Raw genomic sequence first — 115,343 nt, 5'->3', positions numbered from 1 at the left:
TCCTTCGTACCGTCGAGAACTCTAGCGCACTTAATCGACAATGTCGACCATGTGCGCGCCACTCCCCTTCTGACGCCCCGCCGACCGGAGCGGGTGTGGCGGTGCCAGCCGCGGGCGTACGGCTCGATCTGGATCTGGCCGTCCACCGGGACGCCCTGGTGGGTGGTGGGCCCGCCCGATCCGCGCCGCCCTGGCGCCGGCCGGCAGTCCACGGGCCCGGCGCCGCCTCGATATTCCGGGGATGTGCCACGGTGGACGTCCGGACGTCGAATGTCCGCAGGCCAGCGGGGTTGACGTGGCACACATCGAGGCGGGGAACAAGCATCGGCCGGGTGGCGCTGAGCCTATGGTGATCCACTCCGAACCGCGCCTCTCGCTGCTCGATCGCTCCCGTACCCGGACCGGTGAGTCGGAGCCGGCCTCGCTCAGGGGCACGGTGGCCCGGGCGGCGAGCGCCGAACGGCTCGGGTACGACCGGTTCTGGGTCGCCGAGCACCACGGCGTACCGGGGATCGCGGGCGCGGCCCCGGCGGTGCTCCTGACCGCGGTCGCGGGGGCGACCACGACCATCCGGATCGGCTCGGCCGGGGTGATGCTGCCGCACCACCAGCCGCTGGTCGTCGCGGAGCAGTTCGCCACGCTGTCGGCGTTCGCGCCGGGCCGGGTCGACCTGGGGCTCGGCCGCTCGCCGGGATTCACCGCGCCGGTACGCCGGGCGCTGCGGCAGACCGAGAGCGACTTCGCCGCGGACCTCGCCGAGCTACGGCGGTTCCTGACCGGAACGGCGGAGATCGGCCTGCACCCGCGGCCGGAGGGCGCCGTCCCGCTGTACGCACTGGCCACCGGGAGCGGCCTGCGGATCGCGGCCGAACTGGGGCTGCCGGTCATCGTGGGCGGCCCGCTGCTCGGCGTCGGCGGCGACCCGGCACCCGGACTGGCCGCGCTGGACGACTACCGGCGGTCGTTCCGGCCCTCCGCGCAGCAGCCGGTGCCGTGGGTGGCCATCAGCCTGGACGTGCTGGTCGCCGACACCGCCGCGGAGGCCGCCGACCTGCTGCTGCCGGAGGCGTGGGCGATGGCCCGAAGCCGTACCACCGGGGTGTTCCCGCCGCTGGAACCGGTGCACGTGGTCCGCTCCGCCACCCGTACCGCACGCCAGCAGCAGTACCTCGAGCAGACCGCCGCGGCCGCGATCACCGGCACGCCCGCGCAGGTGGAGAGCCGCCTCACCGCGCTGCTCGACCGCACCGGCGCCGCCGAACTGGTCACCTCCGCCAGCACCTTCGACCGCGACGCCCTCGCCGCCTCCGACGCCGCGCTGGCCGCCCTCTTCCGCCGGGCGTGAACCGCGCACGGTCCCGTCCGCCGTGCACCGAAACTGTCAGGGGGCACCGGTAGGTTGCCGGCATGCTGGCCGACACGGACCCGGTGGTGCCCTACCTCCACGGCGATCTGCCCGGCGACGCGGCGCTCGCGCTGGTCCGCCCGCTGGGTGACGCACACGCCGACCCGGCCTTCGAGACGCTGGCCCGCATTCCCACGGTCAGCGGCCCGGAGGCGTCGCCGGTCGTCGGTGCGGCCCTCCGGCACGCGTTCCCGGCCGGCCCGGTCACGCCCGGCACCGCTCCGGCCGACCTGACACCGTCCCAGCGGCACCGGACCGGCGCCGTGTTCGCCGACATGATCCACCGGTACGGGCTGCCCGCCACGCCCGCCGCCCTGCCCGACCTGTGCGGCAGCGGCTGATGGACGGGTCGTCGAGCGGGGTGCGGCCGCCCGTGCCGGACCTCCGGTCGCCGGACAGCTGGCTTCCGGCCGAGGTCGCGGCGGCGCTGGTCACCCACGGCCGGCTGGCCGACGCCTACCGGTACGCCGAGCGAGGCGACTGGCACTGCGCCCGCGACGTCGCGGCGGCGCTGGTCGCCGACGGCCGGGTGGCGCAGGCGCGGGAGCTGCTGCGGCCGATCGCCGCGCGCGGGCACTGGGCCGCCGTGGAGACGCTCACCGGCCTGCTCGGCCCGGACGAGGCGATCACGCTGCTCCGCGGCCGGTCCGGACCGTTCGTGGCGCCGCTGCTCGCGTCGCTGCTGGCCGCCGCCGGGCGTACGGACGAGGTCGTCGCGCTCCTCGGCCCGCACGTCGCGGACTCCGGCTGCGCGCACGCGCTGGTCGCGCTGACCGCCGGCACGGGCCGGGACGAGGAGGTCGCGGCGCTGCTGCGGGCGCGGCTCGACGCCCCGCCGTCGCACGCCGATCCGTGCGAGCTCGCCCGGCGGGACGTCGAGCGGCTGCTCGCCACGGTCCTGGACCGCCGCGGCTTCGTCGACGAGGCGGTGGCTCTGCTGGACCGGCACCCGCACCACCTCGACCAGCTCGCCGGCATCCTGGCCCGGCACGACCGGGAGGGGCCGCTCCGCGCGCTCGCCGCCGGCCCCGGCGGGGACCGCGCCGCGTGCCGCCTGGCCCACTGGCTCGAGCGCCACGCCCGCCCGGACGAGGCGGCCGGCGTGCTGCGACCGTTCGCCGACGAGGGGTCCTCGCACGCCGGTACGGCACTGGCCGCGCTGCTGGCCCGGCACGGCCGCGTGGACGAGGCCATCGAGGTGCTGCGCCCGTTCCCCACCACGACGGCCGAGCCCGAAGGGATCATCGACCAGCTCTGCGACCTGCTGACCTCACAGGGCCGCGTCGACGAGGCGCTGGCCCTCCTCGACGACACCGCGGCCGACGACGGCGGCCCGCCGCCCGGGGTGGACGAGAAACGGGCGGAGATCCTCGCCCGGGCCGGCCGGGCCGAGCAGGCGATCGCCGAGCTCCGCGCCCGCGCGGAGCTCCGCCACGGTGCCGTGGCCGCCGTCCTCGCGTCCCTGCTCACCGGCGCGGGCCGGGTGGACGAGGCGGTCGCGGTGCTGCGTGCCGCCCACCCCTCCCCCTGGACCACGACCGACCTGGCGGTCGCGCTCATCCGGCAGGGCCGCGCGGCGGAGGGGGTGGCCCTGTTCCACGCCGGCACCGCCGCCCGCCAGGCGGCGAAGCACCGGGCGGACACCGCCTTCTGGCGCGACTTCGCCGCGGGCCGATGACGTGGCGCCGGCCGTTCGTCGCGCGGCCAGGCTGGTCCGGCGGCCGGCTCGGCGGAGTGCCGGCCGGACCACCGGCCCCGCGATGCCGACCGGGCGATGCCGACCGGCCCCGCGATGCCGACCGGCCGCGTGATGCCGACCGGGCTACCCGGCCGCGGGGGATGCGGACCGCGGGGTGCCGGCCGGGTAGCCCGGCCGCGGCGGGGCACGTCGGTGCCGGGCCTCGGCCGGGCGACCCGTGCGGCCCCGCGTGGGGAGGCCCCGGGAGGCGGGGCCTCCGCACGGTCAGATCTTCGCTCCGACCGCCTGACCGTTGGCCGGGACCAGGAAGTTCGAGGAGCGGATGGAGCCGTCGGTGTTGCGGGGCCCGGTGATCGTGGCCTGGTCGGTGCTGGCCAGCGGCCACGAGCCGCCGATGTTCCACGAGTTGCCGGAGCCGGTCGACGAGCCGAGCGCGACCGCCGTCTTGTTGCCGACGGCGAGGTTGGCGGTCAGCCTCGAGGTGGAGCCGCCGTCGACGTCGAAGCCGGTCTTGGCGTTCTGGTAGGCGGTGTTCCGGTGGAACACCAGCGAGCCGGTGTTGCCGTTGTCGGTGAAGCCGTGGGCCGCGTTGCCGAACGCCATGCTGTTGGTGACGCTGTGCGCGGCCGCGGGCCCGGTGCCGCCGCTGCCGCCCATCTTGAAGCCGTTGCCGTCGCCGGAGAAGTTCGGGATGCTCCAGCGGTTGTAGCCGTTGCCGTAGGCGATGCTGTCCTGGACCGTGATCGGTGAGGTGAACGCCCAGGCGTCGAAGCCGTCGTCGACGTTGTTCCACAGCCGCGCGCCGCGAACCACGTTGCCGGAGCCGCCGCCTTCCTTGATGCCGAGCCCGTCGGCGCTCTCGCCGTTCTTGCGCGGGTCCCGGTTGTGGTAGCTGTCGAGGTTGATGATCTGGTTGTTGGCCGAGTTGTTCTGCAGCTGGAACCCGGTCTCGTAGTTGTCGCGCGTGACCAGCCGGTCGAACGTGTTGTTGTTGCAGTTGGCGCAGTACACACCGTAGGGGCCACGAATGATCTCCAGTCCCGAGATCCGCCAGTGGGACGCCTCCATGTGCACGGCACCGCGCTGGACCGCCGGGATCGTCGACCCGACGGCACCCGGGGTGTACGGCAGCGCCTCGCCGTCGATGACGACCTTCTCCCCGGCGTACGCCGTGAGCGTGATCGGCGCGGAGGCGGTGCCGCTCTTGGTGATCTGGATGTTCGTGGTCAGCGCGTAGGTGCCGCCGCGCACCGCGATGGTCCCGCCGGCCACGACCAGGCTCACGGCCTTCTGAATGGTCGCGAGCGGCGCCTGCTGGGTACCGGCGTTGCTGTCGCTGCCGCCGGGCGCGACGAACAGCGTCGTCTCCGCGGCTTCCACCGGTCCGGCGAGGGCACCGGCGGCGACGACGGCGACCGCGACCACCGCCGCGGACGACAGATGCTTCCGTTTCATCTCGAGTCTCCTTGCGCACGGTACGGGCGGGCCGACGGTTCCCACCCAGGAAAACGCTTTCCTCGCCAACGTAGCCGCCCGATCGACATGCGTCAATACGTTTCAATGCCGGCCGCTTCCACCGGATCATCCTTCTGATGTGTGGCCGGCAGCGGCCTCGGCACGGGCGGTCCGGCGTCACGTCGAGGTCGTGCCGCGTCACCACGATCGTGGCGCCCACGGCCGCGCAGGCATCGCGGTATCCCGCGGGGCCTGCTCGACGGCCACCACGTCGGTGCCGGGACGCCCGGCGCCGCCGACGTCGTGCCGGCCCGTGACGGCGGGGCCAGATCGACGGCTCCGGGCCGCGGTTCCGACGGGGTGACACCGGGAAACGCACTGATCTCGGGGCAAGGTCAGGCGCACTCGCGCGGTCAGCGGGCGGTGACACCGCCGTCGACCGGCAGCAGGGCGCCGGTGATGAAGCTGGCCCGGTCGGAGGCCAGGAACAGGATCGCCTCGGCCACCTCGGCCGGCTGGGCGATGCGGCCGAGCGGGTGGAAGTCGCCGAAGGTGCGCAGGTACTCCTGTCCGTCAGGACGGATGTCGTTGAGGAAGCCGGTGTCGATGACGCCCGGCGCCACCGCGTTGGCCCGGACACCGGCCGGCGCGCCCTCGATGGCCAGCACCTTCATCAGCTGGGCCAGGGCGCCCTTGGAGGCGCTGTAGGCGGATCCCTCGGGCAGGGCCACGGTCGCCGTGTACGACGCGACCAGCACGATCGCGCCGGCGCCCTCGGCGGTCATCTGCCGGTAGGCGGCCCGGCTGAAGACGAAGTTGCCGCGCACGTTGATCGTCATGATCCGGTCCCAGTCGGCCACCGTGGTCTCTCCGACGGGCTTGTTGAGCGTACGGCCGGCGTTGCCGACCAGGACGTCGAGCCGGCCGTACCGCTCCAGCGCGACCGTGACGGCGTGATCGGCCGTCGTCTCGTCGGTGACGTCACCGACCACCGCCGTGACCAGCCCGGGCCCGGCCTCCTCCAGCTCGCGCACGGCCGGGTCCAGGTCGTGGGCGACCACCCGCGCGCCGCGCTCCAGCAACAGGCTCACCGTCGCGCGGCCGAGCCCACCGGCGGCACCGGTCACGATGGCCACGCGGCCGTCGAACTCCTGATCAGCAGGCATGTCATGATTCCTTTCGAGGACGATTCATCGGGTACGAAGGACGAGGGCGCAGAGCACCCCGGCGGCCGAGACGGCCACGATCAGCGCGGTGGCGAACGTGTAGCCGGTGAGCCCGGCGCCGTGCACGCCGGCGGTGACCGCGGCCAGGCCGACGGCGCCGCCGATCTGCTGGGCCGCTCCCAGCACGGACGCGGCCAGTCCCTGCCGACCGGCCGGGGCCGCGCCCAGGGCGGCCATGTTGAGCGGGGCGAACGTGGCGGCGATGCCGACTCCGTTGACCGCCATCACCGGCAGGACGACCGAGACGAAACCGGCCCCGGGCTCGAGCCGGAAGAAGAGCGCGTACGACAGCGTGAGCAGCACCATGCCGCCGACCACCATCGGGCGCACGCCGATCCGGCTCGCCAGCTTGCCGGCCTGCGGGGCCAGCACACCGTTGACCAGCCCGATCGGCGCGAAGGCGAGCGCCGCCTGCAGCGGCGACCAGCCCAGCACGTTCTGGAAGGCCAGCGTGGCCAGGAAGGCGAAGCCGCTGTAGGCCGCCCACAGGCAGGCGATCGCCAGGGCGCTGCCGGCGGCGGTCCGGCCGGCCAGGTAGTCGAGCGGCAGCAGCGGCGCCGGGGCGTGCCGCTCCCGCAGCACGAATCCGACCAGGGCCAGCACGGCGGCGACGGCCGTGACGAGCGTCACCGGGCCGGCCCAGCCGAGCTGCGGCCCGGTGGTCAGCGCCAGCACCAGGGCGGAGAAGCCGCCGGTGGCGAGGACGGCCCCGGTCAGGTCCAGGGGCTCACGGGTGACCGGGCCACCGCGCGGGATCAGGCGCGGCGCCAGCAGGAGCACGGCCACCGCGAAGGGCAGCGGCAGCGCCATGGCCAGCCGCCACGACACCTCGGTCACCGCGCCGCCGAGCACCAGCCCGCCCACAAAACCGGCTGCGCCCGCGGTCGCGTACGCCCCCAGCGCCTTGCCCCGGGCCGGGCCCTCCGGCCAGCGGGTCGAGATCAGCGCCAGCGAGGCGGGCGCCAGGAAGGCGGCGGCCACCCCCTTGACCAGCCGGGCCGCGATCAGGGTGGCGCCGTCCGGGGCGAACGTCCCGACGGCCCCGGCGGCCAGGAACACCGCGGTGGCCACCAGGAGGACCCGCCGGGCGCCCCAGACGTCGGCCACCCGGCCGCCGAGGAGCAGGAATCCTCCGTACCCGAGCAGGTAGGCGGCGACCACCCAGCCGAGCGCGCCGGCGCCGAGCCCGAGATCCGCCTGGATCGCGGGCAGTGCCACCGTGACGTCGGACAGGTCGATCGCATCCATGAAGTGCGCGGTGCACAGCAGGACGAGCAGTGGCAGTCCCACTGCGGTCCCGGTGCGCCCCGTCGGAGACAGCGTCGCGTTCATGCATCCCACACCACCTCGCGACCGTGGCCGGAAACAGGTCGCGCTCTCCCTGGTCGCCGCGGGACCAGGCAGAACGGCCGCCGCGTTCCTAGGCTGAGCGCATGCAACCGGAACTGGGTGAATTCCTGCGGGCCCAACGCGCCGCGCTGACCCCGGAACAGACCGGGCTGCCCTCGCACGGGCTGCGCCGGGTCCACGGACTGCGCCGGGAAGAGGTGGCCGTGCTCACCGGGGTGAGCGTCGACTACTACACGCGCCTGGAACAGGGCCGCGAGAAGAACCCCTCGATCCAGATCATCGAGGCGCTGGCGACCGGGCTCGGCCTCGACCCGGACGCCCGGGCGCATGCGTTCCGGCTCGCCGGTCTCCTGCCCCCGGCCACCGGCAGCGCCCCGCGCCCGCGGGCCGATCCGGAACTGGCGCGGCTGCTGACGGCATGGCCCACGACGCCCGCGTTCGTCCTCTCCGACGCGCTCGACGTGCTGGCCCGCAACCCGCTGGCGGCCGCGCTCTACCGCGGTTTCGAGAAGCACGACAATCTGCTGCGGATGACCTTCCTCGACCCGGAGGGCCGGCGCTTCTACACCGACTGGCAGCGGGCCGCCGAGGCGGCCGTGGGCAACCTGCGCGAGGCGAGCGGCCGGAACCCCGGGGACCGCCGGATCGCCGAGCTGGTGACCGAGCTGAGCGAGCAGAGCGAGGATTTCCGGGAGATCTGGGGACGACAACGGGTCCGCTCCAAACGCCATGAGCCGAAGGTCTTCTCCCACCCCGATGTGGGTGAGCTCGCCCTGACCTACTTCGCCTTCGACGTACGCGGCGCCCGGGCCCAGCAGCTGATCGTCTACGCGGCCGAGCCCGGCACGCCCAGCGCCGACAACCTGGCCCTGCTGAGCACGCTCGTGGATCGACCCCGGATCCAGACCTGATCCCGCCCGCTGCCGTTACCGCGACGGACCGCCCGCCGGCGGAACGCGTCGTCACCCGGCGGTGGCCGCCGCCGGTACGAGCACCGCGCCCACCTCCGTCACCTCGCACGCCGTGCACCGGCGGGAACAGCGGTCGCGGCTCGGCGGCGGGACACCCGAGGGCGACGACCACGAAACCCACGCCGCGGCGACGGTGGGGCTGATCCGGTCCCGTTGTCCCGGCCGGCGCCATGGTCGTCGTCGAGCGCGTCGGTCCCGTGCCCGCCGGAGCGGTGCGGCCGCGGTTCGCGTCACCGGCCGGTGAGGCGAACCGCGGCCGCGGGTTCGGAGCCGGGCTCCGCGTCGGAGGGCCGTTACCGCAGGGTGCCGGTGGCCGGTGGGAAGGCCCACTCCACGACGACGGTCACCGACACCGGCTGGCGGCCCGGTTCGACCGGCACCGCCGCGTCCGCCGAGAGGCTGTAGTCGGCGGACCCGCCGTGGTAGCCGGAGCTCTCCTCGCTCACCCGGACCACCCGGCCGAGCGACCGGCCCGCCTGCCGGGCATACAGCTCGGCCTTTCCGCGGGCGTCGGCGAACGCCTTCTCCCGGGCCCGGACGAGCAGCGCGGACCGGTTCTCGATCGCGAACGTCACGCCGTGCAGCCGCGCCGCGTCACCGCCGGCCGCGATCGTGGCGGACATGATCGTCCCGGCCCGCGGCACGTCCCGTACCGTCGCGGTCAGGCCCTGGTGCGCGGTGTAGCCGGTGATCTTCTTGTCCTCGTTCTCCCGCGCTCGGAGCGTGACGTCCGAGGTCTGCAGGTCGGCCCGGGCGACGCCGGCGCGGACCAGCGCGTCGCGCATCCGGGTGATCCCCGCGCCGGCGCCGTCCATGGCCTCGCTGACCGTGGGCGCGCCGGCCTCGGCCGCGAAGGTCGCGACGAGCAGGTCCGGCTCGCCGAACACCTCGCCCGTCCCGCTGACCACGACGCCCTCCCGGGCCTGGCTTGCGGCCGGATCCGACGCGGCGGCCGCCGGACGGCCACCGAACAACGACAGCGGAAGCACGACGAGCGTGGCCAGGACGACGCGTACCGGCAACGCGGCGCGGAAATTCCTCATATTATTCCCTTCTGTAGGTCTTTGTGGTTATTTAACGCCGCCGGGTCAGCCGCCATCCGGGATTTGCGCCGAGCGAACCCCACCGGAGCACCCCCGATTGCCGCGCGCGGGCGGCGGCGTCCCCCGCCACGGCGCGCGCCGGACCGCCCTCGCCCGGGCCCGGGGTGGCCCTGGCGCGCCGTGGAGATCCCCGGGACCGGAACACCCCGGCACCGCTCGGGTACATTGGGCGTACGGTTCCACTGTTCTGTCCCCGCCGCGCTCGACCGCGGCTGCGGTGCACCCGGCCGCCGGCCGGTGCCGGGCAGCACACCCTTCCACGTTCGGAGACTGCATGGCGGCGCGCCGCCCTCGTTCGACTGCTTCCCCCACCACGTTCCACGAGCTGGGCGTGCCCGCTCCGATCGTCGAGGCGCTGGCCGCGAACGGTGTCACCACCCCGTTCCCGATCCAGGCCGCGACGCTGCCGGACGCGCTCGCCGGACGTGACGTCCTCGGCCGCGGGCGCACCGGGTCGGGCAAGACCTACGCCTTCGCGGTGCCGCTCCTGGCCCGGCTGACGGCGCGTCCCGCGCCGCGCCGCCAGGGCCGGCCCCGCGCCCTGATCCTGGCACCGACCCGCGAGCTCGCCGCACAGATCGAGGCGTCGATGGCGCCCCTGGCGGCGGCCGTGTCGCTGCGCACCCTGACGGTGTACGGCGGAGTGAGCGCGAGCCGGCAGATCGCCGGGCTGCGGGCCGGCGCCGACGTGCTGGTCGCCTGCCCGGGCCGGCTCCTCGACCTGGTGGAGAGCGGTCACGCCAACCTCGACTCGGTGGAGATCACCGTTCTCGACGAGGCCGACCACATGGCCGACCTCGGTTTCCTGCCGGTCGTCCGGCGGCTGCTCGACCAGACCCCGCGTCAGGCCCAGCGGCTGCTCTTCTCGGCCACGCTGGACGCCGGCGTCGACGTCCTGGTCCGGCGCTACCTCACCGACCCGATCACGCACAGCATCGACTCGGTCGCGGCGCCGGTCACCGTGCCGCACCACATGCTGCACATCGGCCAGCGGGACATGCTGACCGTGCTGGTCGACCTGGCCGCCGCGCCGGGCCGCACGCTGGTCTTCGCCCGCACGAAACGGCGGGCGAAGACGCTCACCCGCCAGCTCGTCCAGGCCGGTGTGCCCGCCATAGAGCTGCACGGCAACCTGGGGCAGAACGCGCGCAGCCGTAACCTGACCGCGTTCGCCAGCGGCTCCGCCACCACGCTGGTGGCGACCGACATCGCGGCTCGCGGCATCCACGTCGACGACGTCTCGCTCGTCGTCCACGCGGACCCGCCGGCGGAGTTCAAGGCATATCTGCACCGCTCCGGCCGGACCGCGCGGGCCGGCGCGACCGGCACGGTCGTCACGCTGATGACCGACGACCAGGTCGACGACGTCCGTCACCTCGCCCGCAAGGCCGGCATCACCGCCACGACCACCCGCCTGGGGCCCGGCGACCCGCTGCTGCACCAGATCGCCCCCGGACCCCGCACGCTGGTCGCGCCGCCGGCCGCGGACGCCGCCGAGCCCGCCCGCGCGGCCGGCCGGAACCGTCCCCGGAAGGCGGCCACCGCCGCGGAGACGTCCGGCACGTCCGGGCGGTCCCGGTCCCGGAAACCGGCCGCGACCGCGGAGACGGCCGGCACGTCCGGCCGGTCCCGCTCCCGAAAGCCGGCTGCCACCGGGGAGACGGCCGGCGCGACCGGCCGGTCCCGGTCCCGGAAACCGGCCGCCGCCGCGGAGACGCCCAGTCCGCGCCGCAAGTCCCGGTCGCAGGCGGCCGGCAGCGCACCGGGCGGTCAGCCCGCCGCACCGCAGCCGTCCGGGGCCGCCGCCTTCTCCGCCGGCGCCCGGGTCGGCGCCGGCCGCCGGGGTGGCCGGTCACGATAGCGCCGGCGCGTCCCGCTCCGGGTGACCGGCAGCGGGACGTCGCCTCGGCGCCGTCACGCCGTCGGGCGCGGGACGGACGTCGGTCGGCCGGTCAGCCGATCCGGCCGACGCCGCCGAAGAGGTAGACCTCGGGTTCGCCGGAGCCGGGTTCGGGGCGCCAGCGGGAGCAGGTCACGACGCCGGGTTCGAGCAGTTCCAGGCCGTCGAAGAAGCGTTCGAGCTCCGCCTTGGTCCGGGCGCGGATCGGGGTGCCGCCGCGTTCGGTGGTCTCCCGCATGACGCGCAGCATCGGCTCGCCGTGGATCTCGGCGGTGGAGTGGGTGAGCACCAGGTAGCTGCCGGCCGGCATGGCCCGCACCAGCTGGGCGACGGCACCGTACGCCACGTCGTCGTCCATCAGGTGGTTGACCACGCCGAGCAGCATGAGCCCGACGGGCTGGGAGAAGTCGAGCGTGCGGCGGGCGGCGTCGAGGATCGTCCCCGGCTCGCGCAGGTCGGCCTCGACGTAGTCGCACGCGCCTTCGGGTGCGCTGCTCAGCAGCGCCCGCGCGTGCGCCATGACCAGCGGGTCGTTGTCGATGTAGAGCACCCGGCAGCGCGGGTCGAGGGACTGCGCGACCTCGTGCGTGTTGTCCGCCGAGGGAAGGCCGGTGCCGACGTCGAGGAACTGGCGGATGCCGGCCTCGGCGACCAGGAAGCTGACCACGCGTTTGAGGAACTGGCGCTCGGACTTCGCCCCGATCGGGATGTCCGGGATGTGCGCGATCACCTCGTCGCCGGCGGCCCGGTCGACCTCGAAGTGGTCCTTGCCGCCGAGCCAGTAGTTCCAGATCCGTGCCGAGTGCGGAACCGACGTGTCCAGTGTGGAGTGGGCGGGATGCCCCGAATCCTCGGTCATGGGGGCATTCTTCCGTGCCGGCGGGGCGGTCGCGCAAGCCGGGTGGCGCGAACGGGACGCGGTGGGTGCCGTCCGGGCCGGGACCGGGTCATTCACCGGGGCGGACCAGGCCGGTGTCGTAGGCGACGATCACCGCCTGCACCCGGTCGCGCGCACCGACCTTGGCGAGGACCCGGCCGACGTGCTTCTTCACCGTCGACTCCGTCAGGACCAGGCGCTCGGCGATCTCGGTGTTGGTCCAGCCCCGGCCGATCGCGACCAGGACCTCGTGCTCACGCTCGCTCAGCGCGGTCAGTCGCGGGTCACCGGCGGCCGACGGTGCCAGGTCCCGGGTGTACGCCTCCATCAGCCGCCGGGTCAGCCGCGGCGCGACCACGGCGTCGCCGACGTCGACCGCGCGGATGCCGGCGACCAACTCCTCCGGCCGGGCGTCCTTGAGCAGGAAACCGCTGGCCCCGGCGCGCAGCCCGGCGTAGACGTACTCGTCCAGGTCGAACGTGGTCAGGATGAGCACGCGGGTACGGCCGCCGCCGGCGACGATCCGCCGGGTCGCCTCGATGCCGTCCATGCCGGGCATGCGCACGTCCATCAGCACCACGTCCGGGCGCAGGTCGGCGGCCATCCGGACGGCCTGGGTGCCGTTCTCGGCCTCGCCGACCGCGGACATGCCGGGCGTACCCTCGAGCAGCATGCGGAAGCCGAGCCGCTGCAACGGCTGGTCGTCGACGATCAGGACGGTGGTCATGCCACCGTCACCGGCCGGTCGTTGAGCAGCGCCTCCACCTGCCAGCCGCCGCCCGCGTCCGGTCCGGCGATCACCTCGCCGCCGTAGAGACCGGCCCGCTCCCGGATGCCGGCCAGGCCGTGCCCGGGCTCGTCGCCGGCCGGCGGCACGAAGCCGGTGGCCGGGCCGGTGTCGCGGACGGTCACCCGTACCGTGTCGTCGTCGGACCGGACGGTGACGGTGGCCCGCGCGCCCGCGCCCGCGTGTTTGAGCGTGTTGGTCAGCGCCTCCTGCACGATGCGGTAGACGGTCAGCTGCAGCCCGCCGCCGAGCGTGCGCACGTCGCCGTCCGTGCGGTACTCCACGGTCAGCCCGGCCGCGCGGACCCGGCGGACCAGGTCGTCGAGGTCGGCGACGCCGGGCTGCGGGCTGAGCCGGGCGTCCGTGGTGCCGTCGCGCAGCACGCCCAGTACGCGGCGCAGCTCGCCGAGCGCCTGGCGGCCGGTCTCGCCGATCAGCCGCAGCGGCTCCGCGGTCGACTCGCCACGGCTGGCGGCCAGCACCGCGCCGCCGTCCGCGAGGCCGATCATCACGGACAGGTTGTGGCCGACGATGTCGTGCATCTCCCGGGCGACCCGGGACCGTTCGGCCGCGGCGGTCAGACGTTCCCGCTGGTCCCGCTCGACCTCCAGGCGGCGGGCGCGGTCCTCGAGCGCGGCCAGGTAGGCGGCGCGGGTGCGGACCGTGAGCGCGAGCGCGACCGCGGCGGTCCCCGTACCGATCATGAAGAACGCGCTGGTCCACGGGTGCTCGACGGAGAGCAGGAAGAACAGGCCGGCCACCACCATCACGGCGGTGCCGGCGCAGGCCCAGGCGAGCGTGCGCAGGTTGCCGTGCCGGGCCAGCGCGTACAGCGCCAGCAGCATCGCCATGCCGGACTGGATCCAGGCGCCGGCCAGCCACGACCCGAGCACCACGGCCAGCACGATCGCGAGCACCACGGCCGGGGCGCGGCGGCGCCACCAGAGCGCGACCACCATCACCGCGACCAGCGCGGCCGTGACCGCGGGCGGGAGCGTGCCGAACTGCTGGTCGCCGAACGGCCCGCCGTGCCCGGGTTTGTCGTCGCCGAAGATGTCGCGCAGCCCGGACAGGATCACCGGGACCGTCACGAGCAGGTCCAGCACCCAGGGCCGCCGCCGTCCGGCGGCGGCCAGCCTCTGCTGCGCCCGCAGCAGCCAGGTGTCGCTCATCGAGCCCATTGTCGCCTATGCGTCCGACTTCACCAGGCGGTACGCGGCCGCGGCGAGCGTCACGGCCACCCAGCCGGCGAAGATCGCCAGTCCGGTCCACGGCCGGTCCGAGGTGGCCGACATGATCTCGGAGCCGGCGGTGGACGGCAGGTAGCCGTCGATCGCGTCGTACCAGTCGGCCGGCAGCAGCATCGCCAGGCCGGGCAGGATCAGCAGGCCGCCGGCGAGGATCGCGATCCCGCCCGCGCTGGAGCGGACCAGCACGCCCAGCGCCACGCCGAGCACGCCGACCAGGCCCAGGTAGAGGCCGGCCCCGAACAGGCTGCGCAGCACGCCGTCGTCGGACAGCGCCATCGACACGGTCTCGCCGTCCAGGACCGGCATGCCGATCGCGAACGCGCCGAACGCGCCGGCGACACCGGCGATCACCGCGACCGGGCCGTAGACCAGGGCTTTCGCCCAGAGGACCGGAAGCCGCGACGGTACGGCCGTGAGCGTGGCCCGGATCAGGCCGGTGGTGTACTCGCCGGCGCTGACCAGCACGCCGAGCACGCCCAGCGCCAGCGAGGCGAACGTGGTGCCGGAGATCGCGATCGTCACCGCGTCCGCGCCGTCCGGCCCGAGCGGCCCGGGCGGCCCGACCTCGCCGCCGGTCTCCGGTGACCAGGCGAGCGCGGCGATCGCGCCGAGCGCGCCGATCAGCAGCAGCGAGACGCCGAGCGTGATCCACGACGAGCGCAGCGACCAGAACTTGGTCCACTCCCCCGCCACCACGCCGCGGAACGTCAACCGGTGGGACACGGCCATGGTGGTCATGCGGGCACACTCCCGTACTCGACGCTGTCTCGGGTCAGGTCCATGAACGCGTCCTCCAGCGAGGCGGTCCGGGTGGCGAGCTGGTAGAGCGGCACGCCGTGCGCGCTGGCGATCGCGCCGATCTCGCGCGCGTCCATGCCGGTCACGTCCAGCTCGCCGTCGGCGGACGAGGCCACCCGCACGCCCGGCCGGGCCAGCAGGCCGCGCAGCCGGTCGGCTTCGTCGCTGCCGACCCGTACCCCGGTGCCGGCGCTGTTGATCAGGTCCTGGACGCTCGTGTCGGCGAGCAGCCGGCCCCTGCCGACCACGACCAGATGGTCCGCGATCAGCGCGGTCTCGGCCATCAGGTGCGAGGACAGCAGCACGGTACGGCCCTCGGCCGCGAGCCCGGCGAGCAGGCCGCGCACCCACAGCACGCCCTCCGGGTCCAGCCCGTTGACCGGCTCGTCGAGCATCACCACGGCCGGGTCGCCGAGCAGCGCGGCCGCGATGCCGAGCCGCTGGCCCATGCCGAGCGAGAACGCGCCGGCCCGCTTCCCCGCGACCGCGGTCAGCCCGGCCAGCTCCAGCACCTCGTCGACGCGGGCCCTCGGGATGCCGTGCGTGCGGGCCAGGCCGAGCAGGTGACTGCGGGCGCTGCGCCCCGGGTGCACCGACCGCGCCTCCAGCAGCGCGCCGATCTCGCGCAGCGGGGCCGCGTGCTCCCGGTAGCGGCGGCCGTTGACGGTGACCGTGCCGGCGGTGGGCCGGTCCAGGCCGATGATCATGCGCATGGTGGTCGACTTCCCGGCCCCGTTCGGACCCAGGAAACCGGTCACCTGCCCCGGCTTCGCCGTGAAGCTCAGCCGGTCCACGGCCGTCTTCACCCCGTAGCGTTTCGTGACCTCCCGCACCTCGATCACGACTCTTCTCCTCGCGTGGCGTTCCTCATGCGCTCCACGCTATGAGCGGGCCGGTCCATGATCGTGGTACCGCGGTCGACACCTCGGCCGGGCCACTGGTACCCGGGTACCAGTTCCGCGTGCGCCCCGGCCCGGTCCGGTCAGGCGCTCAGCGCCGCGTCGACCGCGGCGGCGGCGTGCAGCCGGGTGGTGGCGAAGACCGGCACGTCACTGTCGGACTGGTCGACCAGCAGCTCGATCTCGGTGCAGCCGTAGATGACGCCGTCCGCGCCCGCGGACACCAGCCGGCCGATCACGCCACGGTAGGCCTCCCGGGACTCCGGCCGGACCACGCCCAGGCACAGCTCGTCGTAGATGATGTCGTGCACCAGCCGCTGGTCCGCCGCGCTCGGCACCAGCACCCGCAGGCCGTGCGCGGCCAGCCGGTCGGCCAGGAACGGCTGCTCCATCGTGAACCGGGTGCCGAGCAGACCGACCGTGGTCACGCCCGCGGCGAGCGCGGCCGCGGCCGTCGTGTCCGCGATGTGCAGCAGCGGGATGCTCACCCGGGCCTGGATCTCGGCCGCGACCTTGTGCATCGTGTTCGTGCACAGCACCAGCGTCTCCGCGCCACCGGCCTCCAGCGAGCGCGCCGCCCGCGCCAGCTCGGCCGCGGCGTCGTCCCACCGGCCCTCCGCCTGCATCTGCTCGATGGGCGCGAAGTCCACCGAGTAGAGCAGGCACCGCGCGGAGTGCAGCCCGCCGAGCCGCTCCGCCGTCATCTCGTTGATCAGCCGGTAGTACTCGGCCGTGGACTGCCAGCTCATTCCGCCGATAAGACCGATCATGCGCATGCGCCGAGCGTAACGCCACGGTTCCACCGTCCACGTCGGTGCGTCCCGGGCCCGGTGTTCCGCCCGGCCCGGGACGGGCGCGTTCACGCCGGCTGCGTCGCGGCCGTCCGGAACACGATCAGATCCCCGTGGTACGCGGGAGCCGGCGCGATCTCCCGCCACCCGGCCCGGCGGTAGAACGCCACCGCGTCCGGCGCGTCCCGCGAGGTGACCAGCCAGGCGCGCGGGGCGTCGCCGACGACCTCGTCCAGCAGGCGACGGCCCACGCCCCGCCGCCGCGCGGACGCGCGCACCGCGAGCTCGTTGACCTCGAACACGCCGTCCAGCAGCTCCACCACCCGCTCCGGACCCAGATGATCGACGATCTCCTGGTACGCCTGGACGTCCGGCAGCGGCAGCTCGGTCGGCCAGCCGGTGGCGAACCCGTCCGCGGTCAGCACGGCCCGGAAGCCCGGCCGTGCCGCGTCCTCGTGCAGCCGGCGCCGGAAGTCCGCCACGTCCTCCGGGCCCTCGTTCCACGGCGGTCCGGTGAACACGTCCGCGTAGAGGGCGATCAGGTCATCGACGACGGCGAGCGCTTCCAGCCCGTGCACGGTCCGCATGCCGACCATCATCACCCATCGGCCGTCCGGCCCCGCACCGCGGCTTCCGCACCGGCGCCGAGTGGACGTGCCGGTTCGCCGGTCGTGATACTGGCCGGCATGATCACGGTCATCGAGGTACCACGGTCGCAGGCCGCCGACACCGCGCCGGCACGCCGGCTGGCGGACGGCGCGCGGTTCCTCGCCTCCGTCACGCCGTCGGACCGGCAGGTGCGGGTGCCGGCCGGTGGCACGCTCGCCGAGACCGCCGCCCGGGTCCGGGCCGCGCTGCCGTCCGACGGCTTCCCGGTCGTGCTCGGCGGTGACTGCGCCGTCAGCCTCGCACCGGTCACCGCCGCCGTCGCGCGCCACGGCGACCGGCTCGGCGTCGTCTGGTACGACGCGCACGGCGACCTGAACACGCCGGAGACCTCGCCGTCCGGCGCGTTCCCCGGCATGGTGCTGCGCACGCTGCTCGGCGAGGGACCCGGCGCGCTCGTGCCCGCGGTGCCGCTCCGGCCGGCCCGGGTGGCGGTCGCCGGCATGCGCGCGCTCGACCCCGCGGAATCCGCGTACCTGCGGGCACACGGCATCGGCGGCACGCTCGAACCGGGCACGGTCGCCTACCTCCACGTCGACCTGGACGTGCTGGACGGGATCACCTCGGTCAACGACCCGCAGCCGGGCGGCCTCCCACCCGCGCAGCTGCTCGCGCACGTCGCGGACGTCGCCGCCCGGCACGAGATCGTCGGCCTGACCGTGGCCGGATACGCGCCGTCCTCCACCGTCGACGAGGCGACGCTGCGCGCGCTGATCCCGGACCTGGTGCGCGTCTGCGCCGGCCGGCACGGCCCGGGTCGACGGTGAGCCGCCGGTTCCGGGCCGGTCCGCGCCGCGGCCCGTGCCCCGGAACGCCGGTCCAGGCGTCCCACCCGCACGGGGACGCCTGGACCGTTCGCCGGCGGCCCGCCGGTTACAGGCCGGTGCGGCGCCGGTGGCGGCGGGGACGGAGCGGGGCCGCCACGCCGCCGGGGCGCTGACTGCCGGTGCGCGGGGCCGGGGTGCGCGGTGTGCCGGTGGTGGCGGGCGGCAGGACCGCCGGGAGGACCAGGTCCGGGTCGGCCGCGAGGATGCGGCGGTGGGCGGCCTGCAGGCCGGCGCCCGGGTCGATGCCGAGCTCGTCGGCGAGCAGCAGGCGGACGTCCTGGTAGACGGCGAGCGCGTCGGCCTGGCGGCCGGCCTGGTAGAGCGCGAGCATCAGCAGCTCGTGCACGCGTTCGCGGAGCGGATGCTCGTCGGCGAGCGTCATCAGCTCCGGGATCGCCTCGTCGCCGTGGCCGAGTTCGACGTCGGCGGCGAGCAGGTCGATGCGGGCGGCCAGCATCTGCTGTTCGAGCCGGGTGCGCTGGGCGTCCGCGTACGGGCCGGCGGCACCGGCCAGCGGCCGGCCCCGGTGCAGCGCGACCGCGGCGCGCAGCGATGCGGCGGCCGCGGCCACGTCACCGAGGCGCCGGGCCTCGCGGGCGCTCGCCACGTGGTCGTGGAAAACGGTTACATCGGTGGCGGCGCGATCGACCGGGAGCGCGTAGCCGCCGCCGATGGAGACGATCGTGGCGGCGTCCCGGAGCAGCGTGCGCAGCCGGGACAGATAGGTGCGCACCGTGTTGATCGCGCTGCGTGGCGGCTCGTCCCCCCAGACGGCCGCGACGAGCTCGTCGACGGTGACCATGGAACCCTCACGCAGCAGCAGCGCGGCCAGCACCGTCCGCTGCTGCGGTGAGCCGAGCGGCAGCTCGGTGGCGCCGTCCCAGGCCCGTACCGGACCGAGCAGCGCGAAACGTATCCCCCCGGACATCATGTCCCTGTTTCCCCCACAACGTTCGACCAGGCCGGCACCCCCGACGAGCCGGCGTCCACCGGTAGTCCGGTGGACGATATGAACGGTAGGGGGATGTACAGGTCAACCACTGAGCAAAAACTGAACGCGCCGCTCAACGGCCTGATCATGGGGTCGTCATGCGATCGTCGATCGGGCGGTGGTGGTTTGGGGTCATGACCACCCCGGCCGCACCGGTCCGCCCCGTCGACGTCCTGTCGGCTGCCCTCGCCAACGACTCGCACGCCGTGGCCTTACGGCACGGCGATCGCAGCTGGACGTGGCGCGCGTTCATGGCACGGGTGCGGGCCGCCGCCGGCATGCTCGACGGCCTGGGTGTGCTGCCCGGCGACCGGGTGGCGCACCTGGCCGACAACGGCCCGGCCACGCTGGAGATCGCGCTGGCGTGCGCCTGGATCGGCGCGGTCTACGTGCCGATCAACGGGCGGGCCACCGAGGGCCAGGCCGCGTACATCGTGGACGACGCGGCCGCGCCGGTGCTGCTGGCCGGCGACGGCCGGGCGGAGCGGATGTCCCGGGTCCGGGTGCTGATGCCGCACCTGCGCGAGCTGGTCGACATGGAACGCAGCTACGAACTGCTGCTCGCGGACGCGCCGGCCTCGACCCGCCGGGTCGAGGTCACCGGCGAGGCGCCGTTCTGCCAGCTGTACGCGTCCGGCCGGGACGGGTTCCCGCGTGGCGCGGTGCTCACCCACGCGGCGATGGCCTCGGTCTGTGACGTGCTCGCGGACGCGATCGGGCTGACGCCGTCGGCCGTGAGCCTGGTGGTGACGCCGATGTCCCGGGTGGCCGCGCTGTCGCAGGCGCTGATGGCGACCCGGCACGGCGCCGAGACCGTGATCCTGCCGGAGGTGACCGCGGCCGCGGTGCTGGACGAGATCGAGACGCGGCGGGTGACGCACACGTTCGTGCCGCCGACGCTGCTGGCCGCGATGGCCGCGGAGCCGGGCGCGGCGGACCGGGACCTGAGCAGCCTGGTCAACCTGGCGTACGGCGCCGCGCCGATGCCGCCGTCGATGATCCGCGCGGTCGGTTCGGTGCTGCACACGAACCTGCTGCAGGTGTACGGCGTGACCGAGGCGGCCGGCGCGACGACCGTGCTGGTCGCGGCCGACCACGCGGACGACGTGCGGGTGGCGTCCGCGGGCCGGCCGCTGCCGGGCGTGCGGCTGCGGATCAGGGACCCGAGGTCCGGGGACGGCATCCCGGACGGGATGGTCGGCGAGGTGCAGGTGTCGACGCCGCGCGCGATGACCGCGTACTGGCGGCAGCCGGAGGAGACGGCGGCGGCGCGGACGCCGGACGGCTGGCTGCGCACCGGCGACTCCGGCTACCTGGACGCGGACGGCTACCTCTACCTGGTCGGCCGCCTGTCCACCCGGTGACCCGCCGCCGCGCCCCGGTTCACGGACGTGGCGGCGGCAGCAGCGCGCGGAGGCGGTCCGCGGACGGGTGGTAGACGCCGTCCAGGCGTTCCAGCGCGCCGGCCCGGCAGTGCGCGGCCGCGCCCTCGTGGCCGAGGCGCGCGTGGCAGCCGGCCAGCCGGGCCAGCAGCTCCACGGTGATCCACTCGTCGTTGCGGCCCAGCGACAGCGCCTTCTCGTAGGCCTCCACCGCGCCGTCCGGATCACCGGCGTGCTCGCGCATCCGGCCGATCTGCTGCCAGCCGTTCTGCACCTGCAACCAGTTCTCGATGCTCTCGTGCACCGCGATCCCGGCCGCCCGTTCCGCGACCGCGGCCTCCACGTCGCCGGTGCGGTGCAGCACGCGCAGCGCGGTCTGCCGGTAGGTGAACCCGATCAGGTCGCGGGCGTGCGTGGTGCGGCCGTCCGCGCGGCCGGGCGGCCCGGCCCGGTCGATGTCGGCGAGCAGCGCGCGCATCTCGTCCGCGTACCCGGCGGCCCGCTCGATGCTGTCGCCGTCCGGCCACTCGTCGCGTTCGGTGAGGACGGAGGCCATGCCGCCGAGCCCGATCGCGATCCGGATCGGGTCGCCCGACTCCCGGCCCACCGCCGCGGCCAGCGACCACTCCCGGTGTGCCTGCTCGTGGTCGCCGGCCCGGTGGTAGCAGTTGCCGAGCACGTTGTGCAGGTAGCCGCGCCACCACACGTCGCCGCGCCGGCGGGCGGCGGCCAGCGCGGTCCGGGCGAACGGGATCGCCTCGTCCCAGCGGCCGAGGTGGTCGAGCAGGAAACCGTTCATGCCCCAGCAGAGCAGCCACACGTACTCGTCGAGCCCGGCCCGGTCGGCCGCGTCCAGTGCGGCGCTCAGGTTCTCCCGCTCCGCGTCGAACCAGGCGACCGCGTCCGGCACGTCCACCGGCGTGAACGGCACGACACCGGCTGCGGGAGTGCCGGGATCACGCTGCCGCCGGTACGGGTTGGTCAGCCGCGCGCCCGCGATCACCGAGTGCAGGTAGTGGTCGAGGATCCGGACGAGGTCGCCCTCCCGGTCGTCCGCGGCGATCTCCAGCGCGTAGGCCCGGACCAGGTCGTGCGCGGCGTACCGGCCGGGCCGCGGCTCGCTGAGCAGCTGCGCGTCGGTGAGCTCGGCGAGCAGGCCGAGCGTCTCCGACGAGGTGCGGCCGGCCGCGCTGATCGCGGTCGCGAGCGGCACGTCCGGCCCCGGGTGCCGGCCGAGCCGCCGGAACAGTTCCGCCGCGTCCGCGCCGAGCCGCCGATAGGACCAGGAGAAGACGGTACGCACGTCCCGGCCGACGTTGACGGCGGCGAACGCGTCCAGCCCGTCCCGCCGGCGCAGCTCGGCCGCGACCGTGGCCAGCGTGTACGCCGGGCTGCGCTCGGCCCAGGCCGCGCAGATGGCCAGCGCCAGCGGCAGCCCGCCGCACACCCGGACGATCTCCGCGGCCGCCCACGGCTCCGCGTCCACCCGCGCGGCGCCGAGCCGGGACCGCAGGTAGCCGAGCGCGTCGGAGTCCCGGAACACGTCCAGCCCGACCGACCGCGCGTCCTCGTCGACGGAGAGCCCACCGAGGTAGCTGCGGCTGGTGACGAGCACCGCGCAGCCGGCCGTGCCGGGCAGCAGCGGCCGGACCTGCTCGTCGTCGCGCGCGTTGTCCAGCACCACCAGGATCTTCCGGCCGGCCAGCACACTGCGGTACAGCGCGGACAGACCGTCCAGCGTGGCCGGCTGATTCGACCGGGGCACGCCCAGCGCCTCCAGGAACCCGTGCAGCGCCTCGACCGGCGACAGCGGCACGCCGCTGGGCGCGAACCCGCGCAGGTCCACGTAGAGCTGCCCGTCCGGGTAGCGCGGCGCGGCCCGGTGCGCCCAGTGCAGCGCCAGGCTGGTCTTGCCGACGCCGCCGAGGCCACCGACCAGCACCAGCGGGCGCGGGCCGGCGATCGCGTCCAGCCGGGCCAGCTCCGCGGTCCGGCCGGTGAACGTGACCGGCGGCGTGGGCAGCTGCGCGGGCCGGACGACCGCGGGGGCGGTCACCGCCCGGTGCGCGTCGCGCAGCAGCGGGCCGGGCTCGATGCCCAGCTCGCCGACGAGCCGTTCGCGGGCGGCGCGGAAGTGGTCGAGCGCGTCGGTGGTGCGGCCGGCCGCGGCGAGCGTGCGCAGCAGCCGGGCCTGCAGACCCTCGTCGTACGGGTGCCAGCCGGCCGCGCACTCCAGCACCGGGGCGAGCACGGCGCCCCGCCCGGCGTCGAGCGCGGCGTCCGCGGCCTCGGCCAGCACGGCCGCGTGCTCGCGGTCCAGGTCGGCGAAGACCGGGTGGGCGCGGGCCTCCGCCGGCAGGCCGGTGCCGGCCGGTGCGGTCCACAGCCCGAGCCCGGCCGCGTACGCGTCCACCGCGGCCGCCGTGCGCCCGGCCGCGGCCAGGTCGCGCGCCTGGCCCAGGAACGTGCGGTAGCGGCGCAGGTCCGAGTCCACGTCGAGGCGGTACCCGGCGGCGGTCCGGCCGATCGGGCCAGCCACCCGGCGCAGCCGGCTGACGTACTGCTGCACGGTCGCGGCCGCGGCCTGCGGCGGGTCGCCGGACCAGAGCACGTCGGAGATCACGCCGGCCGCGACCGGCTCACCCGCGGCCGTGAGCAGCACGGCCAGCAGCACGCGCTGCTGCGGCGAGCCGAGCGGCAACTCCACGCCGTCGCGCAGGCCGCGGATCGGGCCCAGCACCTCGAACCACACCGGCACGCCGACTCAGCCCTCGGCCGTCTCGTAGGCGTCCAGCCGGGCACGCAGCTGGTCGGCGTAGGCGTGGTAGACGCCGTCCGCGAGCCGCCGGGCGCGGGCGCGCAGCCGGGCCGCGGCCGCCCGGTCGCCGAGCCGGGCGTGGCAGGCCGCGAGCGAGACCAGCACCTCGGTGCCGCTCCACTGCCAGCGCTGCATCAGGGCCAGCCCTCGCTCGTACGCCTCGATCGCCTCCGCGTCCTGGCCGACGTGCTGGTAGATGCGGCCGAGCAGCTCCCAGCCCCAGCCCTCACGCGCCCAGTTGCCGACGCCGCGGTGCATCTCGATGCCGCGGCGCAGCTCGGCCGCGGCCGCCTCCACGTCGCCGGTGCGGTGCAGGATCCGCAGCGCGAAGAACTCGGCGCAGATGCCGAGCAGTTCCCGGGCGCGCACCGTGTACGGGTCCGGCCGCCCGGGCGGCGCGTCCCGGTCCAGGTGCCCGCAGAGCGCGACCGCCTCGTCCGCGAACGCGGCGGCCCGCTCGATCTCGTCGCCGGTCGGCCAGCGGCCGTTGTCGGTGAGCGTGCTGGCCATCCCGGCCAGGCCGATGCCGGTGCGGACCGGGTCGTCCGCCTCCCGGCCGGCCTTGACCGCGAGCGACCACTGCCGGTACGCCTCCGCGTAGTCGCCGAACCGGTGGTGGCAGATGCCGAGCGCGTTGTGCAGGTAGCCGCGCCACCACAGCGAGTTCTGCCGCTCGGCCGCGGCCAGCGCGCGGCGGGCCGCCGGGATCACCTCGTCCCACCGGCCGAGCTGGTCCATCAGGTAGCCGTTCAGACCCCAGGCGAAATACCACAGGTACGGGTCGAGGCCGTGCTGCTCGGCCGCGTCCATCGCGGCCGAGATGTTCTCCCGTTCCTCGCCGAACCAGGCGAGCGCCTCGTCCGTGTCGCGCGGCGTGAACGGCCGCACCCGGTCCGCGATCCCGCCGGTGTCGATCGGCGTGCGCAGCGGGTTGACCAGCTGCGCGCCGGCCAGCAGCGAGTGCAGGTAGTGGTCGAGCGTGCGGCGCAGCGTCTCCTGCCGTTCGGCCGGTTCGCCCAGCTCGGCCGCGTACGCCCGGACCAGGTCGTGCGCGCCGTACCGGCCGGGCCGCAGTTCGGAGATCAGGTGCGCGTCGGCCAGCTCGGCCAGCAGTGTGAGCGTCTCCGGTGTGCCGCGGCCGGCGATGCTGGCCACGGTGCCGAGCGCGACGTCGCCGCCGGGGTGCAGGCCGAGCCGGCGGAACAGCTCCGCGGCGCCGGGCGTGAGCCGCCGGTAGGACCAGGAGAAGACGGCGCGCACGTCCCGGCCGGTGGCGACGCCTGCGAACGCGTCCAGGCCGGCCCGCCGCCGGATCTCCGCCGCGACCGTGCCGAGCGTGAACGCCGGGCTGCGTTCCGTCCACGCGGCACAGATCGCCAGCGCCAGCGGCAGCCCGCCGCACACCTCGATGATCTCGGCGGCCGCCTCCGGTTCCGCGTCGACGCGCTCCTTGCCGAGCCGGGAACGCAGGTAGCGGTAGGCGTCGGCGTCGCTGAACACGTCCAGCCCGACCGACCGGGCGCCCTCGTCGACCGCGAGCCCACCGAGGTAGCTGCGGCTGGTGACGACGACCGCGCAGCCGGCCGTGCCGGGCAGCAGCGGCCGGACCTGCTCGTCGTCGCGCGCGTTGTCCAGCACCACCAGGATCTTCCGGCCGGCCAGCACACTGCGGTACAGCGCGGACAGACCGTCCAGCGTGGCCGGCTGATTCGACCGGGGCACGCCCAGCGCCTCCAGGAACCCGTGCAGCGCCTCGACCGGCGACAGCGGCGGGTTGCGCGGCGCGAACCCGCGCAGGTCCACGTAGAGCTGGCCGTCCGGGTAGTCGGACATCACCCGGTGCGCCCAGCGCAGCGCGAGCGCGGTCTTGCCGACGCCGCCCAGCCCGCCGACCACGACCAGCGGCATCGCGCCCTCGGCCAGTGCGTCGAGGCGGTCCAGCTCGACGTCCCGGCCGGAGAACGAGCCGAGGTCCGCGGGCAGCTGCGCGGGGCGTACCACCTGGGGCTTCTCGTGGACGAGCGGCGCCGGTTCCGGTTCGGCCAGCAGCTCGCGGTGGGCCGCCCGCAGCAGCGGGCCGGGCTCGATGCCCAGCTCGCCGACGAGCCGGTCGCGGACCTCGCGGTAGCGGCGCAGCCCGTCGGCGCGGCGGCCGGCCGCGGCCAGCGCCCGCAGCAGCTGCGCGTGCACGCCCTCGTCGAACGGGTGCCAGACCGCGGCCCGGTCCAGCGCCGGGACCAGCGCGGCGCCGAACCCGCGGGACACCGCGTCGTCGGCGGCCTCGACCAGCGTGGTGACGTGCTCGCGGTCCAGGCCGGCGAAGACCGGGTGACCGCGCGCCTCCGGCGGCAGGTTCGCCGCGGCCGGACCGGTCCAGAGCGCGAACGCCTCCCGGAACATCGCACCGGCGGCGACCCGGTCCGTGCCGTGGAGCGCGCGGGCGTCCCGGATCAGCGCGCGCCAGCGCAGCAGGTCGACCTGGTCGGCGCCGGCGGCCAGCTGGTAGCCGCCGGCGGTGCGCCGGAGCAGCCCGCCGGTGTCACGGGCCGGCCGGTCCGGTTCGATGATCTTGCGAAGCCGGCTGACGTACTGCTGGACCGTGGCGGCCGCGGCGGTGGGCGGCGCGTCGCCCCACAGCACGTCCAGGATCGTGGCCATGCCGACCGGCTCACCGGCCGCGGCCAGCAGCACCGCGAGCAGCGTGCGCTGTTGCGGCGGGCCGAGCTCCAGCTCCACGTCGTCCCGGCGGCCCCGCACCGGGCCGAGCACCTGCAGCCACATCTCAGACACCGGGTGCCGGGTCCAGGAGGGCGTCCGCGGCCGCGGTGCGCAGCCAGGCCACCGCGTCGCCGTCGCTCCAGTGCAGGTCGTCGACGAGCGTGAACAGCGAGGAGTATCCGAAGTAGAACCAGAGCAGCGCGTCCGCGTGCGGCACGTCGACGCCGGCGCGCAGCGCGCCGAGCCGGGCCAGGCGCTTCGCGGCCAGCAGCAGGCCGGAACGGTACCGGTCGGTCGCCTCGGCCAGCGACGCGGCCGCGGCCGGCTCGTGCGGCGCGGTGGCCATGATGACGCGCAGCACGTCGCCCCACTCGCGGCGCATGTCGAGCGTGGTGTCCGCGACCAGGTCCAGGATGCGGCCCGGGTCGTCGGCGCGGTCGATCAGCTCCAGGTTGGCGGTGACCGCGGGCGCGGCCGCGCAGAACCGCATCAGCGAGCGCAGCAGCCCGGCCTTGCCACCGGCCACGGCGTAGACGGTCGCGGGCGAGACCCGGGCGGCGCGGGCCACCTCCTCGACCTTGACCGCGAAGTAACCCCGCTCGCGGAACAGGCGGCGGGCGGCCTCGAGGATGGATCGGTGGGTCGCGGCCGTGTACCCGGCACGACGGCTGCGCCGCGCTGGTCCCGCCTGGGTGGTGCTCATAACGCGCGAGTCTAGGTCGGTTCACTGGAGACCGGCTCCAGCGAAGTCTGATATATCGATTTCTGTCGCCTATCCGGCTTGCGCCCGCGACGAACGGTATGGACACGCACGGTGACCGGTTGCCAAGCGATGATCTTCCTGCCTGCGAAAACGCCGTTCTGCGGGCCGCACCGCCGTCACGGTGAGATCGTCCCGGCCACCGGCAGATCCGCGGCGTGACGTCAGACAAGGCTCTGGGTGCCGAGGACGGTCACGAGCGCGAGCCGCTCCGCGTCCTCGGTGCCCGGCTCGGCCGTGTAGACCATGATCCGCAGGTCGTCCTGGGCCACGACCAGCGTGTCACAGTCCAGTGCGATCCGGCCGACCGCGGGGTGCTCGATGATCTTCTGCCGGGCCGGCCCCTCGGCCGGCGGGTCCGCGTCCCACAGCTCCGGGAACCGTGGGCAGGCGCGCAGCTCGTTCACCAGTCTCGCGAGCGCGCGGTCCGCCGGGTACCGCGACACGGTCAGCCGCAGGTCCGCCACCAGCCCGGCCTCCAGGCGGGCCCGCTCCTGCGCGGCGTGCACCACCCGGGTGTTGCGGCCGGTGAGGTGGCGCCAGATCGCGTTGCGCTCCAGGCCGCGCCAGGCCGTCGTCTCCCCCATCAGCGCGTCGTACGGCGCGTTCGCCAGCACCAGCGTCCAGCTCGCGTCGTAGACGACGACCGGCGTGTGGGACAACCGGTCCAGCAGCCGCTGCACGCTCGGCGGCACCCGGGACGGCAGCACGTCACGCCCCGGCGCCGCGTGCCCGGCCAGCCGGTAGAGCAGGTCACGCTCGGCGTCGCCGATCCGCAGCGCCCGGGCCAGCGCCTCCACCACCTGCGCGGACGGCGCGGTCGCCCGGCCCTGCTCCAGGCGGGTGAGGTAGTCCGCGGAGATCCCGGCCAGCGCGGCCAGTTCCTCCCGGCGCAGCCCGGCCGCGCGCCGCCGCCGACCCACCGGGACGCCGACCTTCCCCGGAGCCACCCGGTCCCGCAAGCGCCGCAGCATCGCGCCGAACTCCCACGACTCCATGCGCTCCAGTCTGCGCGCCGGGCCGCCGGCTGTCCTGGCCCCGGCAGTCCTACGACAACGGGACGGCTGCCTGCGCCCCGCCCCGGGGCCGACGCTCGGGACATGACCTCCGTACTGATCACCGGCCCGTCCCGCAACCTCGGCCGGGCCACCACGCTCGCGCTCGCCGACCGCGGCGCCGACCTGCTGCTCGTCGGCCGCAACCTGTCCGCGGTCGCCGGCGAGGCACGCGACCGCGGCGCCCGGGTGCACGAGCTCACCGCCGACCTGTCCCGGCTCGCCGACGTGCGGGCCGCGGCCGCCGCCGCGAAGAACCTGATCGACACCGGCACGGTACGCCCGCTGCGCGCGCTGATCGCGAACGCCGGCCTGATGTCGGGCGACACCCGGCGCACCTCCGCGGACGGCCACGAACTGACGTTCGCGGTCAACTACCTGGCCCATGCGCAGCTCGTCGCGGACCTGCACACCACGCTGACCGCGCCGGCCCGGATCGTGCTGCTCGGCTCGAACACGTACCACCAGAACATCTGGCGGCGGCTCCTCAATGTGGCGGAAGCCCGCTGGCGCGACCCGCTCGACCTGGCCCGGCCGTCCGACGACCCGCCCGGCGTCGCCTACTCCAACGCCAAGCTCGCCATCCTCTACTACGCCCACGAACTGCAGCGGCACGTCGCCCCCGGCATCGGCGTGACCGTGTTCGAGCCCGGCTGGATGCCCGGCACCGCGCTCGGCCGCGACGCGCCGCCCGCGGCCCGGGCCGTCGGTCGCGCGCTGGGCCGGTTCCCCGGCGTCGCGAACCCGGAACGGTCCGGGCCCGCGCTGGCATCGGTCGCGCTCGACGACCGCTGGGCGCATCTGCGCGACGGCGCCTTCGTGCTCCGCGACCACGTCATCGAGGCCAAGCCGGTCGCGCACGACCGGGCCCGCGAACGCCGCCTCTGGGAGGCCACCGCGCACCTGCTCGCCGTCCCCGCCTGACCGGCGCGGCCGGGCGAGGTCTCGTGATCATCGACACCCCGGGGAAGCGCGCAACTCTCCCCTCTCGGGAGAGTAGGGTGACGGCGGGTCCGGGGAGCGGCCGCCGGCCCTCGACGCGACCGCGCCATCCGGGCACCGGCTCGCCGCCGGTGCCCGTGCGGGTGCCGTTGCACGACCGGCGCTCCCGCCGCCCGGCGGGAGCGCCCGCACGCGGACGCGTGCCCGGAAAGAGATGAGTCAGATGTCCTCGCCCCGTTCTGCGACCGCGCGCGGTTCGCGCCCGTCCCGCCCGGCATGGCTGTCCTCCCCCGCGGTGCTGCGCACCGAGGTGCTGGCCGGGCTGGTGGTCGCGCTCGCGCTGATCCCGGAGGCGATCTCGTTCTCCGTCCTCGCCGGCGTGGATCCGCGCGTCGGGCTGTTCGCGTCGTTCACGATGGCGGTGACCATCGCGTTCACCGGTGGGCGGCCCGCCATGATCTCCGCGGCCACCGGCGCGGTCGCGCTGGTCGTGGCGCCGCTGGTGGCGGAGCACGGGCTCGACCACCTGATCGCGGCCGTGCTCCTCGGCGGCGTGCTGCAGATCGTGCTCGCGCTGCTCGGCGTGGCGAGACTGATGCGGTTCGTCCCGCGGTCCGTGATGGTCGGCTTCGTCAACGCGCTCGCGATCCTGATCTTCACGGCGCAGGTTCCGCACCTGATCGGCGTACCGTGGCTGGTCTATCCGCTGGTCGCGATCGCGTTGGCGGTCATGGTCCTCCTGCCGCGGCTGACCACCGCGGTGCCGGCGCCGCTGATCGCGATCGTGGCGCTCACCGCGTTCACCGTGGTCGCCGGCGTCGCCGTCCCCACGGTCGGCGACGAGGGCGCGCTGCCGGACAGCCTGCCGGTCCCGGCGCTGCCGGACGTCCCGTACAGCTGGGCGACCTTGACGATCATCGCACCGTACGCGCTGGCCATGGCCCTGGTCGGCCTGATGGAGTCGCTGATGACCGCGAAGCTCGTCGACGACGTGACCGACACGCACTCGGACAAGACCCGGGAGTCGTGGGGCCAGGGCGTGGCGAACATCGTGACCGGCTTCTTCGGCGGCATGGGCGGCTGCGCCATGATCGGCCAGACGATGATCAACGTGAAGGCGTCCGGTGCCCGGACCCGGCTGTCGACGTTCCTGGCCGGCGCGTTCCTGCTGGTCCTGGTGGTGGCGCTGGGTGACGTGGTCGCGGTGATCCCGATGGCCGCGCTGGTCGCCGTGATGATCGTCGTGTCGGTGGCGACGTTCGACTGGCACAGCGTCGCCCCGGCCACGCTGCGGCGCATGCCGTGGGGCGAGCTGGTCGTCATGGGCGTCACCGTGGCCGCCACGCTGGTCACCCACAACCTGGCGATCGGTGTGGTGCTCGGCGTGCTGGCCGCCATGGTGACCTTCGCCCGGCGGGTCGCGCACCTCACCACGGTCACGGCCGCGCCCGGCCCGGACGGGAACACCCGCGTCTACGCCGTGCGCGGCGAGCTGTTCTTCGCCTCCAGCAACGACCTGGTCTACCAGTTCGACTACGCCGGTGACCCGGACACCGTGGTCGTCGACCTGTCCGAGGCGCACATCTGGGACGCGTCCTCGGTCGCCGCGCTGGACGCGATCACCACGAAGTACGCCGCGCGCGGCAAACGCGTGGAGATCGTCGGCCTGAACGAGGAGAGCGCGCTGATGCACGGCAACCTGGCCGGCCGGCTCTCCGCCGCACACTGACGGCGGGCCGGCGCGCCGCACCCGGCACACTGGTGACCATGACGGGACGGCACATGCAGATCGGCGAGGCGGCCGAGCGGGTCGGGTTGAGCATCCGGACCATCCGGCACTACGAGGAGGCCGGTCTCGTCATCCCCTCGGCGCGCAGCGAGGGCGGGTTCCGGCTGTACAGCGAGCCCGACCTGGCCCGCCTGGCCGTGGTCAAGCGGATGAAGCCGCTCGGTTTCACGCTCGAGGAGATGCGCGACCTGCTCGACGTGCTGGACGCGCTGGCCGCCGATCCCCCGCCCGGCGCCGGCGAGCGGGCCGCGCTGCTGGACCGGCTGCACACGTTCCACGAGGCCGCGCAGGCCCGGGTCCAGGCGCTGCGCGACCAGCTGGCGATGGCCGAGGGCTTCGCCGGTCAGATCCAGGAGCAGGTCGACCGGTTCGCGTCCTGACCCCCGCGCGTACGCCCGCGGGGGTTCAGCGTCCGCCCAGCACGTCGACGCCGTCCAGCGTGAGGGTGCCGCTGAGCACCGTCACCGTGACCCGGTGGGGGCCCTTCCGCAGGTCGCGGAGCCAGTACGACGCCTGCCGCGGGCCGGCCGGACCGGCCTGCGCGATGCGGGGCGGCTCGCCGTCGACCCGCACCTCCAGCGTCGCCGCGCCGGTCGCGCCGAACAGGTGGAACCCGGTACCGGTGAGGTCCAGCGCCATCGACCGGCCGGGGGCGAGCACGTGCTGCGTGCGGTTGAGGTGCGCGAACCCGGCCTGGACGAACGTGAAGCCGCCGGGGTAGCGCACCCGCGGGTCGGCGTCGTCGATCTTCTCCGACGCCCACTCGCCGCCACGGACCGGCGTCACCGCGAGGTTGTCGAACCGCGTGTTGTAGTAGCCGCTGACCAGCGCGATCCGGCCGGCCAGCACCGGGGCGCCGGACGTGTCGGTCCACGAGGTGAGCCGGGCGCCGTCGAGCGTCACGCCGATCTCGGTGCCGCGCGCGGTGACGGAGAGCCGGTGCCAGGCGGTGGCGTCCCAGCCGGCCACCGTGCCGGACGCGACCACCGCGTCGAGCCGGCGCAGTTCCCAGCGGCCGTCCTCGTACAGCCGCGCGGCGTAGGTGGCCTGGTCACCGCCGCGGGCGTAGACCTGCCGGACGCCGAGCCCGGCGACGTTGGGCAGCGCCGGGTCGCGGTCGACCGGGTCCAGCCGGATGTCCACGGTGGCGGTGTAGTCGGCCCAGCGGTGGTCGCCGAGCACGGTCGACGGCGCGGCCGTGGACGGCACGTCCTGCCGGCCGTCGCCCCAGACGTTCCACACGTACCCCCGGTTGTGCGCGTGGATCTGCTGTTGCAGCACGCCGTCGGTCACCTCGAACGCGCCGTCCTGGTCCGCGGTGTACAGCGGCGTGCCGGGCCGCGCGAACCCGTCCCGGTACGGCAGCGGGAGGATCTCGTCCCGGGCGCGCGGCGCGAAGTCGCCGGGCCGGTACTGCGCGGTGCGGCCGTGCACGCCGTGCGGCAGCGTGGAGAGCGTGAGGATCGAGTACGCCGGCACCCGCACCCGGTAGACGTCGTGTTCCCCGTCGCTGGCCGGGGCGTAGCGGCCGATGTGCTGGAAGTACCGTGCGTCGTGCGGCTGGCCGGCGTCCGGGCCGCGGGTCAGCCAGGCGTGCAGCGACCGGCCGCGGGGGCCCAGGTCCGCGGCCCGGACCTCGAAGTAGCGGTCGGTGCCGGTGTTGTTCGCATGCACCTGCGTCCACTGCGTGTCGCTGCGCGCGGTGAGCACGGTCCGGGTCGAGCTGTCCACCGTGGTGCCGCCGTCGCCCTTGGTGCCGTCGCCGCCGGTCGCGCCCTCCACGTACGTCCAGCCCTTGCCGATGAACTGGTGGAAGTGGCGCACCGCGACCAGGCCGACGTCGCCCTCCCAGTAGCCGGACCACGGGTCGGACGCGCGGATCAGGTGCTTCGGCGAGTACTGCGTGCCCTCGTACATCGCGCTGACGGCCGGCTGGAACAGGAACGTGGTCATGTGCGCCGGGTCGGCGCCGGCGCCGCTCCACCGGTACGCGTTGATGAACCGGTCGGCGATGTCCACGGCACCGACCGTGCCGCCGATGCCGCCCCGGGCCGGGTCCGCGGCCAGCCGGTACTGCGGGTCGATCATCGGCGCGACGCCCTCGGAGTACAGGATCGGCATCCCGTACTCCTTGTTCAGCCGGGTCACGTTCGGCCCGCCCACGATGTCGTAGTGGAAGCCGAGCGCGTCGACGTGCGCGAGCGCCTCCGGGTCGGCGAGGATCCGGCCGGCGACCGTGTTGCCGTCCCGGTACGAGTCGAGCGCGACGATCTTGATCTTCCGGTAGTCGTAGCGCGCGTCCGGCGCGGCCGCGTCCCGCGCCAGCCACTTCGCGAACTGCACCGTCCAGTCCAGCTCCGACTCCTGGTAGGCGGCGTGCCGGACCTCGTTCTGCGCCGGGCTCATCCAGTCGAACTCGACGCCGAACGTGTCGTACGCGGCGTCGATCGTCTCCTTGTACCACCGGTACCGCTTGGCCCGGTCGTTGCCGGTCCAGGACGGCTCACCCCAGCGCAGCGCCTCGACCTCGACGTCCGGGTTGATCCGCAGCGCGTCGGCGATCATGTGGAAGCCGGCGCCGCGCAGCACGTTCGCCGGTTCGTCCGCGCTGCGCTTGGTGGCCGGCTCGGCGCCGGACGAGCTGTTGCTGTCCGCGCCGAGCTCGACCTTGATGTGCCCCAGACCGGCGCCGTCGTCCGGGTCGAAGAGCAACCGCATGATCCGCCAGTACGCGTCCGGATGCTTCGCCTTGTAGTCCAGGAGCAGCTTGGACGTGTTGTTGCAGGAGACCGCGCCGAAGCCGCCGAACGTGTTGAACGCGGTGCCGTCCGGCCGCCGCTCGACGTCGTCACCGTCGGCGACGATCTGCCGCCACTCGATCGCCGGATCGTCGTGGCGCAGCTCCGGCACGCGGCTCGCCGGGTGCGCCACGGCCGTGAGCGGGAGCGCCGTGAGCGGGTGCGCCGCGGCCGTGAGCGGGAGCGTCACGACCGCCGTCGCGAGCGGGAGCGTCACGGCCACCGCCGCGATCAGGGCCGGCAGACGTCGGCGAACGGTCATGGCGGCTCCCGGCTCGGCACGGATTCGGCGCCGTCAATGTTCACGCGTCGTCGATCACGTGTCAACGCTCTCCGGTCAGCGGGACCACGTAGGAGTCGACGCGCGCGATCAGGTCGCCGCGGAACGTGAAGACGTCGTTGAACGCGAACCGGAACGGCCCGTGCTCCACGCTGACGCCACGCCCCTCGCCCAGCACGACCACCGCCTCGCCGGCCTCGTGCACACGCCGCACGTCCAGCACCGGCGAGCCGCTGAACCCGGGGTTCTCGATCTCGCCGTCGAACTCGTCCTTGCCGCGCGTGGTGCGGTGCCCGTGGATCACCCACTCCACGTCGTCGTGCAGCGTGGCGAGGATCGCCGGGTGGTCACCGGCCCGGAAGCCGTCGAAGTACCGCTCCACGAGTTCACGCCGGGTCATCGGCTTCTCCGTTCCGAAGGTGGATGGTGAGCGCCTCGAGGATGGAGGCGAGGCCGTTCGCCGCCCGCGTCGTGCGCAGCTCGGGCGGCAGGCCGCGTTGGTGGACCGTGAGCTCCACGCCGTCGCCGTCCGGCCGGATCGTGACGGTGGAGCGCAGACCGGTGACCGGTTCGTCGAAGACGAGCTCACGCGGCGGCGCGACGCTGACGTAGACGAACCGGAGCCGCCGCGTCGCACCGCCGGGCGCGCGCGTGTCGAGCGCGAACTCCCCGCCGGGCCGCAGATCGACGGCCACCGACCCGGGCGGTACGACCGCGTGCGCGCCGCCCCAGAAGGCCGCGATGCCGGCCGGCGTGGTGAACGCCGTCCACACCCGCTCCGGGCTCGCCGCCAGCCACCGGCGTGCGATCAGCTCGTCGCCGCGCAGCCGCGCGCTCATCGCGCCGGCCCGTCGTCCGCGAGGTGCCGCTCGAGCGCGTCGAGCCGGTCGGCCCAGACCCGCCGCTGATCCTCGATCCAGTCGCTGAGCTGCGCCAGCCGGTCGGCCCGCAACCGGCACGGCCGCCTGGTCCCGTCCCGCCGCTGCTCCACCAGCCCGCACCGGCGCAGCACCCCGACATGGTGCGAGATCGCCTGCTGGGTCAGCGCGAACGGCTCCGCCAGCTCCGTCACCGTCGCGTCGCCGCGCGCCAGCCGGCCGACGAGCGCCCGGCGCACCGGATCGGCGAGCGCGGCGAACGCCGCATCGAGGTCGGGTTGCGCGGACGCGGGTGCGGGAGGCATGGTCCGCCCCTAATACAAACAGATGCTTTAACAAAGACATGTTTGTAAAAAGAGGCGGACGCATGCGTCGGGGCGCCGACGTGGGCGTTACTTGACCCGGCGGGTGGAGCGAACGACGATCTTGTCGTATCCGCGGTTCTTGTCCAGCCAGGCGGTCAGCAGCGGGCAGATCGGCACCACCGTGCGGTTGCGGGCGCGCGCGTCGTCCATGACCGCGCGCGCCAGCGCCGCGTCCACGCCGGTGTTCTCGAAGCCGGGCTCGATGTCGGTGTGCGTGCAGGCGATGATCGGCCCGGTGACCTGATAGGTCAGCACGCCGGCGAGCGCTCCGGAAGCGTCGCGCGCCTCGAAGCGCTCGCGGTCGGGCAGGTCGGTCACCGTGTACGTCACCCGGCCATCCAATCACGCCGCCGGTTCCCGGTGACGCGCGACGTGACCGCGGCCGGCTACGGCAGGCGGACCACGACGGTGCGGGCCGGCTTGTCGTGGAGACACTGGCGGTAGGGCTTGTCCCACAGGCACCAGAGCGGGTCGATCAGACCGACGTAGCAGTTGGAGAGGATGGAGAAGCCGAGCGTGGCGAGCCACCGGTAGGTCAGCCGGCCGCGGGTCAGCGGCGCGTGCGGGTCGAGCGAGGCGATCGTCAACCCCAGCATGCGCTTGCCCGGCGTCTGGCCGTGCCACCGCAGCGGGACCTCGACCTCGTGGACGTACTGGACGCCGAGCATGACCAGCACGATCGCGGTGACGGCGACGATCGGGACGAGCGGGGACTCGTCGCCGGCTACCGCGATCATCAGCGCGACCAGGCCACCGCCGATCGCGCCCGCCAGGACGGACGCCGCGACCAGGAAGATGACGCTGTCGACGAGCCGGGCGGCGAGCCGCCGTCCCGCGTCGGCCAGCGGCCGGCCGTCCGGTGCGACCCCGTCGGTCCAGGCCGGTGGCTGCGCCGGGTACGCCGGCGGCTGCGCCGGGTAGCCCGGGTACTGCGGGTACTGTCCCGGGGGCGGGCCGGGCTGCGCCGGCGGGTACTGCGGGTACTGCGGTTGATCACTCACGCCGCGTTTCTACCAGGTCCCCGCACGCCCGGTCAGGCGGGCATCTCCCGCACCGCGGCGCGGACCATGTCGCGCAGCCATGTGTGGACCGGGTCGGCGTCCAGGCGGGCGTGCCAGATCATGCCGTACGGGATCGCGTCGAAGTCCTCCGGCGCCTCGGCCAGGCGGAGCCGGGGGTCGGCGGCGGCCTGGAGCGTCGCCAGGCGGCGGGGAACGGTCGCGACGAGCGTGGTGCCGGGCAGCGCCGCGAGCGCGGCGTGGAAGTACGCCACCCGCACCGCCGCGGTACGGTGCCGGCCGAGCCGCTGCAGCCAGCGCTCGATCATCGGCTGTTCGCCGTCGACCAGCGTGATGACCACGTGCCGGATCGCGAGGTACCCGTCCAGCGTGAACCGGTCGCCGACCGGGTGGTCGCGGTCGACCACGCACACCACGTCGTCGGTGAACAGCCGCTCCCAGCGCAGTGGCGAGGCCGGCCGGAGCACGGAGAACGCCAGGTCGGCCCGGCCGCGATCCAGGTCGGCGTAGCTGTCCTGGTCGCGCGGCTCGATCCGGATCTCCAGGCCGGGCGCGGCCCGGAACAGCGCCGGCAGCAGGTACGGGCCGAGCGTGGAGGTGGTGTAGTCGGTGCCGATCAGCCGCAGGACGCCGGTCGCGGTGGCCGGGTCGAAGCCGTGACCGCCGACGAGGTTCTCCAGCCGGGGCAGCAGCAGCGTGAGCTCGCGCTGGATCTCCCGGGCCCGCGGCGTGAGCGCGTAGTCGGCGCCGGACCGCACCAGCAGCTCGTCGCCGAACCGGGTGCGCAACCGCTGCAGCGTGCGACTCATCGACGACTGGCTCAGGTGGAACCGGACCGCGGCCCGCGAGACGTGCCGCTCCTCCAACAGGACCGCGAGCGCGCGCAGCTCCTGCAACAACCCGAGATCGTTATGCGGCACGCGCATAGTATGCATCCGCCTCTCGCGTTGGCGGAGTCCCACCACCCCGCTCAGACTGGCTGCCATGCTGCGACCACTCGACTCCCTCTCGCTCGGCGTGTCCGCCCTGCTGGTGTCCGCCGCCCTGGCCGTCGCCGCCGCGCCGCCGGACCTCGCCGCGGCACCGCGACGCGCCCTCCCGCCGGAGCACACCGGATCGGCGGGACCCACCACCCCGCCCGACCGCGCCACGCGGTCCCAGCACCTCGCGTCGGCGGCCCGCATCGCGGCGGCCGCGGACCCGTGCCCGTTCGCCGCCGCGGCCGTCGTCCTCACCCCGGCGGCGTCCGCCGCGTGATCGCGTTCCCCGAGTCGGCGGCGCCGCCGTGCCGATCTCCCTCGGCCTGCCGTCGATCCGTTCACACGCCCTGATCAGCCGGGCACGCGCCCGCCGGGCCGCGATCCTCCCGCCGGTCAGTGCCGCGGTGGTCGCGCCGCTCGGCGCCGGCCCGCCCGCCGGCGGTGTCACCGCCTACCCCCTGGGGGTATCCTGGTACGCATGACTCATCCGACGGCACCCTGGCGGCCGGCCGTTCAGGCCACGGTGCACTGCCTCACCGGTTGCGCGATCGGCGAGATACTCGGCATGGTGATCGGCACCGCGCTCGGCTGGCACGCCGGCGGCACCGTCGCGCTCTCGGTCGCGCTCGCGTTCGTCTTCGGCTACGCGCTGACCATGCGCCCGCTGCTCGCCCAGCACCTCGGTCTGCGCGCGGCGCTGAGCATCGCGCTGGCCGCCGACACCGTCTCGATCGCCGTCATGGAGATCGTCGACAACGCCGTCATGCTCCTCGTCCCCGGCGCGATGGACGCCGGCCCGGCCTCCGTGGTCTTCTGGGCCTCGCTCGCGTTCGCGCTGGCCGTCGCGTTCGTCCTGACCGTCCCGGTCAACCGCTGGCTCATCTCCCGCGGTCGCGGCCACGCCGTCGTGCCGCACCACCACTGACCACCGCCGACGGCCCCGACCGACCACGCCCTCGGGCGCCTCGCGTCGCTCGTCCGGGCCGCCGGGTGCCCCGGGTCAATCGTCGTCGAAGGGCTCGTCGCTCCGACGCCACCAGGCCTCGCACGGCGCGACGCGGATCGCACGGCGCGACGCCGGTTGCGTGGTTGTTGTCCGGCGCCGAGCGGCACCGGCTCCGGAGCCGCCCGGGAAGCGGAGCGCCGGCGGAGGCTTCCCGGGCGGCGAGGTTGGCCCGCGGGAGCATGCGGGCCGCACCACGCCGGGAGCGGGACGATCGAGAAATGGGTCTCCGGCCGGTCAGGGTCTGTCGGCCGCGAGCAGCACGCGTGGGGTGCCGCCGAGGACGGCCGGGGTGTCGCGGGCCTCGGCGAAGATGACCTCGGCGCCCGGGCCGAGCTCGCGCTCCAGCGCCTCGGTGGAGGCGAGCACGCGGGCGTAGACCGCGCCCTGGCGGTCGAGCCAGTCCGGCGTCTCCTCCCGGACGGAGACCTGGAAACCGGCCTTGGCCAACAGCTTCGCGTGGTCCAGATAGGACGGTTCCCAGGTGGTGAAGACGAAGCGGCCGCCGGGGCGGAGGATGCGGTGGATCTCGGTGAGCGCGGCCGGTTTGTTCCACACCATCCAGAGCGCGTCGATGCTCATCACCGCGGTCGCGGTGCCGGCCGGTACGCCGGTCTCGGTGAAGCTGCCCTGCCGGAACTCGGCGGTGGCCAGGCCGAGCGAGGCGGCGAGCGCGGGGGCGCCCTCGACGGCGGCGGGAACCACGTCCAGGCCGAGCAGGCGGGCGCCGGAGGCGAGCGCGACGGACACGCCGGGGCCGCCGCGACCGCAGCCGACGTCGACGAGCAGGCCACCGTCGAGCGGGCCGGTCAGCGCCGCGATGCGGGCCAGGTCGGTGCGGGTGACGAAGCCGAACGGCTGCAGCTCGTCCGGGTAGTCGTCGCCGTACACGTCGACGTAGATCTGGCGCAGCGTCGGGCTCGACGCCTGGTAGCGGTAGAAGTCCGCGTACCGGCGTTCCGCGGTTTCCGAGCTCATCGTGGTCCTCCCCAGGACTGCCACAGGTGCGCGTACCGTCCACCGGCCGCGAGCAGGGTCTCGTGCGTGCCCTGCTCGACGATCCGGCCGTGGTCGAGCACGATGATCCGGTCCGCGTCCGCGGCCTGGACCAGTCGGTGCGCGACGATCAGTGTGGTGCGGCCCTCGGTGGCCGCGGCCGCGGCGCGGTCCAGGTCGCGGGCGCCCGCGCTGCCGGCCTCCGCGGTCGCCTCGTCGAGCACCGCGACGGCCGGGTCGGCCAGGATCAGCCGGGCCAGCGCGAGCTGCTGCGCCTGGGCCGCGGTCAGCCGGTGGCCGCCCTCGCCGACGTGCGTGGCGAGGCCGTCCGGGAGCGTGCGCAGCCAGCCGGTCGCGCCGACCCGGTCGAGCGCCTTCTCGATGTCGGCGTCGTCCGCGTCCGGCCGGGCCAGCCGCAGGTCGTCCGCGAGCGGGCCGGCGAACACGTGCACCTCCTGGCTGACCAGCGCGATCTCCTTGCGGACCCGGATCTCGCCGAGATCGGCCAGGGGTACGCCACGCAGGCGCGCGTCACCGTCGGACGCCGGGATGATCCCGGCCGCGATGCCGGCCAGCGTGCTCTTGCCGGCGCCGCTGGCCCCGACCAGCGCGACCCGTTCGCCCGGCGCGAGGCGCAGCGTGACGTCCGCGAGCACGACCGGGCCGTCCTCGTAGCGGTGCTGCCGGACGGTGACGGCGAGCGCGGCGTCGTGGTCCAGCACGTCGAGTTCCGTCGACGGTACGGCCACGGCCGGCAGCGACGCGACGCCGACCAGCCGGGCGAGGCTGGCCCGGGCCTGCATGACCGCGTCGAACTCCATCAGGATCAGGCCGATCGGGTTGAACAGCCGGTGGAAGTAGAGCGCGGCCGCGGTGGCCGCGCCGACCGTGATCGCGTCCGCCCGGACCAGCAGGAACCCGACGACCAGCACGCTGCTCAGGCCGATGAACTCGGCCCGGTTGATCCGCAGCCCGAAGCGGGTGAACACCCCGAACACGGTCAGCGACAGGTCGCGGGCGGCCGCGGACCGGTCCGCGATCCGGGCGACGTGCGCGTCCTCGGTGCCGTACGCGCGGACCGTGGCGGCGCCGTGCAGCGCGCCGGCCATCGCCTGCGCGCGCTCGCCGGTGACGATCCGCTCCCGGGCGTAGTACGGCGTCGACTTCGGCAGGTACCAGCGCATCGCCAGCGCGTAGGCGGGCGCGGCGACCAGCCCGGCCAGGCCGAGCCGCCAGTCCAGCGTGAACAGGCCGCCCGCGGTGAGCACGATGGTGAGCAGCGCGCCGAGCATCAGCGGGCCGACGCCGGTGATCGCGTTGGTGACCACGGCGACGTCGTCCCCGGCGCGGGCGACCAGGTCCCCGGTGCCGGCGCGTTCCAGGGTCGCGGACGGCAGGTGCAGCGCCCGGTCCAGCACGCGTTCGCGGAGCCGGGCCAGGACGGTCTCGCCGAGCCGGGCCGCGACCGCGGCACCGGCCGCGGTGAGCGCGCCGGCGACGACCGCGGCGGCCGCGATCACGGCGGCCCACGTGACGACCCGGTCGGTGCCGGACTCGGCGATGACGTCGTCCACGAGCCGGCCGAGCACGTACGGCGCGACCAAGCCGGCCGCGGACGCGGCGACGAGCAGCGCGACCGCGGCGGCGCTGAGCCCGGGCAGGCGCCGGAACTCGGCGGCCAGTTCGGCCCAGGTCTGCCGGGCGGTGGCGGTGGGCAGCAGGTGCCGGGTGGAGCTCAGTGCGTCGCTCATCGGAGAACGGCCTCGCGGTATCGGGCGTCGGCCGCGGCCAGCGCGTCGTGGGTGCCCTCGGCGACCACCCGGCCGCCGTCCAGCACCGTGATCCGGTGCGCGGCCCGCAGCAGCGCGGGGCTGCTCGTGATGACCAGCGTGCCGAGCGGCGCGGCGCCGCGGGCGGCGGTGAGCCCGTCCGCGACGAGGCCCTCGGTGACCGCGTCGACCGAGGTGGTGGGGTCGTGCAGGACGAGCACGGGCGGGGCGGCGGCGAGCGCGCGGGCCAGGCCGATGCGCTGCCGCTGGCCGCCGGAGAGGTTCGCGCCGCGTTCGGTCAGCTCCCGGTCGAGCCCGTCCGGGTGCGCCTCGATCACGTCCGCCGCGCCCGCGGCCCGGAGCGCGTCGCGCAGCCGTTCGTCGTCGACGGTGCCGGCCGGCGCCAGGTTGGTGCGCAGCGTGCCCTCGAAGAGCGCCACGTCGTGCTGTTCGACGAGCAGCGCGGTGCGGGCCGCGTCCAGCCGCAGCGTGTCCGCCGGGACGCCGTCGATCCGGACCGTGCCGCGGTAGTCGTCCCGCGGCACCCGCCCGGACAGCAGCGTGACCAGCGCGTCCGCGTCCCGGGGGTCGTAGGCGAGCACGCCGACGATCTCTCCCGCGCCGACGTTCACCGACACCTCGTCGAGGCTGCCGTAGCCGACCCGGTCCAGCGCGAGCCGGGTGACCGAGGGGGCACCGGCCGCGGCGGTACCGGGCGTGACCAGCGGTTCCGCGCCGAGCACGCGCGCCACCCGGCCGGCCGACGCCTTCGCGGTCGCGAACAGCTGCACGCACCAGCCGAGCGTGCCGACCGGCTCCGCGATGAACTGGGCGAGGCCGACGACCGCGATCAGTTCGCCGACCGTGAGCCGGCCGGCCAGCGCGAGCCAGCCGGCCGTGCCGGCCACGGCCGCGAGGAACAGGCCGTTGACCGCGGTGGTCAGGCCGAGGTGCAGGCCCTTGCTGTTGGCCGCGCGCAGCGTGACGTCGAGCGCGTGCGCGCTGGTCACGGCGTACCGGCGGGCCGCGTGGTCCTGGGCGCCGATGCCGCGCAGGACGCGCAGGCCGGCGACCAGGTCGACGGCGAGCGCGGTGGTGCCGGCCAGCGCCTCCTGCTGGGCCTCGCTGCGCCGGGTGAGCAGCGGCGCGAGCCGTTGCAGCGCGAACACCACCAGCGGTACGCCGATCAGCACGCCCAGCCCGAGCGGCACGTCCACGACGAGCAGCGCGACGGCGGAGACGACCAGCGCGGTGATCGCGGCCGCGGCGATGCCGACCGCGCGGATGACCAGCGAGGAGATCTCCGCGTCGGACGCGGTGATCGACAGCAGTTCGCCGTCGCGCAGTCCGGACCGCAGGCCGCGCGGGTCGAGCGCCCGCCCGGCGATCTCGACGCGGTGGTGGTGCGACTCGTTCTCCACGGCCGCGTAGCCGAGCCGGGCGCCGAAGAAGTAGGAGAACGTGAGCACCGTGAAGAGCAGGGCGAGGCCGGCGAGCGAGATCAGCAGCGCGCGGGTGTCGGAGGTGGCGACGGCCCGGTCGACGACCACGCCGATCATCACCGGGACGAGCGCCTCGGCCGCCTGATGGGAGCACAGGAACGCCACGCTCACGCCGATCCGGGTGCGCTGGCGGCGCAGCATCCGCCGCTGGACCGCGCCCGCGGACAGCTCGCCGGCCGCCGCCATCAGGAGCCCGCGAGCTCGGTGAGGACCGTGTCCATCCGGTCGGCGAGCTGGACGGCGGTGCCGAGCGAGGAGGCGCCGGAGACGATCGGGTAGACCCGGCCGGCCTTCACGGCGGACAGGTTCTTCCACAGGTCAAGATCGGTCATGGCCGCATTATCCGGGGAGGCCGTCACGCCGTCGGGACCGGCCGGGATGAGCAGCGCGCCGCTCGGCTCCAGGATGTTGATCTGCTCGAACGAGTACTCCCGGGTCTGCTCGGTCTGCGACTTGGACGGCTCCGCGAGCTGGACGCCGCAGGCGAGCAGCACGGTGGTGTCGGTCCAGGCCGGGCCGAGCGTCCAGAACGCGGTCTCCGTGGCCACCTGGACGAACGAGAACGTGTACTTCGCCAGCGTCGCCGCGTGCTTCGTCTTGACCGCCGCGGTCTTCTGCTCGTACTGGGTGAGCAGCGCCTGCGCCTCCGTGGTGCGGCCGAGAACGTCGCCGAGCCGGTTCGCCACGTCGAGCAGGGACAGCTGCTGGAACGAGATGACCACGGTCGGCGCGATCGCGGACAGCTGCTGGTAGAGCGCGTCCGGCGTGTCGATGGTGCGCAGGATCAGGTCCGGGCCGGCCGCCGCGATCTTCTCCACGTCCGGCTCGGTGTAGTCGCCGGTGACCGGCACGGCCTTGAGCCTGTCGCCGTAGAACGCGCCGGTCCCCTCGTACCCGCCGCCGCCCACGCCGACCGGGATCAGCCCGAGGTCGACGACCGCGAACGCGCCGTAGTAGTCGGCGCAGACCACCTTCGCGGGCGCGGCCGGCACCTTCACCGGGCCCTTGTCGGTCTGCACCTCACGCTCGGTGGCGGAGGCGGTGGCCGCGGGCTCCTCCTCGCCGCCCGCACCGCACGCCGCGAGCAGCGCGCCGCCGGCCACCCCGACGGTGGTGGTCAGGAAAAGACGCCTGTTGATCATGGCTCAACCTCTCTCCGCGCTCAACGGCGCGTGCGGTGTCTCTATCGGGGGCAGGCCGCCGTGATAGCGGCCGATCGGCACGACCATCGGTGTGCCGGAGACCGGGTCGGGCACGACGCGGTTGGCCAGGCCGAAGACCTCGGCGACCGTGCTCTCGGTGATCACGTCCGCCGGTGCGCCCTCCGCGACCAGGTCGCCGCCCTTCATGACGATCAGGTGGTGCGCGTACCGTGCGGCGAGGTTGAGGTCGTGCAGGACCAGCACGAGCGTCACGCCGTCCCGGCGGTTCAGGTCGGTGAGCAGGTCGAGCACCTCGATCTGGTGGGTCACGTCCAGGAACGTGGTCGGCTCGTCCAGCAGCAGGATGCCGGTGCGCTGGGCGAGCGCCATCGCGATCCAGACCCGCTGCCGCTGCCCGCCGGAGAGCTCGTCGACGGAGCGGCCGGCCAGCTCGGCCGTGCCGGTGGCCAGCAGCGCGGCCGCGACCGCGTCGTCGTCGGCGTCGCTCCACCGGTCGAAGAAGCCGTGGTGCGGGTAGCGTCCGCGCCCGACCAGGTCGGCGACGCGCATGCCGTCCGGCGCGACCGGCTGCTGCGGCAGGATCCCGAGGCGCAGCGCGACCGCGCGGGTGGACATCCGGTGCACGTCCCGGCCGTCCAGCACGACCTGTCCGTGGGACGGGTTCAGCAGCCGGGCCAGGCCGCGCAGCAGCGTGGACTTGCCGCACGCGTTCGGGCCCACGATGACGGTGATCTTCCCCGGCGGGACGCGCACGGACAGCCGCCGGACGACCGCGCGGTCGCCGTAGCCGAGCGTCACCTCGTGGGCGTGCAGACCTTCAGCCACCCCGGCCCTCCCGGTTCGCGCTGGCCAGCTGCCAGAGCAGGAACGGCGCGCCGACCGCGCCGGTGACCACGCCGACCGGCAGTGCGCGGTCGCCGAGCAGGCGCTGCGCGACCAGGTCGGACGCGACCATGACGACCGCGCCCACCAGCGCGGCCGGGATCAGTGCGAGCGTGCGCTCGCCGACCAGCCGGCGCGCGATCGGGCCGGCCACGAACGCCACGAACGGGACCGGCCCGGCCGCCGCGGTCGCGAACGCGGCCAGCGCCACGCCGGTGACCAGGATGGACAGTCGCAGCGTCTCCACCCGCGCGCCGAGCCCGCGGGCGGTCTCGTCGCCGAAGCCGAGCACCCGCAGGCCGCGCGCCAGCAGCAGCGCGGCCGGCAGCAGCACCGCGACGCCGGTCAGCAGCGGCCAGACGTGCTCGTAGGAGCGGGCGTTCAGGCTTCCGGTGAGCCACACCAGGGCCTGCTGCGCGCTGGTCACGTCCGCGCGCGACATCAGGTAGGAGACGATGCTGCTGAGCACCGCGCCGACGCCGATGCCGACCAGCACGAGCCGGTAACCGCTGACGCCGCGCCGCCAGGCCAGCAGGTAGATCAGCGCCGCGGTGGCCAGTGCCCCGGCAAAGGCACCGGCCGAGACCGCGGCGCCGACCACGCCGAGGACCACCGTGCAGGTGACCGCGGCGGCGCTGGCGCCCATCGTGACGCCGATGACGTCCGGGCTGGCCAGCGGATTGTGCACCAGGCTCTGGAAGAGCGCGCCGGACAGCCCGAACGCGGCCCCGGCGAGCAGCGCCACCAGCACGCGCGGCAGGCGCACGTCCATGATGACGAACGTGTCCCGCCGGGTGCCCTGCCCCAGCAGCGTGTCGAGCACGCCGGCGATCGGGATCTGGAACGCGCCCGTGGACAGCGCGAGACAGAACAGAACCGCGGCCACGGCCGCCAGGACCGAGGACACCACCACGGTACGGATGGAGCCGCTTCTCCGTACCCTGGTGATCTCGGCTCTGGTCTGTCGCAGTGCGGTCGTCATAGCTCCGCCAGGTCGCGACGGCGGACGAGCGCGACGAAGACCGGCGCGCCGATCACGGCGGTGACGATGCCGACCTGGATCTCGCCCGGGCGCGCGACGACCCGGCCGAGCACGTCCGCGGCCAGCAGCAGCGTGGGCGCGAGCACGGCCGAGTAGGGCAGGATCCACCGGTAGTCCGGCCCGGTCAGCATGCGCGCGACGTGCGGCACGGTCAGGCCGACGAACGCGACCGGCCCGGCCAGCGCGGTCGCGGTCCCGCACAGCACCACCACGCACAGCGCGCCGATCGCACGCGCCGCGCCGATCCGCTGGCCGAGCGCGCGTGCCACGTCGTCGCCGAGCGCGAGCGCGTTGAGCAGCCGCCCGCACGGGATCGCGACGATCGCGCCCACGATCAGGAACGGCAGTGCCTGGCCGGCCAGCGCGGCGTCCCGGCCGGCGAGCGAGCCGACCTGCCAGAGCCGCATGCGGTCGAACGCGTCCGAGTCGGTGAGCACGATCGCGGTGGTGACCGAGGCGAGCGCCGCGCTGACCGCGGCGCCGGAGAGCGCGAGCTTGACCGGCGTGGCCCGGTCCCGGCCGAGCGCGCCGATGCCGTAGACGATCAGTGCGGTGATCGCGGCGCCGGCGAAGCCGAACCACACGTACCCGGTCAGGCCGGTGATGCCGAAGACACTGATCCCGATGACCAGCAGCAGCGCCGCGCCCGCGTTGATGCCGAGCAGGCCCGGGTCGGCGAGCGCGTTGCGGGTCAGGCCCTGCATGACCGCGCCGGCCACGCCGAGCGCGGCGCCGACCAGCAGCCCGACCGCGGTCCGCGGCAGCCGCAACGTGTGGATCACCAGGTGGTCGGCGTCGTCCGGGCGGTAGTGCAGCAGCGCGTCGGCCAGCACCTGCGGCGGGATCGACTTCGCGCCGACCGCGACGCTCAGCGCGCTGACCAGCGCGAGCAATCCGAGCGCGCCGAGCAGGCCGGGCAGCAGAAGTGCCGCGGGACGGACCCGGGTCGTACCGACCGCTGTCACTTCCCGCCCCTCAGTAGTGAGATCAAAACTCAGGACAGGCTAACCTAACCTCAACCGGGTCGGAAGAACCCCCCACAGAGGAGCCTCGCCATGACCGTGACGAGCCGTGCGCTGTCCGCGGAGGTGGTCGCCAACCGCCGCCTGACCCCGCACCTGACCAGGATCACCGTCACCGGGCCGGACCTGCACGGCTTCGGCTACGACGGCCCCGACCACCTGGTCCGCGTCTTCCTGGCCCCGGCCCCGGACGTGCCGCTGACGCTGCCGGACTCGCCGGACGGCTGGTGGCCCGCGCTCAAGGCGATGCCCGAGGAGGTCCGCCCGGTGGTGCGCAACTACACGGTCCGCCGCTTCGACGCGGACCGCCGGGAACTCGACATCGACTTCGTGCTGCACGGCGACGGCGGCCCGGCCTCCGCCTGGGCGCACACGGCCGCGCCCGGCGACCGGATCGGCGTGCTCAGCGACGGCGCCGAGTACGCGCCGCCGGCGGACACCGACTGGCAGCTCTTCGTCGGCGACGAGACCGCGCTCCCCGCGATCGCGGCCGCCATCGAGTCCCTCCCCCACGACGCGACCGGCCTCGCGCTGGTCGAGTGCGGCGGCACGCCCTGCGAGATCCCGATCGCCGCCCCGCCCGGCGTGACGATCCACTGGCTGCACCGCAACGGCGACGAGCCCGGCACCAGCACCGTGGTCATCGACACGCTGCGCGGCCTGACGCTCCCGGCCGGCCGCCCGTACGCCTTCGTCGCCGGCGAGTCCGGCATGGTCACCACGGTCCGCCGCCACCTCTGCACCGACCTGTCCGTACCCAAGGACCGCGTCTACTTCTGCGGCTACTGGCGCCGCACCTCCGCCTGACCCTCCGGCGGGGCGGCCGACCGCGGCCGCCCCGCCGCGGCACCGGACCGGAGGAGCCGTCCTCCCGGGTTCATCGCACGGGGCGCCGGGCGCGCCGAAGGTTCTGGACGAGTTGCTCACGGCTCTGTCCGTCGACGTGGTGGTTCCACATCGGCGTGCCGGGGGCGCTGCGCCACGACTCGCTCAGCGGGCTGTTGTCGACCGCGTCGAACCCGAGGTCGTCGTAGAAGCGGGTCACGAGCCGAACGGCCTCCGGATGGTCGCTGGAGACGACCAGTGCCGTCCGGTCGGGCGCGCCGGCCGGTCTGGCCAGCCGGACCACGGCGGGCAGCAGATCCGCGGGAACGCGGACGGGAGAGCGCCCGTGGAACTGGACGTGCGTGAACGCCTTCACCACCTTCGAGGTGGGCAGTTGCTCCTGACGCAACTCGTGGATCGTCTTGAGACCGGCGTCGACCTCCGGATAGCTCCCGTCCCGCCAGGGCATGTAGTTGTTGTTGTCGAGCACGACCTTGCCCGCGAGTTCCTCGACCGGCAGCCTGTCGCCGGGCCGGTACGGGAACGCGGTGACCGCGAAGTCGGCGGCCTCCGCGGCGTCAGCGGCGGAGGCGGCGCGTGCCCGCGGTCCCAGCCGGTCGACCAGAGCCCGCAGGGTCTCGGGTGACCGCGAGTTGGCGATCACGACGTCGTAGCCGGCCGCGATCGCCACGCGGGCCAGGGTGCTTCCGGCCTGGCCGGCACCGAGAATACCGATGGTCGTCAATGTGACGGTCATGTCGCTCCTGGAGGATGCGGGGCACGGCTGCGCCGCGGTCCCATTTTTGTACCGTTCGGTCGGAGGCTACCGTAACAGGTTTTGTACTGATCGATTAGTGAGGCGCGTCGCGTCGCCGCGCCACCGGGCCGTACACCCGGAGCGCCCGCGCGTGCCGCAACACCCGGTGCACCGCGACGAGCCGGCCCGGGCAGGCCGCCGGACGCGTATTCACGTCCCTGCGGCCTGGAACGTACGGAATGATCGGGCGTATGGGGGCGAAGCGCGACAAATTGAGCGTGGCCGGGGTGGTGGGGGCGCTCGGGGTGGTGTTCGGCGACATCGGGACGAGCCCGATCTACACGCTGCAGATCATCTTCAATCCGGCGGACCCGCATCCGGTGCCGCTGACCGAGGAGAACCTGTTCGGCGTGGTGTCGACGATCTTCTGGTCGGTGATGCTGATCGTCACGCTGACCTACGTCACGCTGGTGATGCGGATCGACAACGACGGCGAGGGCGGCATCATGGCCCTGATCACGCTGTTGCGGCGCGGGGAGGCGGCGCGCGGGCGGCGGACCGCGATCGCGCTGGCCGTGCTGGGGCTGTTCGGCGCCGCGCTGTTCTTCGGGGACAGCATGATCACGCCGGCCATCTCGGTGCTGTCCGCGGTCGAGGGGGTGAAGGTCGTCTCGCCCGGGCTGGAGGAGCTGATCATCCCGATCACCGCGGTGATCATCGTGGTGCTGTTCGCGGTCCAGCGGTTCGGCACGAACGCGGTCGGGCGGCTGTTCGGGCCGATCACCATCACCTGGTTCCTGGCGATCGGCATCTGCGGGCTCGGCGGCGTCGCGCAGCGGCCGGAGATCCTCCGGGCGCTCTCCCCCACGTACGCGATCGGGTTCCTGGCCGGGCATTTCCACATCGCGTTCTTCGCGCTGGCCGCGATCGTGCTCGCGGTCACCGGCGCGGAGGCGCTCTACGCGGACATGGGGCACTTCGGGCGGCGCGCGATCGTCTACGGCTGGCTCGGGCTGGTGCTGCCCGCGTGCACGCTCAGCTACCTCGGGCAGGGTGCGCTGCTGCTCGCCGACCCGGCCGCGTTCACCAGCCCGTTCTTCCTGCTCGTGCCGGGCTGGGGGCGGCTGCCGATGGTGCTGCTGGCGACCGCGGCCACGGTCATCGCGGCCCAGGCGGTGATCACCGGGGCGTACTCGGTGGCGAACCAGGCCGGGCAGCTCGGCTACCTGCCGCGCCTGCGGGTGGCGCACACGTCGGAGTCGACGATGGGCCAGATCTACGTACCGTGGATCAATTGGGTCCTGATGGTCTCGGTGCTGACGCTGGTGTTCGCGTTCCGCAGCTCGGCCGCGCTGGCGTACGCGTTCGGGATGGCCGTGATCGCTACGATCACCATCACCACGCTGCTGTTCTTCTACCTCGCGCACACCCGGTGGGGCGTGCCGGCCTGGCTCGCCGCGGCCGGCGCCACCCTGCTGGTCTCGGTCGACCTGCTGTTCGTCGGCGCGAACCTGACCAAGCTGGTGCACGGTGCGTGGCTGCCGCTGATCATCGGGCTGATCGCGTTCACGGTCATGACCACCTGGCAGCGCGGCCGGCAGATCGTCACCGCGGAACGCGACCGGGCCGAGGGACCGCTGCGCGAGTTCGTCGCGGAACTCCACGAGCGCCGGCCGGCCCGGGTGCCCGGCACCGCGGTGTTCCTCAACCGCGGCAAGCAGACCGCGCCGCTGGCGTTGCGCGCGAACGTGGAACACAACCGGGTGCTGCACGAGAAGGTGGTGATCCTGTCCATCCAGACGCTGCCGGTGCCGCGGGTGCCGGACGCCGACCGCATCGAGACCGACGACCTCGGCAACGGCATCACGCACGTGAACGTACGCTTCGGCTACCTCGAGAAGCCGCACGTGCCCGCGGTGCTGCGGCTGCTCACGGCGGACCGGATCGAGGCCGACGACGCGTCGTACTTCCTGTCGAAGATCGAGCTGGTCCGCGGTCCGGCGCCCACCATGGCCGCGTGGCGCAAACGGCTGTTCATCGCGACCGCCCACATCACCGCGGACGCGGCCGAGTACTTCGGCCTGCCCCGCCACCGTACGGTGATCATGGGTTCCCGGATCGAGGTCTGAGGCCCGGCGCCGGTCAGCCCGGCGGGGGCGCCGGCCAGCCGAGCAGGCGGGCGCCGAGCACGGCCGCATGCAACGTGAAGCGCTGGGTGGGCTCGCCCGGGTGGTAGCCGGTGATGGCCTGGATGCGATCCAGGCGGTAGGTGACCGCGCGCACGGACAGGTGCATCTGCCGGGCGGTCGCCGCGTGGTTGCCCTGGTTGTCGAAGAGCACGGTGAGCGTGTCCAGGTACGGCCGGGCACCGCCACGCGCGCTCTCCAGCGGGCCGAGGACCGTGGTGACCAGGTCGGTGATCGCGTCCCGGTCGCGCAGCAGCACCGGGAACACGAGCAGGTCGGCGGCGTGCAGCACCGGCGCGGTGAAGCCGAGCGCGGCCGCGTGGTCGAGCGTGCCGCGGGCCTCGTCGAGCGACCGGGCCAGCCCGGTCAGGCCGGGATGCGCGCGGCCGACCGCGATCTGCCAGCGGCCGGCACCGAGCGCGCCGAGCAGCTGGTGGGCGAGTTCGGCCGCGATGCCGCGCAGGCCGCCGGCGCTGATGCAGACCAGGTCGCCGTCGCGCAGCGTGGTCAGCGTGTTGCCCTCGCCGAACCGGTCCGCGAGCGCGGCGTCGATCCGGTGCGCGACGTCCGTGCCGAGGCCGGGCGACCGGGCGATCAGCACCACGTGCGTCGCGGACAGCCGGATGCCGTAGCGGCCGGCCCGCTCGGCCAGCCCGCCCGGGTCGGCGCGGCCGGTGAGCAGGTCGTTGACGAACGCGGTGCGGTCCTGGTCGTACCGGTGGAGTTCGGCACGGGTCCGGTCCGCGTATCCGTCGAGGATCGCGGCGACCAGCACCCGCATCGTGTCCAGCAGCGTGACGGCACGCGCGTGCTCACCGGCGGCCGGGACGGCACCGGTGACGATCGGGCCGGCGGTCGCCTGCCAGTGTGCGGTGGCGGCGCGGAGCACGCCGTCGACGAGCCGCGGCAACCGCAGCCCGGCGTCGGCGGCGTCCGCGCCGAGCAGTGCGGCACGGCGGTCGCGTTCCGCGCCGGCCGGCATCGCCAGCAGGCCCGCGCAGCCCTCGCCCAGCCAGTCCGTGCTCTCGGCCGGCCAGTCCGCGCCCTCGGCCGGCCAGTCCGCGCCCTCGGCCGCGGCCCGCTCCGCCGGAACCGGGTGTCCATCGCGGCGCGACTCGGCGGCCGGCGATCCGGAACTCGCCCGCCCCGCCGCAGCGGCGACGGGCCGAGCGCCCTGCCCGGCGGCCGCATCGGCGGCGGCCGCATCGGTGTGCTCCGGCCCGGGGGCGGGCCGCCGCGCACGAGTGCGCCGGTCGCCGGCGTCAGACACCGACGTCACGGCGGTCGAACAGCAGCACCCCGGCCGCGGCCGTGAGCGCGCCGGCCGCGACGAGCACGAGCAGCTCGACCGGGTGCCAGCCGGTGTGCAGCGGGTCGGTGCCGATGAAGTAGTGGAACGGTGACAGCCACCGCATCCAGCCGATGCCGTCGACCACGCCGCTCAGCGCGTGCGCCATGTAGGTCGCGACCGCGATCGCGCCGGTGACCGCCAGGACCGGACCGCGCCGGCCGGTGACCGCGCCGGCCAGGAACGCGATCCCGGTGAAGCACCACACCAGCGCGACCAGCCCGGCACCGGCCGCGGCCACGTGGGACAGCGGGATGTCCATGCCGATCACCGGCACCACGACCAGCAGCACCAGTCCGGGCAGCGCCGCGACCAGCGTGGCGGCGGCACCGGACGCGGCCAGCCGCTGACCGGCGAACGCGACCCGGGAGACCGGGTTGGCCAGCAGCAGTTCCATGCCGCCGTCCTCCTCCGGGCCGGCGATCGTCCGCACGGTCAGCGTGACCGCGCACATGATCACCAGCAGCGGCCCGAGCAGGCTGAACACGCTGGCCTGCAGGTATCCGGCCGGGGAGAGCAGGTCGGCGACGCCGAGGAACTCGAGCACCTCCCGGGGCAGCGCCTCCTGCTTGAACTCGGCCGTGCCCTGGAAGCTGGCGTAGAAGCCGGAGTAGACCGCGGTGAACACGGTCACGCCCGCGGCCCAGCCGAACAGCGCGCGGCGGTCGTCCCGCCAGGTCTTACGCACCAGTGCGGGCAGCATCGCCGGCTCCTTCGGAGTGGTAGTAGAACGACAGGAACGTCTCCTCGAGGTCCGGCTCCGCCGACAGCAGGTCGACGACGTCGTGCCGGGCCGCGGCCTTGATCAGCGGGTCGAGCCGGCCGTCGACCGTGCAGGTCAGGACCGGGCCGGACACCGTCACGCCGGTGACGCCGGGCAGCCCGCGGAACTCGGCCGCGTCGACCGGGTCCGCAAAGTGGATCTCCACGGTGCGGACCGCGCGCCGCCCCAGCGACTCGACCCGCTCGACCGCGGCGAGCCGCCCGTCGCGCACGATCGCGACCCGGTCCGCCACGTGCTGCACCTCGGCGAGCACGTGCGAGGACATCAGCACGGTCTGGCCGTCGGTGCGCGCGTCGCGCACCATCGCCAGGAACTCCTGCTGCATCAGCGGGTCGAGCCCGCTGGTCGGTTCGTCGAGGACGAGCAGCGCGGGCCGGTGCATGAACGCCTGCACCAGGCCGACCTTCTGCTTGTTGCCCTTGCTCATCGCGTGCACCGGGCGGGACACGTCCAGCTCCAGCCGGTCGGCCAGCTCGGTCACCCGCGACCAGGCGACGCCGCCGCGGGCGCCGGCGAAGAACCGGAGCAGTTCATCGGCCCGCCCACGCCCGGGGAACGCCAGCTCGCCGGGGAGATAGCCGACGCGGCGGTACAGTGCGGCCCGGTCCCGCCGCGGGTCGAGCCCGAGCACGGTGGCGTGCCCCCGGGTCGGGCGCAGGAAGTCCAGCAGCAGCCGGATGGTGGTGGTCTTCCCGGCACCGTTCGGCCCGAGGAAGCCCATCACCTCCCCGGCCCGGACCTCCAGGTCGAGGTCCTCGATGCCACGGTTGCCGCCGTAGAACTTGGTCAGTCCCGCCGCGCGGACCGCGATGTCGGTCGTCATGCCCACATCCTCGCGGGCCGGCGCCGCGGTGTTCCAGGCACGAACCCGGCCGAGTCCCGCGCCGCGCATTGCCGGAACACGGCAACGACCCGGGCCACGAGGGTACGACGCGGGGGCCCGGCGGCACGGCCGGGCCCCGGCGTCGCGTACCCGTCAGAGGTAGTTGATGTGCAGGTGGTTGTCGTGGTTCGGGTAGTCGACGGTCAGGCCCTCACCGATCAGCGTGGGGTCGTTGAAGTAGATGCTCTCGATCCGCCCGGTGGCCCGGATCCGCTGCACCAGCAGGCGGGTGGCCGCCCGGTCGTAGGTGGACGACTGCCAGGTGATCCGCCCGGCCGTGCACTGTGCCGAGTCGGTGCGGACCGGCCACACGTCGACGTCCAGCCCGCCCTCGTGGGTGCTGTGGCCGGGGATGTCGCCGCCGTGCTCGAAGCTGACGTCGCCCAGCGGCAGTTGCCCGTTGCCGGTGCTCGCGAACGACGCGGCGGCCGCCTCCAGCGAGCCGATCGCGGCGCCGGTGCCCCAGTTCGCGGCGCCGTTGCCGTCCGGGTCCTTGTCGCACATGTCGGCCAGCGACGGATAGGCGTAGTGCCAGACCAGGTTCTGCCAGGTGGCCGGCCCGACGATGCCGTCGGCGGTGATGCCGGCGTGGTTCTGGAACGCCACCACGGCCGCGTGGGTGCCGGAACCGAAGACGCCGTCGACCGTGAGCGACAGCCGGCGCTTCTTGTTCAGCAGCGCCTGCACCGCGCGGACGGCCGGGCCGTCGTCGCCCTGGCGGACGGTGACGACCAGCGCGCCCCAGGTCTGCGGGCCGACGACGCCGTCGACGGCCAGCCCGCGCGCGCTCTGGAACGCGCGCACGGACGACACGGTGCCGGAGCCGAAGACGCCGTCGGTGTCGGTCGCGTGCCCGCGCGCCGTCAACAGGTACTGCACGGCCTGGGTGTCGACGCCGCGGTTGCCCTGCCGCTGGGTGTGGAAGAACGCGCCGGGGAACGCGTCGGCCCGCTGCGCGGGGGTGGCGAGCACGACGCCGCCGAGCGCGACGGTGAACGCGACGGACGCCGCGACGAGCCGGCGCCGCACGGAGCGTGCCGATATCCGGAACTGCACGTGGATGACCTCCTCGCCGGGGCCCCGCGGTCCGCGGGGTCCCGGTCGTCTCGGTGGTGCGGGATCAGAAGCAGTTCGGCGCGGACCAGCTGCGGGTCGGCTTCGCGGCCAGGTGGGTGTGGTCGTCGTGGCCGGCGGCACCCGGGCCGATGATCTCGGCGAAGCCGGCGGTGCGGGCCTGCCGCGCGATCGTGCACAGGCTCGGCGTGCCGGTGAAGTCGAGCGCGTCACCGTACGTGTGCCGACTGCCGGTGGCGCCGCCCACCCGCTGGTTGCACTCCACGCTGCGGAACCCGGACGTGACGGTGAGCGGTGTGTCGCCGAGCTGCCGGCGCAGCGCCTCGGCCCGCCACATGGACTTGATCAGGTTCACCCGCACCTGCGCGGCGGAGACGGCGCCGCCCTGCAGGCTGGCCTGGCTGCCGCACGTCGACGACTGGGTGACCTCGGCGAACGTGAAGTGGATCGGGCTGCAGTCGTCGTCCTGGAGCGCGTAGATCTGGTTGACGGTCTGCGGGCCGGCGACCCCGTCCGCGCCCAGGCCGTAGGCGGACTGGAACTTGCGGACCGCCGCCGCGGTCCGCGGGCCGAAGTTGCCGTCGACGGACAGCACCTCGCCGGAGTCCACCCAGCCGGCGACGCGTATCTGCAGCTGCGTGACGTCGTCGCCGCTCATGCCCTCGCGCAGCGTGCGGTTCCAGGTGTAGCACCCGTCGGCCTGGGCCGGCCCGGCCAGCACCACGTTCACCGTGGCGGTCGCGGAGACCATCATGAACAGCGCCATGAACAGGCGGAACACTTTCTGTCTCGTCATCCGGATCACTCCCCGTGGCTCCGGCGGCCCGCGGTGCGGGCCGCGTGCCACCACAGTGTCGAGGGACGGGACGGACGTCAATGTGGATTCGCGCGTGCGATCGAAATCTGCGGACCGTGAAGGATCCGCGCACCGCCGTTGCCAAGGCCGCCACCCACATTTATGTTCGTGCGAGGAAATTAGTTGGTCAACCGGCGGTCATGCCGCGCCGGCGACGCCGATCGCCACCAGGTAGCCGGCGGCCGGCCCGCCGCGCGGCCGGAGCACGACCTGGTCGGACATCCGGTGTTCCAGGCGGTTCCACCGGCTGATGCCGGGCGGCAGGTCGGCGACCACGACGGACAGGCCCGCGTCCGCGCCGAACGCGGCCAGGCCGGTGCGCAGCCACGGGTGGCGGTGTTCGGTGGCGCTCACGCTGTCCGCGGCGACCAGCAGCCGCCGCGCACCGGGATGGTCACCGGCACCGGCCATCGCCCACCAGCGGCGCAGGCTCGACACGGCGAACCCCGCGGTCTCCCGGTCGCCGCCGACCGGGACCCGGTGCCGCCGGCCCGCGAGGCCGGGCGCCGGGGCGTCCACCCCGGCGGCCTCCGGGACGCCGCCGCGCCAGGCGACCAGGCTGACCACCGGCTCGCCCGCGTCGAGGAAGCACCCGGCCAGGTCGTTGAGGCGGCGGAAGCGGCGCTCACGCTCCCCGGCGGGCCAGCCGCCGTGACCGCGGCCCGGTGCGGCCGACCGGAATCCGGCGGTCTCGAGCAGCCGGCGCACCGTCCACGTGGAGACCGGATGCCCGGCCGCGCCCAGCGCGGCCGCCAGCCAGCGGATCGACCGGGTCGTCCACCGCATCGGTGACCGGGCGGAGTCGGCGGCCCGCGGTTCCATCAGCTCCCACAGCGCCCGCTCCAGACCGGCGTCGGCCTCGACGGCACTGCGCCGGCCGGCGCCGGGGGCCCGGACCCGGCCCGGCGGCTCGGCCCGGCCGTCCAGTTCGTCCACGCCGCGGGCCACGGTCTTGCGGTTGACCCCGGCCGCGCGGGCGACCACGGCGATGCCGCCCCGGCCCAGCCGCCGGGCCTGGGCGCCCATCACCAGGCGCCGCTGCCGCTCGTCCAGGTGCCCGGCCAGCTCGGCGAACATGCCGGCCAGCGGGTCCTCGGCGGACTTCTCCGACACTCCCATCTCGTTCTCCCCCGTCTCGTCCCGGATCGTGCGGTGATGAGTAGAACCGTCCGGCCGCGAATGCGCGACCGGACGACATCGAATCGTCATGCACGGCGCCGCGCGCACCGAATTCCCGGCCGTGCGAACCGGGCGACAGCGCGCCACTTATCGCCATTTTTACCATTGATTTCCGCAAATTGGCGCGACGCGTGCGGGTGTATGGTCTGCCGCATGACGGGGGATGTCATGTGTCGATGTGTCGATGCCCGCTGCCCGGCCTCCGTCATGCCACCTCGCTGACCTGAGCCGGAGGAGTTCCATGCGATTCGCTCCCGTCCTTCGCCGCGGCGCGGTCACGGCCGCCGCGGCCACGCTCGCCGTGCTGGTCGCGGCGGTCCCGGCCGCCGCGGTGCCGCCCACCACGCCGGTGTTCGGCGCCACGATCGACGGCCACGCGGCCTACGACCCGCAGACCACCTGCGACCCGGTGGCCAAGCCGGGCACGCTCGGCTTCCGCGAGCTGGCGCTGCGCACCTACCCGACCACCGGTGACTCGGGCATCGTCCGCGCGTGCAGCGCCGCCGAGGTCACCGAGCACAAGGAGGGCCGGGCCTGGGACTGGACGATCAACGCGAACAACAGCGCGGACCACGCCCGGGCGGACGAGCTGCTGGCCTGGCTGCTCGCCACCGACGCGCACGGCAACCAGCACGCGAACGCGCGGCGGCTGGGCATCATGTACATCATCTTCGACGGCCGCATCTGGGCCTCGTACCGGGCGAGCGAGGGCTGGCGGACGTACACCGGCAGCAACCCGCACACCGACCACGTGCACTTCAGCTTCAGCCGGGCCGGCGCGCTCAAGCAGACGACCTGGTGGACCGCGGCCGACCAGCCGGCCTCCTGGCCCCGGTTGGAGCGCGGCGCGAGCGGCGTGACCGTGCAGGTGCTGCAGCACCTGCTGAACGCGGCCGGGCAGACGCTGACCGTGGACGGCTCGTTCGGGGCGGCGACCGAGGCCGCGGTCCGCTCGTTCCAGTCCGCCGGCGGCGCCGTCTCGGACGGGATCGTCGGCATGGTCACCTGGTCCAGGCTGCTGCGCCAGGTGCGCACCGGCGACCAGGGCAGCGCGGTGCGGGCGGCGCAGGTCGCGCTGAACGCGTCCGGCGCGGGACTGACCGTGGACGGCTCGTTCGGGCCCGCGACCCAGGCCGCGGTGACGTCGTTCCAGTCGGCCCACGACCGGCCGGCCAACGGCGTGGTCGATCCGGCCGTCTGGCAGATGCTGATCGCCGGGATCGGCTGATCGTCCACAGCGGACGGCGCGACGGCTCGTGCCCACCCGCTGAGCCACCGGTGGCGGGTCCGGATCGCTCCGGACCCGCCGCGGCTCAGTGCCCGGAGTGGCCCGGGTTCTCCATCGGGTGACCGGCCTGGTGCTCGATCTTGAGCACCTCCGCCGGCATCACCACGAACGGGCGCATCATGCCCATGTCCTCGTGGTCGCGCATGTGGCAGTGGTGCAGGAAGCGGCCGCTGTGCGCGAAGTGCGCGGTGACCGTGACCGCCTCGCCGTTGTTCACCGAGACCACGTCCTTCCAGCCCGCGTCGGACGCGGCGGCCGGGAGCGTCTCGCGGTACTCGATCGGCGTGATCGTGCCGCCGCCGACCGTACGGCCCGCGTCGTCCACGATGAACTCCCACTTCTCCGCCACGTCGTAGGAGTGCCGGTGCTTGACCCGGAAGTGGGTGGCGTGCACGTGCTGCGGGTGCGGCCAGCCGCCGACGTCCAGGTTGATCCAGGTCCAGTCCTCCCAGTCGCCGGTCTTCACCATGAACCGGGCCGGGTCGTGGAAGCCACGGGCCACCCGGCGGTACGTCGTCACGCCGCCGTCCGGGCCCTTGACCTGCACGATGCCGTCGACCGGGAACGGTCCGGCCGGCGCCTCGGTCTCCTCCATCTCCCACTGCTCGATCTGGCCGGTGCCGAGCGGCGGGAACATGATCATGCGCTTGGCCGCGGCGGTGCCGGGCTTGGGCAGCGCCGCGTCGAGCGTGGCCGGCGGCTTCCAGCCCGCGCCCCGGCCGGTGCCGACCCGGAACTGCATGACCTGCGGCCACGGGCCCGGGTCGTAGTCCGCGTTCTTCAGGATCAGCTTCTTGCCCCTGAACGCGGAGAAGTCGATCAGGATGTCGGCGCGCTCGGCCGCGAGCACGCTGACCGTCCCGGCGTTCACCGGCGCGGCGAGCAGACCGCCGTCCGTACCGATGAGTCTGATCGCCGTCTCGGGCACCGCGGTGCCGTCCTCCAGCGTCAGCTGCAGGTGGTAAGGGCGGACGTTGGACACGTTCGCGACCCGGAACCGGTACCAGCGCGGCTCGACGTCCAGGTGCGGCCAGATCACGCCGTTGACCGTGGTGAACGGCCCGGAGAAGCTGGTGGCCAGCAGCTCCGGCTCGGTCGCGTACATGACGGTCTTGTACAGCTGGAACGGCGTGAGCTTCCCGGCGCCGTCCAGATCGAAGTTGCGGTCGCAGAGCAGCAGCGGGATCTCGTACTTCCCGGACGGCAGGCCGAGCCGGTCCTCCGTGGAGTCGCGGATCAGGTACAGGCCGCTGAGCCCGACGATGGTGTTCCACCGGGAGATCGGCATGGCGTGGTCGTGGTACCACAGCGCGGTGGCACGCTGGTCGTTCGCGTACTCGGCGACCTGCGCCTGACCGGACGGGATGCCGGCCTCGGGCCAGCCGTCGTTGTCCATGCCGGTCTCCGCGCCGTGCAGGTGCACGACCGTCCACGGTGGAAGGTTGGACACGTCGGCCAGCAGCGGGGCGCCGTCGGTGCCTGGGCGGTCCCAGAGCGGCGGGTCCGCCCAGGCGATCATCGGCGCGCACGCGCGCAGCGGGATCTTCCCGTTCAACGCGTTGATCCACCGGACCACGACCGGCTCGTCCGCGCGGACCTCGATGGTGGGACCGGGCACCGTACCGTCGAAGCCCCAGACCGTGCTCTGCCCGAGCTGCGAGTGGAAGCGGTGCTTCGCCACCCGCATCGGCACGGTCAGCTCGGCCGGCCGGCCGCCGCGCTGCCGTTCCGGCCGCAACACCTTCGGGACGGGCAGCGGATCACGGTACGGCGTGAGCGGCTCCGGGTAGGCGGAGACCGCCTTGTTCGCCACGGCCCGGCCGGGCAACCGCTGCTGCGCGGCGACCGGCACGGTGCGCGGCAACATGGGCGTGCCGTCCACCGCGAGCAGGCCGCGCACTGACTCGTTGGTCAGCAGCGCCGCGCCCGCGACACCGGTGGCGACGCCGCCGGCGAGCAACCGCCGCCGGGTGACGTGCGGGTCGGGTATCTCGGTCATGCGTACTCCTTGGGGTGGGGGTTCCCGGCGGCCGCGAGCGCGCCGGGGGTGCGGTGCGTGAAGACGTCCCGGGGGCTGACGTCCTTGGTCAGCGCGACCAGGCGGAGCGTGGCGAGACTGTCACCGCCGAGCGCGAAGAAGTCGTCGTCGACGCCGACCCGGTCCACGCCCAGCGCCTCCGCGAAGGCCGCGCAGAGCACACGTTCCGCGTCGGTGACCGGCGGGCGGTAGGTGGGCGCGTCGAGGTCGGGACGGGGCAGCCGGGCGCGGTCGACCTTGCCGTTCCCGGTGAGCGGCAGACGATCGAGGACCACGAACGCCGTGGGTACGAGGAAGTCCGGCAGCCGTTCGGCCATGTGCGTCCGCAGCGCGGCCGGGTCGAGGGTGCGCCCCGCGCGCGGCACGACGTAGCCGGCCAGGATCCGGCGGCCGTTGCCGACCGTGGGCGCGGCCGCCTCGGCGTGCGCGACGTCCGGGTGGGCGGCCAGCGCGGCCTGCACCTCACCCAGCTCGACGCGATATCCGCGGATCTTGACCTGGTCGTCGGTGCGGCCGAGGTAGTCGATCGCGCCCCGCTCGGTCCAGCGCACCAGGTCGCCGGTGCGGTAGAGACGCTCGCCGGGCGCGAACGGGCTGGCGACGAACCGGGCCGCGGTCGCGGCCGGCGCGTCCAGGTAGCCACGGGCCAGGCCGGCGCCCGCGAGGTAGAGCTCACCGGGCACGCCGGGCGGCAGGACGCCCAGGTTCGCGTCCAGCACGTAGGCGCGGGCGTTGTCGACCGGGCGGCCGATCACCGGCCGTTCCGCGTCCGTGGCGAACGCGGCCAGCGAGTCCACCGTGCACTCGGTCGGACCGTAGAGGTTGACCGCGGCCAGCCCGGGCGTGTTCGCGAGGCGCCGCCACTGCTGCTCCCCCACCGCGTCACCGCCGAACCCGATCATCGACAGCGTGTGCCGGTCCGGCTGGAACATGCCGAGGCCGTCGAGCGCGGCCAGCATCGCGGGCGCGACCTCGATGAAGTCGATGCCGGACCGGTCGATCAGCTCGGCGAGCGCGGCCGGGTCGGTGCGCTGCTCCTCGCCGGCCAGGTGCACGGCGTGCCCGCTGAACAGCCACAGCTGCGGCTGCCAGGCGGCGTCGAACGCGAACGGCCAGGCGTGCGCGACCCGCAGCAGGTCCCGGCCGGCCAGCCGCGCGGTCGGCTCGTGCAGGTGCCGGCGGTGGCTGCGGTAGAGGTTCGCGATCGCGGAGTGCGGGATGACCACACCCTTGGGCGTGCCGGTGGAGCCGGACGTGTAGACGACGTAGGCGGGGTGGTCGCCGCTGATCCGCGGCGCGGTGAACGCGCCGGCCGCGTCGGTGGACAGGACCGGGCCGTCGAACGGCGGCGGCGGTACGTCCGGCGTGTGCAGCAGCACGGCCGGGCGGGCACCGGCGAGCAGCGTCCGGATCCGCTCGGCCGGATAGGACGGATCGATCGGCAGATACGCGGCACCGGACGCGAGCACGGCCAGCATGGCGATCATCGCCTCGGGGGTGCGGGAGCCGAGGACGGCGACGCGGTTTTCCGGCCCGGCACCGTGCCGCTGCAGCGCACCGGCGACGCGTTCGACGGCCGCGCCGGCCTCGGCGAAGGTCCAGGTGGTGTCGCCGAGCACCAGCGCCGGCGCGTCCGGCTGACGGCGTACCCGCGCCGCGAACAGCTCCGGCAGCAGCGCGTCCCGGTCCGCGGCGTCGGTGGTGGCCGTGTCGTTCCAGGCGGTCAGGACCAGGTCGCGTTCCGCGGGGGCGGCGGCCGGCAGCGCGGCCACCGGCGCGTCCGGGGTCGTCACGATCGCGGCGAGCACGGCCAGGAGGCGGTCGCCGAGCCGGGCCGCGGCGTCCCGGGTGAACAGGTCCGGGCGGTACTCCAGGACCAGGGCCGGCTCGGTGCCGGGGAGCACGGTCAGCGTCAGGGGGTAGTGGGTGACCGACTCGCCGGCCAGCGCCGTGACGTCCAGGCCGGCGGCACGCTCCGCCGCGTGCAGCGCGTCCTCGTCGACCGGGAAGCTCTCGAAGACCAGCAGCGTGTCGAACAGTTCCCGCTGACCGGACCAGCGCAGCACGTCCGCGAGCCCGGCGTGCCGGTGTTCGAGCAGTGCCGCGGCCTCGGACTGGACGCGTCTCAGCGCGGCCCGGATCGGTTCCGCGCGGGGCAGGCGTACCCGGACCGGCACGGTGTTGATCAGCAGCCCGAGTGTCGCCTCCGCGTCCGGGAACCCGGCGTCCCGGCCGGAGACGGTGGCGCCGAAGACCACGTCGTCGCGGCCGGTCGCGCGGGCCAGCACGGTCGCCCACGCCAGTTGCAGGACCGTGTTGAGCGTGACGCCGGTGCGGCGGGCCAGCGCGGTCAGCGCCTCCGCCCGTCCCGCCGGCAGGGACAGCGGCAGCAGTTCCGCGCCGCCGCCGTCCGGGCGGGCCGCGGCGGCCGGCCCGGCCAGCAGCGTCGGACCGGGCAGACCGTCGAGCGCGGCCCGCCAGGCGCGGGCGGCGGCCGCCCGGTCCCGGGTGGCGAGCCAGCGCAGGTGGGCGCGGTGCCCGCCGGTCGGCGTGTCCGGCTCCTGCCCGGCGTAGCCGGCGAAGATCTCCCGGACCAGCAGCGGTACGGACCAGCCGTCCAGGATCAGGTGGTGGTTCGTGATGGTGAACCGGTGGTCGTCGTCCGCGACCCGGTCCAGTGTGAACCGGATCAGCGGCGGCGCGTCGAGGTCGAACCGCCGATCCGGGCCGTTCCACTCCGGCTCCGGGCCGAGGTCGCGCGCGGGCGCGCCGTCGGGGCCCGAGCCGTCGGGGCCCGAGCCGTCGGGTGCCGGCCGGACGAACTGGACCGGTTCGCCGTCGTGGTAGGCGAAGCCGGCCCGCAGCGCGGGATGCCGGGCGATCACCCGGCGGGTCGCGTCGCGCAGCCGCTCCTCGTCGACGGGGCCGCGCAGCCGCAGCCGCAGCCGCATCGTATAGACGTCGGGGGCCTCCCGGTCGTACCCGGCGAGGAAGAACATGCCGGCCTGCAACGGGGTCAGCGGCAGCACGTCCTCGACCCCGGGATCGTCGCACAGCGCGGCATGCCGGTCCCGGAACGCCCGCAGCGCCGCCTCGCCGTCGTCCGCGCGGTCCGCGTCGTGGTGGCGGGCGATCGCGGCCAGCGCGGCCACGGTGCGGTGCTCGAAGACGTCCCGGGGCCGCAGCGGCAGACCGGCCTCGCGGGCGCGGTTGACCAGGCGGATCGACAGGATGCTGTCGCCGCCCAGCTCGGTGAAGCCGTCGTGCACGCCCACCGCGGGCAGGCCGAGCACGTCCGCGAAGATCCGGGCCAGCGCGTGCTCGTCCGGCGTGCGGGGCCGGTCGCTACCGGTCAGCGCGGCCGGATCCGGCTTCGGCAGCTCCCGGCGGGCGATCTTGCCGGTCGGCGTCATCGGCAACCGGTCCAGCACCACCATGATCGACGGCAGCTGGTGCTCGGCGAGCCGCTCCGCCGCGTACGCCCGCACCGCGGTCAGGTCGATCCCGGCATCGCCGGCGTGACCGGACCCAGCCACAAGACCGGAACCAGCCACGTGACCGGAATCAGCCACGTGACCGGAATCAGCCACGTGGCCGGCGTCGGTCGGCTGGCCGGGAGCGGTGGTGCGGTGGGAACCGGCCGTGGGCAGGGCGATCGCCGCGCGGGCGAGGTAGGCGGTCAGGCGGCCGTCGTGGACGGTGACCGCGGCCGCGCCGACGCCGGGGGCGGTGGCGAGCACGGACTCGATCTCGGCCGGTTCGATGCGGTGGCCGCGGACCTTGACCTGTTCGTCGGTGCGGCCGAGGTGGTCGAGGCCGCCGTCGGCGCGGCGCCGCACCAGATCGCCGGTCCGGTAGAGACGCGCGCCGGGGACGAACGGGTTCGCCACGAAGCGGTCGGCGGTGGCCGCGGGCGCGTTCAGGTAGCCACGGGCCAGGCCGGCACCGGACAGGTACAGCTCGCCGACGCCCTCGACCGGCACCGGGCGGAGCCAGGCGTCGAGCACGTACGCCGCGGTGCCGGTGATCGGCGTGCCGAGGTGCGGGTCCCGGCGCGCGTCGGCCAGGCAGGTGCTGTCGCCGCTGGCCTCGGAGCAGCCGTACAGGTTAACCACGCGCGCGGTCAGGCCGCCGGTGTGGGCGCGGGTGAGCGGCTCACCACTGGAGATCCACAGGCGGATCGAGCCGAGCCGCCCACGACCGTGCTCCGCCAACGCCCGCAGCAGCGTCGGTACGGCCGTCAGCCGGGTGATCCGGTGCTTCTCGATCAGGTCGATGAGCGCGAGCGGGTCCCGGCGGTCGTCGCGGGTGGCCAGCACGACCGGGACGTGGGCGGCGAGCGCGCCGAGCAGCTCGGTCGAGCCGTCGACGAAGCCGATCGAGCTCTTGGCCAGCACCACCTCGCCGGGCGCCGCGGGCTCCGCGGTCAGCATCCACCGGAGCCGCACGGCCAGACCGCCGCGGGTGCCGGTCACGGCCTTCGGCGTGCCGGTGGACCCGGACGTGAACAGCACGTAGGCGGGATGGTCCGGGTGGACGGTGACCGGTGCCGGCACCGCCTCCGGCAGCGGCGCGGTCACGTCGAGCTGCGGTACGTCGTACGGCAGCTCGGCCGTGGTCAGCAGCAGTTCCGGCCGGGCCGTGTCGATCATGTGGCGGAGGCGGGCCGGTGGATGATCGAGGTCGAGCGGAAGGTAGGCCGCGCCCGTCCGCAGCACCGCGAGCAGCCCGACCACCAGCTCCGGGCGGTAGCCGGTGGCGAGGCCGACGACGGATTCCGGTCCGATCCCCCGGCGCTGCAACGCCGCCGCGAGCCGGCCGGCCCGGGCGTGCAGCTCCCCCGCGCTGATCGGCGCCCCGGCACAGATGAGTGCGACCGCCGCCGGGTCGTCCGGGCTCAGCAGCGCGGACAGGTCCGCCCACCGCCCCGGGTCGGCCGCGTCCGGCGACGGGGTGCCGGACGGTGACCGGTCGCGGTCGTCGAGAGTGGTGACGGCGCCGGTGCGTACCGCCGGGTCGTCGATGATCTGAGTCAGGACGCGCAGCAGCCGGTCGAGCAGCGCGTCCGCGCCCGGTGTGCCGTCGCGGTACTTGAGTTCCAGCCGGAGCCGGCCGGCGCCGGGCGCGGCCGTGAGCATGACCGGGTAGTGCGATCCGTCGTGCCCCTCGACCGACTCGACGGTCAGCTGGCGGCCGGGGTCCTCGGTCCGGCCGATCCCCGGGAACGTCTGGACGACGAGCAGGCTGTCGAACAGTTCGCCCTGCCCGGCCGCGGTCAGGACGGCGGGCAGGTCGAGCCAGGCGTGTTCCCGCAGCGCGGCCTGGGCGGCCTGGTGCCGGCGGAGCAGGTCGGCGAACGGCTCGGCCGGCCGCAGCCGCACGCGGACCGGGACCGTGTTCAGGAACAGCCCGATCATCTCGTCGGCGCCGGGCAGCTCCGCCGGGCGGCCGGAGACGGCCTGACCGGTGACCACGTCGGGTCCGCCGCCGACCGCGGCGAGCACGGTGAGCCACGCGCACTGCAGGACGGTGTTGAGCGTGACGCCCAGGTCCCGGGTCAGCGCGATGAGCCCGCCGCCGTCGATGTCGGCCGTGGCCTTCCGCACGATCGGCGACGGGCGCGCGGGCCCGCTGAACGGGGTGCAGGAGACCGCGCCGGCCAGGTCCACGCGCCACGCGTCGACGGCCGCGGCCCGGTCCCGGCCGGCGAGCCACGCGAGGTAGTCGCGGTACCGGGCCGGCTCGGGCAGCGTGCCCGGCGCCCGGTAGAGCGTGAGCAGCTCGCGGATCAGCGGCGCGGTCGACCAGCCGTCGAGCAGCAGATGATGGCTGGTCACCAGCAGCCGGTGCCGCTCCGGGCCGAGCCGCAGCAGGTGGAAGCGGAACAGCGGCGGCGTCGTCAGGTCCAGCCGGTGGGCGCGTTCCCGCGCCGCGATCTCCTCGGCGCGGGCGGCGGTCCCGTCCCCCGGCCGGTCACCCGGGCCCGCCGGATCGGGCACGCCGGACAGGTCCGTCTCCGTCCACGGCACGTCGACCCGGTCCGGGACCAGCGCGACCGGGCGGTCCACGTCCTCCGTCCAGAACGCGGCGCGCAGGTGCGGGTGCCGGTCGAGCAACGCGGTCGCGGCCCGCCGCAGCCGGCCCGGGTCGAGCGGGCCACGAAGGTCGAGCACCAGCTGCACCGTGTACGGGTCGGGGCCCTCGTCCGCGTACCCGCTGAGGAAGAGCAGGCCCTCCTGCAACGGTGACAGCGGCAGGACGTCCGTGATCGCGCTCATCGGGCGGCCCACTTCGCCGCGATCCGGTCCAGCTGCCCCTGGTCGAGCCCGGCGAGCGGCACGTCGGCCGGGGTGAGCCGGGTGGTGACCGCGGCGGCCGCGACCGCACGCAGCGCCCGTTCCCACAGCGTGGCCAGTCGGTGCACGGAGTCCTCCTCGATCGCGGTGGAGACGTAGGCGAAGACGGCCCGCAACTCGGTCCCGTCCGCGCCGGGCACGGCGGTGACGTCGATGCTGAGCGCGTGGTCGGCGGCGCGGTGCCCGTCCACGGTGCCGCCGAGTCCGCCGTCGATCCGCCAGCCGTCGCCGCGGCGGTCCGGCGCACCGCCGATCCGGCCCAGGTAGTTGAACGCGATCCACGGTCGCGGCGCCGCGGTCAGTGCCGGGTGCCGGGTCAGCTCGCGCAGCAGCCCGAAGCCGATGCCGTGGTCCGGGACCGTGCCGAGCGACGCGGCGGTGGCCTTGACCGCCTCCGCGGCACGGCCCGGGTCGGCCTCGGCCGCGGCCAGCCCGGCGGTGCCGGTCGCGAGCCGCACCGGGTAGACCGTGGTGAACCAGCCGACCGTACGGGTCAGGTCGGCACCGGGCACGATCTGCTGTTCGCGTCCGTGGCCCTCCAGGTCGATGACGGTCTCGCCGCCGGTCCACTCGCGCAGCGCCAGCCCGAGCGCGGCCAGCAGCACGTCGTTGACGGTCGCGCGCAACCGGTCCGGCACGTCACCGAGCAGCGGCGCGGTGTCCGCGGCCGGCAGCGTCCGGGTCAGCTGCACGACCGTGTCGAGCGGGCCCGTGCCGAGCGTGCCCGGCGCGGTCACGTCGGCCGGTGGCGGGGTGACGGCGTCGAGCACGTCACGCCAGTAGCGGGCCTCGGGCTCGCGGGCGAGTGCCGCCTCGGGCAGCGCGTGCGCCCAGGTGCGCAGCGACGTCGTGACCGGGCGCAGCCGCGGTGTCCGTCCATGGTGGAGCGCGGTGCAGGCGGCCTCGAGGTCGGCCGCGAGGATCCGCCAGGAGACGCCGTCGACCACCAGGTGGTGGATGAGGATCAGCAGGTCGGAGCGCCGGTCCGGGCCGGCGTCGCGCCACAGCGCGTGCATCATCGCGCCACGCCACGGGTCCAGCCCGGCCCGGGCGGTGTCCAGCGGCAGGTCCACGTCGCCGGTCACCACGGTCAGCGCGGGCTCCGGCACCTCCGCGGGCACGACCAGGCGGCCGGTCTCCAGCCGGGCGCGCAGCGCGTCGTGGTGGCCGAGGATCGCGCGCAGTCCGTCCCGGACGGTCCGCTCCGTCAGCCCGGCCGGAAGGCTGAACCGCACCGCCTGACCGAACTTCTCCACGGCCGGGTCCGCGTCCACGAACCGGCGCATGATCGGGGTGAGCGGCACGTCGCCGGCGCCGGGATCGTGCGCCGCGACCCCGGCCTCGGTCGCGACCGCCGCCAGCTCGCGCGGCGTGGGGTTCTCGAAGACGTCCCGCGGCGCGAAGAGCAGCCCGTGGTCGCGGGCCCGGGCGACGAGCTGGATCGAGAGGATGCTGTCGCCGCCGAGCGCGAAGAAGCCGTCCGTGGCGCCGAGATCGTCCCGGCCGAGCAGCTCCGCGAACAGCTCCACCAGCGTCTGTTCGACGTCGGTGGCCGCGTCCGCCCGCTCCGCCTCGGCCGTCGCCGGCGTCGGCAGGCGGTCGCGGTCGAGCTTGCCGGCGACCGTGTGCGGCAGCGCGTCGAGCACCATCCACGCGGACGGCACCATCCCGGCCGGCAGCGCGTCGCCCGCCAGCCGGGCGATCCGCGCGACGTCCAGAACGTCCCGGTGCCCGGGCAGCGCGGCCCGCGACCCGCCGGCCGGGCCCGTGGCGTCCCCGGGACCGGCGTCGCCCGCGGGGACCAGGTAGCCGACCAGGCGGTCGCGGCCGTCGGCGCCGGGCCGGGCCGCGACCGCCGCGGCCGCCACGCCGGGCAGGTCGCGGAGCGCGGCCTCGATCTCGGCCGGTTCGATGCGCAGGCCGCGCACCTTGAGCTGGTCGTCCGCGCGGCCCAGGTATTCGAGCAGCCCGGAGTCGTTCCAGCGGGCCAGGTCGCCGGTGCGGTAGAGCCGGTCGCCCGGCGCGCCGAACGGGTCGGCGACGAACCGTTCCGCCGTGAGCGCGGCCCGGCCGTGGTAGCCGCGCGCGAGCCCGCCGGCCAGGTACAGCTCGCCGGTCACGCCCGGCGGCACCGGCGCGAGGTCCGGCCCGAGCACGTAGGCGCGCCGGTTCACGTCCGGCCGCCCGATCGGCAGCACCGCGCCCGGCCAGCCCGGGTCGGCGGTCCACAGGGTGGAGTTGACGGTCGCCTCGGTGGGCCCGTAGCAGTTCAGGAACAGCCGGCCGCCGGCCCAGTCCCGGATCAGGTCGCGGCGCAGCGCCTCCGTACCGACCAGCAGCGTGACGTCCGCGTCGAGGGACGGCTCGGCGGTGCCGGGCCGGGGCAGCGAGGACAGCACGGACGGCGGGATCACCAGGTGGGTCAGGCGCTGCGCGGTGGCGAACCGGGCCAGTGCGGCACCGGCGCGCGCGTGCTCCGGCAGCAGCACGATCGTGCCGCCGCTCAGGATCGAGATGGCCAGTTCCGCCACGGTGACGTCGAACGAGAACGACGCGAACGACCCGACCCGGGCCCCGGCACCCGACCCGCCGGCCATCGTGGCGACCAGGTCCGGCAGCCCGGCGTGCGGGATCGCCACGCCCTTCGGCCGCCCGGTCGACCCGGACGTGTAGATGACGTAGGCCAGCCGCGACGGCACCGGCGGCACCCGGTCCGGACGCCGCGCCGGGCCGTCCCCCCACGCCTCGGCGACGTCGACGACCTCGAGACCTTCCGCGGGTACGTCGTCCGCGCGCGCCGCGACCGCCAGCACCGGCCGGGCGTCGTCGAGCACGTGCCGGACCCGGGCGGCCGGATGGTCCGGGTCGATCGGCAGGTAGGCGGCGCCGGTCTTGGCCACCGCGAGGATCGCCGCGACCGCCTCCGCGGACCGGCGCAGCGCGACCGCGACGATCCGCTCCGGCCCGGCACCGCGCGTGTGCAGCACGTGGGCGAGCCGGTTCGCGGCCGCGTCCAGCTGCCGGTAGGTCAGTTCGCGGTCGCCGTCGGCCAGCGCGACCGCGTCCGGCCGGGCCGCCGCCTGCGCCTCGAAGAGCCCGGCCAGGTCGGTGAACGGCACGTCCCGCGCGGTCCGGTTCCACGCGTGCTCGACCAGGTCGCGTTCGCGGTCGTCCAGGACCCGTACCGCGCTGATCGGCCGGTCGGGGTCGGCGAGGACCGCGCGGAGGACCCGGTCGAGGCGGTCCAGCAACCGGTCCGCGGTGCCGTCGGCGAACAGGTCGCGGGCGCAGGTGAGTTCCAGTGTGGTGGCGCCGGTGGCCGCGTCCTCCTCGATGACGAACGTCAGGTCGAACTTCGCGACGGTGAACCCGGCCGGTTCGGGTGCCGTCTCCAGGCCCGCGAGGCCGAAGCCGTCCTGGTCCGCGTACCGGTGGGTGGTGACGATCTGGAAGAGCGGGTGCCGGGACAGCGACCGGGCCGGCGCGAGGTGCTCGACCAGGCGCTCGAACGGCAGGTCGGAGTGGGCGAACGCGGCCAGGTCGGTGCGGCGCACCCGGTCGAGCAGCGCGGTGAACGTGGGGTCGCCGGACACGTCGGTGCGCAGCACGAGCGTGTTCAGGAAGCAGCCGACCAGGTCGTCGAGCGCGGCGTCGGCGCGGCCCGCGATCGGCGTGCCGAGCGGGAGGTCGGTGCCGGCACCGAGCTTGCGCAGCAGCACCGCGACCGCGGCCTGGAGCACCATGAACACGGTGACGCCGCGCGCCGCGGCCACGGCGCGCACCGCGGCCGCGAGGTCGCCCGGCAGCGGACGGCGGGCGAGTTCGCCGCGGTAGGTGGCGACCGGCGGGCGGGGCCGGGCGCCCGGGAGCGTGAGTTCCTCGGGCAGGCCGGCGAGTTCCGCGCTCCAGAACGCGAGCTGTTCCGCGGCCAGCGGCGTCTTGTCGTCGCCGGTGCCGAGCAGTTCGTGCTGCCAGAGCGCGTAGTCGGCGTACTGCACCGGCAGCGGCGCGTCCCACTCCGGCGCGGTTGCGGACACCCGGGCCGCGTACGCGGTGGCGAGGTCGGTGAAGAGGGGCCGGGCGGACCACTCGTCGGCCGCGATGTGGTGCACCACGACCGCGACCACGTGCTCGTCCAGCGCGCTCCGGAGGACGTGGAACCGGATCGGGATCTCGTCGTCGAGCCGGAACGGGCGGTGGATCGCCTCCTCGACCGTGCCGTCCGTGTGGACCGTGACCGGATGCGGCGGCCGGACCGACTGCTCGGCGCGCCCGCCCGGCGCGGGGTAGACGGTGCGCAGGATCTCGTGCCGTGCCACCACGTCCGACGCGGCCGCCGCGAACGCGTCCAGGTCGAACGCGCCACGGAACCGGGCCGTGAACGGGATGTTGTACGTGCCGGACGGCCCGTCCATCCGGTCGATGAACCACAGGCGCTGCTGCGCCGGGGAGAGCGGCAGCGGGTCCGGGCGTGCGCCGGACCGCAGCGGCGGCCGGTCGCCGCCGCGCCGCAGCCGTTCCGCCAGGGTGCGCACGGTCGGTGCGTCGAAGACGTCGTGCAGCGCCAACTGGGCGCCGAAGACCGCGCGCAGCCGGGCGACCAGGCGCACCGCGAGCAGCGAGTGGCCGCCGAGCGCGAAGAAGTCGTCCTCCGCGCCGACCCGGTCCAGGCCGAGCAGGTCCGCGAAGACGCCGGACAGCACCTCCTCGCCGAGCCCGCGCGGTGCCTCGGCACCGGCCGGTGCGGGCGCCGGGTCGGGCAGCGCACGCCGGTCGATCTTGCCGCTGCCGGTGAGCGGGAACTCGGCCAGCACCGTGAGCGTCGACGGGACCAGGTACTCCGGCAGCGTGCCGGCCAGCGCGGCGCGCACCGCGGCCGGTTCCGGGTGCGCGCCGGCCGCGGGCGTGACGTATCCGGCCAGCCGGTCGCCGTGCGCGACCACCACGGCCGCCGCGATCCCGGGCAGCGCGGTCAGCGCGGCCTCCACCTCGCCCGGCTCGATCCGCAGGCCGCGCACCTTCACCTGGTGGTCGGTGCGGCCGAGGAAGTCCAGCGCGCCGTCCGGCCGCCACCGGGCCAGGTCGCCGGTGCGGTAGAGCCGCTCGCCCCGGGTGAACGGGTCCGCGACGAACCGTTCCGCGGTCAGCGCGGCCCGGCCCAGGTAGCCGTCCGCGAGCTGCGCGCCGGCCAGGTACAGCTCGCCGGGCACGCCGTCCGGCACCGGCCGCAGCCAGCGGTCCAGCACGTGCGCGCGGGTGTTCCAGACCGGCCGCCCGATCGGCACGTCGTCCTGGGTCACGTGCCAGGCGGTGACGTCCACCGTGGCCTCGGTCGGGCCGTAGAGGTTGTGCAGCGCCGCGTGCGGGAGCAGGCCGCGGGTGGCGGCGGCCAGGTCCACCGCCAGCGCCTCACCGCTGGTGACCAGCAGTCGCAGGCTCGCGCAGGAACCGGCGGCCGGGGTGGCGACGAACTCCCGCAGCATCGACGGTACGAAGTGCGCCACCGTCACGCGTGCGCGGCGGATCAGCGCGGCGAGGTAGCCGGGGTCGCGGTGCCCGCCCGGCTTCGCGACGACCAGCGGCGCGGCCGCGAACGCGGGCCAGAAGAACTCCCACACGGACACGTCGAACGTGGCCGGCGTCTTCTGCAGCACCGCGTCGCCGTCGCCGAGCCGGAACTCGGCCTGCATCCACTCGAGCCGGTTGGTCAGCGCGCGGTGCGGCACCCGGACGCCCTTGGGCCGCCCGGTCGAGCCGGACGTGTAGATGACGTAGGCGGGCAGGTCCGGTGACGGGGGCGGCAGGTCCGCGGCCGGTCCGGCGGACCAGGCGCGCACGTCGTCCGCGCTCAGCACCAGGCGGGCGCCGGCGTCGGCGCGCAGCAGCTCGGCGCGCTCGTCCGGGTGGTCCGGGTCGATCGGCAGGTACGCGGCCCCGGCGCGCAGCACGCCCCAGAGCGCGATCACCAGTTCCGGGCCGCGCGGGATGCGCACCCCGATCACGTCGCCGGGCGCCACCCCACGGTTGCGCAGCGCACGGGCCAGCGCGGCCGCGGACCGGCTCAGCTCCGCGTAGGTGACCGGCGCACCGCCGTCCGGGAGCAGCGCGATCGCGTACGGGTGGGTGCGCGCGGCCTCGAGCAGCCGGTCGACGACCGTGCCGCCGGGCACGTCGTGCGCGGTGGCGTTCCGCTCGCGCAGCGCCGCGTGTTCCTCGGGCAGCAGCACGTCCAGCCCGGACACCCGGGTGTCCGGCGTCGCGGCCCGGAGCAGCCGGGTGAGGCGGCGCAGCAGCGTCTCCGCGCTGCCGTGGTCGAACAGGTCCGCGGCGTAGTTGAGGGACACCGCGTCGTCCTCGAGCAGGAAGCTGAGGTCGAACTTGGCCGTGTCCGGCGCCTGCGCCACGGACTCGCTGACCAGCCCGGCCAGCCGCACGCCGGGCTCGCCCGCGCGGTGCTGGTTGACCAGGATCTGGAAGAGCGGGTGCCGGGCGCGCGAGCGTTCCGGCCGGAGCTCCTCGACCAGGCGCTCGAACGGCACGTCGGCGTGCGCGAGGTCGGCCAGGTCGGCGTCCCGCACGCGCGCGGCCAGCTCGGCCAGCGTCGGGTCGCCGGACACGTCCGTGCGCAGCACCACGGTGTCGACCAGGAAGCCGACCAGCCGCTCCAGCGCGGGATCGGTCCGGCCGCCGACCGGCGCGCCGAGCGGGATGTCGTCCCCGGCACCGAGCCGGGACAGCAGCGCCGCGACCGCGGCCTGGAACAGCATGAACGGCGTGACACCGAGCGTACGGGCGAGCGCGTCCAGCCCGTCCGGCCGGGCCTCGCTGACCGTGCCGCCGGTGTAGCCGGGCAGCGCGGGCCGGGGCCGGTCGGTGGGCAGCGTCAGCTCGGCCGGCGCGCCGGCCAGCCGGTCCCGCCAGTAGCCGGCGTCACCCGGGTTCTCCCGCTGCCACAGCGCGATGTCCGCGTACTGCACGGCCAGCGGCGTCCAGACGGGCGCGTGCCCGGCGAGCCGCGCGGCGTAGGCGGTCGCCAGGTCGTCGACGAGCGGGCCGGTGGACAGCGCGTCCGCCGCGGTGTGGTGCAGCAGGATCAGCAGCAGCCACTCCCCCGGGCCGGTGCCGGCCAGGTCGACCCGGATCGGCGGTTCGGCGTCGAGCGCGAACCGGTGCCGCGCCGGCAGGTCCACGTCCCGGTGCACGGTGAACACGTCCGGTGCCTCGGCGAGGATGTGCTGCCACGGCTCGCCGTCGTGCTCGACGAGCAGCGTGCGCAGCGGCTCGTGCCGGGCGACCAGGTCCGCGACCGCGGCGCGCAGCGCGTCCACGTCGAGGTCGCCGCGCAGCCGGGACAGCAGCGGGATCGTGTATACCGTGCCGGGGCCCTCGAGCCGGTCCAGGAACCACAGGCGGCGCTGCGCGAACGACAGCGGGACGCGGTCCGGCCGGTCCCGCCGCGTGATCGGTGGCCGGGCGGTCCGCTCGGTCAGCCGGCCGGCCAGCTCGCGCGCGGTCGGTGCCTCGAAGACCGCGCGGAGCGGCACCTCGGCGCCGAGGACGGCGCGGATCCGGGAGACGAGCCGGGTGGCGGCGAGCGAGTGGCCGCCGAGGTCGAAGAAGTCCTGGTCCAGACCGGCCGACCGGAGGCCCAGCACGTCGGCGAAGAGCTGGGCGAGCAGGCGTTCGCGTTCGGTGCCGCCGGCGTCGTCCGCCGGCTCACCGGCCGGCGCCTCGAGGCGGGCCAGCGCACGCCGGTCGGTCTTGCCGCCGGGCAGCCGGGGCATGCGGTCGACCGGGATCAGCGCGGCCGGCACGAGCTGTGCCGGGAGCGTGCGGCGCAACGCCGCGCGCACGGTGGAGAGGTCGAAACCGGTTCCGGGTACGGCGTACGCGACCAGCTCCGTCTCACCGGCGGGCGAGGTGCGGGCCAGCACGGCCGCCTCCGCGACGCCGTCCAGCGCCGCGAGCGCGGTCTCCACCTCGCGCGGCTCGACGCGCACGCCGCGGATCTTGACCTGGGCGTCGGCGCGGCCGCGGAGCGCGATGCCGCCGCCGGGCATGCGCCGGGCCAGATCTCCCGTGCGGTAGAGGCGCTCGCCGGCCGCGAACGGCGACGCGACGAACCGGGTGGCGGTCAGGCCGGGCGCGTCCCGGTAGCCGCGGGCCAGGCCGGCCCCGGCGAGGTAGAGCTCACCGGTCGCGCCGGGCGGGACCGGGCGGAGCCGGGCGTCGAGCACGTAGGCCGCGGTGCCGGTGACCACGCCGGTGAACGCCGGCTGCCCCGGGTGCGGGCGGACCAGGCTGTCGCCGCTGGCCTCGGAGCAGCCGTAGAGGTCGGTGATGCCGGGCAGCGCGGTGGCCAGGTCCGGGGTGAGCGTCTCACCGCTGGTGACCCAGCGGGTGACGGACGCGAGCCGGGCCGGGCCCACCTCGGCCAGCAGCGTACGGAGCTGGCTGGGGACCATGGTCATCCGGGTCGCGCCGGCGGACTCGACGAGCGCGGCGAGCGCGTGCGTGTCGCGCCGGGTGCCGGCGTCCGCGACGACCACGGTGGCGCCGGCGACCAGCGCGCCGAGCAGTTCGGTGGTGCCGTCGATGAAGCTGGGCGAGCTCTTCGCCACGACCGTGTCGCCGGGGCCGAGCGGCAGCGCGGACCGTCCCCAGTGGAGTCGTGCGGCGAGGCCGCCGTGCGTGCCGAGCACGCCCTTCGGCCGGCCGGTCGAGCCGGACGTGAAGATGACGTAGGCGGGGTTCTCCGGCCGGGGGCGGCGCGCCGGCGCCGCGTCCACCCGCGTGCCACCGTCGGCCGCGGGCCGGTCGACGTGGAGCAGCGGGCCGGTCCAGTCCCGTACCGGGGCGAGGGTCTCCCGCGTGCTCGCGGTCGTGATCAGGAGAGCGGGCCGGGCGTCGGCGAGCATCAGCGCGATGCGATCGGCCGGATAGCCGGTGTCCAGCGGCAGGTAGGCGGCACCGGCTTGCAGGACCGCGAGCTGGGCCACGACCAGGTCGATCGACGGCGGGCAGGCGAGCGCGACCACGTCCTCCGGGCCGGCCGGCAGCCGGCCGGCGAGCTCCAGGACGCGCCGCCGCAACTCCGCGTAGCTGATCTCGGCCGAACCGTCGGACAGCGCGGTCCGCTCCGCGTGCCGGGCGGCCGCGGCGGCGAACATCTCCGGCACCAGCGGCACGCCGGCCGGCGGCTCGGGCGCGGCGGTCAGCGCGGCCCGTTCGGCCGGTGCGAGCAGGTCCGCCGCGCCGATCGGCGCGCCCGGGGCGGCGACCACGGCGGCGAGAAGCCGGGTCAGCCGGTCAGCGAGGCCGGCGACGGTGGCCCGGTCGAACAGCTCGGTGGCGAACTCGATGCCGGCGCCGAGCGGGCCGTCCGCGTCGTCGCCGAAGAAGCTGAACGTCAGGTCGAACTTCGCGGTGTCCAGGCCGAACGGGATCGCGGTGGTCTGCAGCCCGGCGACGCCGAGGTCCATGTCGAGCCGGTGCTGGTGGGTGACCATGACCTGGAACAACGGGTTCCGGGACAGCGAACGGGCCGGGCGGAGCACCTCGACGAGGCGTTCGAACGGCACGTCCGCGTGGTCGAACGCGGCCAGGTCGGTGCGGCGGACCCGGCCGAGCAGCTCCGCGAAGCTCGGGTCGCCGGACGTGTCCACCCGCAGCACCAGCGTGTTCGCGAAGAAGCCGACCAGGTCCTCCAGCTCCTGCTGGGTGCGGCCGGCGATCGGCGAGCCGAGCGGCAGGTCCTCGCCCGCGCCGAGCCGGGTGAGCAGCGCGGCGACCGCGGCCTGCACGGCCATGAACGGCGTCACGTCGTGCGCGCGGGCCAGTGCGAGAAGTCCACGGTGGACGGCCGCCGGGATCTCGTACCTCAGGTAGTCGCCGGCGTATCCGGCGACCGCGGGCCGGGGCCGGTCGAACGGCAGCGCGAGCTCCTCCGGCGCGCCGTCGAGCGCCGTGCGCCAGAACTCGACCTGGCCCGCGGCGACGCTGTCCGGGTCGTCCTCCGCGCCGAGCAGCTCCCGCTGCCAGACCGCGAAGTCCGCGTACTGCACCGGGAGCGGCGGGAACGCGGGCGCGCGGCCGAGGCGGCGGGCCTCGTAGGCGCGGCGCAGGTCCGCGAAGAGCGGCCCGACCGACCACTCGTCGCCCGCGATGTGGTGCTGCAGCACGAGCAGCACGTGGTCCTGCGGCGCGAACGCGAACAGGTGCACGCGGACCGGGATCTCCCGGTCCAGCGCGAACCGGTACCCGGCCGCCTCGGTCAGCCGTGCGTCCAGGCTCTCCTCGTCCGTGTCACCCGTGACGAACGGCAGCGGCGGGTGGTCGAGCACCTCCTGCAGGCCCTCGCCGTCGCCGTCGCGGAAGACCGTGCGCAGGCTCTCGTGCCGGTCGACGACGTCGGTCAGCGCGGCCCGGAGCGCGTCCACGTCCAGCGCGCCACGGATGCGCAACACGGCCGGGATGTTGTAGGTGGCGCTGGGACCGTCGAGCCGGTGCAGGAACCACAGGCGGCGCTGGGCGAAGGACAGCGGTTGCGGGCCGGACCGGTCGCGGGCGGTCAGCGGCGGGCGGCGACGGCCCGCGTCGAGCAGCCGGGCCAGGTCGCGGGGCGTGGGCGCCTCGAACACGTCGCTCATCGACAGCGTGGCACCGAACACCGCCTCGACGCGCGCGACCAGGCGGGCGAAGAGCAGCGAGTGGCCGCCGAGGTCGAAGAAGCTGTCGTCCGGGCCGACCTCGGGCGCGCCGAGCACGGACGCGAACACGCCGCACATCAGTTCCTCGCGCGGGCGGGCACCGCCGGACGGCCGGGCCGTGCCGGTGACCGCGGGCGCGGCGCCGGGCAGCGCGGCGCGGTCCACCTTGCCGTTCGGGGTGAGCGGGAACGCGTCCAGCGTCACGACCGCGGACGGCACCATGTGCTCGGGCAGGTGCTGACCGGCATACGCGCGCAGCGTGACCTGATCCGGCCGGTCGTCCACGTCGGACGGCGTCACGTAGGCGATCAGGCGGCGGCCGACCACCTCGTCGTCGACGGCCAGCACCAGCGCGGAGGCGACCGTGGGGTGCGCGGCGAGCGTGGCCTCGACCTCGCCCGGCTCGACCCGGAAGCCACGGATCTTGATCTGGTGGTCGGCGCGGCCGAGGAACTCCAGGTCGCCGTCCGGGCGCCAGCGGACCAGGTCGCCGGTGCGGTAGAGCCGGCCCTCGTCGAACGGGTTCGCGACGAACCTGGTCGCGGTCAGGCCCGGCGCGCCGCGGTAGCCGCGCGCCAGTCCGGTGCCGCCGACGTACAGCTCGCCCGGGATGCCGGGCGGGACCGGGCGCAGCAACGCGTCCAGCACGTAGACGGCGGTGCCGGCCACCGGGCGGCCGATCGGCAGCGCGGTGCCGGACGGCTCGCCGGCGCGCCACAGCGTGGCGTCCACCGTGGTCTCGGTCGGGCCGTAGGAGTTGAAGAACACGTGCCCGGCGTCGATCCAGCGGCGGGCCAGCTCCGGTGGGCAGGCCTCGCCCGCGACGATGACCACGGTGCCGGGCGCGACCGCGTCCGTGGGCAGCTCCGCGAGCGCGGACGGCGGCAGCGTCAGGTGCGTGATCCGTTCCTCGGTGAGCAGCCGGGCCAGCTCCGGGCCGAGCCGCCGCTCCGGCGGTGCTACGACGACGGCCGCGCCGGTGCCGAGCGCCATGCACAGCTCCCACACGGACGTGTCGAAGCTCTGCGACGCGAACTGCAGCACCCGGTCGCCGGGGCCGGGCCGGAACGCGTCCGCGACCGTGCGGACCAGCGCGGGCAGCCCGGCGTGGGTGACCACGACCGCCTTCGGGCGGCCGGTCGAGCCGGAGGTGTAGATGGTGTAGGCCGCGTTGTCCGGGCGGACCCGGCCCAATTCCCGCGCCGGCCCCGCGGTCTCCGGCCGGCCGCCGGCCTCCCGCCGGCCCTCGGCCTCCAGCTCGCTGAGCAGTGCGACCGGGGCGGACGGCGGGAGCAGCCCGGTGTGCGCCGGTGCGGTGATGACGAGCGCGGGCGCGGCGTCGTCGAGCAGGTAGGCGACGCGCTCGGCCGGGTAGTCGGTGTCGACCGGGACGTGCACGCCGCCGGCCTTCAGCACGGCCAGCATCGCGACGATCTGGTCGGCGGACCGGGGCAGCGCCACCACCACGGCCTGCTCCGGTCCGATGCCACGCGCGGTGAGCCGGCCGGCCACCGCACCGGCCCGGGCGTGCAGCTCGGCGTAGGTCAGCGTGGTGCCCTGGTGGACGACAGCGGGCGCGTCCGGGTCGTGGCCGGCGACCAGATCCGCGAACGTGGCGCCCGGCGGTGCCGGCTCGGTGCGGTTCCGGGCGTCGAGCAGGTCGGCGCGCTCGGCCGGGGAGAGCAGCGGCAGCCGGGCGTACCGCCGGTCGGGGTCCTCGACGATGGTCCGCAGCGTCTCGGTGAGCCGTCGCGTGGCGCGTTCCGCCGTCGCGCGCGGGATCGCCTCGGCGCGGTAGCGGACGTCCAGGCGCAGCCGGTCGCCCGGTGTGGCGATCACGCCGAGCGGATAGTGGCTGCCCTCGGCCGAGTCGACACCGCGGATCCGCAGCCCGGCACGGCTGCCGAGCGCGTCCAGCACGCCGTGGTCGAGCGGGTAGTTCTCGAAGACCGCGTACGTGTCGAACAGCTCGCCGCCGCCCGCGGACAGCTCCGCGAGCCGCACGTGCTGGTGTGCCAGCAGCCCGGCCTGACCGGCCTGCACCCGGGTGAGCAGCTCCGCGATCGTCTCACCGGCGCGCGGCGTGACCCGGGCCGGAATCGTGTTGATCAGCAGGCCGATGATCTCGTCGGCGCGGGGCAGCTCCGGTGAGCGCCCGGAGCCGCTGAGCCCGAACACCACGTCGGACCGGCCGGTCAGTTCGCCCAGCACCAGCGCCCAGGCCGTCTGCAGCACCGTGTTCGCGGTGACCTCGCGCCGGCGGGTCAGCGCGCGCAGTGCCGCCGTCTCGTCCTCGGTCAGGAACGTGGTGATCTCGGTGGGCGTGCTGCGGCCGTGCAGGTCCGCGCCGGACGCGACCAGCGTGGGACCGTCGAGCCCGTCCAGGTAGCGCCGCCAGGCCGCGACGGACGCCTCCGCGTCCTGCGTCGACAACCAGGCCAGATAGCGACGGTACGGGACGGGCGCGCCCAGCCCTGCGTCGTCGCCGCGCGTGCCGTACAGCGTGAACAGCTCGGTGACCAGCCGCGGCACGGACCAGCCGTCCAGCAGGATGTGGTGGAACGTCAGCAGCACGGTGTAGCGCGCCTCGTCCGTGCGGACCAGCGCCAGCCGCAGCAGCGGCGGACGGCCCAGGTCGAACGGGCGGACCCGCTCGTCGGCCGCGATCCGGTCCAGCTCGGTGCGGCGCTTGCCGGCGTCGAGCGCGGTCAGGTCCGCGGACCGCCACGGCAGCTCGGCCGTGCGCGGCACCAGCGCGACCGGGTCGCCGCTGCGCCGGAAGCGGAACGCGGCCCGCAGGTTCGGGTGCCGGCGCAGCAGCGCCTCCCCCGCGGCCCGCAGCGCGTCCGGGTCGACCGGACCCTCCACGTCGAACGCACGCTGCACCGCGTAGACGTCGGCGGCGGCGTCCCCGTAGGACGCCCAGACGAGCAGTCCGTGCTGCAGCGGGGACAGCGGGAGGACGTCCTCCAGGCCGGTCATGCGTTCCTCCACAGGTCGTCGAGCTCGTCCGCGCCGATGTCGACGAGGACGGCGTCGTCCGGGTCCGGCGTGCGCCGGCCGGACAGGTGTCGCAGGGCGTGCAGGTAGTCGTCGGCGAGCACGCGCATGCGCGGCTCGTCGAGATGGCGGCCCGGCCAGGCCAGCCGCAGGTGCAGCGTGGCGCCGACCACCGCGGCCGTGACGTCCAGCGGGTACGGGATCGGCAGCGCCGGGTCGACGTACCCGCCGATCGGTTCGGTCTCGTCCACCGGCGCGAAGTCCCGGTGCGTACCGGCGGTGGTGAACCGTCCCAGGTAGTTGAAGCGGACCTGCGGCTCCGGCGCGTGCAGCGTGCGCCGCAGGTGGCGGAGCTCGCCGTAGCCCAGGCCGTGGTCCGGGACGGCCTTGCGGGCGGCCGCGACCCGCGCCGGGTCACCCGCGTCCAGGCGGACCGGGTACATGCTGGTGAACCAGCCGACCGTGCGGCTGACGTCCGCGTCGATCACGTCGTCGTTGCGGCCGTGGCCCTCCAGCAGCACCGAGACCGGGCGCTCGCCGAGCGCGGTGACCAGCGCGGCCAGCAGCAGATCCTCGGCGCCGTGCGCGAGCACCGCCTCGGTCTCGCCGGGGTCGAGACTCAGCGTCAGCTCACGCCGGGTGGCGGCGGTGTCCCTGACCGCGTCGAGCCGCAGTCCGGGGAACGGCGGGGGCGCGTCGAGCGCGCGCTGCCAGTGGTGCAGCTCGGTGGCGCGCCCGGCGCTCCCGGCGTCGGCCGCGAGCAGCGCCGCCCAGTCGTCGAAGCCGGCCGCCGGGGCGGGCAGCGGGACGTCCGCGGCCGCGCCGGCCAGATCGGCCATCAGGACCCGCCAGCTGACGCCGTCGACGACCAGGTGGTGCGCGACGACGAGCAGGGTGTCGCTGTCCCGCAGCAGCACCCAGCGGGAGACGGCACCGGTGTGCGGGTCGAGGAGCGCGGCGGCCGTGGCGGTCGCCTGCCCGGGGTCGCCGGTGGCGACGGTGAGGACGTCCTCGGCCCGGACCGCGCCCGGCGGCGCCGCGGTGATCCGCCAGTCGGCGTCGAAGCGGGCGCGCAGCATCGGGTGCCGGTCCAGCACCCGCTGGATCACCAGGGTGAGGCGCCGCTCCGTGATGCCGGCCGGCAGGCGCAGCAGCACGCGCTGGCTGTAGGTGCCGACGGGCCCGCCGAGCTCGCGCAGCCAGTGCATGATCGGGGTCAGGTGCGGCGTGGTGAACGCGTCCTTGGCCGGGGCGCGGGGCGCGCTTCTCGGCGCGGCGGCGTTCGTCACGAGCGCGGCGGCGGTCCGGTGGGTGAAGACGTCGGCGGCGGTGAAGTGCAGCCCGGCGGCCCGCGCGCGGGCGACGAGCTGGATGGCGAGGATGCTGTCGCCACCGAGCGCGAGGAAGCTGTCGTCCGGCGCGGCGTGCGGAATCTCCAGGATGTCGGCGAAGATCTCCGCCAGCCGCTCGGCGTCGGCCCCCGGGTCACCGACGGGCCGGCCGGCCGCGCCGGCTTCCCCGGCCTGGCCGCTCCCACCGCCCGCGGCCTGACCGGTCGCGCCGTCCCCCGCCCGGCCGCTCGCACCGGCCGCACCCTGACCGTCGACGCCGCCCACGGCCTGGCCGTTCGCGCCGGTCGCGGCCTGGCCGTTCGCGCCGGCCGCGGCGTGAGCGGCCGCGTCCGGCGCGGCCTTCGGGGACGGCTCGGCGGTCGTCCGGACGCCGCGGCCGGCGTCGCCGTGGGGGTCGGTCGCGAGGGCGGTGGGCGCCGGGTGCAGGCCGGCGCGGGTGACCGGCTCCGACAGGCCGGCGGCGAACAGTTCCAGCAGCTCCCGCAGCTCGGCGAGGAAGCCGTGCGCGGTGTCCGCGCCGAACAGGTCCGGGCGGTAGCCGAGCGCCAGCCCGATCTCGTCGCCCGGGAAGACGGTCAGCGTCACCGGGTAGTGGGTGGCGTCGTCCGCCTCGATCGCGACCAGGCCCGCGTCGCCGCCGCCGGCCGGGCCGAGCAGCGCGGCCTCGTCCAGCGGGTAGTTCTCGAACACCAGCAGCGTGTCGAAGAGCGTCCCGAGCCCGGCGGCCCGCTGGATCGCGGCGAGTCCGAGCCGGTGGTGCGCCGCGGTCGCGGCCTGTCGCCGCTGCAACCGGGCGAGCACGTCGCCGAACGTGTCGCCGGCCCGCGTCTCGCACCGCGCCGGGACCGTGTTGACGAACAGCCCGATCGCCCGGTCCAGCCCGTCGATCTCCGGCGGCCGGCCGGACACCGTGATGCCGAACGTGGTGTCGGTACGGCCGGTGCGCCGCGCCAGCAGCAGGCCCCACGCGCCCTGCAGCAGCGTGTTGAGCGTGAGGCCGCGCGCACCGGCCCGGCGCCGCAGCGCGTCGCCGAGGTCGTCCGGCAGGGTCGTGCGCACCTCGGCGGGGAGCGTGTCGCCGGTCGCGGTCACGTCCGGCACCAGCAGCGTGGGGCCGTCGAGTCCGTCCAGCAGCGTGTGCCAGGCCGCCCGGTCGGCCGACGCGTCGCGGCCCGCGAGGTCGCGCAGGTAGGCGAGGTGCGCCGCGGAGCCGTCCGGGGCCGGGGGCCGGCCGCTGTAGAGCGCCAGCAGGTCGTTGACCAGCAGCGGGGCGGACCAGCCGTCCCAGGCCGCGTGATGGCCGGTGATGATCAGCGTGCCGGTGCCGTCCGCGGCGGCCACCAGGTCGAACCGGAACAGCGGCGGCTCGGCGAGGTCGAACCGTTCCCGGCGCCGCTCGCCGGCCAGCGCGTCCACCCCGCGATCGCGATGCTCGTGCAGCGGGACCGGGGCCGGTGGACGCAGCACCGCCACCACCCGGCCCGACTCGGCCGGCCGCAGCCCCAGCCGCAGTCCCACGTGCCGCGCGAACAGTGCCTCGATCGCGGCCCGCATCCGGTCCGCGTCCGGCACCGTGCGGAACCGGAGCCGCAGCTGGACCGTGTAGACGTCCAGCCGCGTGCTCGCGGTGTGCGCCAGCGCGAGCAGGCCCTCCTGCAGCGGCCCGGCCGGCACGACGTCCAGCCAGCCCGGGTGGTCCGCGTCGAGACGGTCCACATCGGCCTGGGTCAGCCCGCCGAGCAGCAGATCGGACGGGGTACGCCCACCCGGCGCGCCCGCCGTCGCCCGGCTCAGCGCCCGGACGGCCGCGCCGAGCGCGTCCCGGAACCGGTCCAGGTCATGTGCCGCGTCGCCGAGCAGCACCGCGTGCAGCGCGCGGCCGCCGACGGTCCAGGCGACCAGTTCCGCGCCCCGGCCGTGCGGTTCGGCGTCGCCGAGCAGGTCCGGGTCGAGCCCGTCCGGCAGGTTACCGAGGTAGTTGACCAGCAGCTCGGGCTCGGGCATCGCCGCGAGTGCCGGCGCGGTCTGCGGGTTGAGGTGGCGCAGCAGGCCGTAGCCGAGGCCACCGCCCGGCACCGCGCGCAGCGTCTCCTTGACCGCCTTGAGCGTCGCCACCGGGTCCGCCGCGCCCGCGAACCGTACCGGGTACAGGCTCGTGAACCAGCCGACCGTGCCGAACGTGGCCTCGTCGTCCCGCCCGTGCCGCTCGATCGCGACGGTCACGCCGCGGTCCGCGCCGTCCGCCGCCCGCCCGGTCGTGGCCTGCACCACCGCGGCCAGCACCAGGTCCTCGCCGGTGAAGCCGTACCGGTCGACGGCCCAGTCCCACAGCGGTGCGAACACGTCCGCCTCGACCGACAGCGTGGCGCGGCCGGCGTTCCCGGCCTCCCCGGCCGGTGGCAGGATCGGGGCGCCGGCCGCCGACGCGTCCAGCCAGTAGCCGTACTGGCCGAGCACCTCGGGGCTGGACGCGAGGTCACGAAGACGCGCGGACCAGGCACGGAACGGCAGCGGCCCGGCGGCCGGCAGCGGCGTCCCGGTCAGCACGGCGCGCAGGTCCGCCCAGAGGATGCCCCAGGAGATCGTGTCGATCGCCAGGTGGTGGACGACCGCGACGACGAGCGGCGAGCCGCCGTCCGTGGCCGGGACCAGGCACCAGCTCGAGTTCCGGCCCGCGCCCGGGTCGAGCGTCGCCGCCGACTCCACGGCCACCGCCCGGACGACGGCGTCCCGCCGCTCCGCCGGCCGGCCGCCCGGGTCCACCGGCTGATCACCGGGGTCCGTCGGCGGGTCGCACGGATGCGTGGGCGTGGTGGCCGGCGCACCCGCGGTCCCGGGGGCGGATCGCACCAGACGGCTCGCGGGCGGCGAATCGTCCTTCGGCGGGATCAGCAGTGACCAGTGGCCGTGCGCGCTGACGGTCAGGCGGGCCCGGAGCATCGGGTGCCGGTCGAGCAGCGTCTGCACCGCGGCGGTCAGCGCGGGCAGGTCCGTTCCGGGTGGCAGCGTCGCGGTCGCGGTCTGCACGGCGGTGTCGAGTCCGCCGCGTTCCCGGAGCCGGTGCATGATCGGTGTCAGCTCCACCGGCCCCTCGGCGCCGGCCGTGCTCGGGGCCGGCGTTCCGGTCGCGGGCCCGGCCGGCGCCAGCGGTTCGGCCGCCGCGGCCAGCGTGGCCGGGGTCTGGTGCGCGAACACGTCCTTGACCTGGACCCGCAGCCCGGCCGCGCGCGCCCGGTTCACCAGCTGGATCGCGAGGATGCTGTCCCCGCCGGCCGCGAAGAAGCCGGTGTCCGGGAGCACGTCGGCCCGGTCCAGCACCTCCGCGAAGACCCGGCTCATCACGTCCACCGGATCGGCCGGCGCCCCCGGTGCGGCCGCGGCGACCCCCTGACTGATCGAACGGTCAGCTTCGGCTTCGGCGCCGTGGTCCGGCACCGGCGCCGTGATCGGTTCCGGTGGCGCGGAGCGGGCCTGTGGGGTGGAGCGGGCCGGTGAGGCGGAGCGGGCCGGTGGGGTGGTCGGGAGCGCGCGGCGGTCGAGCTTGCCGCTCGGGGTGAGCGGCAGCGCGTCCAGGACGCGGATGGTGGACGGGACCAGTGCGTCCGGCACGACGGTGCCGAGCCAGCCACGGACGGCGTCGGGGTCCAGGGTCTCTCCGGCGGCGGGGACCACGAAGCCGAGCAGGCGGGCGTTGCCGGAGCGGTCGGTCCGGGTGGTGGCGGCCGCCGCGCGCACGCCGGGGTGGCGTTGCAGCGCGGCCTCCACCTCGCCGAGCTCGATCCGGACGCCGCGCACCTTGACCTGGTCGTCCACCCGGCCGAGGTAGTCGACGGCGCCGTCCGGACGGCGGCGGGCCAGGTCGCCGGTGCGGTAGAGGCGCTCGCCGGGGATGCGCGGATGGGCGACGAAGCGGGTCGCGGTCAGCCCGGCGCGACCCAGATAGCCGGTGGCGAGCTGCACGCCGCTCAGGTAGAGCTCGCCCGGCACGCCGTCCGGCGCGGGGCGGAGCCGGCGGTCGAGGACGTGCGCGCCGGTGTTCCACACCGGACGGCCGATCGGTGCCGGGGTGCGGGTGTCCGCGTCGCCGGTGTGCCACGCGGTGACGTCGACCGCGGCCTCGGTCGGCCCGTAGAGGTTGTGCAGTTCCGCGGGGAGCGTCGCCCGGAAGCGCGCGACCAGCGCGGCCGGGAGCGCCTCACCGCTGCAGAACACGCGGCGCACCCCGTCGCACTCGCGCGCCCGCGGCTCGGTCAGGAACGCACCGAGCATCGACGGTACGAAGTGGAGCGTGGTGACCCGGTGCCGGGTGATCGTGTCGACCAGGTAGCCGGGGTCGCGGTGACCGCCGGGCGCCGCCAGCACCAGAGTGGCCCCGGCGAGCAGCGGCCAGAAGAACTCCCAGACCGACACGTCGAAGCCGGCCGGGGTCTTCTGCAGCACCACGTCGCCGCCGTCCAGCGGGTAGGTGTCCTGCATCCACAGCAGACGGTTGACGATCGCACGGTGCGGGACCACCACGCCCTTGGGCCGCCCGGTCGAGCCCGAGGTGTAGATGACGTAGGCCGCGTCGCCCGGTCCGGCCGGCCGGCCGTCCCCGGGTGCGGCGGCGAGCGTCCGGACGGCGTCGGCGTCCAGGTGGACGACCGGGCGGGCGTCGTCGCGCATCAGCGCGGTGCGCTCGGCCGGGTGGTCCGGGTCGAGCGGCAGGTAGGCGGCGCCGGCCCGGTGGATCGCGTAGAGCGCGACGATCAGCTCGACCGAGCGCGGGATCTCGACCGCGACGACGGTCCCGGGCCCGGCGCCCCGGGCGCGCAGACCGGCCGCGACGCGCGTGACCTCCGCGTCCAGTGCGGCGTAGGTGAGGGTGCGGCCGGTGGCGTCGTCGACGATCGCGGTGCGGTCCGGGTGGCGGGCCACGGCGGACGTGAACAGCGCGGGCAGCGTGGTGTCCGGGACCTCGGCGTCCGGTCCGCGGCCGGCGTCCCAGACGTCGCCGGGCAGCACCGGCAGGCGGGACACCCGGCGGTCCGCGTGGTCCGGCAGTCCGGCCAGGACCGTCAGCAGGGACCGGGTCAGCGCCTCGACGCGGGCGGCGTCGAACAGCGCGGTGGCGTACTCGATCCGGATGTCGACGCCGTCGGCCCGCTCGGTGAACTTGACGGTCAGGTCGAACTTGGCCGTGCCGGTGTCCGCCAGCCGCGCCCGGCCGGCGGCGTCGCCGAGCCGGAGCGTCTCGTCCTGCGCGTACTCGTGAATGATCATGATTTGGAAGAGCGGGTGCCGGCCGGGTTCCCGCGGCGGGTTGAGCGCCTCCGTGACCCGCTCGAACGGCAGGTCGGCGTGGTCGAACGCGGCCGCGTCGGCGCGCTGCACGCGGTCGAGCAGCGCCCGTACCGTGGGGTCGCCGGACAGGTCGGTCCGCAGCACGACGGTGTTCAGGAAGCAGCCGACGACCGCGTCCAGCGCGGGGTCGGGGCGCGCCGCGACCGGCGTACCGACGGGCAGGTCCACCCCGGCGCCGAAGGCGTCGAGCACGATCGCGGTCGCCGCGTGCAGCGCGGCGAACGTGGTGACTCCGCTGTGGCGCGCGAGGTCACGCAGCCGCGCGTGCGGGCGGGCGCCCAGCTCGGCCCGGTGCACGGCGCCGGCGCTGTGCGGCTCGGCCGGGCGTGGCCGGTCCCGCGCGATCGGCACCTCCGCGGGAAGCCCGTCGAGGGTCCGTCGCCAGAAGTCGAGCTGCCGTTCCCCGAGACTCCGGACCGGTTCCCCGGTGCGCGGCGTGCCGTCCGGGTGGGCGAGAAGCGCGGCGTGCCAACGGGTGTAGTCGCGATAGCTGACGGGCAGCGGCGGGAGCGCGGGCGGGCGTCCGGCGGCGCGCGCCGCGTAGTGGGCCGCGAGGTCGGTCAGCAGAACGCCGGTGGCGGCCTGGTCACCGGCCAGGTGATGCAGGACCAGGACCAGCGTGTCCGCCCGCGGCCCGCGCAGCAGCACCGCCCGCAGCGGTGGCCGGCGCGCCAGGTCGAACGGCTCGCTGACCGCCCGGTCGATCAGCGGCGTGGCCACCGGCCCGGTGTCGAGCACGGTCAGCAGGTCGCCGGGGTCGTCGAGCACACGCTGCCAGGGGCCGTCCGCCCCGTCCGCGACGACGGTGCGCAGCGTCTCGTGCCGGAGCGCCACGTCGCGCAGCGCGGCGCGCAGCAGGTCCGCGTCCGCCCGGCCGTCCAGCGCGACCACGAGCGGGATGTGGTAGAGCGCGCTGCCCGCGTCCAGCCGGTCGGCGAACCAGAACCGGCGCTGTGCCGGGGACAGCGGCGTGCGGATGCCGGCCGGACCCCGGGTCAGTGCCGGCCGCGCGGTGCGCCGGGACTCCTCGACGGTACGCGCGAGCGCGGCCGGGGTCCGGCCGGCGAACACGGCGCGCAGGTCCAGTTCGGCGCCGAGCCGCTCGCGGACCAGGGTCAGCAGCCGGGCCGCGGTCAGCGAGTGCCCGCCGAGCGCGAAGAAGTCGTCGTCCGCGCCGACCCGTGCCACGCCGAGCAGCTCCGCGACGATCGCGGCCAGCGTCTCCTCGACCGGGCCGCGCGGCGCGCGGCCGGTGGCCGTGATCTCGGGCGCGGGCAGGGCGCGCACGTCGAGCTTGCCGTTCCCGGTCATCGGGAGCGCGTGCAGCGGCACGATCGCGGTGGGGACGAGATAGTCCGGCAGCCGCTCGCGCAGATGGGCACCCAGCTCGGCGACGAGGTCAGCGCCGTGGCCGCCGACGGACACGCCGCCGTCACCGCGATCCGCGGACACGCCGCCGCCGGCACTCACGGGCCCGCCGCCACCGTCACCGGCATTCGCGGGCACGCCACCGTGGCCCGCATCCGCGGGTGTCGACGGCGGGGTCCGGTCGCGGCCGCCCGCCGGGACCACGTAGCCGACGAGGATCGTGCCGCCCGCGGTGTCGCGCGGCACGACGACCGCGTGCGCGACGCCCGGGTGCGCGGTGAGCACGGCCTCGGTCTCGCCGGGCTCGACGCGGAAACCACGGATCTTGACCTGGTCGTCCGCGCGGCCGAGGTATTCGAGGGCGCCACCGACGCGGAGCCGGACCCGGTCGCCGGTGCGGAACAGGCGGGCGCCGGGTGGGCCGTACGGGTCGGCGACGAAGCGGGCCGCGGTCGCACCGGGCCGGCCGGCGTAGCCACGGGCCAGGCCCGGACCGCCGAGGTAGAGCTCGCCGACGCCACCCTCGGGCACCGGCCGCATCGCGTCGTCCAGCACGAGTGCCCGCGCGCCGGCGACCGGCGCGCCGAGCACCGGCTGCGCCGAGTCGCGGACGACGGCGTGCAGCGCGTCCACCGTGTACTCGGTCGGGCCGTAGGCGTTGATGCCGACCGGCGCGTCGGCCGGCGTCCGCAGCCGGGTCCAGAGCGCGGCCGGTGCGGCCTCGCCGCCGAAGACGAGCACGGCCGGGCGGTGCGCGCCGGGGTCGAGCAGCCCGGCGTCGAGCAGCAGCGTGAGATGGCCGGGCGTGGTGTCGACGTAGTCGATCCGCCGGTCGCGGACCAGCCGGACCAGCGCGGCCGGGTCGCGGTAGACGTCCTCGGGGACCAGGACCAGTTCGTGCCCGGCGACCATCCACAGCAGCGGGTCGAGCGCGGCGTCGAACGACAGCGGCGCGGTGTGCGCGACGCGCAGCCGGCGGCCAGCCGGCACCCGGGCCAGCACACCGTCCCGGTGACCGGCCAGCAGCGACGCGAGCGCTCCCTGGCTGACCTGCACGGCCTTCGGCCGCCCGGTCGACCCGGAGGTGTAGACCGCGTACCCGAGCCGGGCCGCCTCGACCGCCCGCGCCCGGGCCTCGTCACCGGGGCGCGGGCCGGAGCCCGGCCCGGCCGGCGACGCGGCCGGCAGCGCGGCGGAAAGCGGCGCCGCGGGAAGCAGCGCGGCGGGAAGCGGCGCGGCGGGAGGTGCGGCGCCGGACGGCGACGCGGAGACGGCGAGCACGGCGGTGCCGGGTGGCGGGGTGACCGGCGGGCTCGCCGGGTCCGCGACGAGCAGCGCGAACGGGGCCGCGTCGCGGACCATGAAGTCGAGGCGGTCCGCGGGCTGGCTCAGGTCGAGCGGCAGCCAGGCAGCACCCGCGCGGGCGACGGCGAGCATGGCGATCACGACGTCGGCGCCGCGCGGCAGGGCCAGCCCGACCAGGCGTTCCGGGCCGGCGCCGGCCTCGCGCAGCACGGTCGCGAGCCGGGTCACCTCCGCGTCCAGGGCCGCGAACGTCCAGGATCGGTCCCGGTCGTGCAGCGCGACCGCGGCCGGCGTCGACGTGGCCTGCGCGGCGAACGCGGCGTCGACCGACGGCGGTGGCGACGGCGGCAGCGGACGCCCGGTCGCCTGGCCGCCGGCGGCGCGCGCGGACGCCGTACCCGCGAGGTCGATGGTGTCCAGGGGTCCGTCGAACGCGGCGAGGAACTCGGCGAAGCCGCGGAGGAGCCCGTCGGTGTCCGCGCGGCTGTAGGCGCCGGCGTTGGCGTCCAGGTCCAGCAGGAGCCCGGTGTCCGAGCGGCGGACGGAGAGCGTCAGGTCGTCGACCGGGCCGGCGGCGATGCTGCGCAGTTCCGCGACCGCGGTGCCGAAGTCCAGGCGGTAGTCGAAGTACTTGAGGTTGACGCTGGGTCCGTGGACCGGTCCGGTCCGGGCGAGGTCCTCACCGCGGTAACGCTGGTGCCGGCGGGCGAGCCCGAGCGCCGCGGCCGTCTGAGCGGTCAGTGAGCCGGCGTCGGCGCCGCGGGGCACGGTCAGCCGCAGCGGCAGCACGTTGGCGGCGTCGCCGGGGACGCGCAGCAGCGCGCCGGCCCGGGCCGTGAACGGGATTCCGACGCTGACCTCGGGTGAGCCGGTGAGCCGGGACAGGTAGGCGGCGAACGCGGCGAGCGCGGTCTCGCCCCAGGAGGCGGTGCCGCCGGCGGCGAACGGCACCTCGATGCTGCCGCGGTGGAACGGGCCGGGCGGTTGCGGTCCGCGCCCGCTGAGCGTCGGCACCGCGCGGCCGGCGCCGGTCACCTCCGCCCAGAACGCCCGGTCGGCGTGCTGGTCGGCCGAGTCCCGGTAGGCCGCGTCGGCCTCGACGAGCAACCGGTACGGCCGGAACGGGGAGTCACCGTCCGGCTGTCCCCGGTGGCGGGCCCGGTAGACGTCCGCGATCCGCGCGCAGACCAGCGGCATGCTGTAACCGTCGAGCACCAGGTGGTGGGCGCGCGGGCACCACCAGTGCAGGTCCGGGCCGAGCCGCAGCAGCGTGAACTCGGCCAGCGGGTCCCGCGTCGGGTCGCGTGGCTCGGTGAACGACGTCGTGAGCCACGCGCGGGCCGCCGCGGCCGGGTCGGGCGCGTCGCTGAGGTCGACGCGCGCGGTCGCCGGTTTCCGGCCGGGCACGATGGTCTGGCCGACCGTTCCGCCGGTGACGTCGAAGCGGGCGCGCAGCGACTCGGCCTCGTCGACGACGGTGGCGCAGGCAGCCTCGAGCAGGTCGGGGTCGAGCGGGCCACGGATCTCGGCGTAGCCGCCGATGTCGTAGGCGGTGGTGCCGGGGTGAAGCTGGAGGGCGTACCAGACGCCCAGTTGGGCCTGGGTCAAAGGCAGCCGCGAACCGTTGTTCTCGTTACTCACCGCAACCGCTCTCTGCTCGAGGTTTGTCCGTTATGCCGGTTCGGTCAGTCGGCGCGGTCCATCGCCTCCTGCAGGCTGCGCGGGCGCATGTCGGTCCAGTGCTGCTCCACGTAGGCCAGGCTCGAGTCCCGGTCGGACGGCCCGAACACGGTCTGCCAGCCGGCCGGGACCTCGGCGAACTCGGGCCAGAGCGAGTGCTGGCCCTCGTCGTTCACGAGCACCAGGAATACGCCGTTCTCGTCGTCGAACGGATTCGTCATCGCAATTTCTCCAATTCCCAGGAATGGTTCTACCGGGCGGCGACGGCGCCGTCGGCCAGCTCGGGCCGGCCGGGCACCGGCTCGGACGGTGACGTGCCCAGCGCCACGATCCGGTTGCCCTCGTCGACGTGCACGACCCGGGGCGCGTGACCGGCGAGCTCGGCCTCGGAGAGCATCGCGTAGGTGATGACGATGACCAGGTCACCGGGGTGCACGAGATGCGCGGCGGCACCGTTGACGCCGATCACGCCGCTGCCGGCCGGGCCGGTGATGGCGTAGGTCTCCAGGCGCGCGCCGTTGGTGATGTCGACGACCTGGACGCGCTCGCCCTCGACGATGTCGGCCGCCTTCATCAGGTCGGCGTCGATGGTCAGCGATCCCACATAATGCAGATCGGCCTGGGTGACGGTGGCGCGGTGAATCTTTCCGTTGAGCACGATGCGCTGCACTTCGTCTCCTGTCGTGATGCATTCAGCGTGAACGCCGGTCGATACGTTCGGCGGGCACACGTCATCGGCCCGTACGCGGCGGTAAGGCCCCGTACCGGCTGCCACTGGTGGATCCAGCACCTCGCAGACGAGGAGGAAGACGCCCGACGGCGGATCACATCCGTCGATTCCTCCGGAACTTAGGCTAGGCTAACCATGGTCACTCGGTCCCGCAAGGCCTTGATCACCATGCGTGTGCCACACCACGCATCGACACCGATACCACCAGCCACGATGAACGACGGATGACGTGGTGAAACCGATTTCTCACCCCGCGCGGTCCCGCGTTTCGGAACACTGTGCCCGGTGACCTCGATGACCCGGCTCAACCGCGCCACGCTCGCCCGTCAGCTGCTGCTCGCACGCGCGCCGCTGTCCACGCCGGACGGCGTCCGCCGGGTGGTCGCGTTGCAGGCCCAGTCGCCCGCGTCGCCGTACCTGGCGCTGTGGAACCGGCTGTCCGGCTTCGACCCGGCCACGCTGGACGCCGCCTTCGCGGACAGCACCGTGGTCCGGGCCACGCTGGTCCGGATGACGCTGCACGCGGTGCACGCGGACGACTGGCCGGTCCTGCACGGCGCGATGGCGCCCCGGCTGCGCGACGGCCGGCTGTACGACCAGCGCTACCGGGGCACCGGACTGTCCGACGTGGACGGCGACGCGCTGCTGCCCGCGCTGGCCGAGTTCGCCGCGACGCCGCGCACCGGCGCGGACATCGAGGCGATGCTCGCGGAGCGGACCGGTGTGCCCGGGCGGTGGGTGTGGTGGGCGCTGCGCACGTTCGCCCCGTTGCGCCACGTGCCCACCGGCGGCCCGTGGGCGTACGGGCCACCGCCCGCCACCTACGTCGCCGCCGCCGGCTCGCGGCCGACCGAGCAGGCGGCGCAGGAGCTCGTGCTCCGCTACCTGGAGGGCTTCGGGCCGGCGACGCCGCAGGACATCGGGCAGTTCAGTCTGCTGACTCAGTCGGCGATCCGGCGCGCCGTCGACCGGCTCGGCGACCGCCTGGTCCGGCTCGGCGGCCGGCTGCTGGACGTGCCGGGCGGCGCGCTCCCGGACGAGGACACGGTCGCGCCGCCCCGGCTGCTGCCGATGTGGGACAGCGTCCTGCTCGCCTACGCCGACCGCAGCCGCGTCGTACCGGCCGCGTACCGTCCGGTGATCTTCCGCCGGAACGGCGACGTTCTGCCGGCGGTGCTGGTGGACGGGCGGGTCGCCGGCGTGTGGCGGGTGACCGGCGAGGGCGTCGAGATCACCGCGTTCCACCCGCTCGGCGAGGAGACGTGGCACGGGCTGACCGGCGAGGCACGATCCCTGATCGCGTTCCTGGCCGGGCGCGACCCGGCGGTCTACGGCCGCTACGGCCACTGGTGGCGCAAGGAGCTGCCGGCCGCCCAGGTGCGGGTGCTGTGCTGAAACGATCAAAACATCCGGGCGCGACGGCCCGGAATCGGCACGAACGCCCGGAACAGCAGCTCGGGCCGCGGATTAGCACGATCTACGCGTCGATTCCGGTGAACGTGCGCAGCTTCGCGACGCGATGCGTGAAGCGGGCCCGGTAGGCGGACGCGCTCATCCCGTAGTGCGCGCGGAACCGCCGGGCGAAGTAGTTCGGGTCGGGCCAGCCGACCAGCTCGCCGATCCGGCCGATCGGGGTGTCCGTGTGCAGCAGGCGGTCGGCCGCGATCTCGACCCGGTGCCGGTTCAGGTAGGCCATCGGCGGCAGGCCGGTCGCGGTCTTGAACACCCGGACCAGGTGGCCGGGCGTCAGGTGCAGCGCGTCCGCGAGCGCGGTCAGGCTCCACGCGTACGCCGGGCGCTCCTCCAGCAGGTGCATGGCGCGGGTCACCGCCGGATGGGTGCGGCCGGGCGCGGCGCCGACGTCGAAGACGGACCGGGCCAGGTGGCTGAGGAACAGCGCGAGCCGGCCGATGATGTCGCCGCGGTGCAGCGCGACCGGCAGTGCGCGCAGCCGGTCGAGCGCGTCCAGGTGGGTGAGCGACTCGGCCAGCGCGTCCCCGGTCAGCCGGGTGGTGAGGATGCCGCGGCGCCGGTCGGAGTACGGCCCGGTCCACAGCAGATAGCCGAGCATCGGGTCGCCGCGCATCCAGGCCAGCTCGCGCTGCAGCAGCTCGGTGGAGAAGCAGCAGTTGTAGAGGTCCAGCCCGCGGCACTCCTCGTAGCCGTGCCAGACGCCGGGCCGGAGCAGGATCGCGTCGCCGACCTCGAGCCGCCGGCGCCCGGACAGGCTGTGGTGGGTGCCGGACCCGCCGACCACGACCGCGATCTCCACGAAACTGTGCGTGTGCGTCTCGTGCACACCCTCGTGCAGGTAGTGGCCCGCGTAGGCGACCGACCCGTCGATGAAGTGCAGCATCGAGCGCGTGTTGTCCACGGGGGGCGGCGCCGACATGGGCCGACGATAGGCCCGATGCGCATTCTGTGCTAGAGGCCGCGCATCCGGGGCTATGTCGGGGGTCCCTTCCGGCCGGAGGATCGACGCAGGCGAAACCTAGCCGTAACACCGTTCCAGCGCCCGTGAATCGTTACATCACCGGGGAGTGCCATGTTCCCGACCGCCGTCCGCTTCGAGCACCACGCCGGCCCCGTCCTCGGCATCGGCACGGCCACGCCCCGGCTCTCCTGGTGGCTGCCCGACGAGCACGACCGGCAACGGGGGTACGAGGTACGCGTCAGCCGCGGCGGCCGCACCGAGACGTTCGCCCGCGAGGGTGCGGACCAGGTGCTGGTCGCGTGGCCGGACACCCCGCTGCGGTCCCGGGAGCGCGCCGAGGTGACGGTGCGGGTGCGGGACGCCGGCCACGGGTGGAGCGGCTGGAGCACGCCGACCACGGTCGAGGCGGGCCTGCTCGCGCCGGACGACTGGTCGGCCCGGTTCATCAGCCCGCGCACCGGCCCGGACGACTCGTCCCCGATCCTCTCCGCCGTCTTCACCACGCCCGGGACCGCCGCCGCGGGTGGCGTCGTCTCCGCCCGGTTGTACATCACGGCGGAAGGGCTCTACGAGGCGTCGATCAACGGGGAGCGGGCCGGGGACGCGCTGCTCACGCCCGGGTGGACCGCCTACCGGCACCGGTTGCGATACCAGACCTACGACGTGACCGGGCTGCTGCGCGACGGCGAGAACCGGATCGACGTGCAGCTCGGCAACGGCTGGTGGCGCGGGCACCTCGGGTTCCGGCACGAGCGCGCGCTCTACGGCGACCGGCTCGCGCTGCTCGCCCAGCTGGAGATCACCCACGCGGACGGCAGCACCCGGACGGTGGGCACGGACGCGTCCTGGACCGCGCGCACCGGCACGATCGTCGCGGACGACCTCTACGACGGTCAGCGCACGGACCTCACCCGTACCGGCGGGGAGGTCGTCGCCCTTGATCTGGCCGACGGCGATCCGCGGCGGCTGTGCGCGCCGGACGGACCGGCCGTGCGGGTCACCGAGACCGTACCGGCGGTGGAGATCAGCACCTCGCCGAGCGGTGCCACGCTCGTCGACTTCGGCCAGAACCTGGTCGGCTGGGTGCGGCTCACCGTGCGCGGTCACCCGGCCGGTCATGAGATCCGGGTGCGGCACGCGGAGGTGCTGGAGCACGGCGAACTCGGCGTCCGGCCACTGCGGACCGCGAAGGCCACGGACACCTGGGTGCTGGCCGGCCCGGACGAGACGGTGCTCGCACCGTCGCTGACGTTCCACGGCTTCCGGTACGCCGAGGTCACCGGCGTCGACGGGCTGCGCCTCGAGGACGTGCGGGCCGTCGTGGTCGGCACCGATCTGCGGCGGACCGGCTGGTTCGAGTCGTCCGACGAGCTGCTGAACCGGTTCCACGACAACGTGGTCTGGAGCATGCGCGGCAACTTCCTGGACGTCCCCACGGACTGCCCGCAGCGCAACGAGCGGCTCGGCTGGACCGGCGACATCCAGGTCTTCGCCCCCACCGCGAGTTTCCTGTTCGACAGCGCCGGGTTCCTCACCTCCTGGCTCGCCGACCTGGCCGCGGAGCAGCACAGCGACGGTTCGGTGCCGTTCGTCGTGCCGGACGTGCTGCGCGGCACCGGCCCGGCCGCGGCCGCGTGGGGCGACGCGGCCGTGATCGTGCCGTGGACGGTCCACCGGCGCACCGGCGACCTGGAGGTGCTGCGCCGCCAGCTGCCGAGCATGCGCGGCTGGGTGGACCGGGTCGCGGCGCTGGCCGGCGACGATCTGCTGTGGACCGGCGGCTTCCAGTTCGGCGACTGGCTGGACCCGTCCGCACCGCCGGACGAGCCGGCCGCGGCCAAGGCCGACCCGGACGTGGTGGCGACCGCGCACCTGGCCCGCTCCGCCGAACTGACCGCTCAGGCAGCCGCGGCGGTCGGCGACCCGGCGGCGGCCCGTCACTACCGGAACCTGGCCGAGCGGGTACGGGCGGCGTTCGCGGCCGAGTACACGACCGCGTCCGGGCGGGTGCTCAGCGACGCGCCCACGGTCTACGCGCTGGCGCTGTGCTGGGCGCTGCTGCCCGGCGAGGAGCAGCGGCGCCGGGCGGGGCGGCGGCTGGCCGACCTGGTGCGCACGTCCGGGTTCCGGATCAGCACCGGGTTCGTCGGCACCCCGCTGCTGGCGGACGCGCTGACCGATGCGGGCGAACCGGAGCTGGCCTACCGGCTGCTGCTGCAGACCGGCTGCCCGAGCTGGCTCTACCCGGTGACGATGGGCGCGACCACGGTCTGGGAGCGGTGGGACAGCATGCTCCCGGACGGCAGCATCAATCCGGGCGAGATGACGTCGTTCAACCACTACGCGCTCGGCGCGGTCGCGGACTGGCTGCACCGGACCGTGGCCGGGCTGGCACCGGCCGCACCCGGCTACCGCGAGCTGCTGATCCGGCCGGTACCGACCCCGGCGCTGAGCTTCGCCCGGGCCCGGCACCACACGCCGTACGGTGTCGCGCACGCCGGCTGGGAACGCGCGGACGGCCGGCTCACGGTGCGGGTCACGGTCCCGGCCGGCAGCACCGCCACCGTCTTCCTGCCCGGCGCCGCAGAGCCGCTCCACGTCGGGCGCGGCCGGCACGCGTGGACGGTCCCGGACCCCACCCCACCCGCCGGGACGCCGGACACGATCCGGGCGCTGATGGACCACGCACCACTGTGGACGAGCGTGGTCGAGGCCGCGGTCACGTCCGGCGTGGCCCGCGACGAGGCGCACCTGGCCCGGCAGCTCGGCCCCTATCTCGACCGGCCGGCGACGGAGTTGTCCGACGCCGCCACCGCGTACGGGTTCGCACCCGGCGCGGCTGCGCTGCGCGCCCGCCTGGACGCGCTGCTCGAGCGATCCCGCAAGGATGCTGCTCGATCGACACCGCGAGGATTCCGTGGAGGCACCCCATGAGAAACCGACTGATCGTCACGGCCGTGGCCGCGCTGCTGGCGCTGACCGCGTGCTCCCCCGGCAGTCTCGGCGACAGCGACGACGGGACGCTCACGCTCACGTTCCTGGTCGACAACTCAGCCGAGTCGCTGAAGCCGGCCGAGGCGCTCGCGAAGGGCTTCACCGCGGCGAACCCGGACATCACCATCGACGTGGAGACCCGGCCGCAGGGCAGCGAGGGCGACAACGTGGTGAAGACCCGGCTGTCGACCGGCGACATGAGCGACATCTTCCAGTACAACTCCGGGTCGCTGTTCCAGGCGCTCGCGCCCGCGCAGAACCTCGCCCCGGTCACCGACCAGCCGTTCGCCGCGCGGCTCGACGACAACTTCCGGCGGACCGTGACCGCGGACGGGCAGCTGTACGGCGTGCCGTTCAACGCGTCGATGGGCGGCGCGGTGCTCTACAACAAGGCGGTCTACGCCCGGCTCGGGCTGACCGTGCCGAAGACGTGGGCGGAGTTCATGGCGAACAACGCGCGGATAAAGGCGGCCGGCGGGATCGCGGCGGTCGTCCAGACCTATCAGGACACCTGGACGTCGCAGCTGTTCGTGCTCGCCGACTTCCACAACGTGGCCGCGGCCGAGCCGTCGTTCGCGGCCGACTACACGGCCAACCGGACGAAGTACGCCACCTCGCCGGCGGCGCTGCGCGGCTTCCAGCACCTGCAGGAGGTGCACGACGCCGGATATCTCAACGACGACTTCGCGTCCGCGAAGATGGTCGACGGGCTGGCCCGGCTGGCCGAGGGCCGGGGCGCGCACTACCCGATCCTCACGTCCGTGGTGACCAGCCTCGCGACCGACCATCCCGACCGGATCGGCGACATCGGACTGTTCGCGGTGCCGGGCCCGGACGCGGCGACGAACGGGCTGACCGTGTGGGCGTCCGCCGGCGTCTACATCCCGAGGTCGACCGAGGGCGAGCGGCTCGACGCGGCCCGGAAGTTCCTCGCGTACGTGGCCAGCCCCGAGGGGTGTGCCGCGTTCGCCGAGGCGAGCCCGCCGAGCGGGCCGTACATGGTGAAGGGGTGCACGCTGCCGGCCGGCACGCCGCAGGCGATCCTGGACATGCAGGCGTACTTCGACACGCCCGGCGCGTCCAGCCTGGCGCTGGAGTTCCTGTCGCCGGTCAAGGGACCGGCGCTGGAGCAGATCACGGTCGAGGTCGGCTCCGGCATCCGGCCGGCCGCGGACGGGGCCGCGCTCTACGACCGGGACGTCGAGAAGCAGGCGCAGCAACTCGGCCTGCCGGGCTGGTGACGGGATGACCACACCGGCCCGGGCGCGCAGCCCGTACCCCCACTGGTTCTATCTGCCGGCCGCGGTGATCTACGGCGTGCTGTTCGTCGTGCCGACCGTGACCAGCTTCTGGTTCAGCCTGACCCGGTGGAGCGTGTTCGACTCCACGTTCGTCGGGCTGGACAACTTCGTGACGTTCTTCCGCGAGCCCGCGCTGGTGAAAGGCCTCACGAACACGCTGATCTACGGCGTGGTCACGTCCGGGCTGAAGGTGGTGCTGGGCATGGCGCTCGCGCTGCTGCTGACCTCGCAGATCGCGGCGCGCGGCTGGCTGCGGTCCGTGGTGTTCTTCCCGGTGCTGGTCAGCACGATCGGTGTGGGCCTGACGTTCACCGTGCTGATGAACCCGGAGCGCGGACTGATCAATCAGTCGCTGGCGGTGCTCGGCGTCGACGGGCCGGGCTGGCTGACCGACCCGTCGTGGGCGCTGCTGTCCGTGGCGCTGGTGGACGTATGGAAAGGGGTCGGGCTGGCGACCGTCATCTACATCGCCGGGATCGTGTCCATCCCGGCCGAGTACGTCGAGGCGGCGAAGACGGACGGCGCGGGCGCCTGGGCCCGGTTCCGCCGCATCGTCCTGCCGCTGTGCCGGCCGGCCACCGCCACCGTGATCATCCTGTCGCTGATCGGCGGGCTGCGCTCGTTCGACCTGATCTGGGCGATGACCCGCGGCGGGCCGGGCTTCACGTCCGACGTGATCGCGTCGGTGATCTACAAGCAGTACCAGGCCGGGTTCTACGGGCTCTCCACGGCCGGGAACGTGGTGTTGTTCGCGCTGGTCACCGCGATCGTGCTGCCGCTGTCGAGGTGGCTGAACCGGCGGGAGGTGGAGATGTGAGATCGAAGCTGCTGGGCCTGCTGGCGATCGTGCTGTCCGGCGTGGTGTTCGGCGTGCCGTTCCTGTTCATCGTGCTGACGGCCGGCAAGAGCCGGGCGGAGGCGTCCCGGCTGGAGTTCTCCTGGCCGTCGCAGCCGCGGTTCCTGGCGAACCTCGTCGAGGTGGTCCAGGCCCGCGACTACATGCTCGTCATCGCGTACATCAACAGCACGATCCTGACCGTGGCAAGCGTCTCGATCATGGTGGTGCTGGCCGCGATGGTGGCGTTCGTGCTGCAGCGGCGGCCGTCGCGGTGGACCGGTCCGGTCAACCTCCTGGTGCTGGCCGGGCTGATCATCCCGCCGGCCGTGGTGCCGACGATCTGGGTGCTGCAACGGCTCGGGCTGTTCCGCACGATGCCGGGGCTGATCCTGGTCGAGGTCGCGTTCGGGCTGTCGTTCTGCGTGCTGCTGTTCCGCGCGTTCATCGCCACGATCCCGCGGGAGCTGGACGAGGCGGCGATCCTGGACGGGGCCGGGCCGCTGCGGCTGTTCTTCCGGGTCGTCCTCCCGCTGCTGCGGTCCGTGATCGTGACCGCGATCGTGGTGCAGAGCGTCACGGTGTTCAACGACTTCGTGAACCCGCTGTACTTCCTACCGGGCGACCGGAACGCGACCGTGCAGCTGACGCTGTACAACTTCGCCGGGCAGTACAGCACGGACTACCACCTGCTGTTCATGAACATCCTGCTCATCACGATCCCGCCGCTGGTCATGTTCGCGTTCTTCAACCGGCAGATCGTGGCCGGCATGACGTCCGGCGCCGTCAAGGGCTAGCCCTCACCGCAGCACCGACGGCGGCTCGGTCGGGGCCGCGGCGACCGGCGGCTGCGCCCGGCGCGGAGCCGCCTCCCCGGTGGTGACCGGTGACCCGCCGGTCGCCACCGGCGGCGCCTCACCCGTCGCCGCGGGCAGCGTCACGCAGAAACGGGCGCCGCCACCCTGGTTGTCCTCCACGTGGATCGACCCGCCGTGGCGTTCCACGATGCGGCGGCAGATGGACAGGCCGAGGCCGGTGCCGGCGTAGCCGTCCGCCGGGTGCGCGCGGTGGAAGTCGTTGAACACCTGGGAATGATGGCCGGCCGGGATGCCGATGCCACGATCCGCGACCTCCAGGCGCACCCGGCCGTCCGGCAGCACGGTCGTGGTCACGTCCACCCGGGCGGCGTGGCTCGGCGGCGTGTACTTGATCGCGTTCCCGATCAGGTTGTCGACGAGCTGGCGCAGCATCCCGGCGTCGCCGTGCACCGGCGCGAGCGGCCCGACGTACACCTGCGGCGGCGGGTCCCCGGCCGTGGCCAGGCGCTCCGCCACCACCTCACCGGCCAGCGCGCGCAGGTCCACGTCCGCCGGGCGGAGCACGCCGTCCCGGGCGTGGGCCATGCCGAGCAGGTCGTCGATCAGGCGGCGCATGCGGCGGCCGGTGACCAGGACCCGGCCGAGCGTGCGCAGGTGCTCCTCGGTCAGCTCCGCGTTGCCGGCCAGGTCGTCGAGCAGCAGGTCCACGTACCCGATGACCATGGCCAGTGGGTTCTTCAGATCGTGCGCCACGATCCCGGCGAACGCGGCCAGCTCCGCCTCCCGCTCACGCAGCGGCGTCACGTCGTAGGCGCAGGAGACCGCGCCGGCGATCGCCCCGTCCGGATCGCGCAGCGCCCGCGCGTGGGTGAGCAGCCGGCGCACCGACCCGTCCGGCAGGTGCCGGACGATCTCCTCCGCGTGCACCGGCTCGTCCCGCAGCGCGCGCAACAGCGGCGCGTCGTGCGCGGTCAGCGGCGTGCCGTCGGGCCGGGTCAGGCCCATGCCCTCGATCGTGTCCCGCACGTGCAGCACCTCGTGCGGACCGCCGAACCGCGACCGGCCGGTACGGTTCATGTGCACCACCCGGCCGGTCACGTCACACGTCACCACGGTCAGATCCAGCAGATCGAGCACCTGTACGAGGTACGCGCGCTCCGCCTCGACGGCCCGCGCGGACGCCCGCAGCTGCCGGGTCGCGGCGTCCACCCGCGCGCGGGCCCGGTCCCGGCCGGTGGCCAGCACCCAGATCAGCGCGGCCACACACACCGACAGCGCGGAACCGGCCGTGGCCAGCACCACCGGCACCCCCGCCCGATCCGACTGCAGCGCGCCGGCGTGCACCGCGAACCGCAGCGTCCAGGCCCGGTTGCCGACCCGGATCTGCGCGCTGCCGGTCAGGTCGCGGGTGCCCGGCGCGGTGCCGCGCAGCGTGGCCACGTCCGCGCGGGCGCCCCGCACGGTCGCGCTCAGCGTGACGTCGACCGGCTCCGGCGTGCCGGTGTCCAGCGCCCCGGTCAGGAAGTCCAGGCCGCGCAGGCTCATCAGCACCCATCCGGCGAACTCGCGGACACCCGGCTCCGGCGCGGTGAAGACCGGCGCGGTCACCACGAACGACAGCTGCCGCACCTCGACCGGCACGTCCGCGTCGCGCAGCAGCCAGTACGCGTCGGACACGGTCAGCCGGCGGCCGTCCCGCGCGCCGCGCAGCGCCGACACGGGCTCGCGGGCGGTGGACACGTCCGCGCCGGCCATCCGGTAGGTGCCGCCGTCCAGCGGCGCGTCGAAGATGTAGAAGTAGTGCTCCGGCGCGGCCACGTTGACCGGGCGCAGGGTCAGTCCGGCCGCGCCGCGCTGCTGCCAGCGTCGCTGCGCCGCCGCCACGTCGCCGCGGGCCACCGGCGCCAGGAACGCGATCGTGGTGGCGCCGGGCAGCAGCATCCGCTCGACCGGCGCGATCGCGGTGCCGAACTGCGGCGCGGTCACCGCCGGCCGGTTGCTCAGCGACGCGGCGACCAGCGACACCGCGTCCGTGTAGCGCCGGGCCTCGGCCGCGAGCCGGGTCGCGATCGTGTTCGTCCGCTCGCGCAGCTGCTCCGCCGCCGCGTCCCGCTGCCCGGCCGCGACGATGCCGCCGGCCGTCAGGGCGAGCACGATCCCGGCCACGGTGACGAGGACGGCGAGCACGGTGGCGCCCCGCCAGCCCGCCCTCCTCCGGCCGGTCGACATGCCCGCACCATCGGCAGCGAGCCCGCGATGCTGAGCGTCTTGTGGAATACACTACGTTCGGAGTGATTTTTCGGATAAAAAGGACGCGAGGCGAGCGCCGAGGCCGGGCCGCGTCCCTTCCCGCGTCGGGACGGTTCATGCGGAGGCTCCAGTCCCGGGCGGGGACACCGGCGAACCGCTCGACATCGGCGAGCGCGTGCGCCGCCGGGTGCCCGGCGTCAGTTCGCCCCGGCGCCGGGGAGCGCGCCGGCGGCCTGCGCCGCGACGTCGTAGGTCTCCGCCTGGTAGTCGAGAATGCGCACGCCACCGAGGACGGCGCGAACGGCGGAGAGGAAGTTCTCGTCGGCGAAATGCGCGTCGATGGCGGCCTGATCCCGCCATCCCTCGGTGAGGTGGATCGTGTTCGGGTCGGTGAGATCCTGCGCGAACACGTAGTACGTGCACCCGTCCTGCCGAGCTGTCGTGGACAGATGCGGGACGACGGCATCGACGAACGTCTGCCGGTCCTCCGGATGCACGGTGTAGTAGGCACTGATGACCTTGCCGGTCGGCGCGCGCTTGTCATGGGCGATCATGGCGTCCCGTGTCCTCCTCGGTGTCGGTACGGTGGCGACCCCACCATACAGAGTTTTTGTCTGATCAGACAAAAACCGACGAAGGAGCCGGCACCACCGGTTCCCGCCCGGCACGTGTGGCGCACGCGCCCCACGGCGGCCCAGTCCACCTGGCACCCTCCGCGCCCCGCGCCACCTCGGCGCCTCCGCAATCTCCGCGGGCTGGGCGCCCTCCGCGGGCTGGGTGACCCCGCGCCTCGGCAGTCCCGGCGGCGCCAAAGGGCTCGGCAACCCCGGAGGGCTCCATGGCCCCGGACAGCCGGACACCTGGGCGGGCGGGCTCCGCAAGCTGGGCGACCCTCGCGCTTCGGCAGCCGGTGGCCCAAAAGTCCAGGCAGACCCAGGGCCCAGCAGCCCGGCGGACCGGGAGGGCACAGCGGACCCGGCCGAACCGGCGGACCAGGCGGGCACGGCGGACCCGGCAGACCCGGCGGACCAGGCAGACCAGGCAGACCGGGCGGCCCGGCGGACCAGGCAGACCGGGCGGCCCGGCGGACCCGGCGGCCCGCGGACCGGGCGGGCCCGGCGAGCCCGACGAACCCGGCAGGCCCGGTGGACCCGGCAGACACGGCGGACCAGGCAGACACGGCGACCTGGCAGACCCGGCGGACCAGGCAGACCGAGCGGGCCGCGGACCGGGCGGGCCCGGCGAACCCGGCAGAGCCGGTGAACCCGGCAGAACCCGCGAACCCGGCGAACCGGTTGGACCCGGCGGGCCCGAGTGCCCGGCGGGCTGCGTGCGGCATCCGCCACCTCAGCGGGCCGCGGCCTCGTCGGGCTGGGTGGTGAGAGTGATGACGACCTTGCCGCGGGCGTGGCCGGTGGCGATGCGGGCGTGCGCGGCCGGGCCGTCGGTGATCGGGTATTCGGCGGCGATCGGGACGGTGAGGCGGCCCGCGTCGGCCAGCGCGGCGGCCGCGGTGAGGGCCGCGGGAACGCCGGACGGGTCGACCCGCAGCAGGCGGACACCGTGCGCGGCGTTGTGGGCGACCAGGGTGCGCACCGCGTCCGGGGAGCCGGTGAGCGCGACCAGCCGGCGGACGTCGCCGTGACCGCTCACGTCCAGCGCGGCGTCCACCCGGGTGCCGACCCGGTCGGCGAGACCGGGACCGTAGGTGACCGGCTCGGCGCCGAGATCGCGGAGGAACGCGTGGTTGGCCGGGCCGGCGGTGCCGATCACCCGGGCGCCGCGCGCCACGGCGAGCTGGACCGTGATCGCGCCGACTCCCCCGCTCGCGCCGTCGAGCAGCAGCGTCGACCCGGCTCGGACGCCGAGTTCGTCGAGTGCGTGGCTGCCGGTGGCGACCGCGGCGGCCGCGCCACCGGCCTGGGACCAGGTCCAGGCGACGGGCTTGGCGGCCCACAGGTCGAGGACCGCGTGCGCGGCGGTGGTGGCGCCGGCCGGCCGCACGCCGTAGACCTCGTCGCCCAGGTGGACGCCGTCGACGCCGTCGCCGATCTCGTCGACCACACCGGCGGCGTCGACGCCCACCACGTACGGCAGCGGGATCGGGTAGATGTCCTTCCACGCGCCGGAGCGGATCGCGTCGTCCGCGGGTGAGACGCCGGCCGCGCGGACCGCGACGCGGATCCGGCCGGGGCCGGCGTGCGGCGCGGGGACGTCGGCGACGGTGAGGACCTCGGGGCCGCCGTGCGCGGTGAACAGCAGAGCCTGCATGGTGTGTGCTTTCGTTGTCGGCGGAACGATCGCGGCAACCGTATGGAGTGGGGAGGTCCGGCGGCCATGGAACGCGGCGAAGTGAGAGACGGCGGCGCGAAGCCGTCTCGGAACGGCGACAACCACGAACCCGCGCGGGTACGGCAGGACGCCGCGGCCAACCGGCGGCGGATCCTGACGGCGGCGCGGCGGCTGTTCGGGCCGGGCGGTGACGCGGTGCGGGTGCGCGAGGTGGCGCGGGACGCGGGCGTGTCCGCGGCGACGCTCTACCGGCACTTCCCGGCGCGGCGCGACCTGATGGACGCGGTGGTCGCGGAACAGTCCCGGGCGTGCGACGCCTCGGTGCGCCGCGCGGTCGCGGACCCGGACCCGGCGCGGGCGCTGCGGGCGTACGTGGAGCACGCGTTCGAGGCCCAGGCGGACGGCGCGCTGCTCGCCGCCGCGATCCGGGCGGCGAACGCGACGCTGCCGGGTCACGCGGACCGGGTCGCCGCGTTCCACCGCGACCTCGCGATGCTGGTCGCCCGGGCCCGCGCGGCCGGCGCACTCCGCCCGGACCTGACCGCGGCCGACGTCCTCCTGGTCGTCGCCGCGGGCGGCGGCGCGAACCTCGGCGTCACCGCGACCGGCGGCGCGGGCGGCAGCGCGGGTCCCGGCACCGCCGCGCACCGGGCGGCCCGTTCCCGCCGCCTGGCCGACATCGTGCTGACCGGCATGGGGGTGCCGTCGCCGGCGTGACGGTGCCCGAGGGGGTAGGTGGTCGGGTCGGCCATCGGCTCCACCTCACGAGTCGGCCCGGCGGACGCGATCGGCATCCGGCCTCTCGGGTACCGCGCGAGCGGTCCCCGGCTACGGGCGGTGGCCGCCGCGCCCGGCGAACTCCGGCTGCCGTGAGGGCTCGTCACACCCGGCGGATTCCGGTTACCGCGGTGATCGCGGCGGCGGTGGAGCTATTTCTCCACGGTGTAGCGCAGCTGCGCGAAGCCGCCGCCGACGTCGGTGGCGGAGTCCAGGCGCAGCGGCACGTCCGTGGGCAGTTCGCCGAAGAGCCGGTGACCGGCGCCGATCAGGACCGGGGCGATGCTGATGATGAACGCGTCGACGCGGCCGGCGCGGAGCAGGCTCTGGATGAGGCGCCCGCCGTCGGGATAGACGTGCCTGAGCCCGCGGGCGTCCAGGTCGGCGACGAGGCCGTCCAGGTCGCGGTAGACCGTGACGCGCGGGTCGGCGTCGTCGGCGAGCGTGGTGCTCAGGACGCCGACGTGCCGGTCGCCGTAGGGCCAGTTCTCCTCGCCGAACGAGACCGCCTGCCGGTACGTGTTGCGGCCCATGACCACGGCGTCGACCGAGTCGAGGAACGCGCCGAAGCCCATGTCACCGGCGCGCTCGCCGCGGGAGGTCAGCCAGGCGATGTCGTCGTCCGGGCGCGCGATGAAGCCGTCCAGGCTGGTGCCGATGAAGACGGTGGCGGTGAAGGTCATGCGGTTCTCCCGAGCAGGTGATCGAGGTCGTCGTGGAGCTGGGCGGCGGGATCGCCGTCGCCGGTGAGGGCCCACCGCAACAGCGAGCCGTCGATGGTGATCTTGATGGCGCGGGACAGCCGGGCCACGTCGGTACGGGACGGCAGCTCGCCCCGGGTGACGGCGTCGGCGACCAGCTCCCGCAGCGCCGCGTCCACCGCGTGCGCGTGCGCGGCGGCGTGCGCGCGGAACTCCGGGTCGGACAGGTCGAGCTGCAGCATGCCGAGGTCGTTGGCCATCTCCTCGGGCGTGGACAGCCGGCCGGCGTATTCCTCGGCGACCGCGTGCAGCGCCGCGAGTGGCGAGTCGTGCGCGGCCCGCGCCCGGTGGTACGGCGCGGCGGCGTGCGCGGCCTCGTGCGCGGCGAACGCGAGCAGCAGGCCCCGCTTGGACCCGAACCGCTGCGACAGGGTGGCCGGTGAGACCCCGGCCGCCGCGCCGACGTGCGCCAGGGTGAGCCCGCCGGGGCCGTGCGCACCGATGGCGCGCCCGGTGGCGGCGAGGATGTCTTCGTCACTGGTGGTGCGTGGCCGGGCCATGGACGCCCTCCCTTCGCGCCGACTGTAGCAGTTAATAAATGAACAGTCATTTATTAAATTCGTGACGGCGGACACCGGTGGGAGCGACGGAAGCGGTCGCACGGTCCGGTGTGGACCGTGCGACCGCGAACCGGCAGGGAGGAGCGCCGGCGACGACCGGTGCCCGCGGGAGCATGCGGACCCGGACGTGCCGGAAGCGGGAAGATCCCGGTGTCGGATTCGATCCTCGCCGGCGTCCGGCGCGAACGGCGCCGGACTAGTAGCCGTAGATCATCTTGTAGGCGACCTCGGGCAGGAACTGGCCGGCGCTGGATCCGCCGCCGACGCCGCAGTTGCCGTCGGACTCGCCCGGCGTCTTGAGCCACAGCAGCATCTCGGCGCCGCCGCCCAGCTGGGTGGGGGTGCCGATCCGGCGGCCGGCCGGGTTGCACCACTGGCCGTTGGCGCCGTTGCCGTTGCGGCTGGTGTCGATCACGAACGGCTTCTGGTGGCCGTAGTTGCGCAGCGCCGCGGCGACCCGGCCGCCGAAGTCGGTGTTCTCGCCGGTGGTGAAGTAGTTCGAGACGTTCAGCGCGAAGCCGCGCGCGTTGGCGATGCCGGCCGTGTTCAGGCGTTGTGCCATCGTCTGGGCGTCGACCCAGCCCGGGTTGCCGGCGTCCAGGTACACCCAGGTGTTCGGCGCCTTGGACCGGAACTGCGCGACGGCCCGGGACAGCATGCCCACCCGGTCGTTGATCTGCGTCTGGTTCATACAGCTGAAGTCGCCGAGCGAGTCCGGCTCGACGACCACGACGGCCGGCCGGTTGCCGACGGCGGAGGCGAAGGACGAGATCCACGCGTCGTACGCGGCGACGCTGCCGGCGCCGCCGCCGGAGTGGCCGCCGCACGCGTCCCGGCCGGGGATGTTGTAGGCCACCAGCAGGGGCAGCTTGTCGACCGCGTCCGCGGCACCGACGTAGCCGCCGACCGCGGACGCGATGTCGCCGCTCCAGTTGCCGAACCAGCTGGCCATCGGCCGCTGGGCGATCTGGCTGCGGATCGCCGCGGCGCGCCCGTCGCCGGGGTTCGCGGCCACCCAGGACGCGGGGCTGGAGTTCGGGTTGACGTAGAAGCCGCTGGTCTGGCCGATCGGGTCGGCGTGCGCGGCGGGCGCGCCGAGCAGGACCGCGGGAATGGTCAGGGCCAGCGCTGCGGCGAGCGTCCGAGGACGGATCAGTCGGGTCATGGTCGCTTCTCCCGGTACGGGGACGGAGGTCGGACTGGAAGCGCTTCCAGTTATATCTGTCAATCTAAGACGCGCGCGATCCAACGGCAACCGGGCATCCACACGGATCGGCGCCCCCGGGAGTGCCAGCCGACCGGAAGCGCTTCCAGTCCCGCGGGGTGGCCCGGCGCCGACCGGGCTCGATACGATCGTCCATCGATATGTGTCCGGTACCGCTGACGGCCGCCCACGGCGGACGGGAAGGACCCGGCATCGAGATGGCGACCGCGGCGCCCCGGCGGCAACCGACGCTCGACCAGGTGGCCGAGCGGGCCGGCGTGTCCCGGTCCGCGGCGTCCCGGGCGATCAACAACGCGCCGCACGTCAGCCGCGCGACCCGGGACGCGGTCCACCGGGCCGTCAAGGAACTCGGCTACCTGCCCGACCGCACCGCCCGCGCGCTGGCCACCCGCCGGACCGGGATCGTCGCCCTCGCGATCTCCCACGACGATCCCCAGCTGTTCGCCGACCCGTTCTTCGCCCAGGTGATCGTGGGGGTGTCCGCGGCGCTCGAGCAGACCGACCTGCACCTGCTGCTCTGCCTGGCCAGCGCCGGCCGGGGCCGGGCCCGGCTGACGAACCTGCTGCGCACCCGGGGCGTCGACGGCGTCATGCTGATGGCGCTGCGCGGCGACGACCCGCTGACCCGGATCGTGCGGGAGGCCGGCGTGCCGGCCGTCTACGGCGGCCGCCCGCTGCGGCTGCGGCCACGGTGGTACGTCGACGCGGACAACGCCGGCGGGGCCCGGCTCGCCACCGAGCACCTCGTCGGTCTCGGCCGCACCCGGATCGTCACCATCACCGGGGAGAGCGGCACCGAGGTCGCGGAGGCCCGGCAGCGCGGCTACCGGGAGGCGCTGATCATGGCCGGGCTGACCCCGCACGGCGTCGCCGAGGGCGACTTCACCGAGGCCGGCGGCGCCGCCGCGATGACCGGCCTGCTGGCCCGCCACCCCGACCTCGACGGCGTCTTCGCGGCCAGCGACAACATGGCCGCCGGCGCCCTGCGCGCGCTCGGCGCGGCCGGCCGGTCCGTGCCGGGTGACGTGGCCGTGGTCGGCTTCGACGACCTCGGCATCGCCACCCGGACCGATCCGCCGCTGACCACCGTGCACCAGCCGATCCAGGCGCTGGGCGGCGAGATGACCCGGATGCTGCTCGGCGTGCTCGACGGCGAGGACCGGGTGCCGGTCGTCCTCCCCACGCACCTGGTGCGGCGCGGCTCCGCCTGATCAGTCGGCGGTGAGCCGGCCGGCCAGCGAGTGCGCGGCCGCCGTGACCAGGGCCCGGTCGTAGCTGACGACGAACTCGAACTCCCGGTCGCCGTCGGCGCCGGTGTCGCCCAGGTCGCGCGCCATCAGCGCGCCGCAGGTGTGCGCGCCCAGGACCACCACGGTCCACTCGCTGGCCAGCGGGTCCACCGGCGACAGCGCGACGCCCCGCACGCCGGGCGCCGGGCGGGCCGGCATGTCCACGCCCAGCGCGGCGACGAACGGCAGCGCGGCCGCGAGCTCGGTGAAGTCCCGCACGGTCGACGGGCGGAAGAAGCGGGCGTGCTCGAAGGCGGCGAGCACGATCGGCGGCACCGTGGCCTGCAGGGCCGTCGTCTCCAGCGTCTTCGACAGCGGGATGAGCAGGTGCTTGGGCGCGCGCCGGACCCGCCGCCGGTAGCCGATCAGTTCGTACGGCGTGGCCCGCAGCGCCGGCCCGATCGACCGGGCGGTGAACCGCTCCGGCGCGAAGACCGTGCGCGACACCCGGCGTTCGCCGCGACCCCACAGCCAGCCCTGGCCCAGGGTCGCGCCGAGCACGAGCGCGCGGGTCAGGTCCTCCGGCGTCTCGATGCCCTCGGCGACGACCTCGGCGCCACTCTGCTCCGCGTACGCCTGGACGGCGCCGGCCACGGTCACCGTGGCCGGGTCCTTGACGGTGCGCAGCAGGCGCAGGTCGAGTTTGACCACCTCCGGGCGCAGCAGCGGGATGAAGGCGAGCGACGCCGGTTCCGCGCCGACGTCGTCGAGGGCGATGGCGCAACCGGCGGCGCGCAGCCGTTCGGCGGCCGCCAGCACGCCGGCCAGGTCCGCGGCCAGGGCCCGCTCGGTGATCTCGACGACCACCTGCACGTGTTCGGCGCGCCCGGCGAGCGCGTCGAGCACGACGTCCAGGTGGTCGGTGAGCGTGCGGGGCTCGACGTTGACGAACAGCGTCACCGCCTGGCCGTCCGACGTGGCGGCCGCGCCGGCCAGCGACGCGCGCAGCGAGGCGTGTTCGAGGTCGGCCAGCCGCCCGGTCGCCCGGGCGGCCTCCAGCAGCGCCATCGGCGAGGCCCACCGGGTCGCCTCGGGCCCGCGCAGCAGCGCCTCGTAGGCGACCACCGTGCCGGAGTCCAGGTCGATGAACGGCTGAAAGACGGTGTGCAGGCCGCCGTCCCGCAACAGACCGGCAAGGCCCGGCCCGGCATCCACGACGGGGCGGGAGGGGGTGCCCGATATGGCGCTCACCCCGGCACCATCGGCAGCCGGGCCGTTCGTGTGAGGCCCTGGCCGGCCGGAACCGCCGCGTACGGTGCCGGCCACGACGCGCGCCGGTCAGTCCGTCTCGGTGGGTTCCGGCGTGGCCGTCCCGGTCGGGGCCGGCGCCGGGGTCGGGGTGGCCGTCGGGGCCGGGGTGACCGTCGGGGTCGGGCGGGGGCGCTCCGGGCGGGGCTTGACGCGGGACTTGCGGTCCTCGGTGGTGCGGTCGTTGCCGCGGCGGTCGACCGCGCGGACCTTCCACCGGACCTCGCCGCCGCTGTAGGCGGACAGGTCCGCGGTCAGCTGGTACGGCGCGGTGGTGTCGGTGGCGACCACCTTGCCGCGGACCAGCAGTGACACGCCCCGCACGCCGGACGCGTCGGAGGCGCCGACCGAGACCGTGAGCGTGCTGTTCTCCATCGCGTAGGACGTGACGGTCAGCCGGGGCGGGGTGCGGTCGCCGCCCTTGCGGGCCTGGGCCGCGGAGGCCGGCATGGTCAGCAGGCCCCCGACGAGCACGACGGCGACGGCGGCGGATGCGGCTCTGCGCATGGACGGGCTCCTCACGAACGATCTCTCCCGGTTCCGGGGACCGGCGTTTCGGCGGGCGGCGGGCGGACCTGAGGAGAAGTTGTCAGTTCGCGGCCGCGTCGAGCCAGCTGTAGCGCAGGCGCAGCGCGCGTTCGGTGCTGGCGGCCGCGACCGCCACGCCGAGCGCGATGTTGAGCCAGACCGGCAGGTCGATCGGCGAGGTGTACGGCCCGACGCGTTCCGCCAGCGGCGGTATGCCCAGGATCGGCTCCGCGAGCTGCGGGAGCGCCAGAACCGACGCCACGACCAGCAGCACCAGCGAGAACCCGCCGAGGCCGCGGCTCAGCGCCGGGTGGTCGCGGTCGAAGCGCGCGCGGCGGCCCTCGGCGGAGCGCGGGTCCGGGACCAGCTGGCACTCCTCGCCCGCGTCGGTCACGTAGTGGCAGCGTCTCAGCCCGAAGAGGGACACCGCCACCTCGATCACGCCGCCGGGCACCGGGAAGACCGCGGGGAGCCGGGACTCGGCGTGGTGCCGGCCGTCCAGGTAGAGGTGGGCCCGGCCGAACCCGTCGTCGTCGGACTGCAGGTGGCGTACCTCGACGGCGTAGACGCTCTCCCGGCCGTCCGGGCCGGGGAGCGTGAGGTAGAGCAGGGCCCGGGACAGCGGCTGCCACCAGCGGAATCGCTTCAGCGGGCGCCCGGTCCCCGGCCTGACCCGCTGGATCGCCCGGTTCCGGCGCCATTCCCTCAACATGGCGCCAGTAGAAACCCTGTCCCCGGGCCAGGGTCAAGCCCGCGGTCGAGACGCCGGCAGGACCCGTGTCCCCGGGCCGGGGTCAAGCGTGGTTGACCGGACGGTGGACGGCGGCCTGGGCCGTCCGGGCGGCCGGGATGGATCAACGACCGTTTCGGTGGCGTCGCAAATTTGACTAACCTGCCCCGAGTGGTCGAAACGGCGGAGCGGGTGCCACGGGGCGGCGCGCCTCGCCGGAAGGGGCTGTTCGACCTCCGACTGGCGGCGGGCCGCGGACCATGCGCGGCCTCGCCGCCGACCGGGGACGCCGGCGCCACCGACCGAGTGATCACCCCACGCCTGATCGGGCGACCCCCGGACGCGCTGTCCGTCGCGGGATTCCAGCCGGCACTACCGTCCGTGTTCGCCTGACCGCGCGAGCAGTGTGACGTGCGGCAACCGATCGTGGCGAGGAGGACGCGCGGTGCCCGACGAGCGCCCGGTGGACATGCTGCGGCAGCGACTTCGCCGCCTGCACACCAGTGCCGGACTCCCGAAGGCGGACAGCCTGAAGGATCACGCGCACCGCCGGGGGCACCGGGTCAGCCGATCAGCGCTCGCCGCGGTCACCGGCGGCTCCGGCGGCATGCGCTGGGCCACGGTCGAGGCGTTCATCGACGGGTGCGCCGGATACGCGGCCAGCCGGCAACGTCCGCTAGCGGCGCAGGAGCTGACCATGACCGCCTGGCGTGAGCTCTACGAACGTGCGTTCCCCCGGCAGCGCGTCACCACCCGCGACGCGGACCGGTGCCGGATCGGCGCGGTCCCCCGGCCGGCCGACGGCCATCAGCCGCGCGCGTCGGTGCGCGGCATCGCGGCGCGGCCGGGCCGGTGGGTGCTGACCGGGCCCGGTGGCGCCGGCAAGACGCAGGCGGCCGCGCACCTGGCCGAGGAGCTGTGGCGGGGGCGCGAGATCGACCTGCTGCTCTGGATCCCGGCCGGTTCCCAGGACCAGATCATCAGCGGGTACGGCCGGGCCGCCGCCGAGCTGGGACGGCCGCTGCCGGACGCGCTCACCGGCGAGGACCGTCGCTGGCTGGTGGTGCTGGACGACGTCACGGACGCGGCGGACCTGGAGGGGCTGCTGCCACCGCCGGGCGGCCGCACCGTGATCACCACCCGGTTGCCGGCCACGGCCGTGCAGGGCCGGGACGTACCACTGCCCGCGTTCACCCGGACCGAGGCGCGTGACTTCCTGCGCGCCCGGCTGGCCCGGCGGCCGGACCTGGTCGACGACCCGGACGGCGTCGCGGCCGATCTCGGCGGGCTGCCGCTCGCGGTCGCGCTGGCCGGCGCGTTCCTGGCCGAGGAGACGCTGCCCTGCTCCTGGTACCGGCGGCGGCTGGCCGCGCGCGGCACCGGCGTGCACCGGGACCCGGAGCGCGCGGTCGCGGCGTCGCTGGCGCTCGCGGTCGAGGCCGCGGACCGCGCCGAGCCGGCCGGCCTGGCCACCCCGCTGCTGGCACTGTCCGCGGTGCTGGACCCGGCCGGCGTCCCGGTGCCGGTGCTGATCACCGCGACGGCCCGGGACTGGCTGTGCACGCACGCGGCCACGGGCGGCCCGCTGGACGCGACGGAGATCCGCACCGGGCTGGCCGCGCTGCACCGGCTGGGCCTGGTCGTCGCGGACGAGACCACGGTGACGCTGCACCCGCTGGTACGCCGGCTGCTGCTGGACGACCTGTCCGCGGCCGAGCTGGCGGACGCGGCCACGGCCGCGGCGGAGGCGGTCCTGGAGGCCTGGCCGGACGAGGAGCGCGATCCCGGGTACGCGGCCCGGCTGCGGGCCGGCACGGACGCGTTGCTCGGCGCGGCCGGTGACGCGGTGGCGCTGCACCCGGTGCGGGCCCGCGCGTGTCACAGCCGGGGCGCGGCCGGCGACCCGGCGGGCGCGGCCGCGGCGAGCGCGCGGCTGGCCGCGGACACCGGCCGGCTGCTCGGCGCGGACCACCCGCGGGCGCTGCTGGCGCGCGGGAACGCGGCCCGCTGGCTGGGCGAGTCCGGTGACGCGGAGAGCGCGGTCGCCGCGTACGAGGTGCTGCTCGCGGAGTCGGCACAGGTGCTCGGCGCGCATCACGCGAACACGTGGACGTGCCGGAGCAACCTCGCGTACGCGCGCGGGCTGGCCGGGGACTCCGCCGGTGCGGTGGCCGCGTTCGCGGGCCTGCTGGCGGACTGCGAGGCGGTGCTCGGTCCCGAGCACCCGGGCACCGCCTCCGCACGCGCGAACCTGGCCCGCTGGCGCGCGGCCGCCCCACCCGCCCGGCCGGCCGAGGCCTCCTGACCGGCGCGTGGCGGGTGGCGGACCTGGTGGACGTCGCCTGAGCGCGGCCGGCCGAGCGGATGCACGCCACATCGGGCCGCCGCACGGCACGGCCGGCCGGGCTGATCGCGCGCGTCGCCGCCCGGGCGGCCGCCGACGCCCCGCCCGTGGTCCACCGGACAGCCGGATGGGCCGGGGCCGTGGGCGTACCGGGGAACGGCGGTCAGAAGCGGTGCGGGTGGGCCGGGTCGGCGGGCCAGCCGGGGTCGCCGGTGGCGGTGAAGCGCAGCCAGGCGGCGCGCATCGGGGCGCCGTCCGCGTCGACCTCGGCCCAGGAGCGGCCGTTCAGGATGGGCGCGCCGGCCCAGTCCGGCTCCGTGCCGAACAGCCACGGCAGCTCACCGCAGTGCGCGCCGCGCAGCGGCAGCCCGGGGCCGGACGCACCGACCCGGTACGTGTGCACGCGCGCGCCACCCGCGGCCATCAGCTCCGCGAAGCGCTGCGTGGGGCGGGTGAAGACGCGCCCGGTCGACGTCCGCTCCAGGCCCGGCACCGTGGCCAGCGGCGTGTTGCGGAAGAAGTACGCGAGTTCGCGGTCCGCCGTACCCGCGATGATCTGCAGGTGTGGTGCGTTCTCCACCGCGGCGGCCCGCCAGGCGTCCGGCGCCGGCAGCAGGTCCGCGCCCGCGACCGGCATGAACGCGGGCACCAGCCCGCCGACCGTGCGCACCGCCAGGTCCCGTTCGGCGCGCTCCTGGGCCGCGACGACCTCCGCGACGCCGGCCGAGCGCGGGTCCGTGCCGAGCCGGCGCAGGAACGCGGCGGACGCCCGCGCGGACGCGGCCGGCGAGCCCAGCCCGAGGCCGAGCGGCGGGCTCTGCACGATCGCCCGGTGGAACAGCCCGCGCGCGGCCGGCACCCCGATCAGGCAGACGACCGCGTGCGCGCCGGAGGAGTGGCCGGCCAACGTGATCCGATCCGGGTCGCCGCCCAGGTGGGCGATGTTGTCCCGGATCCAGCGCAGCGCCGTCACCTGGTCGGCCAGCCCGAGGTTGCCGGGCGCGAGACCGGGCAGGCGCAGCCAGCCGAGCGCGCCGATCCGGCTGCCGACGCCGACCACCACCAGGTCGCCCTCGCGGGCCAGGCGGCGTACGTCGTACCGCCCCCAGGCCGCGCTGCCGGAGCGGTAGCCGCCGCCGTGCAGGAAGACCAGCACCGGGCGGCGGCGGTCGTCCGCGGCCGGGGTGGCGACGGTGAGGCGCAGGCAGTCCTCGGTCGGCGTGCCGACCGTGATCACGCCCAGCGGTGAGGTGGGCCGGGACGCGGGCTGCGGTGGCACGCCCACGTCCGCGAGCGCGTCCCGCTCGCCGTCCCACGGCGGCTCGGGCTCCGGCGCGGCGAAGCGGGCGGCGGTCGCGTACCGGACGCCGCGCAGCACGGTCAGGCCGTTCTCCCGGCGCCCGCGCAGCAGGCCGCCGGCGACACGCACCGGCGTGTCCGTCCACGGTTCGTCGTCCGCGGACCTGTGCGCGTCCGGTGTGGTCGTGGTCATCGTCGCGAGGCTCCTCGGTCGCCTCCGGCCGTCGGAGGTCCTACGGGAGACGGTGCCATGCGGCGGCCGCGACCGGGCGCGGTCGTGCGCGTCGTCACCCGGCACCGGCCCGGCGAAGGGCCCCGGCGCGCGCCGGGGCCCTTCGTCACGTACCGCCGGCGGTCAGTCGCGGGCCGGGAGACCCTCGGCCGGGATCAGCTCCGGCTCCTCGATCTCCGGCCGGCCCTCGCGCAGGTGCCGGTTGTT

General features: G+C 75.0%; 79 protein-coding genes (1 of these 79 running past the window's edge). 24 read left to right on the top strand and 55 right to left on the bottom strand.

Annotation, left to right across the window (positions count from 1 at the left end; translation table 11 throughout):
- Nucleotides 1-346 precede the first annotated feature (346 nt).
- The 3 genes from J2S44_RS36500 (at nt 347) to J2S44_RS36490 (ending at nt 3,083) form a co-directional block, all read left to right on the top strand.
- Entirely contained in the window at nt 347-1,345 is a 999-nt protein-coding gene (locus J2S44_RS36500; RefSeq protein ID WP_310423866.1) for an MsnO8 family LLM class oxidoreductase, read from the top strand.
- 62 nt (nt 1,346-1,407) lie between these two features.
- Nucleotides 1,408-1,746 carry a hypothetical protein gene (locus J2S44_RS36495; protein ID WP_310423864.1) on the top strand — a complete coding sequence of 113 codons (339 nt, stop codon included), beginning with the start codon at nt 1,408-1,410 and terminating at the stop codon, nt 1,744-1,746.
- A 32-nt stretch (nt 1,747-1,778) separates the two neighbouring features.
- Nucleotides 1,779-3,083, top strand: coding sequence for a tetratricopeptide repeat protein (locus J2S44_RS36490; protein WP_310423861.1), 1,305 nt, complete (start codon nt 1,779-1,781; stop codon nt 3,081-3,083).
- Nucleotides 3,084-3,368: 285 nt separating this feature from the next.
- On the opposite strand, the gene J2S44_RS36485 is transcribed toward J2S44_RS36490, so the two are convergent.
- From J2S44_RS36485 to J2S44_RS36475, 3 genes are all read right to left on the bottom strand, one after another.
- Nucleotides 3,369-4,559: a right-handed parallel beta-helix repeat-containing protein gene (locus J2S44_RS36485; RefSeq protein WP_310423859.1), complete on the bottom strand. Its 1,191-nt coding sequence runs from the start codon at nt 4,557-4,559 to the stop codon at nt 3,369-3,371.
- 413 nt (nt 4,560-4,972) lie between these two features.
- Nucleotides 4,973-5,725, bottom strand: coding sequence for an SDR family NAD(P)-dependent oxidoreductase (locus J2S44_RS36480; RefSeq protein ID WP_310423855.1), 753 nt, complete (start codon nt 5,723-5,725; stop codon nt 4,973-4,975).
- 24 nt (nt 5,726-5,749) lie between these two features.
- Nucleotides 5,750-7,075: an MFS transporter gene (locus J2S44_RS36475; protein ID WP_310423851.1), complete on the bottom strand. Its 1,326-nt coding sequence runs from the start codon at nt 7,073-7,075 to the stop codon at nt 5,750-5,752.
- Nucleotides 7,076-7,218: 143 nt separating this feature from the next.
- Between J2S44_RS36475 and J2S44_RS36470 the strand changes: the two genes are divergently transcribed.
- Nucleotides 7,219-8,046 carry a helix-turn-helix transcriptional regulator gene (locus J2S44_RS36470; protein ID WP_310423848.1) on the top strand — a complete coding sequence of 276 codons (828 nt, stop codon included), beginning with the start codon at nt 7,219-7,221 and terminating at the stop codon, nt 8,044-8,046.
- A 353-nt stretch (nt 8,047-8,399) separates the two neighbouring features.
- On the opposite strand, the gene J2S44_RS36465 is transcribed toward J2S44_RS36470, so the two are convergent.
- Entirely contained in the window at nt 8,400-9,149 is a 750-nt protein-coding gene (locus J2S44_RS36465) for an SIMPL domain-containing protein (protein ID WP_310423845.1), read from the bottom strand.
- Nucleotides 9,150-9,483: 334 nt separating this feature from the next.
- On the opposite strand from J2S44_RS36465, the gene J2S44_RS36460 reads away from it, so the two are divergent.
- Nucleotides 9,484-11,070: a DEAD/DEAH box helicase gene (locus tag J2S44_RS36460; RefSeq protein WP_310423843.1), complete on the top strand. Its 1,587-nt coding sequence runs from the start codon at nt 9,484-9,486 to the stop codon at nt 11,068-11,070.
- 91 nt (nt 11,071-11,161) lie between these two features.
- Here the strand turns inward: J2S44_RS36460 and J2S44_RS36455 are convergent, their stop codons facing one another.
- From J2S44_RS36455 to J2S44_RS36425, 7 genes are all read right to left on the bottom strand, one after another.
- Complete coding sequence (locus J2S44_RS36455) at nt 11,162-11,968, bottom strand: SAM-dependent methyltransferase (RefSeq protein WP_310423840.1); 807 nt, start codon at nt 11,966-11,968, stop codon at nt 11,162-11,164.
- 88 nt (nt 11,969-12,056) lie between these two features.
- Nucleotides 12,057-12,713 (bottom strand): response regulator, encoded by a 657-nt coding sequence (locus J2S44_RS36450; protein ID WP_310423838.1) that lies wholly within the window; start codon nt 12,711-12,713, stop codon nt 12,057-12,059.
- A complete protein-coding gene (locus J2S44_RS36445; RefSeq protein ID WP_310423835.1) occupies nt 12,710-13,945 on the bottom strand; it encodes a sensor histidine kinase in 1,236 nt (411 codons plus the stop codon). Before J2S44_RS36445 ends, J2S44_RS36450 begins: the two co-directional genes overlap by 4 nt.
- A 15-nt stretch (nt 13,946-13,960) precedes the next feature.
- A complete protein-coding gene (locus tag J2S44_RS36440) occupies nt 13,961-14,761 on the bottom strand; it encodes an ABC-2 transporter permease (protein ID WP_310423832.1) in 801 nt (266 codons plus the stop codon).
- Nucleotides 14,758-15,663 (bottom strand): ATP-binding cassette domain-containing protein, encoded by a 906-nt coding sequence (locus tag J2S44_RS36435; protein WP_310423829.1) that lies wholly within the window; start codon nt 15,661-15,663, stop codon nt 14,758-14,760. The genes J2S44_RS36440 and J2S44_RS36435 overlap by 4 nt, the downstream gene beginning before the upstream one ends.
- 140 nt (nt 15,664-15,803) lie before the next feature.
- Complete coding sequence (locus tag J2S44_RS36430) at nt 15,804-16,490, bottom strand: aspartate/glutamate racemase family protein (RefSeq protein WP_310430096.1); 687 nt, start codon at nt 16,488-16,490, stop codon at nt 15,804-15,806.
- Between the two features lie 89 nt (nt 16,491-16,579).
- Nucleotides 16,580-17,098, bottom strand: coding sequence for a GNAT family N-acetyltransferase (locus J2S44_RS36425; protein WP_310423825.1), 519 nt, complete (start codon nt 17,096-17,098; stop codon nt 16,580-16,582).
- A gap of 99 nt (nt 17,099-17,197) precedes the next feature.
- Between J2S44_RS36425 and J2S44_RS36420 the strand changes: the two genes are divergently transcribed.
- The gene (locus J2S44_RS36420; protein WP_310423823.1) at nt 17,198-17,944 is read left to right on the top strand and encodes an arginase family protein; all 747 of its coding nucleotides are present in this window, start codon (nt 17,198-17,200) and stop codon (nt 17,942-17,944) included.
- A 106-nt stretch (nt 17,945-18,050) separates the two neighbouring features.
- Here the strand turns inward: J2S44_RS36420 and J2S44_RS36415 are convergent, their stop codons facing one another.
- Nucleotides 18,051-18,935 carry an AfsR/SARP family transcriptional regulator gene (locus tag J2S44_RS36415; RefSeq protein ID WP_310423820.1) on the bottom strand — a complete coding sequence of 295 codons (885 nt, stop codon included), beginning with the start codon at nt 18,933-18,935 and terminating at the stop codon, nt 18,051-18,053.
- Nucleotides 18,936-19,129: 194 nt separating this feature from the next.
- Between J2S44_RS36415 and J2S44_RS36410 the strand changes: the two genes are divergently transcribed.
- A complete protein-coding gene (locus J2S44_RS36410; protein ID WP_310423817.1) occupies nt 19,130-20,359 on the top strand; it encodes an AMP-binding protein in 1,230 nt (409 codons plus the stop codon).
- A gap of 19 nt (nt 20,360-20,378) precedes the next feature.
- Here J2S44_RS36410 and J2S44_RS36405 read toward each other — a convergent pair whose 3' ends face one another.
- The 4 genes from J2S44_RS36405 to J2S44_RS36390 form a co-directional block, all read right to left on the bottom strand.
- Complete coding sequence (locus J2S44_RS36405) at nt 20,379-23,135, bottom strand: AfsR/SARP family transcriptional regulator (protein ID WP_310423815.1); 2,757 nt, start codon at nt 23,133-23,135, stop codon at nt 20,379-20,381.
- A gap of 6 nt (nt 23,136-23,141) precedes the next feature.
- The gene (locus J2S44_RS36400) at nt 23,142-25,976 is read right to left on the bottom strand and encodes an AfsR/SARP family transcriptional regulator (RefSeq protein ID WP_310430094.1); all 2,835 of its coding nucleotides are present in this window, start codon (nt 25,974-25,976) and stop codon (nt 23,142-23,144) included.
- A gap of 1 nt (nt 25,977) precedes the next feature.
- Nucleotides 25,978-26,616 (bottom strand): TetR/AcrR family transcriptional regulator, encoded by a 639-nt coding sequence (locus J2S44_RS36395; protein ID WP_310423812.1) that lies wholly within the window; start codon nt 26,614-26,616, stop codon nt 25,978-25,980.
- Nucleotides 26,617-26,837: 221 nt separating this feature from the next.
- A complete protein-coding gene (locus tag J2S44_RS36390; protein ID WP_310423808.1) occupies nt 26,838-27,671 on the bottom strand; it encodes a helix-turn-helix transcriptional regulator in 834 nt (277 codons plus the stop codon).
- 102 nt (nt 27,672-27,773) lie between these two features.
- On the opposite strand from J2S44_RS36390, the gene J2S44_RS36385 reads away from it, so the two are divergent.
- From J2S44_RS36385 to J2S44_RS36375, 3 genes are all read left to right on the top strand, one after another.
- Nucleotides 27,774-28,652 (top strand): SDR family NAD(P)-dependent oxidoreductase, encoded by an 879-nt coding sequence (locus J2S44_RS36385; RefSeq protein WP_310423805.1) that lies wholly within the window; start codon nt 27,774-27,776, stop codon nt 28,650-28,652.
- 241 nt (nt 28,653-28,893) lie between these two features.
- Nucleotides 28,894-30,399, top strand: a complete 1,506-nt coding sequence (locus tag J2S44_RS36380) for a SulP family inorganic anion transporter (protein WP_310423801.1) — start codon at nt 28,894-28,896, stop codon at nt 30,397-30,399.
- 38 nt (nt 30,400-30,437) lie between these two features.
- Nucleotides 30,438-30,839, top strand: a complete 402-nt coding sequence (locus J2S44_RS36375) for a MerR family transcriptional regulator (RefSeq protein WP_310423798.1) — start codon at nt 30,438-30,440, stop codon at nt 30,837-30,839.
- Between the two features lie 25 nt (nt 30,840-30,864).
- On the opposite strand, the gene J2S44_RS36370 is transcribed toward J2S44_RS36375, so the two are convergent.
- From J2S44_RS36370 to J2S44_RS36340, 7 genes are all read right to left on the bottom strand, one after another.
- Complete coding sequence (locus J2S44_RS36370) at nt 30,865-33,519, bottom strand: glycoside hydrolase family 30 protein (protein ID WP_310423795.1); 2,655 nt, start codon at nt 33,517-33,519, stop codon at nt 30,865-30,867.
- A gap of 61 nt (nt 33,520-33,580) precedes the next feature.
- Nucleotides 33,581-33,937: a nuclear transport factor 2 family protein gene (locus tag J2S44_RS36365; RefSeq protein WP_310423792.1), complete on the bottom strand. Its 357-nt coding sequence runs from the start codon at nt 33,935-33,937 to the stop codon at nt 33,581-33,583.
- Nucleotides 33,924-34,376 carry an SRPBCC family protein gene (locus J2S44_RS36360; RefSeq protein ID WP_310423790.1) on the bottom strand — a complete coding sequence of 151 codons (453 nt, stop codon included), beginning with the start codon at nt 34,374-34,376 and terminating at the stop codon, nt 33,924-33,926. The genes J2S44_RS36365 and J2S44_RS36360 overlap by 14 nt, the downstream gene beginning before the upstream one ends.
- Nucleotides 34,373-34,720 (bottom strand): ArsR/SmtB family transcription factor, encoded by a 348-nt coding sequence (locus tag J2S44_RS36355; RefSeq protein ID WP_310423787.1) that lies wholly within the window; start codon nt 34,718-34,720, stop codon nt 34,373-34,375. The genes J2S44_RS36360 and J2S44_RS36355 overlap by 4 nt, the downstream gene beginning before the upstream one ends.
- An 87-nt stretch (nt 34,721-34,807) precedes the next feature.
- Entirely contained in the window at nt 34,808-35,110 is a 303-nt protein-coding gene (locus J2S44_RS36350; protein WP_310423782.1) for a GNAT family N-acetyltransferase, read from the bottom strand.
- A gap of 56 nt (nt 35,111-35,166) precedes the next feature.
- Nucleotides 35,167-35,781 (bottom strand): RDD family protein, encoded by a 615-nt coding sequence (locus tag J2S44_RS36345; protein WP_310423779.1) that lies wholly within the window; start codon nt 35,779-35,781, stop codon nt 35,167-35,169.
- Between the two features lie 32 nt (nt 35,782-35,813).
- Nucleotides 35,814-36,719, bottom strand: coding sequence for a LysR family transcriptional regulator (locus tag J2S44_RS36340; RefSeq protein WP_310423776.1), 906 nt, complete (start codon nt 36,717-36,719; stop codon nt 35,814-35,816).
- A 64-nt stretch (nt 36,720-36,783) separates the two neighbouring features.
- Between J2S44_RS36340 and J2S44_RS36335 the strand changes: the two genes are divergently transcribed.
- The 3 genes from J2S44_RS36335 to J2S44_RS36325 are packed head-to-tail and all read left to right on the top strand — an operon-like array spanning nt 36,784 to nt 37,704.
- Nucleotides 36,784-37,056 carry a hypothetical protein gene (locus J2S44_RS36335; RefSeq protein WP_310423773.1) on the top strand — a complete coding sequence of 91 codons (273 nt, stop codon included), beginning with the start codon at nt 36,784-36,786 and terminating at the stop codon, nt 37,054-37,056.
- Nucleotides 37,057-37,084: 28 nt separating this feature from the next.
- A complete protein-coding gene (locus J2S44_RS36330) occupies nt 37,085-37,261 on the top strand; it encodes a hypothetical protein (RefSeq protein WP_310423770.1) in 177 nt (58 codons plus the stop codon).
- Nucleotides 37,258-37,704: a DUF4396 domain-containing protein gene (locus tag J2S44_RS36325; protein WP_310423768.1), complete on the top strand. Its 447-nt coding sequence runs from the start codon at nt 37,258-37,260 to the stop codon at nt 37,702-37,704. The genes J2S44_RS36330 and J2S44_RS36325 overlap by 4 nt, the downstream gene beginning before the upstream one ends.
- Before the next feature lie 315 nt (nt 37,705-38,019).
- Here the strand turns inward: J2S44_RS36325 and J2S44_RS36320 are convergent, their stop codons facing one another.
- The 7 genes from J2S44_RS36320 to J2S44_RS36290 are packed head-to-tail and all read right to left on the bottom strand — an operon-like array spanning nt 38,020 to nt 46,029.
- Nucleotides 38,020-38,760, bottom strand: coding sequence for a class I SAM-dependent methyltransferase (locus tag J2S44_RS36320; protein WP_310423765.1), 741 nt, complete (start codon nt 38,758-38,760; stop codon nt 38,020-38,022).
- On the bottom strand, nt 38,757-40,529 hold the full coding sequence (locus tag J2S44_RS36315) for an ABC transporter ATP-binding protein (RefSeq protein ID WP_310423762.1): 1,773 nt from the start codon (nt 40,527-40,529) through the stop codon (nt 38,757-38,759). The genes J2S44_RS36320 and J2S44_RS36315 overlap by 4 nt, the downstream gene beginning before the upstream one ends.
- Nucleotides 40,526-42,235, bottom strand: coding sequence for an ABC transporter ATP-binding protein (locus tag J2S44_RS36310; protein ID WP_310423759.1), 1,710 nt, complete (start codon nt 42,233-42,235; stop codon nt 40,526-40,528). Before J2S44_RS36310 ends, J2S44_RS36315 begins: the two co-directional genes overlap by 4 nt.
- The gene (locus J2S44_RS36305; RefSeq protein WP_310423756.1) at nt 42,235-43,191 is read right to left on the bottom strand and encodes an ABC transporter substrate-binding protein; all 957 of its coding nucleotides are present in this window, start codon (nt 43,189-43,191) and stop codon (nt 42,235-42,237) included. Before J2S44_RS36305 ends, J2S44_RS36310 begins: the two co-directional genes overlap by 1 nt.
- 3 nt (nt 43,192-43,194) lie before the next feature.
- On the bottom strand, nt 43,195-44,037 hold the full coding sequence (locus tag J2S44_RS36300) for an ABC transporter ATP-binding protein (protein ID WP_310423753.1): 843 nt from the start codon (nt 44,035-44,037) through the stop codon (nt 43,195-43,197).
- Complete coding sequence (locus J2S44_RS36295; protein ID WP_310423750.1) at nt 44,030-45,076, bottom strand: FecCD family ABC transporter permease; 1,047 nt, start codon at nt 45,074-45,076, stop codon at nt 44,030-44,032. Before J2S44_RS36295 ends, J2S44_RS36300 begins: the two co-directional genes overlap by 8 nt.
- Nucleotides 45,073-46,029: a FecCD family ABC transporter permease gene (locus tag J2S44_RS36290; RefSeq protein ID WP_374728046.1), complete on the bottom strand. Its 957-nt coding sequence runs from the start codon at nt 46,027-46,029 to the stop codon at nt 45,073-45,075. Before J2S44_RS36290 ends, J2S44_RS36295 begins: the two co-directional genes overlap by 4 nt.
- A 162-nt stretch (nt 46,030-46,191) precedes the next feature.
- On the opposite strand from J2S44_RS36290, the gene J2S44_RS36285 reads away from it, so the two are divergent.
- A complete protein-coding gene (locus J2S44_RS36285; protein ID WP_310423744.1) occupies nt 46,192-46,965 on the top strand; it encodes a siderophore-interacting protein in 774 nt (257 codons plus the stop codon).
- A gap of 70 nt (nt 46,966-47,035) precedes the next feature.
- Here J2S44_RS36285 and J2S44_RS36280 read toward each other — a convergent pair whose 3' ends face one another.
- Nucleotides 47,036-47,740 (bottom strand): NADPH-dependent F420 reductase, encoded by a 705-nt coding sequence (locus J2S44_RS36280; protein WP_310423741.1) that lies wholly within the window; start codon nt 47,738-47,740, stop codon nt 47,036-47,038.
- A gap of 251 nt (nt 47,741-47,991) precedes the next feature.
- Between J2S44_RS36280 and J2S44_RS36275 the strand changes: the two genes are divergently transcribed.
- Nucleotides 47,992-49,869 (top strand): potassium transporter Kup, encoded by a 1,878-nt coding sequence (locus J2S44_RS36275; protein ID WP_310423738.1) that lies wholly within the window; start codon nt 47,992-47,994, stop codon nt 49,867-49,869.
- A gap of 13 nt (nt 49,870-49,882) precedes the next feature.
- On the opposite strand, the gene J2S44_RS36270 is transcribed toward J2S44_RS36275, so the two are convergent.
- The 6 genes from J2S44_RS36270 to J2S44_RS36245 form a co-directional block, all read right to left on the bottom strand.
- Nucleotides 49,883-51,196, bottom strand: a complete 1,314-nt coding sequence (locus J2S44_RS36270) for a PucR family transcriptional regulator (protein ID WP_310423736.1) — start codon at nt 51,194-51,196, stop codon at nt 49,883-49,885.
- The gene (locus tag J2S44_RS36265) at nt 51,189-51,977 is read right to left on the bottom strand and encodes an efflux permease Rv1217c-related protein (RefSeq protein WP_310423733.1); all 789 of its coding nucleotides are present in this window, start codon (nt 51,975-51,977) and stop codon (nt 51,189-51,191) included. The genes J2S44_RS36270 and J2S44_RS36265 overlap by 8 nt, the downstream gene beginning before the upstream one ends.
- Complete coding sequence (locus J2S44_RS36260; protein WP_310423730.1) at nt 51,955-52,881, bottom strand: ABC transporter ATP-binding protein; 927 nt, start codon at nt 52,879-52,881, stop codon at nt 51,955-51,957. The genes J2S44_RS36265 and J2S44_RS36260 overlap by 23 nt, the downstream gene beginning before the upstream one ends.
- Nucleotides 52,882-53,034: 153 nt before the next feature.
- The gene (locus J2S44_RS36255) at nt 53,035-53,997 is read right to left on the bottom strand and encodes a penicillin-insensitive murein endopeptidase (RefSeq protein ID WP_310423727.1); all 963 of its coding nucleotides are present in this window, start codon (nt 53,995-53,997) and stop codon (nt 53,035-53,037) included.
- 64 nt (nt 53,998-54,061) lie between these two features.
- Nucleotides 54,062-54,811, bottom strand: a complete 750-nt coding sequence (locus J2S44_RS36250; RefSeq protein WP_310423724.1) for a D-Ala-D-Ala carboxypeptidase family metallohydrolase — start codon at nt 54,809-54,811, stop codon at nt 54,062-54,064.
- Nucleotides 54,812-55,009: 198 nt separating this feature from the next.
- Nucleotides 55,010-55,990: an ISAzo13-like element transposase-related protein gene (locus tag J2S44_RS36245; protein WP_310423722.1), complete on the bottom strand. Its 981-nt coding sequence runs from the start codon at nt 55,988-55,990 to the stop codon at nt 55,010-55,012.
- A gap of 301 nt (nt 55,991-56,291) precedes the next feature.
- On the opposite strand from J2S44_RS36245, the gene J2S44_RS36240 reads away from it, so the two are divergent.
- The gene (locus tag J2S44_RS36240) at nt 56,292-57,278 is read left to right on the top strand and encodes a peptidoglycan-binding domain-containing protein (protein WP_310423719.1); all 987 of its coding nucleotides are present in this window, start codon (nt 56,292-56,294) and stop codon (nt 57,276-57,278) included.
- A gap of 85 nt (nt 57,279-57,363) precedes the next feature.
- Here the strand turns inward: J2S44_RS36240 and J2S44_RS36235 are convergent, their stop codons facing one another.
- The 6 genes from J2S44_RS36235 to panD are packed head-to-tail and all read right to left on the bottom strand — an operon-like array spanning nt 57,364 to nt 91,159.
- Entirely contained in the window at nt 57,364-59,337 is a 1,974-nt protein-coding gene (locus J2S44_RS36235; RefSeq protein ID WP_310423716.1) for a multicopper oxidase family protein, read from the bottom strand.
- The gene (locus tag J2S44_RS36230; protein ID WP_310423713.1) at nt 59,334-65,654 is read right to left on the bottom strand and encodes a non-ribosomal peptide synthetase; all 6,321 of its coding nucleotides are present in this window, start codon (nt 65,652-65,654) and stop codon (nt 59,334-59,336) included. Before J2S44_RS36230 ends, J2S44_RS36235 begins: the two co-directional genes overlap by 4 nt.
- Nucleotides 65,651-79,423: a non-ribosomal peptide synthetase gene (locus tag J2S44_RS36225; RefSeq protein WP_310423710.1), complete on the bottom strand. Its 13,773-nt coding sequence runs from the start codon at nt 79,421-79,423 to the stop codon at nt 65,651-65,653. The genes J2S44_RS36230 and J2S44_RS36225 overlap by 4 nt, the downstream gene beginning before the upstream one ends.
- Entirely contained in the window at nt 79,420-90,450 is an 11,031-nt protein-coding gene (locus tag J2S44_RS36220; protein ID WP_310423705.1) for a non-ribosomal peptide synthetase, read from the bottom strand. Before J2S44_RS36220 ends, J2S44_RS36225 begins: the two co-directional genes overlap by 4 nt.
- Nucleotides 90,451-90,494: 44 nt before the next feature.
- Entirely contained in the window at nt 90,495-90,710 is a 216-nt protein-coding gene (locus J2S44_RS36215; RefSeq protein WP_310423702.1) for an MbtH family protein, read from the bottom strand.
- Between the two features lie 29 nt (nt 90,711-90,739).
- Nucleotides 90,740-91,159 carry an aspartate 1-decarboxylase gene (gene panD / locus J2S44_RS36210; RefSeq protein WP_310423699.1) on the bottom strand — a complete coding sequence of 140 codons (420 nt, stop codon included), beginning with the start codon at nt 91,157-91,159 and terminating at the stop codon, nt 90,740-90,742.
- Between the two features lie 354 nt (nt 91,160-91,513).
- Here panD and J2S44_RS36205 point away from each other — a divergent pair, with 354 nt between their 5' ends.
- Nucleotides 91,514-92,614 carry a winged helix DNA-binding domain-containing protein gene (locus J2S44_RS36205; RefSeq protein ID WP_310430092.1) on the top strand — a complete coding sequence of 367 codons (1,101 nt, stop codon included), beginning with the start codon at nt 91,514-91,516 and terminating at the stop codon, nt 92,612-92,614.
- An 82-nt stretch (nt 92,615-92,696) separates the two neighbouring features.
- Here the strand turns inward: J2S44_RS36205 and J2S44_RS36200 are convergent, their stop codons facing one another.
- Nucleotides 92,697-93,611, bottom strand: a complete 915-nt coding sequence (locus J2S44_RS36200) for an AraC family transcriptional regulator (RefSeq protein WP_310423696.1) — start codon at nt 93,609-93,611, stop codon at nt 92,697-92,699.
- Between the two features lie 153 nt (nt 93,612-93,764).
- Here J2S44_RS36200 and J2S44_RS36195 point away from each other — a divergent pair, with 153 nt between their 5' ends.
- Genes J2S44_RS36195 through J2S44_RS36180 form a run of 4 tightly spaced genes read left to right on the top strand, consistent with a single transcriptional unit; the run spans nt 93,765 to nt 99,580 of the window.
- Complete coding sequence (locus J2S44_RS36195) at nt 93,765-96,587, top strand: alpha-L-rhamnosidase (protein ID WP_310423693.1); 2,823 nt, start codon at nt 93,765-93,767, stop codon at nt 96,585-96,587.
- Nucleotides 96,584-97,888, top strand: a complete 1,305-nt coding sequence (locus tag J2S44_RS36190) for an ABC transporter substrate-binding protein (protein ID WP_310423689.1) — start codon at nt 96,584-96,586, stop codon at nt 97,886-97,888. Before J2S44_RS36195 ends, J2S44_RS36190 begins: the two co-directional genes overlap by 4 nt.
- A gap of 4 nt (nt 97,889-97,892) precedes the next feature.
- A complete protein-coding gene (locus J2S44_RS36185) occupies nt 97,893-98,765 on the top strand; it encodes a carbohydrate ABC transporter permease (RefSeq protein ID WP_310423686.1) in 873 nt (290 codons plus the stop codon).
- Nucleotides 98,762-99,580 carry a carbohydrate ABC transporter permease gene (locus tag J2S44_RS36180; protein ID WP_310423683.1) on the top strand — a complete coding sequence of 273 codons (819 nt, stop codon included), beginning with the start codon at nt 98,762-98,764 and terminating at the stop codon, nt 99,578-99,580. The genes J2S44_RS36185 and J2S44_RS36180 overlap by 4 nt, the downstream gene beginning before the upstream one ends.
- 3 nt (nt 99,581-99,583) lie before the next feature.
- Here J2S44_RS36180 and J2S44_RS36175 read toward each other — a convergent pair whose 3' ends face one another.
- The 3 genes from J2S44_RS36175 to J2S44_RS36165 form a co-directional block, all read right to left on the bottom strand.
- Entirely contained in the window at nt 99,584-101,830 is a 2,247-nt protein-coding gene (locus tag J2S44_RS36175; protein ID WP_310423680.1) for an ATP-binding protein, read from the bottom strand.
- A 218-nt stretch (nt 101,831-102,048) separates the two neighbouring features.
- Nucleotides 102,049-102,405, bottom strand: a complete 357-nt coding sequence (locus J2S44_RS36170; RefSeq protein WP_310423676.1) for a putative quinol monooxygenase — start codon at nt 102,403-102,405, stop codon at nt 102,049-102,051.
- A gap of 793 nt (nt 102,406-103,198) precedes the next feature.
- Nucleotides 103,199-104,122, bottom strand: a complete 924-nt coding sequence (locus J2S44_RS36165; RefSeq protein ID WP_310423673.1) for an NADP-dependent oxidoreductase — start codon at nt 104,120-104,122, stop codon at nt 103,199-103,201.
- Nucleotides 104,123-104,203: 81 nt separating this feature from the next.
- Between J2S44_RS36165 and J2S44_RS36160 the strand changes: the two genes are divergently transcribed.
- Nucleotides 104,204-104,860 (top strand): TetR/AcrR family transcriptional regulator, encoded by a 657-nt coding sequence (locus tag J2S44_RS36160; protein WP_310423671.1) that lies wholly within the window; start codon nt 104,204-104,206, stop codon nt 104,858-104,860.
- A 212-nt stretch (nt 104,861-105,072) separates the two neighbouring features.
- On the opposite strand, the gene J2S44_RS36155 is transcribed toward J2S44_RS36160, so the two are convergent.
- From J2S44_RS36155 to J2S44_RS36145, 3 genes are all read right to left on the bottom strand, one after another.
- Nucleotides 105,073-105,603, bottom strand: coding sequence for a dihydrofolate reductase family protein (locus J2S44_RS36155; protein WP_310423669.1), 531 nt, complete (start codon nt 105,601-105,603; stop codon nt 105,073-105,075).
- On the bottom strand, nt 105,600-106,181 hold the full coding sequence (locus tag J2S44_RS36150) for a TetR/AcrR family transcriptional regulator (RefSeq protein ID WP_310423666.1): 582 nt from the start codon (nt 106,179-106,181) through the stop codon (nt 105,600-105,602). Before J2S44_RS36150 ends, J2S44_RS36155 begins: the two co-directional genes overlap by 4 nt.
- 256 nt (nt 106,182-106,437) lie before the next feature.
- Nucleotides 106,438-107,406: a glycoside hydrolase family 6 protein gene (locus J2S44_RS36145; protein WP_310423663.1), complete on the bottom strand. Its 969-nt coding sequence runs from the start codon at nt 107,404-107,406 to the stop codon at nt 106,438-106,440.
- A gap of 257 nt (nt 107,407-107,663) precedes the next feature.
- Here J2S44_RS36145 and J2S44_RS36140 point away from each other — a divergent pair, with 257 nt between their 5' ends.
- Entirely contained in the window at nt 107,664-108,677 is a 1,014-nt protein-coding gene (locus tag J2S44_RS36140; protein WP_310423660.1) for a LacI family DNA-binding transcriptional regulator, read from the top strand.
- Here J2S44_RS36140 and J2S44_RS36135 read toward each other — a convergent pair whose 3' ends face one another.
- The 3 genes from J2S44_RS36135 to J2S44_RS36125 form a co-directional block, all read right to left on the bottom strand.
- A complete protein-coding gene (locus J2S44_RS36135; RefSeq protein ID WP_310423654.1) occupies nt 108,678-109,946 on the bottom strand; it encodes a sensor domain-containing phosphodiesterase in 1,269 nt (422 codons plus the stop codon).
- Between the two features lie 87 nt (nt 109,947-110,033).
- Nucleotides 110,034-110,510, bottom strand: a complete 477-nt coding sequence (locus J2S44_RS36130) for an Ig-like domain-containing protein (protein WP_310423651.1) — start codon at nt 110,508-110,510, stop codon at nt 110,034-110,036.
- A gap of 82 nt (nt 110,511-110,592) precedes the next feature.
- Entirely contained in the window at nt 110,593-111,243 is a 651-nt protein-coding gene (locus J2S44_RS36125; protein ID WP_310423648.1) for a hypothetical protein, read from the bottom strand.
- 463 nt (nt 111,244-111,706) lie between these two features.
- Between J2S44_RS36125 and J2S44_RS36120 the strand changes: the two genes are divergently transcribed.
- On the top strand, nt 111,707-113,566 hold the full coding sequence (locus J2S44_RS36120; RefSeq protein WP_310423645.1) for a tetratricopeptide repeat-containing protein: 1,860 nt from the start codon (nt 111,707-111,709) through the stop codon (nt 113,564-113,566).
- 202 nt (nt 113,567-113,768) lie between these two features.
- On the opposite strand, the gene J2S44_RS36115 is transcribed toward J2S44_RS36120, so the two are convergent.
- Both J2S44_RS36115 and J2S44_RS36110 read right to left on the bottom strand, forming a co-directional pair.
- Nucleotides 113,769-115,097, bottom strand: a complete 1,329-nt coding sequence (locus tag J2S44_RS36115; RefSeq protein WP_310423642.1) for an alpha/beta fold hydrolase — start codon at nt 115,095-115,097, stop codon at nt 113,769-113,771.
- 162 nt (nt 115,098-115,259) lie between these two features.
- Nucleotides 115,260-115,343, bottom strand: partial view of an HPF/RaiA family ribosome-associated protein gene (locus J2S44_RS36110; RefSeq protein ID WP_310423641.1) — the 3' end only. 327 nt of this gene lie beyond the right edge of the window; only the last 84 of its 411 coding nucleotides appear in the window; its start codon lies off the right edge, out of view — the gene reads right to left on this strand; its stop codon occupies nt 115,260-115,262.

Source organism: Catenuloplanes niger (assembly GCF_031458255.1).
GTDB classification, from domain to species: Bacteria; Actinomycetota; Actinomycetes; order Mycobacteriales; family Micromonosporaceae; genus Catenuloplanes; species Catenuloplanes niger.
The sequence above is the reverse complement of the archived record's forward strand: the minus strand, read 5'-3'. Positions and strand labels throughout refer to the sequence as shown.

What these genes read in the sequence shown, in the direction of transcription:
- J2S44_RS36205 (WP_310430092.1), top strand. Translation starts at nt 91,514, where the DNA reads ATGACCCGGCTCAACCGCGCCACGCTCGCCCGTCAGCTGCTGCTCGCA.
- J2S44_RS36230 (WP_310423713.1), bottom strand. Translation starts at nt 65,654, where the DNA reads ATGAGCGCGATCACGGACGTCCTGCCGCTGTCACCGTTGCAGGAGGGC.
- J2S44_RS36225 (WP_310423710.1), bottom strand. Translation starts at nt 79,423, where the DNA reads ATGACCGGCCTGGAGGACGTCCTCCCGCTGTCCCCGCTGCAGCACGGA.
- J2S44_RS36430 (WP_310430096.1), bottom strand. Translation starts at nt 16,490, where the DNA reads ATGATCGGTCTTATCGGCGGAATGAGCTGGCAGTCCACGGCCGAGTAC.
- J2S44_RS36450 (WP_310423838.1), bottom strand. Translation starts at nt 12,713, where the DNA reads ATGACCACCGTCCTGATCGTCGACGACCAGCCGTTGCAGCGGCTCGGC.
- J2S44_RS36495 (WP_310423864.1), top strand. Translation starts at nt 1,408, where the DNA reads ATGCTGGCCGACACGGACCCGGTGGTGCCCTACCTCCACGGCGATCTG.
- J2S44_RS36260 (WP_310423730.1), bottom strand. Translation starts at nt 52,881, where the DNA reads ATGACGACCGACATCGCGGTCCGCGCGGCGGGACTGACCAAGTTCTAC.
- J2S44_RS36195 (WP_310423693.1), top strand. Translation starts at nt 93,765, where the DNA reads ATGTTCCCGACCGCCGTCCGCTTCGAGCACCACGCCGGCCCCGTCCTC.
- J2S44_RS36155 (WP_310423669.1), bottom strand. Translation starts at nt 105,603, where the DNA reads ATGACCTTCACCGCCACCGTCTTCATCGGCACCAGCCTGGACGGCTTC.
- J2S44_RS36390 (WP_310423808.1), bottom strand. Translation starts at nt 27,671, where the DNA reads ATGGAGTCGTGGGAGTTCGGCGCGATGCTGCGGCGCTTGCGGGACCGG.
- J2S44_RS36385 (WP_310423805.1), top strand. Translation starts at nt 27,774, where the DNA reads ATGACCTCCGTACTGATCACCGGCCCGTCCCGCAACCTCGGCCGGGCC.
- J2S44_RS36500 (WP_310423866.1), top strand. Translation starts at nt 347, where the DNA reads ATGGTGATCCACTCCGAACCGCGCCTCTCGCTGCTCGATCGCTCCCGT.
- J2S44_RS36235 (WP_310423716.1), bottom strand. Translation starts at nt 59,337, where the DNA reads ATGACCGAGATACCCGACCCGCACGTCACCCGGCGGCGGTTGCTCGCC.
- J2S44_RS36395 (WP_310423812.1), bottom strand. Translation starts at nt 26,616, where the DNA reads ATGAGCACCACCCAGGCGGGACCAGCGCGGCGCAGCCGTCGTGCCGGG.
- J2S44_RS36250 (WP_310423724.1), bottom strand. Translation starts at nt 54,811, where the DNA reads ATGACGAGACAGAAAGTGTTCCGCCTGTTCATGGCGCTGTTCATGATG.
- J2S44_RS36315 (WP_310423762.1), bottom strand. Translation starts at nt 40,529, where the DNA reads ATGAGCGACGCACTGAGCTCCACCCGGCACCTGCTGCCCACCGCCACC.
- J2S44_RS36245 (WP_310423722.1), bottom strand. Translation starts at nt 55,990, where the DNA reads ATGGGAGTGTCGGAGAAGTCCGCCGAGGACCCGCTGGCCGGCATGTTC.
- J2S44_RS36240 (WP_310423719.1), top strand. Translation starts at nt 56,292, where the DNA reads ATGCGATTCGCTCCCGTCCTTCGCCGCGGCGCGGTCACGGCCGCCGCG.
- J2S44_RS36310 (WP_310423759.1), bottom strand. Translation starts at nt 42,235, where the DNA reads ATGGCGGCGGCCGGCGAGCTGTCCGCGGGCGCGGTCCAGCGGCGGATG.
- J2S44_RS36215 (WP_310423702.1), bottom strand. Translation starts at nt 90,710, where the DNA reads ATGACGAATCCGTTCGACGACGAGAACGGCGTATTCCTGGTGCTCGTG.
- J2S44_RS36465 (WP_310423845.1), bottom strand. Translation starts at nt 9,149, where the DNA reads ATGAGGAATTTCCGCGCCGCGTTGCCGGTACGCGTCGTCCTGGCCACG.
- J2S44_RS36265 (WP_310423733.1), bottom strand. Translation starts at nt 51,977, where the DNA reads ATGCTGCCCGCACTGGTGCGTAAGACCTGGCGGGACGACCGCCGCGCG.
- J2S44_RS36485 (WP_310423859.1), bottom strand. Translation starts at nt 4,559, where the DNA reads ATGAAACGGAAGCATCTGTCGTCCGCGGCGGTGGTCGCGGTCGCCGTC.
- J2S44_RS36445 (WP_310423835.1), bottom strand. Translation starts at nt 13,945, where the DNA reads ATGAGCGACACCTGGCTGCTGCGGGCGCAGCAGAGGCTGGCCGCCGCC.
- J2S44_RS36415 (WP_310423820.1), bottom strand. Translation starts at nt 18,935, where the DNA reads ATGATGTCCGGGGGGATACGTTTCGCGCTGCTCGGTCCGGTACGGGCC.
- J2S44_RS36370 (WP_310423795.1), bottom strand. Translation starts at nt 33,519, where the DNA reads ATGACCGTTCGCCGACGTCTGCCGGCCCTGATCGCGGCGGTGGCCGTG.
- J2S44_RS36355 (WP_310423787.1), bottom strand. Translation starts at nt 34,720, where the DNA reads ATGCCTCCCGCACCCGCGTCCGCGCAACCCGACCTCGATGCGGCGTTC.
- J2S44_RS36360 (WP_310423790.1), bottom strand. Translation starts at nt 34,376, where the DNA reads ATGAGCGCGCGGCTGCGCGGCGACGAGCTGATCGCACGCCGGTGGCTG.
- J2S44_RS36115 (WP_310423642.1), bottom strand. Translation starts at nt 115,097, where the DNA reads ATGACCACGACCACACCGGACGCGCACAGGTCCGCGGACGACGAACCG.
- J2S44_RS36295 (WP_310423750.1), bottom strand. Translation starts at nt 45,076, where the DNA reads ATGACGACCGCACTGCGACAGACCAGAGCCGAGATCACCAGGGTACGG.
- J2S44_RS36305 (WP_310423756.1), bottom strand. Translation starts at nt 43,191, where the DNA reads ATGATCAACAGGCGTCTTTTCCTGACCACCACCGTCGGGGTGGCCGGC.
- J2S44_RS36165 (WP_310423673.1), bottom strand. Translation starts at nt 104,122, where the DNA reads ATGCAGGCTCTGCTGTTCACCGCGCACGGCGGCCCCGAGGTCCTCACC.
- J2S44_RS36175 (WP_310423680.1), bottom strand. Translation starts at nt 101,830, where the DNA reads ATGTCGACCGGCCGGAGGAGGGCGGGCTGGCGGGGCGCCACCGTGCTC.
- J2S44_RS36140 (WP_310423660.1), top strand. Translation starts at nt 107,664, where the DNA reads ATGGCGACCGCGGCGCCCCGGCGGCAACCGACGCTCGACCAGGTGGCC.
- J2S44_RS36440 (WP_310423832.1), bottom strand. Translation starts at nt 14,761, where the DNA reads ATGACCACCATGGCCGTGTCCCACCGGTTGACGTTCCGCGGCGTGGTG.
- J2S44_RS36455 (WP_310423840.1), bottom strand. Translation starts at nt 11,968, where the DNA reads ATGACCGAGGATTCGGGGCATCCCGCCCACTCCACACTGGACACGTCG.
- J2S44_RS36460 (WP_310423843.1), top strand. Translation starts at nt 9,484, where the DNA reads ATGGCGGCGCGCCGCCCTCGTTCGACTGCTTCCCCCACCACGTTCCAC.
- J2S44_RS36130 (WP_310423651.1), bottom strand. Translation starts at nt 110,510, where the DNA reads ATGCGCAGAGCCGCATCCGCCGCCGTCGCCGTCGTGCTCGTCGGGGGC.
- J2S44_RS36380 (WP_310423801.1), top strand. Translation starts at nt 28,894, where the DNA reads ATGTCCTCGCCCCGTTCTGCGACCGCGCGCGGTTCGCGCCCGTCCCGC.
- J2S44_RS36170 (WP_310423676.1), bottom strand. Translation starts at nt 102,405, where the DNA reads ATGATCGCCCATGACAAGCGCGCGCCGACCGGCAAGGTCATCAGTGCC.
- J2S44_RS36275 (WP_310423738.1), top strand. Translation starts at nt 47,992, where the DNA reads ATGGGGGCGAAGCGCGACAAATTGAGCGTGGCCGGGGTGGTGGGGGCG.
- J2S44_RS36200 (WP_310423696.1), bottom strand. Translation starts at nt 93,611, where the DNA reads ATGTCGGCGCCGCCCCCCGTGGACAACACGCGCTCGATGCTGCACTTC.
- J2S44_RS36325 (WP_310423768.1), top strand. Translation starts at nt 37,258, where the DNA reads ATGACTCATCCGACGGCACCCTGGCGGCCGGCCGTTCAGGCCACGGTG.
- J2S44_RS36470 (WP_310423848.1), top strand. Translation starts at nt 7,219, where the DNA reads ATGCAACCGGAACTGGGTGAATTCCTGCGGGCCCAACGCGCCGCGCTG.
- J2S44_RS36480 (WP_310423855.1), bottom strand. Translation starts at nt 5,725, where the DNA reads ATGCCTGCTGATCAGGAGTTCGACGGCCGCGTGGCCATCGTGACCGGT.
- J2S44_RS36125 (WP_310423648.1), bottom strand. Translation starts at nt 111,243, where the DNA reads ATGTTGAGGGAATGGCGCCGGAACCGGGCGATCCAGCGGGTCAGGCCG.
- J2S44_RS36365 (WP_310423792.1), bottom strand. Translation starts at nt 33,937, where the DNA reads ATGACCCGGCGTGAACTCGTGGAGCGGTACTTCGACGGCTTCCGGGCC.
- J2S44_RS36335 (WP_310423773.1), top strand. Translation starts at nt 36,784, where the DNA reads ATGCTGCGACCACTCGACTCCCTCTCGCTCGGCGTGTCCGCCCTGCTG.
- J2S44_RS36375 (WP_310423798.1), top strand. Translation starts at nt 30,438, where the DNA reads ATGACGGGACGGCACATGCAGATCGGCGAGGCGGCCGAGCGGGTCGGG.
- J2S44_RS36285 (WP_310423744.1), top strand. Translation starts at nt 46,192, where the DNA reads ATGACCGTGACGAGCCGTGCGCTGTCCGCGGAGGTGGTCGCCAACCGC.
- J2S44_RS36410 (WP_310423817.1), top strand. Translation starts at nt 19,130, where the DNA reads ATGACCACCCCGGCCGCACCGGTCCGCCCCGTCGACGTCCTGTCGGCT.
- J2S44_RS36420 (WP_310423823.1), top strand. Translation starts at nt 17,198, where the DNA reads ATGATCACGGTCATCGAGGTACCACGGTCGCAGGCCGCCGACACCGCG.
- J2S44_RS36425 (WP_310423825.1), bottom strand. Translation starts at nt 17,098, where the DNA reads ATGCGGACCGTGCACGGGCTGGAAGCGCTCGCCGTCGTCGATGACCTG.
- J2S44_RS36145 (WP_310423663.1), bottom strand. Translation starts at nt 107,406, where the DNA reads ATGACCCGACTGATCCGTCCTCGGACGCTCGCCGCAGCGCTGGCCCTG.
- J2S44_RS36190 (WP_310423689.1), top strand. Translation starts at nt 96,584, where the DNA reads ATGAGAAACCGACTGATCGTCACGGCCGTGGCCGCGCTGCTGGCGCTG.
- J2S44_RS36320 (WP_310423765.1), bottom strand. Translation starts at nt 38,760, where the DNA reads ATGAGCTCGGAAACCGCGGAACGCCGGTACGCGGACTTCTACCGCTAC.
- J2S44_RS36185 (WP_310423686.1), top strand. Translation starts at nt 97,893, where the DNA reads ATGACCACACCGGCCCGGGCGCGCAGCCCGTACCCCCACTGGTTCTAT.
- J2S44_RS36280 (WP_310423741.1), bottom strand. Translation starts at nt 47,740, where the DNA reads ATGACCGTCACATTGACGACCATCGGTATTCTCGGTGCCGGCCAGGCC.
- J2S44_RS36400 (WP_310430094.1), bottom strand. Translation starts at nt 25,976, where the DNA reads ATGTGGCTGCAGGTGCTCGGCCCGGTGCGGGGCCGCCGGGACGACGTG.
- J2S44_RS36150 (WP_310423666.1), bottom strand. Translation starts at nt 106,181, where the DNA reads ATGGCCCGGCCACGCACCACCAGTGACGAAGACATCCTCGCCGCCACC.